The sequence below is a fragment of the Pseudomonas sp. Irchel s3h9 genome, from assembly GCF_900187475.1.
In the GTDB taxonomy this organism is placed as follows: domain Bacteria; phylum Pseudomonadota; class Gammaproteobacteria; order Pseudomonadales; family Pseudomonadaceae; genus Aquipseudomonas; species Aquipseudomonas neuropathica.
Genome location: NZ_FYDH01000001.1, coordinates 238,034 through 353,376, shown reverse-complemented (window position 1 = coordinate 353,376; position 115,343 = coordinate 238,034). Strand labels below are relative to the sequence as shown.

Sequence of the window (115,343 nt, the reverse complement as noted above, 5' to 3'; positions counted from 1 at the left end):
CGCCTCAACGAAGTCACCCAGCAGAATCTGCAGACTAAACAACAGCTCGACAGCCTGACCCAGAGCGATTCAGCGCTGGACGAGCAGATCAGCGTGCTCAAGGGCAGCCTGCTGCTGTCGAAGATTCTCTACAAACAGAAACAAGCCCTGCCACGTCTCAAAGTCGACCGCGATCTGGCGGATCAGATCGCCGACATTCGCCTGTGGCAATTCGACGTCAGCCAGCAGCGTGAGCAACTGAGCAATCCGGCCGCCTATGTCGACAACCTGCTATCGACGCAGCCGCCGGAGCAGGTCACCCCGCAATTGCGCAAAAACCTGCTGGATCTGGCCAACACCCGCGCCGATCTGCTGGAGCGGCTGAACCGCGAACTGAGCGCCATGCTCAACGAGTCGATCACCCTGCAACTCAATCAGAAACAACTGCTGAGCACCGCGCAGGGTCTGCGTGCGACGCTCGATGAGCAGATGTTCTGGATTCCAAGCAACAAGCCGCTGGATCTGGAATGGATGCGCGCGGTGCCGGAGCGCCTGAAACGCCAGGTCGACACCTTGCCATGGGCATCCAGCCTCAGTGAACTGACTGACGGCCTGACTCAGCGACCGTTGCTGTTCCTGCCCTTGGCCTTGTTGATCGGCGCCCTGCTGTGGCGGCGCAAGAATCTGTACGCGCGGCTTAACAAGGTTCACCAGGACATCGGTCACTTCAAGCGTGACAGCCAATGGCACACCCCGCAGGCGATCCTGATCAATATTCTGCTGGCGATGCCGGTGGCGCTGGGCCTGGCACTCTGCGGTCTGGCGTTGCAAATCGATGCCCGTGGACAGAACGCCAATATGGGCGCGGCTTTGCTGCAAATGGGTCAGGCGTGGCTGGTGTTCTACACCGCTTACCGGATTCTGGCGCCGGGCGGCGTGGCGGAACTGCACTTCCGTTGGGAAAAGCCGCAGGTCGAGTTCCTGCAAGGCTGGATCCGTCGACTAGGCCTGGTGGTCATGGCGCTGGTGACCATTGTTGCCGTCGCCGAATTGCAGCCGGCCGCACTGGCAGACGACGTGCTCGGCATGCCGGTGGTGCTGACCTGCTATGCCCTGATGGCCTGGCTGCTCAGCCGCCTGCTGATCAGCAGCCCGGCCCACGAAAACACTTCGCTGTTCCGCAAAGCCGTCGGCGTGATGTTCACCCTGCTGCCGATCGCGTTGTTCGTGGCGGTGTGCTTCGGCTACTACTACACCGCGCTGAAGCTCAGCGACCGCTTGATCAACACCCTGTACCTGCTGATGTTCTGGCTGGTGATCGAAGCCACCTTCGTGCGCGGCCTGAGCGTTGCCGCGCGACGTCTGGCCTACCAGCGTGCCCTGGCCAAACGGCAGGCGGCGAAAGAGGCCGGCGACGGCGAAGCGGTGATCGAAGAGCCGACGCTGGACATCGAAAAGGTCAACGAACAGTCCCTGCGCCTGATCCGTCTGGCCCTGCTCGGCGGCTTCATCGCGGCGCTGTACTGGGTCTGGTCGGATCTGATTTCGGTGTTCTCCTACCTCGACAACATCACTCTCTACGAATACACCAGCGGCACCGGCGCCAACATGAGCATGGTGCCGATCAGCATCGGCGACATGCTCGGCGCGCTGATCATCATCGGCATCACCTTCGCCCTCGCGCGCAACTTGCCCGGTCTGCTCGAAGTGTTTGTGCTGTCCAAGCTCAATCTCGCTCAGGGCAGTGCCTACGCGACCACCACGTTGCTGTCGTATGTGATCGCCGGTGTCGGTTTCGTCTCGACCCTGTCGACCCTCGGCGTGAGTTGGGACAAGTTGCAATGGCTGGTGGCGGCGCTGTCGGTGGGCCTCGGTTTCGGTATGCAGGAGATCTTTGCGAACTTCATCTCCGGCATCATGATTCTGTTCGAACGCCCGGTGCGAATCGGTGACACCATCACCATCGGCAACCTGTCGGGCACGGTGAGCAAGATCCGCATCCGCGCCACGACCATCACCGACTTCGACCGCAAGGACATCATTGTCCCGAACAAGACGTTCATCACCGGGCAACTGATCAACTGGTCGCTGACCGACACCATCACCCGCGTCACGCTGAAACTCGGCGTCGATTACGGCTCGGACCTGGATCTGGTCAAGGAACTGCTGCTCAAGGCTGCCCGCGAGAACCCGCGCGTGCTCAAGGAACCCGAGCCGCACGTGTACTTCCTCAACTTCGGCGAAAGCACCCTCGACCACGAGTTGCGCATGCACGTGCGCGACCTCGGTGACCGCAACCCGGTGCTCGATGAGGTCAACCGCTTCATCAACCGTGAGTTCAAGAAGCAGCACATCAACATCTCGTTCCGCCAGATGGAGGTTTACCTGAAGAACCTTCACGGTCAGGAATACAAGATGGTGCCGATCGAGCCGGAAACCAAAACCATCGTGCCGATCACCGACGATCAGAAACCGCTGCAAGAGCCACCGCCGGCCAAACTCGACTAACCGGTTTATTCCCAGCAGAATGCTCGGACATTCTGCTGGAGCCGGCCCTTGAAAGCCCTCGACGAACTGACCTTCGACAATCGCTTCGCCCGCCTGGGCGATGCGTTCTCCGCCCATGTGCTGCCCGAGCCGATCGATAATCCGCGTCTGGTCGTCGCCAGCCCGGCGGCCCTGGCCTTGCTCGATCTCGATCCGGCCGCAGCCGAAACTCAGGAATTTGCCGAACTGTTTGGCGGCCACAAGCTGTGGGCCGATGCCGAACCGCGGGCAATGGTCTATTCCGGGCATCAGTTCGGCGGCTACACGCCGCAACTTGGTGACGGTCGGGGCTTGCTGCTCGGCGAGGTCTACAACACTGCCGGCGAGCATTGGGACCTGCACCTGAAGGGCGCCGGACAGACGCCGTTTTCGCGCATGGGCGACGGCCGGGCGGTGCTGCGTTCGTCGATCCGCGAGTTTCTCGCCTCCGAAGCGCTGCACGCGCTGAATATCCCTTCTTCGCGCGCGGCCTGCGTGATCGGCTCCGACACCCCAGTCTGGCGCGAAAAGCAGGAGCGCGCGGCGATGGTGCTGCGCCTGGCGCCGAGCCACATCCGCTTTGGCCACTTTGAATACTTCTATTACACCAAACGCCCCGAGCAGCAAAAGCAGCTCGGCGAGCACGTGTTGGCCATGCACTTCCCCGAGTGCCTGGAGCAACCGGAACCGTATCTGGCGATGTTCCGTGAAATCGTCGAGCGCAACGCCGAGCTGATCGCCAAATGGCAGGCTTACGGCTTCTGCCACGGCGTAATGAACACCGACAACATGTCGATCCTCGGCATCACCTTCGACTTCGGCCCGTTCGCCTTTCTCGACGATTTCGACGCCAACTTCATCTGCAACCATTCGGATGATCAGGGCCGTTACTCGTTCAGCAATCAGGTGCCGGTCGGCCAGTGGAACCTAAGTGCGTTGGCTCAAGCGTTGACGCCGTTCATCAGCGTTGAAGCCCTGCGCGAAACTCTCGGTTTGTACTTGCCACTGTTTCAGGCGCACTACCTCGACCTGATGCGCCGCCGTTTAGGCCTCACCACAGCTGAAGATGACGACCAAACACTGGTGGAAAACCTGCTGCAATTGATGCAGAACAGCGGCGTTGATTACACGCTGTTCTTCCGCCGACTCGGTGAAGAGTCCGCCGTAGAAGCCGTCGCCCGTTTGCGCGACGACTTCGTCGACATCAAGGGCTTTGACGCCTGGGGCGAACGCTACATCGCCCGCGTTGCCCGCGATGGCGACGCCGATCAGGAACAGCGCCGCACCCGCATGCACGCGGTCAATCCGCTGTACATCCTGCGCAACTATCTGGCGCAAAAGGCCATCGATGCGGCAGAGCAAGGGGATTACTCGGAGGTACGCCGGCTGCATGCAGTGCTGAGCAAACCGTTTGAAGAGCAGCCGGGGATGGAGGCTTATGCCGAGCGGCCACCGGAGTGGGGCAAGCATTTGGAGATCAGTTGTTCGTCTTGAACCAGCATCAGGTAAACACATCGATTGGCACATTGAAGCGCTCTGCCAACCAACGAATCTGGCGCAAGTTAAGCTTGCGCTTGCCGTTCAAAATCTCCGAAACAACCGACTGAGTACCAACACCCGGCAAGTCGCTCTGAGTCAGGCCGTGCTCACGCATCATGTAACCGAGAACCTCTTCGCCACTTGCCTGGGCCATGGGGTGATGGGTGTGATCCCATTCTTCGATCCAGTCACCGATGATGTCGACCAAGCTCATCAACGGGTGCGACTCATCATCGCCGGTAATTTCCAGCAGTTCGTCGACTGCCAATACCAAAGCATCGTAGTCGTCTTCGTTTTTCGGTTTCCGAACCACTGGAGAGACAAATTCCCAGTGCTCGACAACCGTTTTAATCAAAGCATTCATACCCTACCCTCCTTCCATTTACCGCGGTCATATTCGCGGTGATCCATCACATGCTTTATGTAGAGTCTCTGAGAGCGGTAACTGACAAAAGCAATCAGTCTCAATTTATTGCCACCGATATCGAAGACATGAAACTCGCCAACCTTGTCGGTCGCAGGAAATATCGATTTCATCGCAGAAAAATCCTTTGGATAAATTCTGCTCGCCAAACGAAACCACTGCGCCAGAGCACTTGCTGCTTGTGGCCATTGCTCCTTGGCCTGTCGAATGGGTTTTTCACTGAACACATGCATGCAACATCCTTATCGCATTCTGCTATGGGGAGTTAATCACAAACCAAAAATATCGCAAGTTGCGATAACACTAGGCAGACCAATGGATTGGCCTGCTGCGTCTTCAGCCTAGGCACAACGCGAGAGCCTGCACGATTGAAAATATGAGCAAACGTCTCCAACTAGGTGTTATCAGCTCAATTCCGGATTTCGCTCATGACCACCCCACTCCTCATCCCCTGCCCCTCCTGCAACGGCCTCAACCGCATCCCCGCCGAGCGCCTCGCCGACCAGCCCAAGTGCGGACGCTGCAAATCCGCCGTGCTGCTGAACAAACCCTTCGAACTCAAGCAAGGCGATTACGCCAGTCAGATCAAGGGTGATCTGCCGTTGCTGGTGGATGTCTGGGCGGAATGGTGTGGGCCGTGCAAGTCGTTTGCGCCGGTGTTCGAGCAGGCGGCGGCGCAGCTGGCCGGCAAGTGCCGCTTGGCCAAGCTTGATAGCGAGGCCAATCAACAGTTGTCGGCGCAGTTGGGGATTCGCTCGATTCCGAGTCTGATTCTTTTCAGGAACGGCCGGGAACTGGCGCGGCAGAGTGGTGCGTTGCCGTTGCCGCAGTTGATGGCGTGGCTGCGTAGCCAAGGCATCTGACACACCGTAAAGCAATGTAGGAGTGAGCCTGCTCGCGATAGCGTCCTGTCAGCCAACACTTGAGTGACTGAAAGGGTGCTATCGCGAGCAGGCTCACTCCTACAGGGTTCTGCGTAGCTCAGAAGATCAGTGATCTTCGAGCAAGTTGTGCAGTTCGACGAATTGCTGGGTCAGCTTATGGCGCGGGTCGAGGTGGATCAGCGGCATGCTGGCCTGATGCGATTCGCGCATGCGCACCGAACTGGTCAGGTACACCGGCAGCACCGGTAGACCTTCGGCAATCAGCTCATCGAGAATCTGCTGCGGCAGGCTCGCCCGGGCTTGGAACTGGTTGACCACGATGCCTTCGACTTCCAGGCCTTCGTTGTGGTCGTCCTTCAGCTCTTCGATCTCCGCGATCAGGCCGTACAGCGCCTGACGGGAAAAGCTGTCGCAATCGAAAGGGATCAGCACGCGATCGGCAGCAATCAACGCCGATACTGCATAAAAATTCAGCGCCGGCGGCGTATCAAGATAAATCCGGTCGTAATCCTCGGACAGCTCATCGAGCAACTTCCGTAGTTTGTTGATCTTGTGTTTGGCCTCGAGCTTGGGCTGCAGGTCGGCCAGCTCGGCGGTGGCGGTAATGATGTGGAGGTTGTCGAACGGCGTTTCGTAGATGTCCGCCTGATTCTTCTTCGAGAACGGCCCGGAAGACAGGGTCTGCTTGAAGAAGTCGGCAATACCCATCGGAATGTCGTCGCCGGTGAGCCCGGTCAGATACTGAGTGGAGTTGGCCTGGGCATCGAGATCGACCAACAGCGTGCGATAACCCTCGCTGGCGCTGACCGCCGCCAGATTGCAGGCAATGCTCGACTTGCCTACGCCACCTTTCTGATTGAACACCACGCGCCGCATGACCAAACCTCCGTGTATCAAAGAATGACCGAGTGTAGATGCGCTCGACCTCGCTTCGCTACCTTCACGGACACGGACTACAAAGTCAGGTGCAAATATCCGCGGACGAATAGGGCAATCGCCGCCATTGATCGCCGAGATTCCCGACAGACAAACCGCTGGGAATCTGGATAATGGCAAATTGACAGCTCTCTTGCGAACCGTTCGGTACATTTCGTTGCGCAAAATGTAACCAGCATTTGCTACACACTCGTCGCACCGGGATAATGCGCGCCACCCGGCGCCAAGCGCCACGTCAAGCCTGCTGCGGCTTTGGCGATTCAACGCGTCAACAAAAGCCTGCAGGGGCGGGATGAATGTCCGTGATCAACTTCAACATCGCCCAATGGCGCGCGTGGGCCCCTGGCCTCGACAGCGTGGACGCCTGGCAGGCCTGGAGCCGACAACCGGTCGTGCTCCAGCGCAGTGATGCCGCGCCCGATGTGTCGTTTTTGCCGGCCATGCAGCGCCGCCGCCTCAGTCGTCTGGCACGCATGGCGTTCAGCGTTGGCTGGCCCCTGGCCGACGGGCGGGACAGCCTGCCGCTGGTGTTCGTCTCGCGCCACGGTGAAACCCCACGGACTTACGACATCCTCAGTGATCTGGCGACCGAACAGCCGCTGTCGCCGACCCAGTTCAGCCTGTCCGTACATAACGCGATCATCGGTCTGTGGTCGATCATGCGTGGCGAAACCAGTGAGATGACCGCCCTCGCCGCGGCCGGCGACGGCCTTGAGCACGGCATGCTCGAAGCAGCGGCGCTACTCAATGAAGGCGCCCCGGCGGTGCTGTTGGTAATCACCGAAGAACAACCGCCCGAAGCCTATTCAGCGTGGATCGATGACGTGCCGTTTCCCTACGCACTCGGCCTTTTGCTCACCCCCGGTACCGACTGGCGGCTGACCCTGAACAGCACCACAGAAACACGGTCAAAAGCTCACTGGCCCCACGCGCTCAATCTGTTGCAAACCCTGCTCGGCCAGCAAACCCATTGCCAACATGCCTGGAAAAATCGTGTATGGACCTGGCAACGCAACCCGTGACCGAAAAAAACCGCGATGCCTATTACTGGCGCCTGCTGGCCACCGCCGCAAGCTTCGCCCTGTTCGGGCTTGGCGGGCTGTGCCTGCGTGTGCTGGTGTTTCCGCTGTTGGCTTGCCTGCCCGGTGACGCCGTTGCGCATCGCCAACGCGCGCGGCAGACCGTCAGCCGGCTGTTCTGGTTTTTCGTCCGGTTCATGGCCCGCACCGGTGTGCTGACCTATGACATTCAGGGCGCCGAACGTCTCGGGCGACCCGGACAGATGATCATCGCCAATCACCCGTCGCTGATCGACGTGGTGTTCCTCATCGGTCTGGTGCGCCAGGCCAATTGCGTGGTGAAGAAAAGCCTGTGGGAAAACCCCTTCACCCGTGGCCCGTTGCGCAGCACTGAATACATCAGCAACGACGGCAGCATGGACATGCTCGATGCTGCCGCCCAATCCCTGCAAAACGGCCAGACCCTGATCATTTTCCCGGAAGGCACGCGCACCCAGCCCGGTCAGGCGCCGGCCTTTCATCGGGGCGCTGCGGCGATTGCCCTGCGCGGTGCGAAAATCCTCACGCCGGTGATTATCAAGGTCAGCCCGACCACGTTGACCAAAGCCGAACCCTGGTACCGGATCCCCAGCCGCCGCGTGCACTTCAGTTTTCGCGTCGGGGCCGATATAGACCCACAAGCCTTCGCCGCGCAAGGCCCTGCACCGCAAGCCTCGCGCAAGCTCAACGATTATTTGCACTCATATTTTATTAAGGAGCTCGCCGAAGATGAGCGATCTGAACACCCCTAGCCTGGTGCGTGACATCAAACTGCTGATCATCGACGCCCTCGGCCTCGAAGACATCAGCGTCGACGACATCGAAGACGAGCAAACACTGTTCGGCGAAGGCCTGGGCCTGGATTCCGTCGACGCGCTGGAACTGGGTCTGGCCATCCAGAAAAAATACGGCATCAAGATCGATGCCGACGCCAAAGACACCCGTAACCATTTCACCAACGTGGCCAGCCTTGCGGCGTTCGTCACGGCAAAACAGGCAGCTTGAGACCGGACCATGCAAACTCGTGACGATATTTTCAACACCCTGCGCGATGCCTTGGTCGAGCTGTTCGAACTGGATCCGGCCCGTGTGAGCCTGGAATCCAACCTGTATCAGGATCTGGAAATCGACAGCATCGACGCGGTCGATCTGATCGATCACATCAAACGCCAGACCGGCAAGAAAATCGCCGCCGAAGAATTCAAATCGGTGCGCACCGTCGGCGACGTGGTCGAGGCGGTCTACCGTCTGGTTCAACCGGCCGCATGAGCCGATTGATCGGCCTCGGCCTGCTGCTGGCCGGTCTGCTGTACCCCTTTGCGGTGTATTTCGGCATGGAGCATTTTGCCCCGTGGCAGTTCGGTCTGCTGCTGGGCAGCCTGTGGCTGGCGCGAGCGCTGACCGGTGAACGTAAACCCGGCAGCCTGTGGATGGCCTGTGTGGCGATCGCCTTTTGCCTGCTGCTGGCGCTGTTCGACAGTCCGCTGTTGCTGCGTTGGTACCCGGTGCTGATCAGCGGCTTCATGCTGGTGCTGTTCAGCCTGAGCCTGAAATACGGCCCGCCGATGGTGGAGCGCCTGGCGCGCTTGCGTGAGCCAGAACTACCGGATATTGCGATTCGCTATACGCGCAAGGTCACCGTGGCCTGGAGCGTGTTTTTCTTCTGCAACGGTTTATGCGCCGCCCTGCTGACCCTGTGGGCGCCGCTGAATTGGTGGATGTTGTACACCGGCCTGATCTCCTATGGATTGATCGGCCTGATGTTTGCCATTGAATGGCTGATACGACAACGGGTAAGAGGCCGTACATGAACTGGATAAAACTTGAGCAGTTGTTGCTCAAGCCTGTGCCGGCGCGGGTGATCAGCCACGCACCGGCCCTCGATCACGCGCAGCTGTGCGAACAGGCCCTGAGCGTTGCCGCCGGTCTGCAAGCGCAAGGCGTGAAACGTCTGGCTGTGCACCTGGAAGATGCCGCCGAACTGGCCATCGCATTGCTAGGTGCATGGCGTGCAGGTGTGAGTGTTCTGCTGCCCTCGGACCTGCAAGCGCAAACCCGCCAGCGCTGGTCGGCTGAGGTCGATCTGTGGCTGACGGATCAAGCCGATGACGCGCAACTGAGCGACGTTCAGCAGCCGCCGCTAGCCGGCGCCGCACTGGACCTCGACCAGTGCCGCCTGAGCCTGTGCACGTCCGGCTCCAGCGGCGAGCCCAAGCGCATCGACAAAACCCTGCGCCAACTGGCCAACGAGGTCGAAGCACTGGAACAGTTGTGGGGCGCGGATCTCGGTGAGGCCTGCATCATCGGCAGCGTCGCCACCCAGCATATTTACGGTTTGCTGTTTCGCGTGCTGTGGCCGCTGTGTGCCGGGCGCCCGTTTGTGCGCAAGCAACTGGCGTTCCCCGAAGACTTGCAGCGTGCCAGCCGCGAACATCCAGCCTTTGCGTGGGTGGCCAGCCCGGCGTTACTCAAACGCATGGGCGACAACCTCGACTGGCCGGCCCTGAGCGCCGTGCGCCGGGTGTTTTCCTCCGGCGGTGCGTTGCCGGTCGAAGCTGCGCAAAGTCTGCAGCAACGCTTGCAGCAATGGCCGACGGAAATCCTCGGCAGCTCGGAAACCGGCGGCATTGCCTGGCGTCAGGGCCAACTACTGTGGCAACCGTTCGCCGGTGTCCAACTGAGCCAGGACAGCGACGGCGCCCTGCTGATCGCCTCACCTTACTTGCCTGCCGGGCACGTCGAGCACACCGCTGACGCCGCGCGCATCGGCATCGATGGCCGCTTCGAACTGCTCGGACGGCTGGACCGGATCGTCAAACTGGAAGAAAAACGCATCTCGCTGCCCATGCTTGAGCAAGCCTTAGTTGACCACGACTGGGTCGCCGAAGCGCGCTTGGGCGTGGTCCAGGAAAATCGCGCCTCTCTCGGTGCTCTACTGGTGCTCAGCGAGGCCGGCCTGTTTGCCTTGCGTGAGCACGGTCGCCGCAGCCTGACCGAAACCCTGCGCCAGCATTTGCGCCAACACTGTGAAGCCCTGGCTTTACCGCGACGTTGGCGGCTGGTGCGGCAATTACCGTTGAACAGCCAAGGCAAACTGCCGCAGGCCGATATCGAAGCGCTGCTGATGGCCCCGCGAGCGAAAGCGCCGGAAGTGCTGTCGCAGGTCGAGACCGAGGGTGAATGGAGCCTGCAACTGAGCGTGCCGCCGGACCTGGCTTATTTCAGTGGTCACTTCCCTAAAGCCCCGGTATTGCCCGGCGTGGTGCAGGTGGAATGGGCACTGAACCTCGGTCGCCAACTGCTCAATCTGACCGGTCCGTTTGCCGGGATGGAAGTGCTGAAGTTCCAGCAATTGGTGCGGCCTGGGGATGAAATTCAGCTGCACCTGCGCTTTGATCCTGAGCGCGGCAAATTGTATTTCGCTTATCGCAATGACACGGCGACCTGTTCCAGTGGGCGGATTCTTTTGGGTGTAGAGCATGGTTGACCTTGGTGAGTGCTGCGCACTCAATCGCGAGCAGGCTCACTCCTACAGGGATCGCGGTCTTCCAGTGGAGAAAACGTATGCATAACCCTTGCGCCGTGATCCCGGTTTATAACCACGAAACCGCGATCACCACGGTGGTCGACGCCCTGCTCGCGCAAGGCCTGCCGTGCATTCTGGTGGACGACGCCAGCACGCTCTCTTGTGCCAGAGTGCTCGACGCACTGGCCGAGCGCGACAACGTGCATCTGGTACGCCTGACCGCGAATCAGGGCAAGGGCGGCGCGGTAATGACCGGTTTGCGCGAAGCCTCGCTGTTGGGCTTCAGCCATGCGCTACAGGTTGATGCCGACGGCCAGCACGACTTGCACGATGTGGAGCGTTTTGTCGCCGAGTCCCGTGCCCATCCCGAGGCGATGATCTGCGGTTATCCGCTGTTCGACGAGAGCGTGCCGAAAGGTCGTTTGTACGCGCGCTACCTGACCCACGTGATGGTCTGGATCAACACGCTGTCGCTGCAGATCCGCGATTCAATGTGTGGTTTCCGTGTCTATCCGCTCGCCCCGACGCTGGCGGTGATTGATTCGGCGAAAGTCGGCAAGCGCATGGATTTCGACTCGGACATTCTCGTGCGCCTGTCGTGGCGTAATCAGCCGATGCGCTGGCTGCAAACCAGCGTGCATTATCCGCTGGACGGTGTGTCGCACTTCCGTCTGTTCCATGACAACGCACTGATTTCCAGCATGCACACACGGCTGTTTCTCGGCATGTTGCTGCGCTTCCCGGTGATCCTCTGGCGGCGGTGGCGAACATGACCGGCGAAGCCGACAAAAAGCACTGGGCTGACCGCGAAGAGCGCGGCAGCTTCCTGCTGATGAAATTCACCGCGTTCGCCGCCAAGGTCCTGGGCCGACGCCTGCTCAGCCCGTTGCTGTACGGCATCGTCCTGTACTTCTTCCTGTTTGGCCGCACCGCGCGACACAGCGCCTGGCAATACCAGCAACGCCTGGCCGCATGGAGTCAGCGCGACGTGTTGCGCCCGACGCATTGGCGGGTGTTCGGCCAGTTCATGGCATTCGCCGATTCGATGCTCGACAAGCTCGACGTGTGGAACGGCAAACTGCGTATCGAACAAATCGAAATCATCGACCCGGCGCTGCTGCGCAATCAGCTGCGCGGCAGTCGCGGACAACTGCTGGTCGGCGCGCACCTGGGCAATCTGGAAGTCTGTCGCGCACTGGCGGAGATCGGCGAAAAGGTCACCATGAACGTGCTGGTACACACCAAGCACGCCGAGCAATTCAACCGTTTGCTGGGCGAGGCCGGGGCGACCAATCTGCGCCTGATTCAGGTCAGCGAACTCGACCCGGTGATCATGCTGCAACTGCACGAACGCCTGGAGCGCGGTGAGTGGCTGGCGATTGCCGGCGACCGCGTGCCGCTGCATGGCGGGCGCAGTGTGACCGTCGATTTCCTCGGCCATCCGGCGCCGTTCCCGCAAGGGCCGTGGCTGCTCGCCGGCCTGCTCAAATGCCCGGTCAACCTGTTGATGTGCCTCAAGCAACCGGACGGCCACTATCGCCTGACTCTCGAGCCCTTCGCCGATGCCGTGGTGTGGAAGCGCAGCGAGCGCGAGCAGGTCATTCATCAGTGGGCCACCCGCTATGCGCAGCGCCTGAGTCACTATTGCCTCGAAGCGCCGCAACAATGGTTCAACTTTTACCCTTTCTGGAAGACCGATGACGACGCCAACCCATGAGCCGGTAACCTTCGGCGAACGCCCTTTGCGCATCGAAGACGTGCTGGCCCTGGCCAACCGTCAGGCGCCCGTGCAATTGCAGAGCGACGCCGACTATCGCGAGCGCATCGCCAAGGGCGCGCGGTTCCTCGATTCGCTGCTGGACAAGGAAGGCGTGATCTACGGCGTGACCACCGGTTACGGCGATTCCTGCGTGGTCGCGGTGCCGCTGCATCACGTAGAGGCCCTGCCGCGTCACCTCTACACCTTCCACGGTTGCGGGCTGGGTAAACTGCTCGACGCGCAAGCCACCCGCGCGGTGTTGGCGGCGCGTTTGCAGTCGTTGTGCCATGGCGTCTCCGGGGTGCGCGTGGAGTTGCTGGAGCGTCTGCACGCGTTCCTCGAATACGACATCCTGCCGCTGATCCCTGAAGAAGGCTCGGTCGGCGCCAGCGGTGATCTGACGCCGCTGTCCTACGTCGCTGCAACGCTGTCCGGTGAACGTGAAGTAATGTTCCGTAGCGAACGTCGCCAGTCTGCCGATGTGCATCGTGAACTCGGCTGGACACCGCTGGTACTGCGCCCGAAAGAAGCGCTGGCGCTGATGAACGGCACCGCCGTAATGACCGGTCTCGCCTGCCTCGCTTTCGCCCGTGCCGACTATCTGTTGCAACTGGCCACGCGCATCACCGCGCTCAATGTGGTCGCGCTGCAAGGCAATCCGGAGCACTTCGACGAACGTCTGTTCGCCGCCAAACCACATCCAGGGCAAATGCAGGTCGCCGCGTGGCTGCGCAAGGATCTGGCCATCGACGCGCCGACCGCACCGCTGCATCGCCTGCAGGATCGCTATTCGCTGCGCTGCGCACCGCACGTGCTCGGCGTGTTGGCCGACAGCCTGAACTGGCTGCGTTCGTTCATCGAAACCGAGCTGAACAGCGCCAACGACAACCCGATTATCGACGCCGAAGCCGAGCGCGTTTTGCACGGCGGGCACTTCTACGGCGGCCACATCGCGTTCGCCATGGACAGCCTGAAAAACCTCGTGGCCAACGTCGCTGACCTGCTGGACCGCCAGCTCGCGCTGCTGGTCGACGAGCGTTACAACCACGGTCTGCCAAGCAACCTCTCCGGTGCTCCGGCGGATCGAGCGATGATCAACCATGGCTTCAAAGCCGTGCAGATCGGCACCAGCGCGTGGACCGCCGAAGCGCTGAAAAACACCATGCCGGCCAGCGTGTTCTCGCGCTCCACCGAGTGCCATAACCAGGACAAAGTCAGCATGGGCACCATCGCTGCTCGCGATGCGATCCGCGTGCTGGAGCTGACCGAACAGGTCGCTGCCGCGACATTGCTCGCCGCCAACCAGGGCGTGTGGCTGCGTGCTCAAGCCGAAGATGCCCGGCCGTTGCCGCCATCGCTGGCGGCGATGCACGCAGAACTGGCCAAGGACTTCCCGCCGGTGATCGAAGACCGCGCCTTGGAAGCCGAATTGCGCCTGTGCCTGCAACGCATCGCTGCGCAACACTGGAGGCTGCATGCGTAGCGCCGGAGTGCTTCACGCCGACACCGAAATCCTCGTGCCGTTTTTCGACGTCGATACCATGCACGTCGTCTGGCACGGCCATTACGTCAAGTATCTGGAAGTGGCGCGTTGCGCGCTGCTGGACAAGATCGGCCACAACTACACGCACATGGTCGAGGCCGGTTATGCCTGGCCGATCATCGACCTGCAACTGCGCTATGTGCGCGGCGCGGTGTTCGGTCAGCGCCTGAATGTGCGCGCCAGTCTGGTCGAATGGGAAAACCGTCTGAAGATCAATTACCTGATCACCGACCTGCACAGCGGCGAACGCCTCACCCGTGCCAGCTCGGTGCAGGTTGCCGTCGAAGTGAGCAGCCGCGAGATGCAACTGGCTTCACCGAAGGTCTTCACCGATGCCGTGGAAAGGATGCTGCGATGAATGTTTTTGTTAAAGGCTTGAGTGTACTGGCGCTGCTGGTGATGTCCTCTCTGGCCAACGCCTTCGACCTGCAACAACTGAGCGAGCAACTGGCGAAACCGGACGTGATCCACGGTCAGTTCATTCAGGAAAAACACCTGCGTGCATTACCGCAGCCGCTGATCAGCAAGGGCAGTTTTGTTCTGGCGAAAAACCACGGCCTGCTCTGGCTGCTGAAGACCCCGCTGCAACAGGACTACCGCATCACCGCCAAGGGCATCGCCCGGCGTGACGGCAACGGCTGGCAACTGCTGCCGAACAAGAGCGCCGGGGCCGAGCAGAACCGCTTGTTCCTCGCCGTGCTGCAAGGCGACAGCAGCGGCCTGCAACGCGACTTCGAACTGGCCCTGAGCGGCGACGCACAGCAGTGGAAACTCACGCTGACCCCGCGCTCGCTGCTGCTCAAGCAAGTATTCAACCAGATCAATATCGACGGCGGCACGCTGGTGCAGACCATCGAACTGCTGGAAACCCAGGGCGACAGCACGGTGCTGCGCATGCAGGACAGCACCGCCGGGCAACCGTTGAACGACGCGGAGCAACATGACTTTGCCGAGTGAACGCAGGCTGCCCTGGCTGTTTCTGATTCTGCTGCTGGCGGTCGTCGCTCTGGCCGGTTGGCAGTGGCGTGACGGTGCGCCATTGTCGGCGAACCTGATGGAACTGGTGCCCGGCACCCACCCCGACGCCCTCGAACAGCGCGCCGAGCAGCGTATGCAGGAACCGCTCAATCGCGAAATGCTGGTGCTGGTCGGCCACGCCGACCGCCAGCTAGCGGTGGCCATGGCGCAGACGCTGGGCGAGCAATGGCAGGCCAGCGGGTTGTTCGAAAAGGTGCAGTGGAACCTGCAAGCAGACCTGCCAGCGCTGCGCACACAACTGCTGCAAGGGCGACTGGCGATGCTCTCGGCGGATGACCGGCAACTGCTGATCGAACACCCAGACGCATTCATTCAACAACGCGTGCAGGCCCTGTTCGATCCGTTCAGCGGTTTCAGTCTGGTGCCGAGTCAGGATGACTGGCTGGGCCTGACCGGGCGCATTCAGAACAGCCAGCCGCAGCACGGTTCGGTGCAACTGGACATCGGCAGCGGCGCGTTGATTGCCGATGCGGACGGCAAGAGCTGGGTGCTGCTGCGTGCACGCACCACCGGCAATGCTTTCGACATGGACCTGCCGCTGCAAGTCGCGGCATTGCTGCAAGCCAGCCGCGAGCAGGCGGCGAAATCCGACGTGCAATTGCTGGCCGCCAGCGGCTTGCTCTACGCGGCCAATGGTCAGCAGCAAGCCACGCGCGAAATGACCTGGGTCGGTGGTGGTGCGACGGTCGGCATTCTCTTGCTGCTGTTGCTCGCTTTCCGCCGCTGGCGCGTGTTGCTGGCGTTCGTGCCGGTGCTGGTCGGCATGTTGTTCGGTGCGGTGGCGTGTGTGGCGCTGTTCGGCCACATGCATGTGATGACGCTGGTGCTCGGCTCCAGCCTGATCGGCGTGGCCGTGGATTATCCGCTGCACTATTTGTCGAAGAGTTGGAGCCTGAAGCCTTGGCGCAGTTGGCCGGCGTTGCGTTTGACGCTGTCCGGGCTGACCCTGAGCCTGATCACCAGCGCCATCGGTTATCTGGCACTGGCGTGGACGCCGTTCCCGGCGTTGACGCAAATCGCGGTGTTCTCCGCCGCTGGCTTGCTCGGCGCCTATTTGTCGGCGGTGTGCCTGTTGCCGGCGTTGCTGAAAAACGTCGAACTACGCCCCGCGCAATGGCCGCTGCATCTGGCCGAGCGCATGGTCAACCTGCGCGAAAAACTCCTCGAACGCGTACGCACGCCGGTGTTGCTGGCACTACTGATCGCCTTCTGTGTGGGCGGTCTGGTGCAGCTGCAAAGCAAGAATGACATCCGCCAATGGGTCGGCGCACCACAACATCTGACCGACGAAGCGCAGGCCATCGCGCGCATCACCGGCTATCAGCCGACCAGCCAGTTTTTCCTCGTGCGCGCCGACAATCAGCAGCAATTGCTCGAGCGTCAGGCCGCGCTGAGCGAGCGTCTGGAGCAACTGGTCAACCTCGACAAGCTGCAAGGCTATCTGGCCCTCGATCGACTGGTCAGCCCACCGAACCAGCAAGAACAGGTACGTCAGGCACTGAACAAACTGCCGCAATACTGGCAGCCACTGCTCGACCTCGGCGTACCGCTCGCCGTGCTGCAAACCGAACTACAGCAATTGCAGGCCGTGCCCGCCGAAGACATCGACGCGGCACTGGCCGGTCCCCTTGGTGAGCCTTATCGCACGCTCTGGCTTGGCCCCAGCGAAGACGGCGTAGCGGCAATGACCAGTCTGCAAGGCCTGAACAACCCGGCACTGTTGCGCGTGCAGGCGCTGGATTTGCCGGGGGTGACGCTGGTCGATCGCCTCGGTGAGTTGAATGAAGTCTTTGCGGCGACGCAAATCAGCGCCGCAGAACTGAAACTCGCCTCCTGCGCACTGATCGTGCTGGTGCTGATGCTGCCCTTTGGTCTCGGCGGCGCGCTGCGCATTGTCGCCCTGCCTCTGCTCGCTGCGCTGTGCAGCCTGGCCAGCCTTGGCTGGCTTGGTCAGCCGCTGACCCTGTTTAGCCTGTTCGGCTTGCTGCTAGTGACGGCGATCAGCGTTGATTACGCGATTCTCATGCGTGAACAAGTCGGCGGCGCGGCGGTGAGCCTGCTCGGCACCCTGCTGGCGGCTGTGACGACGTGGCTGTCGTTCGGTTTGCTGGCGGTTTCCAGCACGCCGGCGGTGAGCAACTTCGGTCTGTCGGTGAGCCTCGGTCTGGCGTTCAGCTTCATGCTCGCACCGTGGGCGGGGCGTCACGAACACACCGCGACAGTCGTGGAGCCGGCAGCATGATGGTCGTCGCCTTCTGGTTCATGGCCCTGGCGTTGTTCGCCGTGGCCACTCGCATCGGGCGCCACTTCGGTCTGATTCCGATTGTCAGTCAGTTGCTGCTGGCGAGCTTCGGCTTGCCGCTGCTGATGTACTTCTGGATCGAGCCGGGCTGGCAGCTCAGTGGCGCGCAACTGATTGCGCCTGACTGGCTGAAAAACCTCTACAGCCTGAGTTTTGCCCTGCTGCTCGGGCATATCCTCAGTGATGTGATCGATCTGAAACTCGATCGCCAGAGCGTGAAAATCGCTGTGCCGAGTTTCCTCGTGCCGTTTGCCTGTGGCCTGGCCGCTGCCTATTGGCTGCTGCCGGCGCAACCGTGGCTCAACTCGCTGACCATCGGCCTGGTGTTCGCGATTACCGCGATCCCGGTGCTGTACCTGTATCTGCGCCACATCGATTATCCGCCCGCCGCCACTCGCCGGTTGGTGCAGACCGCGATCCTCATCGATCTGACCTGCTGGACGCTGTTCGGCCTCGCCCAGGGCAGTCTGCATCTGAGCAGTCTGCTGCTGCCGCTGGCTCTCGCCCTTGTGCCGTTGCTGTTGCATCTGTTGCGTGCGCGTCGACCGCTGACCTACAGCCTCGGTTTCTTTGCGCTGTTGGTAATGGCCGAGCACTACAAACTCAACGCACTGATCTTCGGCATCGGCTACCTGCTATGCATGGCCGCGCTGAAAGTGCCGCTGGTGCTGCCATTGCCGGCGCGCTGGATGAGCCGTTTGCAGACGTGGCTGGCGATCCCGCTGATCCTGACGTTCGGCATCGTCCAGATCGACGTGCACAGTGCCCTCGCAAGCCTTGGTCCGCTGCAATGGGCGGCGCTGTTGCTGTTGCCGATTGCCAGTAAACTGCTCGGCAACTGGCTCGGCCTCGGCTGGGCCGGCGCCTCGTTCGAAGGCGCCAGCCGCTGGCGCGAAAGTGTGCTGCTGAATATTCGCGGCCTGAGCGAAATCGTCTTTCTCAATTTGTTGTTGCAACAACAGCTCATCACCCCGGCGCTGTACTTCGCGCTGATGCTGATGGGCCTGATCGCGACGCTGCTACCGGCCCTGATCGGCCTGCATCGCGCGCCATTGAATCTGCAACATCCTTTACCCCGGAGCTCACGTGCCAATCGTTGAAATGGAATCCCGTCAGGTCGTGATCATCGGCGCCGGTCCCTCCGGCGCCATCGCTGCGGCGTTGCTCAAGCGCAAGGGCCACGATGTGCTGGTGATCGAGCGCCAGCATTTTCCGCGCTTTTCGATCGGTGAAAGCCTGCTCAGCCATTGCCTGGATTTCGTCGAAGAAGCCGGCATGCTCGACGCCGTCAATGCCGCCGGATTCCAGCGCAAGACCGGCGCCGCATTCGCCTGGGGCGAGCGTTACAGCGCCTTCGATTTCGGTGACACCTTTACCGGCGGCAAACCGACCACGTTTCAGGTGCAACGCGCCGATTTCGACAAACTGCTGGCCGATCAAGCGGCGCTGCAAGGCGCGGAAATCCGCTACGGCGATGCCATCGTCAGCGTCGATTTCGACCGGACGAAACCGCACCTCGACGTGCGCCGTGAGGACGGCAGCGACTATCGCGTCGAAGCGGATTTCGTCCTTGATGCCAGCGGCTACGGCCGCGTGTTGTCGCGGCTGCTGGATCTGGAAGCGCCGTCGAACTTCCCGGTGCGCCAAGCGGTGTTCACCCACGTCGAAGATCACATCGACAACCCGGCGTTCGACCGCGAAAAAATCCTCGTCACCACCCATCCAGAGCATCGCGATGTCTGGTTCTGGACGATCCCGTTCAGTAATGGACGCTGTTCGGTGGGCGTGGTCGCCGCCGAGGAACATTTCAAGGGTCGCGACAACGATCTGGATGCCTGTCTGCGCAGCTTCATCGCCGAAACCCCGAGCCTTGCCGGCGTTCTGAACAATGCTGTGTGGGACACCCCCGCACGCACGCTCGGCGGTTACGCCGCCAATGTGAAATCCCTGCACGGGCCGGGCTTCGCCTTGCTCGGCAACGCGGCAGAATTTCTCGACCCGGTGTTCTCCTCCGGCGTGACCATCGCCATGCGCTCGGCGAGCATGGCGGCAGCGGTTTTGCACCGTCAGTTGCAGGGCGAAACCGTCGACTGGCAAAGCGAATTCGCCGAGCCGCTCAAGCGCGGCGTCGACACCTTCCGCTGCTACGTCGAGGGCTGGTACGCCGGCACCTTTCAGGACGTGATTTTTTATGAAGACAGCCAGGCGGAAATCCGTCGGATGATCTGTTCGATCCTCGCCGGCTACGCCTGGGATGAACGCAACCCGTTCGTCAGCGAAGCCCGCCGCCGCTTGAAGATGATTTCCGAACTCTGTGCAAAGGACGCCACATGAACTACTTGAGCGACAGCTACGTCGAGGAAACCCGCTTCGGTTTCTGGTTCCTGCGCAGCCACACCTGGCAGCACCATGTGTTGCGGGTGGCGATCAATGATTTGCGCGGTTTGTTCAGTGAAGCACTGCCGCAGAACCCGGTACTGCTGGACGCCGGTTGTGGCCAGGGCAAGTCGTTCGCTCATCTGCGCCAGACCTTTGCGCCACAGCGTTTGATCGGTGTTGATGCCGATCCGCACAGCCTGGAGTTGAGCGCTGAAGAAGCGACGCGTCTGGGCCTCGATGTAGAACTGATCGGCAGTGATTGCGCGACGCTCAATGTGCCGGACGCCAGTGTTGATCTGCTGTTCTGCCATCAGACTTTTCATCATCTGGTCGAGCAGGAAAAAGCCCTCGCCGAGTTTTATCGAGTGCTGAAACCGGGTGGCTATCTGCTGTTCGCCGAATCCACCGAGGCTTACATTGATACGTGGGTGATCCGCTGGTTGTTCCGTCATCCGATGCACGTGCAAAAGAGTGCGGCGCAGTATCTGCAGATGATTCGTGGGCAGGGTTTCGAGTTTGCCGGGAAGAATGTCTCGTACCCGTATCTGTGGTGGAGCCGGTCGAAGGATTTCGGTTTGCTGGAGCGGTTTGGCTTACGCAAACCCAAGCCGTTCGGGCAGCGTGAGGAAACGCTGGTCAACGTGGTAGCGCGCAAGCCGCTGCAAGGTACTTTCTGATGCAAAGCTATCGACCTGCACACCCGAAACCCTGTGGGAGCTGGCTTGCCAGCGATAGCGGTGTGTCAGTCAACAAAAATGCTCGATGTGCCGACGCCATCGCTGGCAAGCCAGCTCCCACAAGGTTTGTGGCGTGGCTAATGTTGGTGGTATTTGTCCTCCTGAGTGCCTGCGCCAGCCAGGCGCCGTTGCCGGCGGGCAATCCAACACTCCCGCTGCCGCTGCAACTGCACATCGAACGCCAACAAGCCGAACAACGCCAGGACTGGCTGCTGGTGATCCAGCGCGAAGGCCCGGGCATTCGCTGGTCGATGATGGACCCGCTGGGCATTCCCCAAGCGCGGCAGCAACTGATCGACGGCCATTGGCAGGCCGATGGGCTGCTGCCGCCGAACCCCGAAGCCCGAGAACTGTTTGCCGCGCTGTTGTTCGCCCTGACCCCGTCCGGCGAGCTGCTGCGCAATTACCCCACCGCACTGCAACAGGGCCAGCAACGCGCCCTGCCGGCGCGCTGGGATATCCGTTATTCACAACCGTTGAGCTTCGAATTGAACCTGCCTCAAGGCCCGCACTACCGCGTTTCTCCGTTGGGTGAACCGACGCCATGACCGCTTACCTGAATGCCCTCGGCGTGATCTGCGCGCTGGGCCGCGACAAACAAGCCGTCGCGCGCAACCTGTTCGCCGGCGACTGCTCGGGCATGCGCCGCGAGTCCGGCTGGGTGGCGGAGCGTGAGTTGCCCGTCGCGGCCGTCCAGGGCGAACTGGCGCCGATCCCGGCAGAACTCGCCGATCAGCGCAGCCGTAACAATCAGCTGCTGCTGGAAGCGGCGTTGCAGATTCGCGATGACATCGATCAAGCGATCCAGACCTTCGGCCGTGAGCGCATCGGAGTGGTCCTCGGCACCAGCACTTCGGGCATCGACGAGGCCAGCCGAGGTCTGGCGCACTACATCCGCGAGCAGCAGTTCCCGGCAGAATACGATTATCGTCAACAGGAACTCGGCGCCCCGGCCAATTTCCTCGCCGACTGGCTGCAACTGAGCGGCCCGGCCTATGTGATTTCCACGGCGTGCACCTCTAGCGCCCGGGCACTGATGAGCGCTCAGCGTTTGCTTGATCTGGGCCTGTGCGACGCGGTGCTGTGCGGCGGCGTCGACAGCCTGTGCAAACTGACCCTCAACGGTTTCTCGTCACTCGAAGCGATGTCCGACGAGCGCTGCAATCCGTTCTCGGCCAACCGCAGCGGCATCAATATCGGCGAAGCGGCGGTGCTGTTTGTCATGAGCAAACAACAGGGCAAAGGCCCGGCCATTGCCTTGCTCGGCGCCGGCGCCAGCTCCGACGCCCATCATATTTCTGCCCCTGAACCGACCGGGCGCGGCGCCCTGCAAGCGATGCAGAAAGCCTTGAGCCGCGCTCATCTGCAAGCAGCGCAGATCAACTACCTGAACCTGCACGGCACCGCTACCCAACACAACGACGCCATGGAAAGCCTGGCGGTTGCCGCGCTGTTTCCCGAAGGCGTCGCGTGCTCGTCGACCAAACCGATGACCGGCCACACCCTTGGCGCGGCCGGTGCTCTGGAAGCGGCGTTCTGCTGGCTGAGCCTGAGCGCCAACAACCCCGATCACGCCTTGCCGCCGCACGTCTGGGACGCTCAGGCCGATCCCGCGCTGCCACCGCTGAAGTGGGTGACCGCGAGCGAGCGCCTGACGTCCATTGCACCCCGCTACCTGATGAGCAACTCGTTTGCCTTCGGCGGCAACAACGTCAGCCTGATTATCGGAGACGCCCCATGATCCCCTGGCCGCTCGCCGAACTGCTGCCCCATGCGGGCGACATGATTCTGATCGACAGCATCTCAAGCTTTGACGAGGAGCAGATCTACACCCGTCTGACGGTCCAGCCTGATGGCCTGTTCAACCTGCCCGACGGCAGCCTGCCGGCCTGGGTCGGCATCGAACTGATGGCGCAGAGCGTCGCCGCATTTGCCGGTTGCCACGCGCGGCAGAAAGGCAATCCGGTGGAGCTGGGCTTTCTGCTCGGTACGCGCAAGTTCGAGTGCAACGTCGAAGCGTTTCCCGCCGGCAGCGAACTGACCATCCATGGTCTGCGTTCGCTGGAAGATGAAAACGGCATGGGCGTCTTCGAATGCCATATCAACGGCGCCGGCATTCACGCCAGCGCGCGCCTGAACGTGTTCCGTCCGCCTCAGGTCAATCAATATCTGCAACAGACACAGGAGTCGAACGATGACTGAATCCGTACTGGTCACCGGCTCCAGCCGTGGCATCGGCCGCGCCATTGCCTTGCGCCTCGCAAAGGCCGGGTACGACATCGTCCTGCACTGCCGCAGCGGCGTAGCCGAAGCGCAAGGCGTTCAGGCAGAAATCGAAGCACTGGGGCGCAAGGCGCGCATCCTGCAATTCGACGTTGCCGATCGCGAAACCTGCAAAACCATTCTGGAAGCCGACGTCGAAAGCCACGGCGCCTATTACGGCGTGGTGTTGAATGCTGGGCTCACCCGCGATGGCGCATTTCCAGCTCTGAGTGACGACGATTGGGACGTGGTGTTGCGCACTAACCTTGACGGTTTCTACAACGTCCTGCACCCGGTGATGATGCCGATGATCCGCCGCCGTGCCGCTGGTCGCATTGTCTGCATCACCTCGGTGTCGGGGCTAATCGGCAACCGTGGCCAGGTCAACTACAGCGCCTCCAAGGCCGGCGTGATTGGCGCGGCAAAGGCGTTGGCGATCGAGCTGGGCAAGCGCAAAATCACCGTTAACTGCGTCGCACCGGGCCTGATCGACACGGCGATGCTGGATGAAAACGTGCCGGTGGAAGAGTTGATGAAGATGATCCCCGCGCAACGCATGGGCACCCCGGAAGAGGTCGCCAGTGCGGTGAATTTCCTGATGTCGGCGGAAGCCTCGTACATCACCCGCCAGGTTCTGGCGGTCAACGGAGGCTTGTGCTGATGAAGCGCGTCGTCGTCACCGGCATGGCCGGCATCACTTCGCTGGGCAGCGATTGGGAGACCATCGCCGGCAACTTCGCGGCTAACCGCAGCGGCATCCGCCGCATGGCCGAGTGGGATCGTTTCAGCGAACTCAACACGCGCCTGGCCGGGCCGATCGATGACTTTGCAGTGCCTGCGCACTGGACGCGCAAGCAATTGCGCAGCATGGGCCGGGTGTCGCGACTGGCGGTCGGCGCAGCAGAAAAAGCGCTGGCTGACGCCGGTCTGCTCGGCAATGAATCGATCAAGGATGGGCGCATGGGCGTCGCTTGTGGTTCGTCCACCGGCAGCACCGACGAGATCAAAGCGTTCGGCAACATGCTGCTCAACTCGGTGGCCGAAGGCCTCAACGCCAACTCCTACGTGCGGATGATGCCGCACACTACCGCCGCCAACATCAGCATCTTCTTTGGTCTCACCGGGCGGCTGATCCCGACGTCCAGCGCCTGCACCAGCGGCAGCCAGGGCATCGGTTACGCCTACGAGGCGATCAAGTTCGGCCGCCTGCCGTTGATGCTCGCCGGTGGCGCCGAGGAGCTGTGCCCGACCGAAGCCATGGTCTTCGACGCGCTCTACGCTACCAGCCTGAAAAACGAGGCGCCACAGACCAGTCCACGCCCGTACGACAAGGGCCGCGATGGCCTGGTGATCGGTGAAGGTGGCGGCATGCTGGTGCTTGAAGAGCTGGAACATGCTTTGGCGCGTGGTGCGCACATCCACGCCGAGATTGTCGGTTTCGGCAGCAACGCCGACGGCCAGCACACCACACGCCCGGAACAAGTGACCATGCGCCGTGCCATGGAACTGGCGCTGGAAGACGCCGGCCTGACGCCGGAGGCCATCGGTTATGTAAATGGCCACGGCACCGCTACAGAACAGGGCGACATTGCCGAAACGCTGGCGACCAGCAGTTTGTTTGGCGAACGCATGCCGATCAGCTCGCAGAAGAGTTTCCTCGGCCACACCCTTGGCGCCTGCGGCGCGCTGGAGTCGTGGTTCAGCATCGAGATGATGAACCGCGACCTGTACGTGCACACGTTCAACCTCGACGAGGTCGATCCGCACTGCGGCAAACTCGATTACCTGCGCGGTGAGTTCCGCCAGATGCATCACGACTACGTGATGAACAACAATTTCGCTTTTGGTGGCGTCAACACCTCGTTGATTTTCCGCCGCTGGCACTGACCGCAACACGTTTGGAGTGAAGGGAATGACTCAGTTTCACCGCATCGCCGCTCTGTTGGCACTGGCTTTTGTGCTCGGCGGTTGCACCAGCAAACCGGTTTACAACGCCAAGGAAGAGTTCTCGCCCAACCTCGGTTTCACCCAGCAACAGATGAGCCGCGCCATCGTCACTGCGCTGAACGATCGCCAGTGGGTCGTGCAATCGGTACGTCCGGGCATGATCAAAGCGGCGATCACCGTACGCGGTCGCCATCACGCCGAAGTCGATATTCCGTTCACCCCGACTTCGTTCGAAATCGACTACCGCAGCAGCTACGGCCTCGATGCCAAGGACGGCAAGATCCACGGCAACTACAACCGCTGGGTCAACCGCCTGCGCGACAACGTGCTCAAAGAGCTGTCGATCAACCCGGACATCGAGTTCGTCAACGACCTGGGCATCGTCAAACAAGGCGCCGACGAGCCGACCTACCTGAGCTTCCGCGAAGGCGTCAAACGCGCCACCGACGCCGGCCTGCTCGACGGCAGCGTGAAGTTCTACCTGGCCGGTGAAACGCTGCCAAAACAGGTGCGTAAACTCGACACCGTGAGCAGCAGCCGCAAAACCAACGGCTCGAACAAATCCAACGAAGACGCCTGCTTCTGGGCCCTGCAATCGGCCCTGGCGACTCTGCAGAACGCCGCAAAAAAAGCCGACGCCAACGCGGTGATCAACATCGCCAGCGTCGACCAGCGCGACCTGTACAAAGACACCGAAAAATTCCAGTGCCGTGCCGGGCTGGTGGTGTCGAGCGTGGCGCTGCGCGGGGACTTGGCGCACGTGGATTGATGGGATTGCAGAAACGACAAAGGGCGCCATTCGGCGCCCTGCTCATTTCAGCTCTACACTCGTCCGGACAGGCCGTCGCACCGCGCCTGATGGAACGGCGAGCCTATCAGCCCTGCACTCGCGGTTCTCTTTCACAGTCAAGGAGATGACCATGCAAGTGAAAGCCCTGATCGCCGCTGCGCTTTTCGCGCTACTGCCCAGCGCCAGCCACGCCACCAACCTGATGTACATGCCCTTCGAAACCGTGCTGTCGGACGCGATTCGCGCCGGACGGCTGGATGGCAGTGTGAAGTTCTATCTGCTCGGCAATGGGCCGCAGGGGACTCAGCAGTTGTTGCGCAGCGGGGTGGTCAGTGATTTGAAGACCAACGGATTCAACAAGAGTGATCACGATTCCTGCGAGTGGGTGTTGCAGTCGAATCTGATCAAGTTGCAGGCCGATGCCAAACGGGTCGGGGCGAATGCGGTGGTCAATATCGTCAGTTATTACGACCAGCATGTGCGCAAGGATTTGAATACCTACGAGTGCCGGGCGGGGATTTTCGTCACGCGGGTGGCTTTGCGGGGCGATCTGATACATGTGGATTGATTGAATAGTAGAAACGGCGACAGAAATCATCCTGCGCGTTCTCACAAAATTTTTAGCTTGTCATTTTGAAAGCTATCTGGCTCCGTTATGACGGACAAACCTACTTTCTTATCTTCTTATATGGCTGAACCGGCCTAATTACGGCTGCTGATCAGACAACATTTATATACCAAAAAAACAACACTCGAAGCTTAAAACCATAACCAAAAAATCTAACAGACTGTCAGTTATGACAGGTGCGAAAACCATCAATACTACGCATGCTTCCTACAGCATCAAATGCTGATGCACCTGCAAGAACAAAATTTCATTTCAATTGAAAAGGAAACAGTCATGACAGATTACGACGCCAACATGAAAAACCTTTTAACCACCTCATTAAAAGAAGTGACAAAAGAAAGTCGAGATCGAGATGCTATTCGCAACCTAACACACGAAAAAATTGAATATGGGAGCTGGCGTATGAAGGTTTCAGTTTCCGCAGGATGGAAAATCGAATCAGGTGGACAATCCATTGACGACTACGTTTCCAAGCTTTACGACTTCTTACATGGTGCACAGAAAGATCAAAATTATACCGGATATATTACAGAAACGGAAAATGGAATGACTCACAATTGCACGATCGTGATTTCGGACGTTGTCAAACATATGAATGAGGGTCTTTAAATCCACTCTATCTCGAGTTAAAAGCATTTCAATGTGCGCGACGAAAAGCCGCCGACGCTTATAAGCCGGCAGCCCCATGCGATTGGTTTTCATACCAACTTAACCATGTTCAACACCTTAACCTTGTCCACAGGAGAAACCAAGAGGACGCAGCAGTTGTTGCGCCGATGGGTGGTCAGTGATTTGACGACCAACGGCTTCAACAAGAGCGACCACTATTCCTGCGAGTGGGTGTTGCAGTCGCATCTGATCAAGTAGCAAGCCGACGCCAAGCGGGTCGAAGCGAATGCGGTGGTCAATATCGTCAGTTATTACGACCAGGATATGCGCAAGGGCTTTTTGAAGCGATTGACCGGACCGATTGATACTGCCGCAGTACATATACGTTAATCATTCATCTGCTGATAAAAGCAATCCTTATATAAAAATCAACCAAAAAGCGCACAGCAACAAAAAATATATTCTTAAAACCTGTCAAGGTTGACAGGTGCGAAGGGAATCGAACTGTTTTATCTTCGCTCTTCGAGAACTCATGCACTACCCCCAGAGAAAGATATCTTATTTTGCCAAAACCTACTGGAGTTCAGTTAAATGACCAAAACCATAGAAGACGAAGCAGAACTTAAGAACATGTTGGTGTCATTGATGGTGCAAGCCACTAAAGACGCCAATAGCGTCAATCAAACATTTGAAGAACAGGCAACATACATCTTCAACGTAAAACCCCGGCAGCAGGATCCGCGTTTTGAAATGCTTCACCGCCCATTCATAAACGAATACTTATTGACGGCCAAGGTAACCGCCAGTGGCTCTTCGACCCCGATATCTCTCGACAAGTATATCGAGGACTTTCATTTTGGCGACACCCACCCATCTACTATTGACACTGAAAAGGAAGTCATAACCACCCACAATTCAACCACAATGACGTGCCGGATATTTATAAACCTAAAAGTTATTAATAAATATCGGGTAGTTCAATAAAAGATCTTTTTCGCGGTTCTCGTGAGGTTACCTTGGTCGGCTCACTCAACTTATGTGGCTTCTACTTCGGGCTTCTTCGCGGGCAGGCTTGCTCCCACAGGTGACTTCGATCAAATGTGTGTAAGGCTGCTCGCGAAGGGCCATCAGCCCTCAAAAAGGCTCGACCTTACGAGTAAGCAGTTCGACAAACGCCTTGGCCATCGGCGATTTCTGATCCTTGCGCTGCACCAGCCACACCGCCGACACCGCCTCCGGATCCAGCAACGGTCGATAAACCACGCCGTCGATGCGCATCCGCTGATAGGACGCCGGCAGCACCGAAACTCCGAGCCCCGCTGCGACCAGACCGATGATGGTCATCGCCTCGCCCGCCTCTTGGGCGAAGTGCGGGCTGAACCCGGCATCGCGCGCCAGGCTCAGCAATTGTGCATACAGCCCACTGCCGTAGCTGCGCGGAAAGAACACGAACGGCTCCAGCGCCAGCGCCGAGAGGAACAGTCCTTCTTCACTGCCTCGTGCCAGTGGATGCTTGGAGCCGAGCACGGCGACCAACGGCTCACGCATCAACTCAACCACACTCAGCGAATCCGGCAACCCCAGCGGGCGCATGATGCCGACCTCGATCGACTCGTCCACCAGGCCCTCGGCAACCTGCGTGCTACTCATCTCGCGAAGATTGAGGTGCACCGCCGGAAACCGCTGACGAAAGGAAAAGATCGCCTGGGGAATGGTTGAGTTGAACGGCGCCGACGAGGTGAAGCCAATCTTCAACTCACCCAGTTCACCCAGTTGCGCGCGTCGGGCGACGTCCGCCGCTTTATCCACTTGCGCCAAGACCAGCCGCGCCTCTTCGAGAAACAGCCGCCCGGCCTCACTCAGCTCGACCCGCCGATTGGTGCGCTCAAACAGGCGCGCACCCACTTCTTGCTCCAACGCTTGAATCTGCTGGCTCAGCGGTGGCTGAGAAATCCCCAGCACCTGTGCCGCGCGGCCGAAGTGCAGTTCCTCGGCGACGGCGATGAAGTAGCGCAGATGACGCAATTCCATGGAAACCCCATTAGGTCGTTAAAGCTATCAAACAGGTCGAACAATATATTGGATAGAAACATTAGCCAGCTATATGATTTTTTCATTGCCTGCCTGGCCGTGCCCTCCGAGGTCTGAAGTGAAAACTGCTGTCGCGCCCCTAGCCCATGAAGTCCCGCCTGCTGCAGCCGACGATGTCGTCGCCGAGCTGCAAGAGATCTACATTGAAAAAGGCACGCCGATGTTCATGCGCACGGTGCTGGCGCTGTTCAGCGGCGGCTTCGCGACGTTTGCCCTGTTGTATTGCGTACAGCCGATGATGCCGCTGCTGTCCCACGAGTACGGGATCAATGCGGCGCAGAGCAGCCTGATCCTCTCGGTGGCGACCGGCATGCTCGCCATCGGCCTGCTGATCACCGGACCGATCTCTGATCGGGTCGGGCGCAAACCGGTGATGGTGACTGCGCTGTTCGCAGCGGCGCTGTGCACCATGGCCAGCGCAATGATGCCGAGCTGGGAAGGTGTGCTGATCATGCGCGCGCTGATCGGGCTGTCGTTGAGCGGTCTGGCAGCGGTGGCGATGACCTATCTGAGTGAAGAGATCCATCCGCAACACATCGGTCTGGCGATGGGTTTGTACATCGGTGGCAACGCCATTGGCGGGATGAGCGGGCGCTTGATCACCGGCGTGCTGATCGATTTTGTCAGCTGGCACACGGCGATGCTGGTGATTGGCGGTCTGGCGATGATTGCCGCAGCGGTGTTCTGGAAGATCCTTCCCGAGTCGCGCAACTTCCGTTCACGCTCGCTGCACCCGCGCAGTCTGCTCGACGGCTTCACCATGCACTTTCGCGATGCCGGTCTGCCGCTGCTGTTTCTTGAAGCGTTCGTGTTGATGGGCGCGTTTGTCACGCTGTTCAACTACATCGGTTATCGCTTGCTGGCCGCACCGTACAACCTTGATCAGGTGTTCGTGGGCTTGCTGTCGGTGGTGTATCTGTCGGGGATCTACAGCTCGGCGAAAATTGGCTCGCTGGCAGACAAACTGGGGCGACGCAAAGTGTTGTGGGCGACCATTGCGCTGATGTTCGCCGGCCTTGCCTTGACGATGTTTACGCCACTGTTACTGGTGATTGTCGGCATGTTGATTTTCACCTTTGGTTTCTTTGGTGCGCACTCGGTGGCAAGTAGCTGGATCGGTCGACGCGCGACCAAGGCCAAGGGCCAGGCGTCGTCGTTGTACCTGTTCAGTTATTACGCCGGGTCGAGCATTGCCGGCACGGCGGGCGGGGTGTTCTGGCATCTCGGAGGCTGGAACGGGATTGGTTTGTTTATTGGTGCGCTGTTGCTGATCGCGCTGTTGGTGGCGTTGAAACTGGCGAAGTTGCCGCCACTCAGCGGTGTCAAAGCCTGAAGCGCAACCCATGTAGGAGTGAGCCTGCTCGCGATAGCGGTGTGTCAGCCAACATATTGGGCGACTGGCTCACCGCTATCGCGAGCAGGCTCACTCCTACAATTGATCTGCGTACGACGTTGAATCGTGGAAACAAAAACGCCCGGCATTTAGCCGGGCGTTTTTTATGGTGTGGCGATCACTCGTGATACTGCGCCGACAGCTCATGCACCGCGCGCAGGAACGCACCGGCATGTTCCGGATCAACCTCAGGCGTGATGCCGTGACCGAGGTTGAACACATGGCCACTGCCCTTGCCATAGCTGGCCAGAATGCGCCCGACTTCAGTGCGGATCGCTTCCGGTTTTGCGTAAAGCACGGTCGGGTCCATGTTGCCTTGCAGCGCAACCTTGTCGCCGACACGGGCGCGGGCGTTGCCGATGTCGCAGGTCCAGTCCAGGCCCAGGGCGTCGGCACCCGCCTCGGCGATGCTTTCCAGCCACAGGCCGCCGTTCTTGGTGAAGAGGATCACCGGCACTTTGCGACCGTCGTGCTCGCGGATCAGGCCGCTGACGATCTTCTTCATGTAGGCCAGCGAGAACTCCTGATACGCCGCCGCCGACAGGTTACCGCCCCAGGTGTCGAAGATCTGCACCGCTTGCGCGCCGGCCATGATCTGACCGTTGAGGTATGAGGTCACCGACTGCGCCAGTTTATCCAGCAGCAGGTGCATGGCTTGCGGGTTGTCGTAGAGCATCGCCTTGGTCTTGCGGAAGTCTTTCGACGAACCGCCTTCAACCATGTAGGTCGCCAGGGTCCACGGGCTGCCGGAGAAACCGATCAACGGCACACGGCCGTTCAGCTCGCGACGGATGGTGCTGACTGCGTCCATCACATAGCCGAGGTCTTTGTGCGGATCAGGGATTGGCAAGGCTTCGATGTCAGCGAGGGTGCTGACGACTTTCTTGAAGCGCGGACCTTCACCGGTCTCGAAGTACAGGCCCTGGCCCATGGCATCGGGGATGGTGAGGATGTCGGAAAACAGAATCGCCGCGTCCAGTTGTGGATAGCGGTCGAGCGGTTGCATCGTGACTTCGCAGGCGAATTCCGGATTCATGCACAGGCTCATGAAATCACCGGCCTGGGCGCGGCTGGCGCGGTATTCCGGCAGGTAGCGGCCGGCCTGGCGCATCATCCACACCGGGGTGACGTCAACGGGTTGCTTGAGCAGGGCGCGGAGGAAACGGTCGTTCTTCAGGGCAGTCATGTCGGCATCCGGAAAAAAAGTGCGGGCATTTTCTCAGAGCGCGACGCAAAAGGCACGGATGCAGGTCAGCCTTTTGTCTATCGGGTCAATTTATTGCGTTGGAATGCTGATTTTGCAGCAACACAACGCACTGTGGGAGCTGGCTTGCCAGCGATGCAGACACCTCGTTTTGTCAGATTGACCGAGGTGATGCTATCGCTGGCAAGCCAGCTCCCACAGGTATTGCATTGCAGTCAGCTAGACGGGTTTAGACGCCCAGGTAATCAAGGATCCCTTCGGCAGCATTGCGCCCTTCGAAGATTGCCGTCACCACCAGGTCGGAACCGCGCACCATGTCGCCACCGGCGAAGATTTTCGGATTGCTGGTCTGGTGCTTGTACTGACCTTGCTCAGGCGCAACAACGCGGCCCTGGCTGTCGGTCTGGATCTCGAACTGTTCGAACCACGGCGCCGGGCTCGGGCGGAAACCGAAGGCGATGACCACGGCATCAGCCGGGATGATCTCTTCGGAACCCGGGATCGGCTCTGGGCTGCGACGGCCACGGGCGTCCGGTTCGCCGAGACGGGTCTCGACCACTTTCACGCCTTCAACCTTGTCTTCGCCGACGATGGCGATCGGCTGGCGGTTGTAGAGGAATTTCACGCCTTCTTCCTTGGCGTTCTTCACCTCTTTGCGCGAGCCGGGCATGTTCGCTTCGTCACGACGATAAGCGCAGGTCACCGACTTGGCGCCCTGACGGATCGACGTGCGGTTGCAGTCCATCGCCGTGTCGCCGCCGCCGAGCACCACAACCTTCTTGCCTTTCATGTCGACGAAATCTTCCGGCGACTTTTCAAAGCCCAGGTTGCGATTGACGTTGGCGATCAGGAAGTCCAGCGCGTCATACACGCCCGGCAGATCCTCACCGGCAAAACCGCCCTTCATGTAGGTGTAGGTGCCCATGCCCATGAACACCGCATCGTATTCGGCGAGCAGTTGTTCCATGGTCACGTCTTTGCCGACTTCGGTATTCAGACGGAACTCGATGCCCATGCCGGTGAAGACTTCGCGACGATTGCTCAGCACGGTCTTTTCCAGCTTGAACTCGGGGATGCCGAAGGTCAGCAGACCGCCGATTTCCGGGTTCTTGTCGAACACCACAGGGGTCACGCCGCCGCGTACCAGCACGTCGGCACAACCCAGACCCGCCGGGCCCGCGCCGATGATGGCGACACGTTTGCCGGTCGGTTTGACCTTGGACATGTCCGGGCGCCAGCCCATGGCGAACGCGGTGTCGGTGATGTACTTCTCGACCGAACCGATGGTCACCGCGCCGAAACCGTCGTTAAGGGTGCAGGCACCCTCGCACAGACGATCCTGCGGGCACACCCGGCCGCAGACTTCCGGCAAGGTGTTGGTCTGGTGCGACAGTTCGGCGGCCTGGAGGATGTTGCCCTCGGCCACCAGCTTCAACCAGTTGGGAATGAAGTTGTGCACCGGGCACTTCCATTCGCAATACGGGTTGCCGCAACCCAGGCAGCGGTGGGCCTGATCGGCCGACTGCTGGGGTTTGAACGGTTCGTAGATCTCGACGAACTCTTTCTTGCGTTGACGCAACAGTTTCTTCTTCGGATCTTTGCGCCCGACATCGATGAACTGGAAGTCGTTATTCAGACGTTCAGCCATTGTTAAAACCTCATCAAACTCTTCAGGCGCATATCACTGCGGGTTGGCACGAGTGCTGGAAAGCAACGATTTCAGGTTGGCAGCCTTCGGCTTGACCAGCCAGAAACGGCGCAAGTAGTCATCGAGGTTCTCGGCGAGTTCACGACCCCACTCGCTGTCGGTTTCGGCGACGTACTCGTTCAGCACGTTTTGCAGGTGGCTGCGATAAGCCTCCATCGCTTCGCCGCTGATCCGCTGGATTTCCACCAGTTCGTGGTTGACCCGGTCAACGAAGGTGTTGTCCTGGTCGAGCACGTAGGCGAAACCACCGGTCATGCCAGAGCCGAAGTTGTAACCGGTCTTGCCCAGAACGCAGACAAAACCACCGGTCATGTACTCACAGCAGTGATCGCCAGTGCCTTCCACAACCGTGTGGGCACCGGAGTTGCGCACGGCGAAACGCTCGCCTGCGGTGCCGGCGGCGAACAACTTGCCGCCGGTCGCGCCATACAGGCAGGTGTTGCCGATGATGGCGCTTTCCTGAGTTTTGTAAACGCTGCCCTTCGGCGGCACGATGGTCAGCTTGCCACCGGTCATGCCTTTGCCGACGTAGTCGTTGGCGTCACCTTCCAGGTACATGTTCAGACCGCCGGCGTTCCACACACCGAAGCTCTGACCGGCAGTGCCTTTGAAGCGGAAGGTGATCGGCGCTTTCGCCATGCCCTGGTTGCCGTGCTTGCGGGCGATTTCGCCGGAGATCCGCGCGCCGATCGAACGGTCGCAGTTGCAGATATCCAGATCGAACTCGGCGCCGCTCATGTCGTTGATCGCCGACGACGCCATCTCGACCATTTTCTCGGCCAGCAGGCCCTGGTCGAACGGCGGGTTGCGCTCAACGCCGCAGAACTGTGGCTTGTCTGCCGGAATGTGATCGCTGCCCAACAGCGGCGTCAGATCCAGATGGTTTTGCTTGGCGGTCTGGCCTTCGAGGATTTCCAGCAGATCGGTGCGACCGATCAACTCTTCGAGGGAGCGTACGCCGAGCTTGGCCAGCCACTCACGGGTTTCCTCGGCGACGTAGGTGAAGAAATTCACCACCATGTCGACGGTACCGATGTAGTGATCCTTGCGCAGCTTCTCGTTCTGAGTCGCGACGCCGGTGGCGCAGTTGTTCAGGTGGCAGATGCGCAGGTATTTGCAGCCCAGCGCGATCATCGGCGCAGTACCGAAGCCGAAGCTTTCGGCGCCGAGGATCGCTGCCTTGATCACGTCGAGGCCGGTTTTCAGGCCACCGTCGGTCTGCACCCGGACTTTGCCGCGCAGGTCGTTGCCGCGCAGGGTCTGGTGGGTTTCGGCGAGACCGAGTTCCCACGGAGCGCCTGCGTATTTGATCGAGGTCAGCGGCGAAGCACCGGTGCCACCGTCGTAGCCGGAGATGGTGATCAAGTCCGCATAGGCCTTGGCCACACCGGCGGCGATGGTGCCGACGCCTGCTTCGGCTACCAATTTGACCGAAACCAGTGCTTTCGGGTTGACCTGCTTCAGGTCAAAAATCAGCTGCGACAAGTCTTCGATCGAATAGATGTCGTGGTGCGGCGGCGGCGAAATCAGGGTCACGCCCGGCACTGCGTAACGCAGCTTGGCGATCAAACCGTTCACTTTACCGCCCGGCAGTTGCCCGCCCTCGCCCGGCTTGGCGCCTTGCGCGACCTTGATCTGCAGCACTTCAGCGTTGACCAGGTATTCCGGGGTTACCCCGAAACGGCCAGTCGCGACTTGCTTGATTTTCGAGCTCTTGATGGTGCCGTAACGCGCCGGATCTTCACCACCTTCGCCGGAGTTGGAACGCGCACCGAGACGGTTCATGGCTTCGGCCAGGGCTTCGTGAGCTTCCGGCGACAAGGCGCCCAGCGAGATACCAGCGGAGTCGAAGCGCTTGAGCACCGATTCCAGCGGCTCGATTTCACTGATGTCCAGCGGCTTGTCGAGGGTCTTGACCTTGAACAGGTCGCGGATCATCGACACCGGACGGTTGTCCACCAGCGAGGTGTATTCCTTGAACTTGGCGTAGTCGCCCTGCTGCACGGCGGCCTGCAGGGTGTTGACCACGTCCGGGTTGTACGCGTGATATTCGCCACCGTGGACGAACTTCAGCAGACCGCCCTGCTGGATCGGCTTGCGCGGACTCCAGGCTTCGGTGGCCAGCGCTTTCTGCTCGGCTTCGATGTCGACGAAACGCGCACCCTTGATGCGGCTCGGCACGCCACGGAAGCTCAGGTCGCACACTTCTTCGGACAGGCCGATGGCTTCGAACAACTGCGCACCGCGGTACGAAGCGATGGTCGAGATGCCCATTTTCGACAAGATCTTCAGCAGACCTTTGGTGATGCCTTTGCGGTAGTTCTTGAACACCTCGTAGAGGTCGCCCAGCACTTCACCGGTACGGATCAGGTCGCCCAGCACCTCGTAGGCCAGGAACGGATAGACCGCCGAGGCGCCGAAGCCGATCAGCACCGCAAAGTGATGCGGATCGCGCGCGGTTGCGGTTTCAACCAGGATGTTGGAATCGCAGCGCAGGCCTTTTTCGGTCAGGCGGTGGTGTACCGCGCCGGTCGCCAGCGAAGCGTGGATCGGCAGTTTGCCCGGGGCAATATGGCGGTCGCTCAGAACGATCTGGGTCCGACCGGCACGCACGGCTTCTTCAGCCTGATCGGCAACGTTGCGGATCGCCGCTTCGAGGCCAACGCTTTCGTCGTAGTTGAGGTCGATGATCGCCCGTTCGAAACCCGGGCGGTCGAGGTTCATCAGCGAGCGCCACTTGGCCGGCGAAATCACCGGCGAGCTGAGGATCACGCGCGAAGCGTGTTCCGGCGACTCCTGGAAAATGTTGCGCTCGGCACCGAGGCAGATTTCCAGCGACATCACGATCGCTTCACGCAGCGGGTCGATCGGCGGGTTGGTGACCTGCGCGAACTGCTGGCGGAAATAGTCGTACGGCGTGCGCACACGCTGCGAGAGCACGGCCATCGGCGTGTCATCGCCCATCGAGCCAACGGCTTCGTAGCCTTGTTCGCCGAGCGGACGCAGGACCTGATCGCGCTCTTCGAACGTGACCTGATACATCTTCATGTATTGCTTGAGCTGATCAACGTCGTAAAACGCCGAACCGTGATCGTTGTCTTCCATGGTCGCCTGAATGCGCAGGGCATTCTTGCGCAGCCATTGCTTGTACGGATGACGGGATTTCAGACGGTTGTCGATCGCATCGGTATCGAGGATCTGCCCGGTTTCGGTGTCCACGGCAAAGATCTGGCCAGGGCCGACACGGCCCTTGGCAATCACGTCTTCAGGCTTGTAATCCCACACGCCGATTTCCGAGGCGAGGGTGATGAAACCGTTGGTGGTGGTGACCCAGCGTGCCGGACGCAGACCGTTACGGTCGAGCAGGCACACCGCGTAGCGACCGTCGGTCATTACTACGCCAGCTGGGCCGTCCCACGGCTCCATGTGCATCGAGTTGTACTCGTAGAACGCACGCAGATCCGGGTCCATGGTTTCGACGTTCTGCCACGCAGGTGGAATGATCATCCGCACACCACGGAACAGGTCGATGCCACCGGTGACCATCAGTTCGAGCATGTTGTCCATGCTCGAGGAGTCGGAACCGACACGGTTGACCAGCGGGCCGAGTTCTTCCAGATCCATCAGATCGTTGGTGAACTTGGTCCGACGGGCCTGCGCCCAGTTACGGTTACCGGTAATGGTGTTGATCTCGCCGTTGTGGGCGAGGAAGCGGAATGGCTGAGCCAGCGGCCATTTCGGCAGGGTGTTGGTGGAGAAGCGCTGGTGGAAAACGCAAATCGCGGTTTGCAGGCGCTCGTCACTCAGGTCCGGATAGAACGCGGCCAGGTCGGCCGGCATCATCAGGCCTTTATAGATGATGGTCTTGTGCGAAAAGCTGCAGATGTAGTGGTCGGAGTCGACGGCGTTAGACACCGACGAACGACGACGGGCGCTGAACAGCTTGACCGCCATGTCCTGATCGCTCAGGCCTTCACCACCGATGTACACCTGCTCGATCTGCGGCAGGCGCTCAAGGGCCAGGCGGCCGAGGACGCTGGTGTCGATGGGCACTTTGCGCCAGCCGATCAGTTGCAGGCCTTCAGCGAGGATCTCGCGGTTCATGTTCTCGCGAGCGGCTTCGGCCTTGGCCGGATCCTGGTTGAAGAAAACCATGCCCACCGCGTATTGCTTGGGCAGCTCGACGCTGAAGGTTTCCTGGGCAATGGCGCGCAGGAACGCATCAGGTTTTTGAATCAGCAGACCGCAACCGTCACCGGTCTTGCCGTCGGCATTAATCCCACCGCGGTGGGTCATGCAGGTCAGGGCCTCAATGGCCGTTTGCAAAAGGGTATGACTGGGCTCGCCCTGCATATGGGCTATCAGGCCGAAACCGCAGTTATCCTTGAATTCATCTGGTTGGTACAGACCTGCTTTCATAGACACTTTCTCACCAGGCTGCCTCTTTTCGAGGCAAATTTCTTTTCAATTCAACCACTTGCATCCTGCGCCGAACGTACGCCGGCTTCGCGGGGGCAAAAGGGTGGTCATTGTACACAGCGACACAGAGGCTCACAAATTTGACGACGAAATGTCGCAAATTCATGTCGCATTTGTGAAAGGTTTAAAGCGATCTGCTGTGCTAGTCAAAACTTTTTTAATTTTGACCGCAACGACTCAAAGACTACTGTGACGCAGACACCACAAGGCACGCGACCTGGAAGGAAGCGCGCACTCGTAGAAATTTTGAGGTGCTTGGAGAGGCGGCCTGGGTAAGGCCGCCGAATCTTCAGCGAGTTGTTGCCAGTTCCTGTTGGACGCTGGCGACAGTGCGAGGCCAAGGTTTACCAGCCTGAACCTTCGCTGGCAAGGCCTTGATGGCAGAAACGGCTGCATCACGATTGGCGAAGTTGCCGTAGGTGATCACGTAAAGCGGTTTGCCGTTGAGGACTTTCTTGAAATAACGGTACTCGCCGCCCTGCTCTTTGACGAAGTTTTGCGCTGCCGCTTCAGAGCTGGTGCCGAGGATCTGCACCACGTAATTACCGGTCGGCTGACCGGCATACCAGCTGCCACCGGCGGCTTTGGCGACGGTCACAGGCTTCTCGGCCGGTTTCGTAGCGGCGACGGGCTTGGCCGGCGCTGGAGCCGGTTTCGTCGCTGGCGCTGCCGGAGCAGGCTTGGCGGTGGCGACTTGTGTTGGCGCAGGAGTCGGTTTGGCCGCCGGAACTGGCACCGGTGTTGGCGCAGGACCTGCGGGAACACCTGCCGGTGGCGCCGAAGTGGTCACGGTTGGTGGTGTGGCGCTGGAGCCTTCCAGAGGCACACCGTCGTCGCCTTCGGTAATACCGCCAGCGGCTTCAGCCAGCGGGCCGCGCATGACCGGCTGGGAGTTACCGACCAGCGGCAACGGCATCGGTTGCGTATTGCCGGCGAACTCGACGTTCGGTGCGCCGCCATTGGCACCCTGCCCCAATGGCAACTGTGCCTGTTCATTGGCAGGAGCGCCGGTGGTTGGCGCCTTATTGCGACCCGGCATCAACCAGGCGGCGGCGACCGCGACCACAACGACGGCGGAAATCGCCAATACGTGTTTCTTCGGCATGTTGAACCCCATACTTGGACGCTTGACCGCAGAGCGGCTGGCAATCATGACTTCGATCAGAGCATCGCGAGCGACCTGGTTGATGTTGCCCGGCCAACCCTCGGCACTTTCGTGAATATCAGAGATCTGATCTGCGCTGAAAAGTTCGACACCCCGGCCGGCACCTTCGAGCCGTTGGTCGAGATATTCGCGGGTCTCTTCTTCGGTGTACGGCTGCAGCTCGATGACGTGGAAACGCTCTTCCTCAAGGTGCAAAGCCTCGAGCTGAGCGATCAGCGACGATTCACCGAACAGGAACACATGCGGGCGACCTTCCGGTGCGCCGGCACCCAGCGCCATCAGCGCTTCGAGAGCGGACTCGTCGAGCTGCTCAGCGTCGTCCACCAACAGATAGACTTCCTGGCCGGTCAGTGCGAGTTGCACCACTTGATCCAGAATCGCGCCAACTTCGGCCTGAGCGACGTTCAGCGCCTGCGCCACCTGGCGCAACACACCGGCAGCATCACCGGCGCCACGGGCGGAAACCACCACGCTCTGCACCGACTGCTTGTTGGTGCTGGCGACCAGCGCCTGACGCAGCAACGTCTTGCCGCTGCCTTGCGGGCCGGTGACCACCAGCAGCAACTGGCTGTAACGCGCCAGATGATGCAGTTGACCCAGCACCGGTTTGCGCTGAGCCGGGAAGAACTTGAAGCCCGGCACGCGTGGCGCGAACGGGTCGTGACTTAACTGGAAATGGCCGAGGAACGCCTCGTCGGCATGCAAACTAGTCATTGGAATCTTTTCAACCTTTAAGCTGAGCCAGGGCGCGGTAATCCGCTCCCAGCGTGGCCTGTAGAACCTCTTTCGGATAATCGTCGGTCACTACCGCTTCGCCCATCCGGCGCAGCAGCACCAGGCGCAGACGACCGTCGATCACTTTTTTGTCGATTGCCATGTGTTGAAGAAAATCGGCTTCGGTCATTTCAGTCGGCGGCACCACTGGCAAGCCGGCGCGCTGGAACAGACGAATACCGCGATCACGCTCCTCGTCACTGATCCAGCCCAGACGAGCGGACATCTCCAGCGCCATCACGGTGCCAGCCGCGACCGCTTCCCCGTGCAACCAGACACCATAGCCCATGTGGGTTTCGATGGCGTGGCCGAAAGTGTGGCCGAGGTTGAGCGTGGCACGTACGCCGGTTTCTTTCTCATCGGCGCCAACCACCGCAGCCTTGGCCGCGCAAGAGCGCTCGATCGCGTAAGTCAGGGCTTTCTGGTCCAGCGCGCGCAGGGCATCGACGTTTTCTTCGAGCCAGGTCAGGAACGGCTCGTCGCAGATCAGCCCGTACTTGATGACTTCGGCCAGACCGGCAGACAGTTCGCGCTCTGGCAGGGTTTTCAGGGACGCCGTATCGATCAGCACCACGTTCGGCTGGTAGAACGCGCCAACCATGTTCTTGCCTAGTGGATGGTTGATACCGGTCTTGCCGCCCACCGAAGAATCGACCTGGGACAGCAATGTCGTCGGAATTTGGATGAAGTCGACGCCGCGCTGGTAACAGGCAGCGGCAAAACCGGCCATGTCACCGATCACACCGCCGCCAAGAGCGATCACGGTGGTACGGCGGTCATGACGGGCAGTCAGCAGACCGTCGAAGATCAGTTGCAGGGTTTCCCAGTTCTTGAAGGCTTCGCCGTCCGGCAACACCACGGAGATCACCGAGAACTGCGCCAGGCTGCGGGTCAGACGTTCAAGATAGAGCGGCGCAACGGTCTCGTTGGAGATGATTGCCACCTGCCGCCCATGGATATGCGGAGCCAGCAGCTCGGGCTGATCCAACAAACCTTCGCCAATATGAATCGGGTAGCTGCGCTCGCCTAGATCGACCTTGAGTGTCTGCATGTGTCCCCACAGTGAAGATGGAAGCAGGCGTCCTGCCCTGAATTATTGGTTATCTGCGGCCTATAGCGGGTATGACGCCGCTTGCACGCCATCCGCCACAACCTCGGCGGACTGTGACAGGACGCCGAGGATAGCGCATTTCGAGCGCTGCTTTAACGGGGAGGAAGCTGCGCCAGACGATCGAGAATGTCGAGCACCACCATACGTGGCGGCCGCTCGTCGGTTTCCACCACCAGATCGGCAATTTCCCGATAAAGCGGATCGCGGATCGCCAGCAGGTCACGCAGGGTTTTTTCCGGATTGGCAGTACGCAGCAACGGCCGGTTGCGATCGCGCGACGTGCGGCCGACCTGCTGCTCCACAGAGGCGTGCAGATACACCACTCGCCCACCCTCATGCAGGGCCTTGCGATTGGCATCGCGCATGACTGCGCCACCGCCGGTCGCCAACACCACGCCATCGAACGCGCACAGCTCGGCGATCATCGCCTGCTCACGGTCACGAAAGCCGGGTTCGCCTTCCTTGTCGAAGATCCACGGGATATTGGCGCCCGTGCGCAATTCAATTTCCTTGTCGGAATCTTTGAACGGCAGGCGCAGCTCTTTGGCCAGTAACCGGCCGATGGTGCTTTTGCCAGCACCCATCGGTCCTACAAGAATCAAATTTCGCACAGAATCAACGACTCACAGCAATCGCCTGGTTATTCATGATACGTGGTGTGAGAAATACCAGCAGCTCGGATTTTTTCTCCGATACCACATCACGCCGGAAAAGGCGGCCAAGATACGGCACATCGCCAAGAAATGGCACCTTATCTACGACCTTGCTTTGAGTATTTGAGAAAACACCGCCAATCACGATGGTTTCGCCGTCATTGACTAGTACCTTGGCGTTGACCTCGTTTTTCTTGATCGGCGGCACATCCTGCACTTTGTTCAGGTAATCCGGTTCGTCCTTGGTGACCTTGACCTCCATGATGATGCGGTTGTCCGGGGTGATCTGCGGGGTGACTTCCAGCGACAGCGAGGCCTCCTTGAACGACACCGACGTCGCGCCGCTGGAGCTGGCTTCCTGATACGGAATCTCGGTGCCTTTGAGGATTTTTGCGGTTTCCTTGTCGGAGGTGACAACCTTCGGCTGCGAGACGATTTCGCCGTTGCCGGTCTTCTCCATGGCAGTCAGCTCAAGATCAAGCAGGACGTTGTCGGTAATGAAGGCAATGCCGATCCCCGATGTATTACCCACAGTGCCCATGTCGACGAACGGCGAATTGGTGCTGGTACTGCCCGGCGTACCAATGGTGGTCGATGAACCGTTGACCCCGGAAGCGTTCCAGTTGCCCTTGTTCTGGATCGAGCCGCCCCAGCGCACGCCCAGACTTTTGTCGTAATCGACGTTGGCCTCGACAATCCGTGCTTCGATCATCACCTGACGCACCGGAATATCCAGTTGCGCCACGATCCGCCGCAGTTCGTCGAGGCGATCCTGAGTCTGGTAGGCAATGATGTTGTTGGTGCGCTCATCAACGGTAATCGAACCGCGCTCATCGATTTTCGCCTCGGCACTGGTCACCGACTGGAACAGCTTGGCGATGTCCGCGGCTTTGGCGTAGTTCACCTGTAGCAGCTCGCGGCGCAACGGCGCCAGTTCGGCGATCTGCTTCTGCGACTCCAGTTCCTGACGCTCGCGGGCAGCGATTTCATCGGCCGGCGCCACCAGCAGCACATTGCCGATCTTGCGCTTATCCAGGCCTTTGGTTTTCAACACCAGATCCAGGGCCTGATCCCACGGCACATTTTGCAGACGCAAGGTGATGCCACCCTGCACCGTGTCGCTGGCAACCAAATTGAGGTTGGTGAAGTCGGCGATCAGTTGCAGCACCGAGCGCACATCAATGTCCTGGAAGTTCAGCGAGAGCTTTTCGCCGACGTACGCCTGACGGTCAGCGTTGCGTTTTTGCAGGTCATCGACGGTCATCGGGCGGATGCTGACGGTCAGTTTGTTGTCAGTCTGGAAGGTGGAGTACTCGTAGGTGCCACTGGGTTCAACCGTAATAACTGTCCGATCAGCGGTTACTCCGGCATTGACGAACTGCACCGGGGTGGCGAAATCCTTGACGTCGAGGCGTACCCGCAACTTGTCCGGCAACTGCGTGCGCGCGAAGCTGAGGATGATCTTGCCGTCATGTTCCTGGATATCCGGGGCGATGGTCGGATCGGACAGGTCGATGACCACATTGCCTTCCCCCGCCGTACCACGCTGGAAGTCCACACCGCGAATCGCCCGGCTTTTCGGCACAAATGCCTTGGCGGGTGCGGCCGCTTTAGCCGTAGTGCGGGGCGCAACGGCTGCAGGGCGCGACGCAGCTGCTGGTGCGCCCTGACCGACCACCACGAACAGGTTATTGCCTTCGACCCGCGTGGTGTAAGGCGCCAATTGCGTCAGGCTGACAATCAGCCGCGTACGCTCCTTGGCCTCAACCACAGTGGCGGTGCGCGCATTGCCACTGCCCAGATCGAGGTTCTTGCTGGCCAACTGACTGGCGACACCGGGCAGGTCCAGGGCAATCCGCGCCGGCGATTCGGTGGTGTAGCCCTTGGGTTGTGGCGGCGGGCCGTCGAACGACAACTTCAGCTCGACGCGATCACCCGGCAACGCCGCCACGTCGAGCGTCTTCAGATTGGCCGCGAGTACCATCGGTGACATCAGCGCTATCCATAGCGAAAAACCGAGGGTGGAGAAAATCCTGTTCATTGTTCGACTTCCACTATGAGTGCTCTTTCAAAGGAATGGTGCGCGGACGCTCCAGCCAGGCGCCTTCGCCGTCGGGCACGATTTCGACGACATCGACCTGGGTAGCGCTGATGGCGACGATGCGACCGTCATTGCGCCCCAGGTAATCGCCGACCTTCAACCGATGCACGCCGCCAGCGCCGCGCAGCAACGCAAAGGAGCCGGAAGCATTGGCAATCGTGCCGACCATCTCGAACTGCTCGATGTTGAAACCTTCGAGGTATTGCTTGACCCGATTGGGATCGGGCTTGACGTTGCGTGAGCCATGTTTCTGCCCGGCCAGATCAACCCGCACCTGGCGCGAGAACGGACTGCGCAGGTTGGCCGCGCTGTAAGTGAATGTTGGGTAAGACCGGAATGTCGGGGTTGGTTCAATCTTGCCTGCCGGGCGCAGGCGTACTTCATTCAAGTAGGCATCAAGATCGCTGAAGTCATTGCTGCCACCACAACCGTTCAACGCGAGCAGCGTCATCGACAAAGCGATGTAACGAGTCGGGCTCATTTCTGCAGCCCCTTATCGTTATACCGGTAGGTCTTGGCAAGGATGCTCATGCGCAGCTTCGGCCCGCCCTCTTTATCGGCAGGAGCGAGTTCGAAATCGTGCAAGGTGACAATGCGTGGCAGCCCGGCCACGCCACTGACGAAGGTCGCAAGGTCGTGATAGGCACCGGTGACGGTGATCTGGATCGGCAGCTCGATGTAAAACTGCTGGGTGACCTCCGGCAGCAGTTTGATCTCTTCGAACTCCAGGCCGCTGCCCAGCCCCGTGCGGGTGATGTCTTCGAGCAGGCCCGGCACTTCGGTGTCACTGGGCAATTGGCGCAACAGCACGCCAAAGGTGTTTTCCATCGCCTTCATTTGTTGGGTGTACAACTCAAGGTTGGCCGAAAGACGTGCCTTGCTGGCGAACTGCTCCTTGAGCGTGGCTTCTTCCTCGCGCTTGGCTTCGAGTTGGTTTTCCAGGTCACTGATGAAAAAGTTATAACCGAGCGCCAGGACCAACACCATCAACAGCGCCCCGGCGATGGCTTTCACTGCTGCCGGCCATGAGCCGATGTTGCTGGTATCGAGGTCGTTGAAATCGATGTCGCGCAGACTTTCCAGCCATTCGGACGGCTTCATTGCTCGTCCTCCACGGTGCGGGGCTGGGTCTGCCGTACGGTCAACTCAAACGTGTTGGCCTGATCCACCTGGCCCGCCGTCGTCGCCTTCACCTCGTTGAGACTGGGCGCGTCGAACCAGTCGGAAGCATCCAGATTGCGCATCAATTCGGAGACCCGGTTGTTCGATTCGGCTGCACCGCTGATCGACAGGGTTTTGCCAACCATCTTCACGTCGGTGAAATACACACCGTCCGGCAGCGTGCGCGCCAGTTGATCGAAGATTCGCCCACTGATCTGCCGGTTGCCCTGCAAGTCCTGGATGATGCGCATGCGCTCGACCAGTTGCTGACGACGCGCCTTGAGATCGCTGATCTGTTTGATCCGTTCGTCGACCACAGCAATCTGCTTGCCGATGTAATCATTGCGCGCCACTTGTCGTGCAATGGCGGTGCTGATGACCTGATCGGCAATCAGCACCGCACCGACCGAGCCAACCACCACGCCGATCAAGGCCAGCAGAAAGCGTTTGCGCCGTTCTTCGCGACGCTCCTCGCGCCAGGGTAGGAGGTTGATCCGCGCCATCAGTCGAAACTCCTGAGCGCGAGCCCGCAGGCGATCATCAGCGCCGGCGCGTCGCTGGCCAAAGCCCCGGCGTTGACCTTGCTGCTCAAGGCCATGTTGGCAAACGGGTTGGCTACTTGAGTCGGCGTGCTCAGGCGCTGCTCGATCAGCCGATCCAGTCCGGGCACTGAAGCCGTGCCGCCGGCCAGCAGAATGTGATCGACCGCGTTGTATTGCCCGGAGGCGAAGAAGAACTGCAGCGAGCGCGACACTTGCTGCACCAGCGCCTCGCGAAACGGTTGCAAGACCTCGCTGATGTAATCATCGGGCAGACCGCCCTGTTTTTTCGCCAGCCCCGCTTGTTCGAGGGTCAGGCCATAGCGGCGCTGGATTTCCTCGGTCAGTTGCCGGCCGCCGAACAATTGCTCGCGGGTATAGATGATCTTGCCATTGTGCAGGACGCTGAGCGTGGTCATGGTCGCGCCGATGTCGACCACAGCGACAGTCAGACGCTCCTGAGAAGCCGCCAGTTGCGTGGCCAGCAAGCCGAACGAGCGCTCCAGTGCATAGGCTTCGACGTCGACTACCCGTGCGGTCAGCCCGGCGAGGGCCAGCGCCGCTTCACGAACTTCGACGTTTTCCTTGCGACAGGCAGCGAGCAACACATTGACCCGCTCAGGGTTGCGCGGTGACACGCCCTGGACTTCGAAATCGATGGCGACTTCGTCCAGCGGGTAGGGAATGTACTGATCGGCCTCGATCTTCAGCTGGTTTTCCAGCTCGTCGTCGGACAGCCCGGCGTCCATCTCGATGATCTTGGTGATCACGGCAGAACCGGCCACTGCGACTGCCACGCTCTTGAGCCCGGTGCGCGCCTTGACCAGTAAACGGCTCAGGGCCTGACCCACGCCTTCAAGTTCGGCGATGTTCTTTTCGACCACGGCGTTGACTGGCAATGGCTCTACCGCATACGCCTCGACCCGGTAGCGATCACCCTGACGGCTCAGTTCCAGCAGCTTCACTGACGTGGAACTGATGTCGATCCCCAGTAACGTATTGGCCTTTTTATTGAAGAGTCCCAGCACTACCAATTCCCTATGACTTTCCGTGAGTTACGGACTCTGTAATACGCATTGCGTTCCTTCACCCCGTCTTGACAGAAGCGCAAATGACGCCCCCAGCAGAAAAGTGCTTATAATGCCCAGCGTTTTTTTTCCGCTTTTTACTGCAAGCGCGGATGGTTCTGTGTGTAGCCGGAGCCCCGTCGCCAAATTCATTCTTTGCACTGGATGTCCAAAAGCCTTGATTCGTCTGCTGAAATTTTTCGGTTGGTCCATCGTCGCCGTTTTCTGCGGACTGCTTTTAGGTCTCAGCGGCGCGTTTCTTTACCTTAGTCCGGGTTTGCCGTCTGTGGAGGCTCTGCGAAGCATTCAGTTGCAGATTCCGCTGCGGGTCTACTCCAGCGACAACAAGTTGATCGCCGAATTTGGCGAAATGCGCCGCACACCGATCCGTTTCGCCGACATTCCCCCCAATTTCATTAATGCGTTACTAAGTGCTGAAGACGACAATTTCGCCAACCACTATGGCGTCGATCCGAGCAGCCTGATGCGCGCCGCGACCCAACTGGTCAAAAGCGGACACATTCAGTCCGGCGGCAGCACCATCACCATGCAGGTAGCGAAGAACTTCTTCCTGACTAGCGAACGCAGCTTCTCGCGCAAAACCACCGAAATTCTTCTGGCCCTGCAGATCGAGCGACAGCTGACCAAGGATGAAATCCTTGAGCTGTACGTGAACAAGATCTATCTGGGCAACCGCGCCTATGGCATCGAAGCAGCGGCGCAGGTGTATTACGGCAAGTCGATCCGTGATGTCAGCCTGGCGCAGATGGCGATGATCGCCGGCCTGCCGAAAGCCCCGTCGCGTTTCAACCCGCTAGCCAACCCGGCGCGCAGCAAAGAACGCCGCGACTGGATCCTCGGGCGCATGTACAAGCTTGGCAAGATCAGCGAAGCGGACTACACCGCTGCGATCAACGAACCGCTGAACGCCAGCTATCACGTGCCGACCCCGGAAGTGAATGCACCGTATATCGCTGAAATGGCTCGTGCCGAGATGGTCGGCCGTTATGGCAGCGACGCTTACACCGAAGGTTTCCGCGTCACCACCACGGTGCCGAGCAACCTGCAGGAAATGGCCAACACCGCGCTGCACGAAGGTTTGATGACCTACGACCAGCGTCACGGCTACCGTGGCCCCGAATCGCGTCTGCCGGGCAAGACCCGTGAGGCCTGGGCAAGTGAACTTACCAAGCAGCGCACCATCAGCAGCCTGGAGCCGGCCATCGTCACCCAGGTCGACAAGAACGGCCTGCAAGTGCTGACCCGTACCGGCGAAGAGCACGTCGCCTGGGACACCATGAAATGGGCACGACCGTTCCTCAACACCAACAGCATGGGCGCCAATCCGCGCCAGCCGTCGGATGTCGCGGCGGTCGGTGATCTGGTTCGCGTGCAGCGTCAGAAAGACAATTCACTGAAGTTCAGCCAGATCCCCCAGGCGCAAGGTGCGCTGGTGTCGCTGGATCCGCAGAACGGCGCGATTCGCTCGCTGGTCGGCGGTTTCGCCTTCGAACAGAGCAACTACAACCGTGCGATGCAGGCCAAGCGTCAGCCCGGCTCGAGCTTCAAGCCGTTCGTCTACAGTGCCGCGCTGGATAGCGGCTACACCGCCGCCACGCTGGTCAACGACGCGCCGATCGTGTTTGTCGACGAATATCTGGACAAGGTCTGGCGCCCGAAGAACGACACCAACACCTTCCTCGGCCCGATCCGCCTGCGTGAGGCGCTGTACAAGTCGCGTAACCTGGTGTCGATCCGCTTGCTGCAGGCGATGGGCGTAGGCAAGACCATCGACTACATCACCCGTTTCGGCTTCAACAAGCAGGATCTGCCGCCCAACCTGTCGCTGGCGCTGGGTACTGCAACGCTGACACCGATGGAGATTGCGACCGGTTGGAGTACGTTCGCCAACGGCGGTTACAAGATCACCCCGTACATCATCGACAAGATCGAAAGCCGTAATGGCGATACGCTGTTTCTCGCCAACCCGCCAACCGTGCCTCAGGGCGGTTCGGCGACGGACGGTATCGCCGCACCGCACACCGATTCGTTTACGGTCAACACCACACCGGTTGCGGGCGAGGCGCCGGGCAGCGCGGCCGTGCCGCAAACACCGGCAGTGGCTGAGCGAATTGTCGATGGCCGCACCACTTACATCCTCAACAGCATGTTGCAGGACGTGATCAAGCTCGGCACCGGCCGTCGCGCGCTGGCCATGGGCCGCAGCGATATCGCCGGCAAAACCGGTACCACCAACGAATCGAAAGATGCCTGGTTCTCCGGTTACAACGCCGACTACGTGACCACGGTCTGGACTGGCTTCGATCAGCCGGAAAGCCTCGGTCGTCGCGAGTTCGGCGGTACTGTGGCGCTGCCGATCTGGATGAACTACATGTCGGCTGCGCTGAAGGACAAGCCGCCGCACGTGCAGCCTGAGCCGGAAGGTTTGCTGAGTCTGCGCGTGGATCCGGTCAGTGGCCGTGCGGCGACGCCGAGTACGCCGGGCGCGTATTTCGAGCTGTTCAAGTCTGAAGACACGCCGCCGTCGGTGAATGAGCTGGGTAATGGCGCCGTACCGGGCAGCCCGCTGCCAGCGGATGAGCAGGCGCCGATCGATCTGTTCTGATCCTGAAGTAGCAAAAAGCCCCGCCTTCGTGAGATGTGCGGGGCTTTTTTATGGCTGAAGATCTAGAGCCCCTCACCCTAGCCCTCTCCCGGAGGGAGAGGGGACTGACCGAGTTGTCTAGCGCTCTACATCGACCTGAGAGAGCTGTGTCGATTATGGATTCAAAACAATACGTTCAGGTCGGCGTAACTCCCGAACATCCCCCAATCAGTCCCCTCTCCCCCTGGGAGAGGGCTAGGGTGAGGGGGTTCTTGATCTTCAGGCAATAAAAAACCCCGACTCTCACGAGCCGGGGCTTTCGTTTGAAGCGCTACAACGGCTTAGCCGTTGAACACGTCATCCACGCTTTTCAGCGGGTAGTTCTTCGGATACGGCAGGGTGGCCACACCGGTCTCGATCGCGGCTTTGGCCACAGCGTCGGAGATCAGGGTGATCAGGCGCTTGTCCATTGGCTTCGGAATGATGTACTCACGGCCGAATTCCAGCGGAGCACCACCGTAGGCATCGCACACGTCCTGAGGAACAGGCAGCTTGGCCAGTTCACGCAGGGCGTTGGCGGCAGCCACTTTCATTTCTTCGTTGATGCGCTTGGCGCGAACGTCCAGAGCACCACGGAAGATGAACGGGAAGCCCAGCACGTTGTTGACCTGGTTCGGGTAGTCCGAACGGCCGGTAGCCATGATCACGTCGCTACGGGTAGCGTGCGCCAGCTCCGGGGAGATTTCCGGATCCGGGTTCGAGCAGGCGAACACGATCGGGTTGGCCGCCATCGACAGCAGGCCTTCAGCGCTCAGCAGGTTCGGACCGGACAGACCGACGAACACATCAGCGCCTGCCAGTGCGTCAGCCAGGCTGCGCTTCTCGGTGGCGTGAGCGAATACCGCTTTGTACTGGTTCAGGTCGTCACGGCCGGAGTGGATCACACCGGTACGGTCAACCATGAAGATGTTTTCGATGCGTGCGCCCATGCTCACCAGCAGTTTCATGCAGGAGATGGCGGCAGCGCCGGCGCCCAGGCAGACGATTTTCGCTTCTGGCAGGGTTTTGCCAGCGATTTCCAGGGCGTTGATCATGCCCGCAGCGGTCACGATCGCGGTGCCGTGCTGGTCATCGTGGAATACCGGAATGTCGCACTGCTCAATCAGAGCACGTTCGATCTCAAAGCACTCGGGTGCCTTGATGTCTTCCAGGTTGATACCACCGAAAGTGATGGAGATACGTTTTACGGTATCGATGAAGGCTTGCGGGCTTTCGGAGTCGACCTCGATGTCGAAAACGTCGATGCCGGCGAAGCGCTTGAACAGTACGCCTTTACCTTCCATTACCGGCTTGGAAGCCAATGGGCCGAGGTTGCCCAGACCGAGAATCGCGGTGCCATCGGAAATGACTGCAACCAGGTTGCCCTTGCCGGTGTATTTGTAGGCCAGTTCAGGATCGCGAGCGATCTCACGCACTGGTTCAGCTACGCCGGGGCTGTAGGCCAGCGACAAGTCGCGAGCGGTAGCAGTGGCCTTGGTGAGCTCGACACTCAGCTTCCCTGGACGAGGATTGGCATGATATTCGAGAGCGGCAGTTTTCAGATCAGACATTTTGGCATTCCGCTTTTTACTGTTGGACAGACTGGTCAGCGAGGATACGCGCCTCGCAAAGTCCCCACAAGACTGAGCGGTCACCCCTGTCAAGCGCCCTGCCCTACTACTTTGGGCCAAGAGCCACGGCGCACAAGGGCTAGACTGTTCACAATCGACAGAAAAAATGTCTACAATTTTTCTTCAGCGCGGCGTTTGCAACATTGAAGGATCCGTCAACGGAAGCAGCCAGCGCGACTGGCCGGATTGCAATCCACCGCGCCTGGAACGATCAACGATCCAGCCGCGAGCCTCGATCTGCTTGCCTTTCAACGCCTGCAATCGGGCATTGTCAAATTGTCTGACCAGATTGGGAGCAACGCGCAATACAAGAGAGTCCTGCAACTCGATCCAGATTCCGCCTCGATTGCGCTGAACCTTGCTCACACGCCCACTGATCACGGCGAAACCCGAGCGCTGGATCTGCTCCGCTTTCAGTACAGGTGATTGCCGCCAGAGGCCCAGCCCGGCCTTTCGCGCACTGCGTTCGGCGGCTTGCTGGCAGGCAACAAGATCGACATTCGGCGCAACCGCGACCTGGAAACCGAGGCCATCGGCGAGCATTTGCGCTTCGAGATTGGCGCCGCTGGTGCTGTAAATATGCGCGAGCGTACGCCCGTAATGGTCTTTGGCTTGCTTGCCGGGGCGCAAACCGACACGTCCGCCGCTGGCATCGACCAGCGCTTGCAGGCGTTTGCGTGCCGCCACGGCGAAGGGTTCGTCGCTGCGGCCCTGTCTGCCCAGCTCAGGCGTGTTGAGGCCGATCATGCGTACGCTGCGACCGTCGCTCAGGCGCAGCGTGTCGCCATCGACCACGCGCTGCACGGTGACGCTGGCCAGTCCCGCAGGCGCCGGACAGAAGGCCTGCGCGCCGGATAGCCAAATCGCAGACACAAAAAAGGCGCCCGCGAGGGACGCCTTTTTCAGCAACGAGGAAAAGCCCACCGGGCCCTTCAACCTTACTCTGCAGCAGCAGGTTTCTTGCCGAAAGCACCGAAACGGTCTGCGAAGCGCTGAACGCGGCCGCCAGTGTCCAGAGTCTTCTGCTTACCGGTGTAGAACGGGTGGCATTCGTTGCAAACGTCGATTGGCAGAGCTTTGCCGAAAGTCGAACGAGTTTCGAACTTGTTGCCACAGCTGCAGGTAACAGCGATGACTGGGTAATTCGGGTGGATATCAGCTTTCATGGTGTCTTCCTCAGCTAGCGTGCCGCCACCCAACACTATTGTTGAATACCGCACGTAATTAGGCCGCGGATTCTACCAGACCTTTTCAAACACGCAAGCTGTCACCGAGACCGACCGTCTGCTAGGCTCCCGGCCCAATACGCGATTCCTTTATAGGAGTGAGCCTGCTCGCGAGAGCGGTATTTCAGACGACATAAATGTTGAATGACAGACCGCTATCGCGAGCAGGCTCACTCCTACAAGGTTATGTGCCGAGCCATACCGCCCGTTTATAGAGATCCCCCCGCGTGCCCGACGCCATTCTGCGCCTCGCCCTGCCTTCACCCTTGCGCCGCCTGTTCGACTATCGAGCCCCGGCCGGTGTGCTGCGTGAGCAATTGCAGCCGGGCATGCGCCTGCGAGTGCCGTTCGGTCGACGCGAGATGATCGGGATTCTGGTCGAGGTCACGGACACCAGCGAAGTGCCGGTGGAGAAACTGAAACCAGCACTGGCCCTGCTCGACGCCACAGCGCCACTGCCACCGGCGCTGTTCAAGCTGTGCCTGTGGACGTCGCAGTATTATCAGCACAGCCTCGGCGACACCCTGAGCTGGGCGCTGCCAGTCCTGCTGCGCCAAGGCGAGCTGGCCGAGGCGCGGCAGGAGCGTTTCTGGTCGATCGTCCCGGGCGCCAGCCTTGATGATCCGCGCATCGCCCGCGCACCGCGCCAGCGCGAAGCACTGGCGACGCTGGCTCAACACCCGCACGGCGTCGCCCATCAGTTGCTGAGCAAACTGATGCTGAGCAAGGACAGCCTTGATCTGCTGCTGGCGAAAAATCTGGTGCAGGTGGAAATCCGCCGCCACGCACCGGGCGCGCGTCACGAACACTGGCTGGCACAACCGGAGTTGCCACTCAACGCCGAGCAACGTGCCGCCTACGAAGCGATCCGTGCCGGGTTCGACAGTTATCACGCGTTCCTCCTGGCCGGGGTCACCGGCAGCGGCAAGACCGAAGTCTATTTGCAACTGATCCGCGAAACCCTCGAAGCCGGCAAACAGGCGCTGGTGCTGATCCCGGAGATCAACCTCGGCCCGCAGACCCTGGCGCGTTTCGAGCAGCGCTTCAACGCGCGCATCGCTCTGCTGCACTCGGCGGTCAATGATCGCGAGCGCCTCGACGCCTGGCTCGCCGCCCGCGATGGCGAGGCCGACATTATTATCGGCACCCGTTCAGCGCTGTTCACGCCGATGAAAAACCCCGGGCTGATCATCATCGATGAAGAGCACGACGGTTCTTATAAACAGCAGGAAGGTTTGCGCTACCACGCCCGCGATCTGGCGCTGGTACGTGCGCGGCAGGAAAACATCCCGATCGTCCTCGGTTCCGCGACGCCATCGCTGGAAAGCCTGCACAACGCCTACACCGGCCGTTACGGCCTCCTACGCCTGAATGAACGTGCTGGCGGTGCCAAGCAGCCACGCTTCCTGCGGCTGGATGTGAAAAGCCGTCCACTGGACAGCGGTATTTCCGGGCCGATGCAGCAAGCCATCGGCCAGACCCTCGCCAACGGCCAGCAAGTGCTGGTGTTCCTCAACCGGCGCGGCTTCGCCCCGACACTGTTGTGTCATGACTGCGGCTGGATGTCCGAGTGTTCGCGCTGCGATGCGCGGATGACTGTGCACCAGCGCTACGGCGAACTGCGTTGCCATCACTGTGGCTACGTCGAGCGCACGCCGCGCCAGTGCCCAAAGTGCAACAAGGTCGATCTGCGCCCGGTCGGCGCGGGTACTGAACGTGCCGAAGAACGGCTGGCGATTCTATTCCCCGACTACCCGGTGCTGCGCGTCGACCGTGACAGCACGTCGCGCAAGGACGCAATGAATCAACTGTTCGCGACGATCCAGAAGGGCCAGCCGTGCATTCTGGTCGGCACGCAGATGTTGGCCAAGGGGCACCATTTTCCAAGGGTGACGCTGGTGTCGATCCTCGATGCTGACGGAGGCCTGTTCTCCGGCGACTTCCGCGCAAGCGAGCGCATGGCGCAGCTGATCGTGCAGGTGGCCGGGCGTGCCGGGCGAGCGGAAGAGCCGGGCAAGGTGATTATCCAGACACACCTCGCTGACCATCCTTTATTGGTGCAACTCACCGAACAGGGCTATTTCGCCTTCGCCGAACAGGCCTTGAGCGAGCGCCGCGCCGCCGGGTTGCCGCCGTTTGCGCATCTGGCACTGCTGCGTGCCGAAGCGCACAAGCCGGGGCAAGCGGAAGGCTTTCTCGATGAAGCGTGCAGCGAGGCTGAGCGTCTGCTGGCTGAGCAGAACCTGAGCGGGATCGAATTGCTCGGGCCAGTGCCGGCGCCGATGGAACGCCGCGCCGGACGTTATCGCGCGCAGCTGTTGTTGCAGGCGACAGCACGGGCGCCGCTGCATCGGTTGCTGGCCAGTTGGTTGCTGGTGCTGGAGCAGATGCCGAGTGGGCGCGCGGTGCGCTGGTCGCTGGATGTCGATCCCGTCGATTTGTATTGAAGATCGAAAGATTGCAGCCTTCGGCAACTCCTACAGGAAAATGCGTATCCCCGTGTAGGAGCCGCCGCAGGCGGCGATCTTTTGATCTGAATGTCACCACATATCCATAAGCTGCCTGCTAAGGTTGGCAAGCCCGTCTTCGCAACGGATAATGCCCAGTTTTTCCACCCGCGCATCGATGCGCCCGCCGCGCTTGCGGTCGAAAGAGAAGACCATGAAAGACACCATTCGCCAGCTGATCCAACAAGCCCTCACCCAACTCGTCAACGAAGGTGTGTTGCCTGAAGGCCTGTCGCCGGCGATCCAGGTGGAGAACGCCCGTGATAAGACCCACGGCGACTTCGCCAGCAACATCGCCATGATGCTGGCCAAGCCTGCGGGCATGAAGCCGCGCGACCTGGCGGAAAAAATCATTGCCGCACTGCCTGCCGACGAGAACGTCACCAAGGCCGAAATCGCCGGCCCGGGCTTCATCAATTTCTTCCAGAACACCCAGGCCTTGGCCAACCGCCTCGATGCCGCACTGGCTGATGCTCACATTGGCGTGCGCAAGGCTGGCCCGGCGCAGCGCACCGTGGTCGACCTGTCGGCACCGAACCTGGCCAAAGAGATGCACGTCGGCCACTTGCGCTCGACCATCATCGGCGACGGCGTGGCGCGCGTACTGGAATTCCTCGGCGACGAAGTGATCCGTCAGAACCACGTCGGCGACTGGGGCACCCAGTTCGGCATGCTGATGGCGTATCTGCAGGAAAACCCGATCACCAGCGATGAGCTGTCGGACCTGGAAAACTTCTACCGCGCCGCCAAGCAGCGTTTCGACGAATCCGCAGAATTCGCCGACCGCGCTCGTGGCCTGGTGGTCAAGCTGCAGGCCGGCGATGCCGAGTGCCTGGCGCTGTGGACCAAGTTCAAGGATATCTCGCTGTCGCACTGCCAGAAGATCTACGAACTGCTCAACGTCAAACTGACCATGGCCGACGTGATGGGCGAAAGCGCCTACAACGACGACCTGATCAACGTGGTCAACGATCTGAAAGCCGCCGGCATGCTGGTCGAAAGCAACGGCGCGCAGTGCGTGTTCCTCGACGAGTTCAAGAACGCCGACGGCGACCCGCTGCCGGTGATCATCGTCAAGGCTGACGGCGGTTACCTGTACGCCACCACCGACCTCGCGGCTGTGCGCTACCGCAGCGGCAAACTGAAAGCCGATCGCGCGCTGTACTTCGTCGACCAGCGTCAGGCCTTGCACTTCCAGCAAGTCTTCGCCGTGGCGCGCAAGGCCGGTTTCGTCACCCATCCGATGGAGATGGAACACATGGGCTTCGGCACCATGAACGGCGCCGATGGCCGTCCGTTCAAGACCCGTGACGGCGGCACCGTGAAGCTGATCGATCTGCTCACCGAAGCGCAGGAACGCGCCTACAACCTGGTGAAAGAGAAGAACCCGGAACTGGCCGAAGACGAGCTGCGCAACATCGCCAAAGTCGTCGGCATCGGCGCGGTGAAATACGCCGACCTGTCGAAGCACCGCACCAGCGACTACAGCTTCAACTTCGACCTGATGCTGAACTTCGAAGGCAACACCGCACCGTACCTGCTCTACGCCTACACCCGCGTCGCCGGCGTGTTCCGCAAACTGGGCAAGGACTTCAGCGAAGTCGATGGCCAGATTGTGCTGGAAGCCGCACATGAGCAAGAGCTGGCGGCGAAACTGGCGCAGTTCGGCGAAGTGCTGAACAACGTGTCCGACAAAGGCACGCCGCACATTCTCTGCACTTATCTGTACGACGTTGCCGGTCTGTTCTCCAGCTTCTACGAGAACTGCCCGATCCTCGCCGCCGAAACCCCGGCCCAGATGCAGAGCCGTCTGCGCCTGGCCGCGTTGACCGGTCGCACCCTCAAGCAAGGCCTGGAGCTGTTGGGTCTGGAAACTCTGGAGCGTATGTAAGTTGGCTGCCAAGAAAAAACCTGCACCCAAGCGTGGCGCCAGCCGTTACCAAGCTCCTGCGAAGCAACCGATTCCGGGTTGGCTGTGGATGGCCATCGGCCTCACGGTCGGCGCGTTCATCGTGTTTCTGATGAAGCTGGAGCCGGGCAAGGGCAGCGACACGGTCAAGCGCGAGAAAGTCGAACAGGCGCAACAGCAGAAAGCGTCGAAGATCGCCGAGGCCAACAAGACCCCGCCGAGCCCGACGCAACCGGTGAAGCCGAAGTACGACTTCTACACCCTGCTGCCGGAATCGGAAGTGATCGTGCCGCCGGACGCCGTCCCGGAGAAGACCTTGCCGACGCCACAAGTGCCGGCCATTCCGACCACGCCGGTGACCCCGGCGGAAGCGGCGAAGATCGACACCGCGCGCGCGCAGGCAGCGTTGGCCGGGATTACCCCGCCACCAGCACCGCCGGTGAGCAAAGCGGCACCGGTAACCAAGTTCTTCTTGCAGGCCGGCTCGTTCCGCAAGGAAACCGATGCTGACAAGGTTCGTGCGCAGATCATTCTGCTCGGTCAGGCGGTAGCGGTTGAGTCCGGCACGGTGAAGGATGAAACCTGGTATCGCGTTTTGGTCGGGCCGTTCAGCAACCGTGAGCAACTGACTACTGCACAGAAACAACTGGCTGGCGCCGGCTTCAGCAACCTGTTGTTACAACAACGCCAGAGCCGCTGATCACCGCCGATCGTTCCCACGCTCTGCGTGGGAACGATCAGGTGCAACACGCCGCTCGTCCCCTCTGCCGCGCTACGGTTGAAATCCTCTCCAGCACCCCCATATGAATGGGCATAAGGCACTTTCGCCCCGCTGTGTGGAGACTCTTCCCTTGACCACCATCGTTTCAGTCCGCCGTCACGGCAAAGTCGTCATGGGCGGCGACGGCCAGGTTTCTCTCGGCAATACCGTGATGAAAGGCAACGCGAAAAAAGTCCGTCGCCTGTACCACGGCCAGGTCATCGCCGGTTTTGCCGGTGCCACCGCCGACGCATTTACCCTCTTCGAACGTTTCGAAGGCCAACTTGAAAAACATCAGGGCCACCTGGTGCGCGCCGCTGTCGAACTCGCCAAAGAATGGCGCACCGACCGCTCCCTGAGCCGCCTCGAAGCCATGCTCGCGGTCGCCAACAAGGACGCCTCGCTGATCATTACCGGCAACGGTGATGTGGTCGAGCCCGAAGACGGCCTGATCGCCATGGGTTCCGGCGGCGGCTACGCGCAAGCCGCGGCCAGCGCCCTGCTGAAAAAGACCGATCTGTCGGCCCGTGAAATCGTCGAAACCGCCCTCGGTATCGCCGGCGACATCTGTGTATTCACCAACCACACTCAGACCATTGAGGAGCAGGATCTCGCTGAATAAGCCTGACGCGGCCCTGTGCCACGGCTTGTTTCTGCTTGAGGACCGTCAATTATTATGTCCATGACTCCCCGCGAAATCGTCCACGAACTCAACCGCCACATCATCGGCCAGGACGATGCCAAGCGCGCCGTCGCGATTGCCCTGCGCAACCGCTGGCGCCGCATGCAGCTGCCTGAAGAGCTGCGTGTTGAAGTGACCCCGAAGAACATCCTGATGATCGGCCCGACCGGTGTCGGTAAAACCGAGATCGCCCGTCGCCTGGCGAAACTGGCCAACGCACCGTTCATCAAGGTCGAAGCGACCAAGTTCACCGAAGTCGGCTACGTCGGTCGTGACGTCGAATCGATCATCCGTGATCTGGCCGACGCCGCGATCAAGATGCTCCGTGAGCAGGAAATGACCCGCGTTCGCCATCGCGCCGAAGACGCTGCCGAGGATCGTATCCTCGACGCACTGCTGCCGCCGGCGCGCATGGGCTTCAGCAATGAAGAAACGCCAAGCAGCGATTCCAACACGCGCCAGCTGTTCCGCAAGCGCCTGCGCGAAGGTCAGCTGGATGACAAGGAAATCGAAATCGAAGTGGCCGAAGTCGCCGGCATCGAAATCGCCACGCCGCCCGGCATGGAAGAAATGACCAACCAGTTGCAGTCCTTGTTCGCCAACATGGGCAAGGGCAAGAAGAAGGCGCGCAAGCTCAAGGTCAAAGAAGCGCTAAAGCTAGTGCGCGACGAAGAAGCCGGGCGTCTGGTCAACGAAGAAGAGCTGAAAGCCAAAGCGCTGGAAGCGGTTGAACAGCACGGCATCGTGTTCATCGACGAGATCGACAAAGTCGCCAAGCGCGGCAACGTCGGCGGCGCCGATGTGTCCCGTGAAGGCGTGCAGCGCGACCTGCTGCCGCTGATCGAAGGCTGCACCGTCAACACCAAACTGGGCATGGTCAAGACCGACCACATCCTGTTTATCGCCTCCGGTGCGTTCCACCTGAGCAAGCCGAGCGATCTGGTGCCTGAGTTGCAAGGTCGCCTGCCGATCCGCGTCGAACTCAAGGCCCTGAGCCCGGAAGACTTCGAGCGCATCCTCAGCGAGCCGCACGCTTCGCTCACCGAACAATATTGCGCACTGCTGAAAACCGAAGGCCTGAACATCCAGTTCCAGCCGGAAGGCATCAAGCGTCTGGCGGAGATCGCCTGGCAGGTCAACGAGAAAACCGAAAACATCGGTGCCCGTCGCTTGCACACGCTGCTTGAGCGTCTGCTCGAAGAGGTTTCGTTCAGTGCCGGCGATCTGGCCAGCACCCACGATGAGAAGCCGATTCTGATCGACGCCGAATACGTCAACAGCCACCTCGGCGAATTGGCGCAGAACGAAGACCTGTCCCGTTATATCCTGTAAGCCATACTTACAGATGTAATGGAACTGTGGGAGCGAGCCTGCTCGCGAAGACGGCGTTACATTCAACCTTTGTGTTGGCTGAACCACCGCTTTCGCGAGCAAGCTCGCTCCCACAAGGTTCCGCACAAGACGGATACCTGCTCATGATCCCCACCGACATCAAACTGCACAAAGCCTCGAAAACCCTGACGCTTACCTATTCGTCCGGCGAGGAATACACCTTGCCCGCCGAATTCCTGCGCGTGCATTCGCCCTCCGCTGAAGTCCAGGGCCACGGCAAACCGATCCTGCAATTCGGCAAGCTCAACGTTGGTCTGAGCAAGCTGGAACCGGCCGGTCACTACGCACTGAAACTGACCTTCGACGACGGTCACGACAGTGGCTTGTTCACCTGGGATTATCTCTACGAGCTGGGGCGACGTTATGACGCACTCTGGGCCGATTATCTGGCCGAGCTCAAAGCCGCCGGAAAAACCCGCGACCCGAGCGAGTCGATCGTCAAGCTGATGCTCTAGTCCGAGCCTTGCGCTCATTAGAGGGCATTTTCTAAATTCATCTGTTTGAATGCTCTGCTGTGTGGCCGAGGATCGGCCTGCTTGCGAAAAAAATTAAACTCGGGTAACCAATGGAGCTGGCAAGTTCCCTGCAGTGCTCTACGACTGTAAAGCAGCTATGCAGAATTAACGGTCACCCGAGCAGTAGTACCTGGCATTGGCTGTGGAACTGCACAGCAGAAAACCGGGTACTCGTCTCAGGACAATGGAGCGTCGTAGATGAGTAACAAGAATAACGATGACCTGAAGTACCAAGCCTCGGAAAACACCCTGGGGCTTAATCCCGTCGTTGGGCTACGCGGAAAGGATCTGCTGGCCTCTGCTCGTATGGTGCTGAAACAGGCCATCAAACAACCGATCCATAGTGCCAGGCACGTCACCCATTTCGGCCTCGAACTGAAGAACGTGCTGTTCGGCAAATCCGAACTGCAACCGGCAGGCGATGACCGTCGCTTCGCTGATCCTGCGTGGAGCCAGAACCCGCTCTACAAACGTTATCTGCAAACTTACCTGGCGTGGCGCAAGGAACTTCATGCCTGGATCGATGACAGCAGCCTGTCACCCAAAGACATCGCGCGCGGCCACTTTGTCATCAACCTGATGACTGAAGCCATGGCCCCGACCAACACGGCGGCCAACCCCGCAGCAGTCAAACGCTTCTTCGAAACCGGCGGCAAAAGCCTGCTCGACGGCCTCTCGCATCTGGCCAAGGATCTGGTGCACAACGGCGGCATGCCGAGCCAGGTCAACATGGGCGCGTTCGAAGTCGGCAAGAGCCTCGGCGTGACCGAAGGCGCGGTGGTGTTTCGCAACGACGTGCTGGAGCTGATCCAGTACAAGCCGATCACCGAGCAAGTCCACGAGCGCCCATTGCTGGTGGTGCCGCCGCAGATCAACAAGTTCTACGTATTCGATTTGAGCCCGGACAAGAGTCTGGCGCGCTTCTGCCTGCGCAATAACGTGCAGACGTTTATCGTCAGCTGGCGCAACCCGACTAAGGCCCAGCGCGAGTGGGGCCTGTCGACGTACATCGATGCCCTGAAAGAAGCGGTCGACGTGGTGACCGCGATCACCGGCAGCAAAGACGTGAACATGCTCGGTGCCTGCTCCGGTGGCATCACCTGCACCGCCCTGCTCGGCCATTACGCGGCGATCGGCGAGAAGAAGGTCAATGCCCTCACGCTGCTGGTCAGCGTGCTCGACACGACGCTGGACAGCGACGTCGCCCTGTTCGTCGACGAGCAGACTCTGGAGACCGCCAAGCGCCACTCCTATCAGGCCGGTGTACTGGAAGGCAAAGACATGGCCAAGGTCTTCGCCTGGATGCGCCCGAACGATCTGATCTGGAACTACTGGGTCAATAACTACCTGCTCGGCAACGAGCCGCCGGTGTTCGACATCCTGTTCTGGAACAACGACACCACCCGCCTGCCCGCCGCGTTCCATGGCGACCTGATCGAGATGTTCAAAAACAACCCACTGATCCGCCCGAATGCACTGGAAGTGTGCGGCACGCCGATCGACCTCAAGCAGGTCACGGCCGACATCTTCTCGCTGGCCGGCACCAACGACCACATCACGCCGTGGAAGTCCTGCTACAAGTCGGCGCAGTTGTTTGGTGGCAAGGTCGAGTTCGTGTTGTCGAGCAGCGGGCATATCCAGAGCATTCTCAACCCGCCGGGCAACCCGAAATCGCGCTACATGACCGGCGAAGAAATGGCGGCCAATGCCGATGAGTGGCAAGAGAACTCGACCAAGCACACCGACTCCTGGTGGCTGTACTGGCAGACGTGGCAGGCCGAGCGCTCGGGCAACCTGAAAAAGGCCCCGCTGAAACTGGGCAACAAAGCGTACCCGGCCGGTGAAGCCTCGCCGGGCACATACGTTCACGAGCGGTAACTGACACCACCACACCCCGTGTAGGAGCAGCCTTCGGCAGCTCCTACACGGGGTGTGGTGAATTTAAATCCACAGGGCCTGACGCATGCCGCAACCGTTCATATTCCGTACCGTCGATCTGGATGGCCAGACCCTCCGCACGGCGGTACGCCCCGGCAAGCCTCACTTGACGCCCTTGCTGATTTTCAACGGCATCGGCGCCAACCTGGAGCTGGTGTTTCCGTTTGTCGCGGCGCTGGACCCGGATCTGGAAGTGATCGCCTTTGACGTGCCCGGTGTCGGCGGTTCCTCGACGCCGAACCGGCCGTATCGCTTTCCAGGGCTGGCCAAACTGACGTCACGGATGCTCGATTACCTCGACTACGGCCAGGTCAACGTCATCGGCGTGTCGTGGGGCGGCGCACTGGCGCAGCAGTTCGCTTACGACTACCCCGAGCGCTGCAAGAAACTGGTGCTCGCGGCGACCGCGGCCGGTGCAGTAATGGTGCCGGGCAAGCCAAAAGTGCTGTGGATGATGGCCAGTCCGCGGCGCTACATTCAGCCGTCCCACGTGATCCGTATCGCCCCGCTGATCTATGGCGGCTCGTTCCGTCGCGACCCGACCCTGGCCGCCAGCCACGCCGCGAAAGTGCGTTCGGCGGGCAAGCTCGGTTATTACTGGCAACTGTTCGCCGGCCTCGGCTGGACCAGCATTCACTGGCTGCACAAGATCCATCAGCCAACGCTGGTGCTGGCCGGCGATGACGATCCGCTGATCCCGCTGATCAACATGCGCATGCTCGCCTGGCGCATTCCCAACGCGCAACTGCACATCATCGACGACGGCCACCTGTTTCTGATTACCCGCGCCGAAGCGGTGGCGCCGATCATCATGAAATTTCTCCAGGAGGAACGTCAGCGCGCGGTGATGCACCCGCATCCGACACCGCTCGGCGGTTAACCCCGGCGGCAGGCTTTATGCAGGCCTTTAAAGAGTGCGCGGCAGGACGCCCCGCAGGCAGCAACCCGCAACAGCGTCTATGGTGTTCTGGTTCGGTGAGTTTGTTTTTGGCCTGAAGACGAAGGAGTGTTGAGTCATGCGCGACAAACCAGCGACGGGCGTAGTGCCCAGCCCCGCCGTGTTCATCAACGCACAAAGTGCGATCACCGGCCTGCGTGGCCGGGACCTGATCTCGACCTTGCGCAGCGTCGCCGCCCATGGCCTGCGCAATCCGATTCACAGTGCGAAGCACGCGTTGAAACTCGGCGGTCAATTGGGCCGCGTGCTGCTCGGCGAAACCCTGCACCCGACCAATCCGAACGACAGCCGTTTCGCTGACCCGGCGTGGAGCCTCAATCCGTTCTACCGGCGCAGCCTGCAGGCCTATCTGGCCTGGCAAAAACAGGTCAAAAGCTGGATCGACGAAAGCAACATGAGCGATGACGATCGCGCCCGCGCGCATTTCGCCTTCACCCTGCTCAACGACGCTGTGGCGCCGTCGAACACCTTGCTCAACCCGCTGGCGGTCAAGGAGCTGTTCAACTCCGGCGGGCACAGTCTGGTACGCGGCATCAGTCATTTGTTCGATGACTTGCTGCACAACGACGGCCTGCCACGTCAGGTGACCAAACAGGCTTTCGAGGTCGGCAAGACCGTGGCCACCACCACCGGCTCGGTGGTGTTTCGCAACGATTTGCTTGAGCTGATCCAGTACCGACCGATGAGCGAAAAGCAGTACGCCAAGCCGCTGCTGGTGGTGCCGCCGCAAATCAACAAGTACTACATTTTCGACCTCAGCCCACACAACAGCTTCGTCCAGTACGCACTGAAAAACGGCCTGCAGACCTTCATGATCAGTTGGCGCAACCCGGATGTACGCCATCGCGAATGGGGCCTGTCGACGTATGTCGAGGCGGTGGAAGAGGCGATGAACATCTGTCGGGCGATCACCGGTGCCCGCGAGGTCAACCTGATGGGCGCCTGCGCTGGCGGCCTGACCATCGCCGCCCTGCAAGGGCATTTGCAGGCCAAGCGGCAACTGCGCCGCGTCTCCAGTGCGACGTACCTGGTCAGCCTGCTCGACAGCCAGATTGAAACCCCGGCCACCCTCTTCGCCGATGAACAAACCCTCGAAGCCGCCAAGCGCCGCTCGTACCAGAAAGGCGTGCTCGACGGTCGCGACATGGCCAAGGTCTTCGCCTGGATGCGCCCCAACGATTTGATCTGGAGCTACTTCGTCAACAATTACCTGCTGGGCAAAGAGCCGCCGGCCTTCGACATCCTCTACTGGAACAACGACAACACCCGTCTGCCAGCGGCATTTCACGGCGACCTGCTGGACTTCTTCAAACACAACCCGCTGACCCATCCGGGTGGGCTGGAAGTGTGCGGCACGCCGATCGACCTGCAGAAAGTCACCGTCGACAGCTTCAGCGTCGCCGGCATGAACGACCACATCACGCCGTGGGATGCGGTGTATCGCTCGACCCTGCTGCTCGGTGGCGAGCGGCGTTTCGTGCTGTCCAACAGCGGCCATGTGCAGAGCATTCTCAACCCGCCGAGCAACCCGAAAGCTGCCTACGTCGAGAACGGCAAGATGAGCAGCGACCCGCGTGCCTGGTACTACGATGGTAAACACGTCGATGGCAGTTGGTGGCCGCAGTGGCTGGAGTGGATTCAACAGCGCTCCGGCGCCCAGCACGAAACCACGTTTACCCTCGGCAACCCGAACTATCCACCGATGGAGGCAGCGCCCGGTACTTACGTGCGTGTGCGCTGACGCTTAACCGAACTTTTCTAAGAAGACTGGATGAAAACCCGCGACCGGATTCTCGAATGTGCTTTGCAACTGTTCAACGAAAAGGGCGAGCCGAACGTCTCCACCATGGAGGTGGCGAACGAAATGGGGATCAGCCCGGGCAATCTCTACTACCACTTCCATGGCAAGGAACCGCTGATTCTCGGCCTGTTCGAACGCTTCCAGAGTGAACTGGCGCCACTGCTTGATCCACCCTCGGATGTGGAACTGGCGCCGGAGGATTACTGGCTGTTTTTGCATTTGATCGTCGAGCGACTGGCGCAGTACCGCTTCCTGTTTCAGGACCTGTCGAACCTCGCCGGGCGCTTGCCAAAACTGGCCAAGGGCATTCGTCATCTGCTCAATGCGCTGAAGCGTACGCTGGCGTCGTTGCTCGCGCGGTTGAAGGCTTCGGGACAGTTGGTCAGTGATACGCAGGCGCTGGGGCAGTTGGTTGAGCAGATCACCATGACGTTGCTGTTTTCGCTGGATTATCAGCGAATTCTGGATCGTGAGGGTGAGGTGAGGCTGGTTGTGTACCAGATCATGATGCTGGTGGCGCCGCATTTGTTGCCGCCGGTGAAGGTCGCCACGGAGCGGATGGCCCTGCAATACCTTGAAGATCACGACTGAATCAAAAGCCCCTCACCCTAGCCCTCCCGAAACGTCGGACCGCCCGGAGGGAGAGGGGACTGATTGGGGGATGCTGATGAGCTACACCGACCTGAAAGGGTTTTGTTGAATCCATAATCGACTCGATCGTTCAGGTCGACGTACGACGCAAGACACCTCGTTCGGCCCCCTCTCCCTCTGGGAGAGGGCTGGGGTGAGGGGCGGCCTTGAAATGCACAAACAAAAACGCCCGACCTTCACAGGCCGGGCGTTTTGTTTTGCCCTGAAAAATCAGGACTGACTGGTTGGCGTCGACGGGGTCGATGCAGCAGTCGGGGTGGCCGCCGGAGTCGGTGCTGCGGCGGAATTCGACGCACTCACCGGAGCTGCCGGAGCGGCAGGTTTGGCTGCAGCAGGTGCGGCCGGTTTCGGCGCAGCGGCTTTCGGCGCGGCCGGTTTTTTCACTGCCGGTTTCTTCGCCGCAGCAGGTTTCGCTGCAGGCTTGGCAGCCGGTTTGGCGGCAGCAGTTTTCGCTGCTGGCTTGGCGGCGGGTTTCGCTGCAGTTTTGACCGCAGGTTTAGCTGCCGGCTTGGCAGCGGCTTTGGCGGCAACCGGTTTGGCTGCGGCTTTGGCTGCAGGCTTGGCGGCTGCGGTTTTCGCTGCTGGCTTGGCCGCGGCTTTAGCAGCAGGTTTAGCTGCCGCTTTGGCCAGTGGCTTGGCAGCAGACTTGGCTGCTGGTTTGGCCGCAGCCGTTTTCGCGGTCGGTTTTGCCGCAGCGGTTTTCGCCGCCGGTTGGGTTTTCAGACCGGTGAGTTTTTCGATCTGCTTGGTCAAGGTTTCCACCTTGCTATGCAGTGCTTTGACCTCATTGCGGCTCGGTACACCCAGGCGCGAAATTGCGCTGTTCAGGCGCTTGTCGAAAGCCCCTTCCAGCTCGTCCCATTTGCCCAGTGCGCGATCTTTCACGCCGCTGATGCGCGACTTGGCCGAAGAAGCGGAATCCTTGGCAGCGTCGACTTTTTTGCCGACTGCGGATTTGGTGAGCTTCTCGGCTTTCTCGCCGTCTTTGACCAATGTATCGAAGAGCTTGCTGCCGTCAGTGTCGATCTTCGAGTACACGCCTAAACCAGCCAGCCAGATTTTGCGGGAGTAGTCTTCGACTTTCCCGATCCACGAGCTGCCTTCTTTATCGGTGTTCTTTTTACCAGCCATCCCGTTCTCCTTAAGATTTACGCGCGACGCGTTCGAGCAATGCCGTCAGCTCATCGAGCTTAGCAGAGAGTGTCTCAACGTCATGTTTAGACGGAATGCCGATACGATTCAAGGCGCTTGCTACACGGGAGTCGAACGCCTTCTCGACCTTGTCGAGCTGAACTTCGACACGACCTTTGAACGAGCTGACTTCGCTCTTGGCTTCATCGATCTCGGCGTTGGCCGCTTCGAGTTTTTCGGTGACGGCTTTTTTGCCTTTCTTTTCAACAGTTTGACCAGCCTTGATCAGCTCTTGAAAGTAGTCGCTGCCCTCTTGGCCGACCTTGGCGTAGGCACCCAGGCCTGCCAGCCAGATCTTGCGGGCATAGGATTTGACGTCGCTCAGAGCAGAAGTCGAAGCGTCGATTTTTTTCTTCAAAATGACTTTGGCCATGGTGCACCTCACGCGCAGAAGGTTTGAGGAACTGCCCGGAAAAGTGTCGGGCTCAGGCACAAAGTAGGCAGAAAAATTAGAAACGGCACCCTAACAACTGACATAAACAGAGGGAGCACCACAAAACAAATGTAGGAGTGAGCCTGCTCGCGATAGCGGTGTATCAGTCAAAAATGGAGTCGACTGACAGACCGCTATCGCGAGCAGGCTCACTCCTACAAGGGATCGTGTTTCAGACCAAAGCCTTGTCGAGGGCTTTTTCGATTTCGGCTTTGATCATGCCGCTCATGGCCGACATCATGATGCCCAACTCCACATCGACCTTGATCGAATCGTCCGCCACATGCACCGCGCCTTTCACGCCCGAACGCTTGAGGTTCAGGGTATCGCCCGACCATTGCGGCTCAAGGCCATATTGATCGGAGAGTTTTTGCGCCAGCTTGTCGGCCTTCTCGCGGGCGGCTTCCTTACCCAGGTTGTGGGCACGCTCAACAGTGATTTTGGCCATTACATGACTCCTGATTTAAAAAGATGTGTCGGTAAATCTTGACCGCCGCTGCGGCAAATCGTCCCGAGGATTGCCCATCTTACCTTTAGCCATTCCAAGACAAAGCATGGCTTGGGGATTAGAATGTCGCGCATTCTCTTTTGGTGACAGCGATATGACTGATCAGCGCAAAGGCAGCGATGCCGAACCCACCACTCACTTCGGCTTCAAAAACGTTCCGGAAAGCCAGAAAGCGGAAAAAGTCGCTGAAGTTTTCCACTCGGTAGCCGCGAAATACGACTTGATGAACGACCTTCTGTCGGGCGGCATGCACCGCCTGTGGAAGCGTTTCGCGATCGAACTGTCGGGCGTACGCAGCGGTAACCGCGTGCTGGACATCGCCGGCGGTACCGGTGACCTGACCAAAAAGTTCTCGCACCTGGTCGGCCCGACCGGTCAGGTGGTATTGGCCGACATCAACGAATCGATGCTCAAGGTCGGCCGTGACCGCCTGCTCGATCTGGGTGTCGCTGGCAACGTCGAATTCGTTCAGGCGGACGCGGAAAAACTGCCGTTCCCGGACAACCACTTCGACTGCGTGACCATCGCTTTCGGCCTGCGCAACGTGACGCACAAAGAAGACGCCTTGCGTTCGATGCTGCGCGTGCTCAAGCCCGGCGGTCGTCTGCTGGTGCTGGAATTCTCCAAACCGACCAACGCGCTGATGTCGAAAGCCTACGACGCTTATTCGTTCGCCTTCATGCCGCTGATGGGCAAGCTGATCACCAACGACTCGGAAAGCTATCGCTACCTGGCCGAATCGATCCGCATGCATCCGAATCAGGAAACCCTGAAGTCGATGATGGTCGACGCCGGTTTCGACCGCGTGACCTATCACAACATGACCGCAGGCATCGTCGCCCTGCACCGCGGCATCAAGCCCTGATGTTGCTCACCGGGCTGCTCGCCAGCGTTGAACTCGGCCTCAACCGGGTGCTGCGTCTCGACAGCACGGCGCTGCCGCGGCTGGCGCATTTGACCGGCAAGGTGATTGCCGTCGACTGCCGCAGCCCGGCGCTGCAACTGTTCATCCTGCCGAGTGATGAAGGTCTGATGCTGGCCTCGCATTGGGAAACCGGTGTCGACTGCACCCTGCGTGCGCCGGCCTCGAGCCTGATCAAACTGGCCGTGAGCAAAGACAAGACCGCAGTGCTGCATGCCCCGGAAGTCGAGCTCGATGGCGACAGCGGCTTGCTGCTGGAGCTGGCCGGTGTGCTGCAAGACCTTGAGCTGGACTGGGAGTACGAACTCTCGCGCTGGCTCGGCCCGGTCGCCACGCAACTGGTCGGTGGCCATCTGCGCAGCCGCGCACGCTGGTATCAACAAGGATTTGCCAGCCTCAACCAGAACCTCGCCGAATACCTCGCCGAAGAATCGCGCACCCTCGTCGGGCAGCGCGAAGCCGAAGCGCGATTCAGCGAACTGGACCGGATCAAACTTGATCTGGAACGTCTCGAGGCGCGTTTCGAGCGCCTTTCCCGATCCCTCGACCCAAGCGATAACGCATGAAGCTGCTTGCCGTCCGCCGTCTATTGCGCATCCAGCGCGTCGTGATCCGCTACCGCCTCGATGACCTGCTGTTCGATCTGCCGCTGCCCTGGTTTCTCTTGGCGCTGCGCTACGTGCTGCCGTGGCGCTGGTTCCCGCGCAAGCCGCTGGACCTGAGCCGGGGCGCGCGTCTGCGTCTGGCGTTGCAGGATCTGGGACCGATCTTCATCAAGTTCGGGCAGATTCTTTCGACCCGCCGCGACCTGCTGCCGGAAGACATCGCCGATGAGCTGATGCTGTTGCAGGACCGCGTGCCGCCGTTCGATTCGCAGCTGTCGATCAAGCTGATCGAAGAACAGTTGGGCAAGAAGATCAGCGACGTGTTCAGCCGTTTCGACGTTGAGCCACTGGCCTCAGCCTCCGTGGCGCAGGTACATGCCGCGCAGCTGAAAACCGGCGAAGAAGTGGTGGTCAAAGTGATCCGGCCGGGTCTGAAGCCGATCATCGCGCAGGATCTGGCGTGGCTGTTTATCCTCGCCCGCACTGCCGAAAAACTCTCCGCCGATGCGCGCCTGCTGCACCCGGTCGACGTGGTCCAGGACTACGAAAAAACCATCTACGACGAACTCGATCTGCTGCGCGAGGCGGCCAACGCCAGCCAGTTGAAGCGTAACTTCGAAGGTTCGCCGCTGCTCTACGTGCCGCAAGTCTATTGGGACTGGTGCCGACCGAAAGTGCTGGTGATGGAGCGTATCTACGGCATCCAGGTCACCGATCTGGCGACCCTTGCCGACCAGCGTACCGACATGAAAATGCTCGCCGAGCGCGGTGTGGAGATTTTCTTCACCCAAGTGTTCCGCGACAGTTTCTTCCACGCCGACATGCACCCGGGCAACATCTTCGTCAGCACCGTCAACCCGTGGAGCCCGCAATACATCGCGATCGACTGCGGCATCGTCGGCAGCCTGACCCCGGAAGACCAGGATTATCTGGCGCGCAACCTGTTCGCGTTCTTCAAGCGTGACTACCGTCGCGTGGCGCAATTGCACATCGATTCGGGCTGGGTGCCGGCGGAAACCAAACTCAACGAATTCGAAGCGGCGATCCGTACGGTGTGCGAACCGATCTTCGAAAAACCGTTAAAAGATATTTCATTTGGCCAGGTGCTGATGCGCCTGTTCCAGACCGCACGGCGCTTCAACATGGAAGTGCAGCCGCAACTGGTGCTGCTGCAAAAGACCCTGTTAAACATTGAAGGCCTCGGTCGTCAGTTGTATCCGGATCTGGATCTGTGGAACACCGCGCAGCCATTCCTCGAGCGCTGGATGCGCGAGCGCGTCAGCCCGAAAGCCTTGCTGGGCAACGTGCAGAGCCAGTTCGAACAGCTTCCGCATCTGGCCAACATGGCCCGCGATCTGCTCGAACGCATGTCCCAGCCGCACGCCTATGACCCGCCGCCACCGTGGCACAAACGCAAGGACGACTGGTTCCTGCGCCTGCTCGGTTGCGCGCATCTGGCGGGCGGGGTGATCCTGACCATCGGTGGCCCGCTGCACGAATTGGGGCATTGGCCGGCCGGAATCATGGTGGCAGTCGGCTTGTATCTGGTCGTTCGCCGATAGCCAGTTTCGTGAACGGCTGGCACACTGTTTCAATGCCTGAACCCGACTATTGAAGTGTGGGGTTCGCTGTCGGAGTCGAAGATGAAAAACTGGCTGGACGAGATCAAATGGGACGCTGATGGCCTGGTGCCGGCGATTGCCCAGGATCACAAGACCGGACGCGTGCTGATGATGGCCTGGATGAACCGCGAAGCGCTCGAACTGACCGCTGCGGAAAACCGTGCAATCTACTGGTCACGTTCCCGTGGCAAGCTGTGGCGCAAGGGCGAAGAGTCCGGCCATGTGCAGACCTTGCATGAGATGCGTCTGGACTGTGACGCCGACGTGATCATCCTGATGGTTGAACAGATCGGCGACATCGCTTGCCATACCGGCCGTCAAAGCTGCTTTTACCGTGTCTTCGAAAACGGCGACTGGAAGACAGTCGACCCAGTCCTGAAAGACCCGCACGCTATCTATTCCGCAGGACACAAACATGAGTGACACCCTGACCCGCCTCGCTCAGGTACTTGAAGAGCGCAAAGGCGCAGCCGCCGACAGCTCGTATGTGGCTAGTCTGTATCACAAGGGCCTGAACAAGATTCTGGAGAAAGTCGGCGAAGAGTCGGTCGAAACCATTATTGCCGCCAAGGACGCCGCCATCAGCGGCGACTGCAGCGACGTGATCTACGAGACCGCCGACCTGTGGTTCCACAGCATGGTCATGCTCGCCCAACTGGGGCAGCATCCGCAGGCCGTGCTGGATGAACTGGATCGTCGCTTCGGCCTGTCCGGACACGTCGAGAAAGCCTCGCGTCCGTCCGCCTGAACAATTTTTAGAGAGGAACAGCAACATGGGCATTTTTGACTGGAAACACTGGATCGTCATTCTGGTTGTCGTGGTGCTGGTGTTCGGCACCAAGAAACTGAAAAACCTCGGCACCGACGTTGGCGAGTCGATCAAGGGCTTCCGCAAAGCCATGAACGACGATGAAAAACCGGCTGCCGATCCAACCGTGACACCTGCGCAGCCAGTGCCACCGGTGCAGCCGCAAGCCACCGCTCAGGCCAATCCGCCGCACACCATCGACGTGCAGGCGCAGAAAGTCGAAGAGCCGATCCGCAAAGACGTGTGAGCACTGACTAATGTTTGGTATCAGCTTCTCTGAACTGCTGCTCGTCGGCCTCGTCGCCCTGCTGGTGCTGGGCCCCGAGCGTCTGCCGGGCGCTGCACGCACCGCCGGCCTGTGGGTCGGACGGCTGAAGCGCAGCTTCAACGCGATCAAACAGGAAGTTGAACGTGAAATCGGTGCTGACGAAATCCGTCGGCAACTGCACAACGAGCACATTCTGTCGCTGGAGCAGGAGGCGCGGAAGATTTTCAATCCGGTTCAGCAAGAACCGACGCCGGTTGAGCATGTGGGTCAGCAGACGATTCATGCGCCGACCGCGCCTGTTACGCCAGCACCGGCACCCGCTGCCGTTGTAGCACCGACAGAGCCGGCGCCAGCCGCTGTGGAACAATCTGTTGAACACGTTGCGCCAACCGCCGCGCCGATCACACCTGCGCCTCACGACACCACTTTGCCGCCGCGAGCCCCATGAGCGATCTCCCCGAAAACGACCAGCACATGCCGCTGGTTTCGCACCTCACCGAGTTGCGCACCCGCCTGCTGCGTTGTGTGGCGGCGATCTTCATCATCTTCGCCGGGCTGTTTGCGTTCACCCAGCAGATCTATACCTTCGTCTCGACGCCGCTGCGCCAGTACCTGCCGGTCGGCGCGACGATGATCGCCACCGACGTGTCGTCGCCGTTCCTGACGCCGCTGAAGCTGACGATGATGGTTTCGCTGTTCCTCGCGATCCCGGTGATCCTGCATCAGATCTGGGGCTTTATCGCGCCAGGTCTGTACAAACATGAGAAACGCATCGCGGTGCCACTGCTGGTGTCCAGCATCCTGCTGTTCTATACCGGCATGGCGTTCGCCTATTACTTCGTGTTCCCGCTGATCTTCAAGTTCTTCGCTGCCGCCACCCCGGCCGGCGTGGAAATGATGACCGACATCGCCAGTTACCTCGATTTCGTCATGACGCTGTTCTTCGCCTTCGGCGTGGCGTTCGAGATCCCGGTGGCCGTGGTGCTGCTGGTGTGGATTGGCGTGGTCGACGTTGCCTACCTGAAGAAGATCCGCCCGTACGTGATCATCGGCTGCTTCGTGGTCGGCATGATCCTGACGCCGCCGGACATTTTCTCGCAGACCCTGCTAGCCGTGCCGATGTGGATGTTGTTTGAAATCGGCATCCTGTTCGGTGGCTTGATCAGCAAGCGCGAACGTCCGGAAGAAAACCCGGCCGACGACCACAACGACCAGCCGCCAGCGACCCAGGCATGAACCTGCTGTTGCTCGAAGAGGCTGACTTCATTGCGGCCGACCGTGTGGTGCTGCGTGATCGCCGCCTGACCCATATGCAGGAAGTTCACCGTTCGGAAGTTGGTGACAGCCTGCGCGTTGGCCGTATCAACGGGCTGATGGGCACGGCTGAACTGCTGCGACTGGAAACAGGTGAAGCCGAGCTGCGCGTCAGCCTGGATCAGCCGCCACCTGCCAAGCTGCCGCTGACACTGGTACTCGCCCTGCCGCGGCCGAAAATGCTCCGCCGGGTGTTTCAGACCGTGGCGACCATGGGCGTGTCGAAGGTGATTCTGGTCAACAGCTATCGGGTCGAGAAGAGTTTCTGGCAGACGCCGTTTCTTGAGCCTGAGGCGATTCGCGAAAATTTGATCCTCGGCCTCGAACAGGCCCGCGACACCGTGCTGCCGGAAATCATCATCGAGAAGCGCTTCAAGCCGTTTGTTGAGGATCGGCTGCCGGCGATTACCGACGGCACCCTCGGTCTGGTCGGCCATCCCGGTAACTACCCGCCGTGCCCACGCGCCCTCAGCGAACCCGTCACCCTGGCCATCGGTCCCGAAGGTGGCTGGATCCCCTACGAAATAGATTTGCTGGCCAAATCGGGCCTGCAACCGGTGCAACTCGGCGAGCGCATCCTGCGCGTCGAAACCGCCGTCACCGCCCTGCTCGCCCGGCTCTTCTAAGTTCAACTCCGCTCCCGTGTAGGAGCTGCCGAAGGCTCGGGCCGCGATCGGACGATCTTTTAATTTTGCTTCAACAAAACAAGATCAAAAGATCGCAGCCTCGTTTCACTCGACAGCTCCTACAGGATGGCGGCGTCCCGGATAAATGGTGTTACAGATTGCCATTATTCGGCCGATACCCTCTCCATAAGTCCAATTAGTGGTCGGGGAGTCGTCGCATGTACCGTTGGTTAGCCGAGAGTCTTGGAAACGTCAGCGTCAAACGCAAGCTGGGCATCGGTTTCGGCCTGGTGCTGTTGCTGACACTGTTGATCACCTTCACCGGCTGGACCGGCATGAGCGGCATCATCAGCCGTGGTGACAAGCTGGGTTTTATCTCCAGCCTCAATGAGCTGACCAAGGACCTGCGCCTGGCGCGCATGGATTACGACATGCGTCGCGGCGAGCAGGGACCGGGCACGGTCAACGAATTCCTGAGCAAACTCGAAAGCGGCCTGCAATCGGCACGCGGCATGATCGAGCAGCCGTCCGATGTGGCGATGGTCGATCAACAATTGGCTGCCGTGGCCGAATACAAGCGTGCCTTCGGTGAAATGACGCAGGCCACCGTGCAGCGTGAAGACGCACGCAGCAAGCTGGGCGCCAATGCCGACAATGCCGTGTCCAAGGTCGGCGCGGTCGAGAGCGCGCTGCTGCAAGGCGACAGCATCGCGCAATACAACGCGGTGATCGAACTGAGCAAGCTGCTGCAGCAAGCGCGATATCAGGTGCGCGGTTACACCTACAGCGGTAAGGCCGATGCCGAGCAACCAGCCCTGACCGCGATCGACAATGCCCTGAAAAACCTCGAAAGCCTGCCGTCCCGCGTCCCAGATCAGCATATCGCCAACCTGCAGCAAGCCACCGAGTCGCTCAAGGCTTACCGTGCAGCCGTGGCTCAATTCCGTGATTCTCAAGTAAAAAACGCTGCAGCACTGGTCAACATGTCTGCTCAGGGTGACATTTTGATCGCCGTCAGCAAGAAACTGACTGAATCGCAAACCGTCGTACGTGACACCGATGCCGCACGTGCCAAAAACTTGCTGCTGATCGCCACCGCACTGGCCGTAGCGTTCGGTCTGCTGGCCGCCTGGGCAATCACCCGCCAGATCATCATCCCGCTGAACCAGACCCTGAAAGTCGCCGAGCGCGTGGCTGCGGGCGACCTGACGCACAACTTGGTTTCCCTGCGTCGCGACGAACTCGGCCAACTGCAACGTTCGATGCAGAGCATGACCCAAGGCCTGCGTGAACTGGTCGGCGGGATCAGCGATGGCGTCACCCAGATCGCCAGCGCCGCTGAAGAACTGTCGGCGGTGACCGAGCAGACCAGCGCCGGGGTCAACAATCAGAAAATCGAGACCGACCAGGTCGCCACCGCCATGAACGAAATGGCCGCCACCGTGCAGGAAGTCGCGCGTAACGCCGAAGAGGCTTCCGAAGCCGCCGTCGCTGCTGACCAACAGGCCCGCGAAGGGGACAAGGTCGTCGGCGAAGCGATTGCTCAGATCGAACGCCTGGCCGTTGAAGTCGGTCACTCGACCGAAGCCATGGGTGAACTGAAGCGCGAAAGCGACAAGATCGGCAGCGTCCTCGACGTGATCAAATCCGTGGCCCAGCAAACCAACCTGCTGGCCCTCAACGCCGCCATCGAGGCCGCGCGTGCCGGTGAAGCCGGGCGTGGTTTTGCCGTGGTCGCCGACGAAGTGCGCAGCCTTGCGCAACGTACGCAGAAGTCCACCGAAGAAATCGAAGAACTTATCGTCGGCCTGCAAAACGGCACCCAGCAAGTGGCAACGATCATGGACAACAGCCGCACCCTCACCGACAGCAGCGTTGAGCTGACCCGCCGTGCCGGTGGTTCGCTGGAAAGCATTACTCGCACCGTTTCGGCGATTCAGGCGATGAACCAGCAGATTGCGGCAGCGGCCGAGCAGCAGAGTGCGGTGGCTGAAGAGATCAACCGTAGCGTGCTGAATGTGCGGGATGTGTCGGATCAGACGTCGGCGGCGAGTGAAGAGACCGCGGCGTCCAGCGTTGAGCTGGCGCGGTTGGGGACGCATCTGCAGATGTTGGTCGGTCGATTTAAGGTCTAGCCCAACGATCGTTCCCACGCTCTGCGTGGGAACGCATCCTGTGACGCTCCGCGTCGCGCATGCAAAGGGACGCGGAGCGTCCCGGGCGGCATTCCCACGCGGAGCGTGGGAACGATCAGGTACTACAAGACCTGACGCAAGAAGGCCTGCGCACGCGGATCCTTCGGCGCATCAAAGAATTCAGCCGGCGCAGCATCTTCCAGCAGCTTGCCGTGATCGAAAAACAACACCCGATCCGCCACTTCCCGGGCAAAGCCCATTTCGTGGGTCACGCAGACCATGGTCATGCCTTCCACGGCCAGGTTCTTCATCACATCCAGCACCTCGCCGACCATTTCCGGGTCGAGCGCCGAGGTTGGCTCATCGAACAGCATGACCTTCGGCTCCATCGCCAGCGCTCGGGCAATCGCCACGCGCTGTTGCTGACCACCGGACAGGCGTGACGGAAATTCGTTGGCCTTCTGCGCAATCCCGACCTTTTGCAGCAACTCCATCGCCTTGGCTTCGCGCTCTTGCTTGCCGCGCTTGCGCACGACTTTCTGCGCTAGACAGAGGTTTTCCAGCACGGTCATGTGCGGGAACAGGTTGAAATGCTGGAACACCATGCCGACTTCGCGGCGGTAGGCGTTGACGTCGGTTTTCGGGTCGGCCAATTGCAGGCCGTCGATGCTCACCGAGCCGGAATCGAATTGTTCCAGGCCATTGAGGCAACGCAGGAAGGTCGACTTGCCGGAACCCGACGGGCCGATCACCACCAGCACTTCGCCTTTGGCCACCGTGGTGCTGACGTTATCCACCGCGCGCACTACTTGCCCGCGGGTGTCGAAGACTTTTACCAGATCGCGGACTTCAATCACTTTGCGCGAGCCTCCGCTCAAGCCGGCTGGCGATTTTCGACAGCGGCAGGTTGATCAACAGGTACAGACCGGCGACGCAGAACAAAATCTCGAACGGCGAGAACGAGGTGGTGATGACCTCGCGGCCGCTTTTTAACAGTTCGGTGATGGCGATCACCGACACCAGCGAGGTGTCCTTGACCAGACTGATGAATTGCCCGGCCAGCGGCGGCAGCACGCGTTTCAGCGCTTGCGGCAACACCACGTGACGCATCGATTGACCGGCACTCAGACCGAGCGAGCGCGCTGCTTCGTTCTGGCCACGGGCAATCGATTGCACGCCGGAGCGGATGATCTCCGCCACGTAGGCGCCAGTGAACAGCGACAGCGCGGCGATCCCGGCGAACTCGCGGGACAGGTTCATCACCGTGCCGATGAAGAAGTAGAAAATGAAGATCTGCACCAGCAGCGGCGTGCCGCGCACCAGTTCGACATAAATCGTCGAGAGGTCGCGCAGGGTCGGGTTGTTCGACAGCCGACAGAGGCCGGTGACCAGACCGATCAGCAAACCCAGGACACCGGAAACCACTGACAGCCAAAGCGTGGTCCACAGCCCCCACAACAGCGGGCCTGCTGCCCAATGCCGAGTCACGCCCACGACGTCGCCTTCGGCGACATCGTCGCCCTGAGCGAATTGCAGGCTGTTCTCGTCGACAGTCAGGTGCTGCTCGTCACCGGCGTCGTTGCGCAGGGTGACTTGCGCGCTGCTGCCCTTGCGCACCAGTTCGGTGACGGTGGCGATGTCGGTGGCACGCTGGGTTTCCTCGGCCTGATAGGCGAAGTACTGCGGCACACGGTTCCAGCGCCATTCGTAGGACATCAGCGACGTCGCGTAATACAACGCGCCCGCCAGGCCGACCAGCACCAGCACGGTGAGGACGTGCCAGGGCCATTGGGCTTTTTTCTGTTTCATTGCAGGTTCTCGGATGATCGTTCCCACGCTCTGCGTGGGAATGCCGCTCGGGACGCTCTGCGTCCCTGCCTGTTCGTGACGCGGAGCGTCACAGGATGCGTTCCCACGCGGAGCGTGGGAACGATCAGCGGATGCGCGTTATTCCATGTCCTTGAGCCACTCGGTGCTCTTGAACCACTTGTCATGGATGCGATCGTAGGTGCCGTCTTCGTGGATCTGGTGCAGGAAGTTGTTGATGAAGTTGAGGCTGTCGTAGTCACCCTTCTTCAAACCGAACGCCAATGGCTCGTAGGTGAACGGTTTGTCGAGGAACACCAGTTTGCCGGCGCCGACCTTGGTCACCGCAACGACGTTGTACGGGGCGTCATAGATAAAGGCGTCAGCCTTGCCGTTGACCACGTCAAGCACGGCTTCCTGCTCGTTGTCGTAGCCGTGGTACTTGGCTTTGGAGATCAGCTTCTTGGCGACCATTTCGCCGGTGGTGCCGAGCTTGGAGGTGATGCGGTAGTCTGCTGTGTTCAGGTCTTTGTAGGACTTGATGGTGCCTTCCAGTTCCTTGCGGATCAGCAGGGTCTGGCCGACCACGATGAACGGTTCGCTGAAGTTCAGGCGCAGATTGCGTTCCTGAGTCAGGGTCATGCCGCTACCGATCATGTCGAACTTGTCGGTCATCAGCGCCGGGATGATGCCGTCGTAACCGGTGGAAACCAGTTCCAGCTTGACGCCCATGGCCTTGGACATGGCTTTGAGGATATCGACTTCGAAGCCGATGATTTCGCCGCGCTTGTTGGTCATTTCGAACGGCATGTAGGTCGGATCCATACCGACTTTCAACGTGCCGCGCTTGACCGCGTCATCGATCGCACCGGCCTGCGCCGCATTGACTGCAACCAGTGCCGTGACGCCGACCAGCAGCATCGACAGATACTTCTTCATCTTCAAGTCCCCAAAACCATTGCGTTTGCGGCGCGAAAACCAACAGTGACGGGCAAAAAAGCCCGGGTGCGCCAATTCGGGGACGGATGCTAACGCACTCGTTTTTTTGCACAAGGTTTAATGGACGATTTGTTTAACAATCAAGGGCTACCCCCTCACCCCAGCCCTCTCCCCCAAGGGGCGAGGGGGGGGAAGGGAGCCGATCTTCATGCTGTTCAAATCCGAGTTCGACTGGATATTTCAGGTCGGCGTAACTCGAGCATCCAACTCGGTCAGTCCCCTCTCCCTTTGGGAGAGGGGTAGGCGGGCGGCGTTCCGATGAGGGGCTTTTCAGCAGGCCAAAAAAAACCCCGCTGGCTAGCGGGGTTTCTTTATCAGGCCGGCTGAGCCTGCAAGCTCACCGGTCGCAGCGGCAGCAACGGCGCATGCGGATCGGCTTTCACCGACGCGCGCCATGCATCCAGCCACTCGGCGTGACCTTCAGCCCAAACCTGCTCGTGCAGACGCGCCAGCGCTACAGGGTCGCTGAGCAGTTGCAGACGATCATGGTTGTTCAGCCCGGCCGGGCCAACCTTGATCGCGTGGCGCACACGTTCCTGACGCAACCACTCGATCGGCTCGGCCTGACCGTGACGGGAGGTCGCCAGCGAGCACGCCAAAGCGTTCTGCTGTGGATCGACCACCGCGCGGACAAAGCCGTCGTTGAGGGCGTGGTAACGATTTTCGTGGGTGTACTGATCAGTGGCCAGCAGCGCCTGCGGTGGATTGTATTCCTCAGGGATGAGGAACAGGCTCTCGTCACGGGACTTCAGGCCCAGACCGACACGGCTGGAGATCACCGACACCGGGATCGACAGCATCAGCGAACCGACGATCGGCACCAGCCACCAGAGGAAGCTCGGGTTCAACCAGATCACCAGCAGCGCCCAGCAGAAGCCCAACAGGGTCTGCGGGCCGTGGCGTTTGACCGCTTCGCTCCAAGGCGTCGAGTCGTCATCACGCTGCGGCGAGTTCCAGGTCGCGGCCCAGCCAAGGAACGCGGCGAGGACGAAACGGGTGTGGAAAATCATCCGCACCGGCGCCAGCAGCATGGAGAACAACATCTCCAGCAGCATCGACAGGGTCACTTTGAACTTGCCGCCGAACTCTTTCGCGCCCTTGGCCCAGATCAGAATGATGCTCAACAGTTTCGGCAGGAACAGCAGCACGATGGTCGTCGAGAACAGCGCGATCGCCTTGTCCGGGTGCCATTGTGGCCACAACGGATAGAGCTGACGCGGTTCGAGGAAGTACTGCGGCTCCATCAGCGTGTTCACCGCCAGCAGCGCGGTCGACAACACCAGGAAGAAGAACCACAACGGCGCCGACAGGTACGACATTACGCCCGTCAGGAACACCGCACGGTGCACCGGGTGCATGCCTTTAACCAGGAACAGGCGGAAATTCATCAGGTTGCCGTGGCACCAGCGACGGTCACGCTTAAGTTCGTCGAGCAGGTTCGGCGGCAGTTCTTCGTAGCTGCCCGGCAGGTCGTAGGCAATCCACACGCCCCAACCGGCACGGCGCATCAGCGCGGCTTCAACGAAGTCGTGAGACAGAATCGCACCGGAGAACGCACCTTTACCCGGCAACGGCGCCAGGGCGCAGTGGTCGATAAACGGCTTCATGCGGATGATCGCGTTGTGACCCCAGTAATGGGATTCACCCAACTGCCAGAAGTGCAGACCGGCGGTGAACAGCGGGCCGTAAACGCGGGTGGCGAACTGCTGCATACGCGCATACAGGGTGTCCATGCCCGACGCACGCGGCGCGGTCTGGATGATCCCTGCGTCCGGCGTGGCTTCCATCAAGCGCACCAGACTGGTCAGGCACTCGCCGCTCATTACCGAGTCGGCGTCGAGCACGACCATGTACTTATAGTCACCGCCCCAACGACGGCAGAAGTCGTCAAGGTTGCCGCTCTTGCGTTTCACACGACGGCGACGACGGCGATAGAAGATCTTGCCGAAGCCTTTGGCCTCGCGGCAGACGTCCAGCCAAGCCTGTTGCTCGGCCACGCAAATGTCGGTGTCGTTACTGTCACTGAGGACGAAGAAGTCGAAACGATCCAGATCACCGGTGGCAGCGACCGACTCGAACGTTGCGCGCAGACCGGCGAATACGCGCGGTACGTCTTCGTTGCAGATCGGCATCACCAGCGCGGTACGCGCGTCTTTGGCAATCGGCTCGTTGCCGGCGCTTTTGCCGGAGATACGGTATTTATCGTGACCGGTGAGCAACTCGAGGAAGCCCATCAACGCCGTCCAGAAACCCGCCGATACCCAGCAGAACAGAATCCCGAACAGAATCAGGATGCTGGTTTGCAGCGCATACGGCAGCACTTGCGTGGCGGTTTGCAGCAGCGGTTGATGCAGGACTTCTTCGAGATCAACGAACGACCAGCCCTGGTACGGCATGATGCCTTTCATGTACCAGCCGGCGACGATGGTCTGGCCGAGCATCAGCAGCAACAGAATGTAGCGACGAATCGAACCAACGGTGCGCCAGCGCGCGGCCGGCAGGACGTTTTCGTCTTTCGGCGGCTGCGGCGGGTTGGTGCGACCGGTCATGCGGCGCCAGCCACGCACCAGAATATTGGTACGCCATGGCTCCGGCACGACTTTGGTCCGACGGATCGGCGGCGTTGCCTTCAGGCTGACGCGACCGCTGGCGTCGAGCACCAGCATCTCCGCGTCTTCAAGTTCTTCGGCGGTGCTCAGGGTCAGGCGCTTGCGCACCGAAGCCTGGGCGGCTTCGGCAGGGGCGTCGAACGTCGCGGACGACAGGCGTTCATGCAGCTCGCTGAACGACTGGCAGCCCGCGAGTTCCGCGCGCTGCTCGTCGGTCATCGGCAGATGCGCCAGATACTCGGACAGAGTCTCTGGCTGTACTTGAGAGTTACTCATCGGCAGGCAACTGATAGCTCCAGGTCTCGGTCAGGACTTCTTCAGTCGGTGCCGATTCCGGTGTGGCTGGGGCCGCGTCGGCAGCAACAGGCTGCTTGGCGTCTTTGTTGGCCTTGTCCTTGGCATCTGCAGCTGGCTTGGCGTCGGCCTGTTTGGCCTCGGCGGCTTTGGCTTCCTTGTCGATTTTCTCTTGTTGCTTGGCGGCAACCTTGTCGGCCTTGGCAACGGACGAGTTGGACGCCGGCACCGAAGACTTGGCCAGATCGGCCGTGACGATTGGCTGCACCAGAGCGGCACGCATCTCGGTCGACTTGCTCGCGTCCTTGATCTTCATGCGCAGCGTCAAGCGCCAGCCTTTGGTTTCCGGGTTGTAGCGCACGCTGTTTTCAACCAGTTCGGCGTTGTCGCCGACACTGACCTGACTACGCACGTCGGCATCCGGTGCCAAGGCCGCCAGCGATGGACCTTCGAAGTCGACCAAGTAGGCAACGCTGCCATCCGGCTGACGGATCAGGTTCGACTGTTTGACGTCACCGGTCGAACGCAGAGTCTGCGATACCCAGGCGCTGTCCGGCGCGTGAATCGCCGCTTCGTCCATAGTCCAGTGCATCCGGTAGGCGAAGTCCAGTGGCTGGCCCGGCTCGGGCATTTTTTCCGGGCTCCAGAACGCAACGATGTTGTCGTTGGTTTCGTCGGCGGTCGGAATTTCTACCAGATCAACGGTGCCTTTGCCCCACTCGCCCTTCGGCTCGATCCAGGCGCTTGGGCGCTTGTCGTAGCGGTCATCGAGGTCTTCGTAGTGGCTGAAGTCGCGACCACGCTGCAGCAGACCGAAGCCACGCAGGTTCTCGACGCTGAAGTTGCTTACGGCCAGGTGTTTCGGGTTGTTCAGTGGACGCCAGATCCACTCGCCGTTACCGGCATGGATCGACAGACCGCTGGAGTCGTGCAGTTCACGACGGTAGTTGAGGACTTTCGACGGCTGGTTGGCACCGAACAGGAACATGCTGGTCAGCGGTGCGATACCCAGTTTACCGACCTTGTCACGCAGGAACATCTGCGCCTTGACGTCGACAATGGTGTCGCTGCCCGGACGCAGGATCAGACGGTAGGCACCGGTAGCGCGCGGCGAATCCAGCAGGGCGAAGATCACCAGGTGCTTGTCACCCGGCTTCGGCTGTTGAATCCAGAACTCGCGAAAACGTGGGAACTCTTCACCCGACGGCAGCGCGGTATCAATCGCCAGGCCACGGGCCGAGAGGCCGTAGGTGTGGCCCTTGCCGACAACGCGGAAGTAACTCGCGCCGAGCATGGTCATGATTTCGTCTTGCTTGTCGGCCTTGTTGATCGGGTACAGCACACGGAAACCGGCATAACCCAGTTGTTCGGTGGCTTTCGGATCGAATTTGAGGTCGCCGAAATCGAAGCGGGTCGGATCGTATTTGATCTCTTCGACGGTGTTCGCTGTGATTTCGTTGATTTTCACCGGTGTATCGAAGTGCATACCCTGGTGATAAAAGGACAGTTTGAACGGGGTCTTCTGATCAGCCCACTCAGCCTTTTCGGTGAGGAAGCGGATTTTCTGATAGTCCGCGAACTTCATGTCGCGGAATTCGTTCGGCAGGTTGCTGCGCGGGGCTTCGAACTTCTGCCCGGCCAGCTCTTTGGCCTTGGCCGATACATCGTCAAGATTGAACGCCCAAAGCTGACCGGCGCTGAGCAGGCACAGGAGCGCCGAACCCGCTACCAGGGCACTTCGCATGCGTTTGGCAGACATTTTTGCTGCATTACAGGGACTAACAATCACGAGCAACCCTCGCCGAAAACAGATCAAAAAACCAACGGCCAGATGAAGTGCCTGTGAGGCTTTCGGCAGTGAAAAGCCGACCTTCCAGAGCACCCTTGCCAAGTTGGCGAGCATTGTTCCGACTCCGCTGGGGCAAAATGATTCCCCAATCGGATCCAGACAAGTCTCTACCTAAGTCAAAAATGAATCAGCGAACGCTGATCCCAGTGCGCGCGATTATCTAGTAGCCCGCATGACAACGCATCAGGGGTAACAAAGTATTTATCGCGAAAACACCCTAAAAACAGTCGAAATTTCCTAAAAAGGTGTTTCAAGCGCTTTCAGGTCTGTAACAAAAAGGTAACCGGGCCATCGTTGACCAAATGCACCTGCATATCGGCGCCGAATCTACCTGATGCCACAGTGCCATGCACCTGTTTCGCACTGCTTAATAGATAGTCGAACAATTCCTCGCCCAAGGCCGGAGGCGCGGCCGTCGAAAAGCTCGGGCGCAACCCGCTTTTGGTGTCGGCCGCGAGGGTGAACTGCGAGACCAGCAGCAACCCGCCACCGACATCGGCGAGGGACAAGTTCATCTTGCCCTCCGCATCACTGAATACCCGATAGTTAAGCAGTTTATGCAGAAGTTTGTCGGCGCTGGTACGCGTGTCGTCGGGTTCGACCGCCACCAGCACCAGCAAACCGTGATCCACCGCGCCAACCACTTCGCCGGCGACTTCAACCCGCGCACCGCGTACGCGCTGTAACAGCCCCTTCATGCTTCTTCAGGCGGCAGGTCGAGCAGGCGCCGGGCCATGTTCCCCGCGGCGCGTACCAGTGCATCGGTGATGCCCGGTTCAGAGGCCGCGTGGCCGGCATCACGGATCACCTGCAGTTCGCTGTTCGGCCAGGCCTGATGCAATTCCCAGGCGTTGTCGAGCGGGCAAATCACGTCGTAACGACCGTGAATGATCACACCCGGCAAATGGGCGATCTTGCCCATGTCGCGGATCAGCTGGTTCGGCTCAAGGAAGGCATTGTTGGTGAAGTAATGGCACTCGATCCGCGCAATCGACAGTGCGCGCTGCGGTTCGGAGAAGCGATCGACCACCAACGGGTTCGGCCGCAGGGTTGCAGTACGACCTTCCCAGGTCGACCAGGCTTTGGCCGCGTGCATCTGGGCGATCTGGTCGTTGCCGGTCAGGCGCTTGTGGAATGCGCTGAGCAGGTCATCGCGCTCGTCCAGCGGAATTGGCGCGATGTAGTCCTGCCAGTAATCAGGGAACAGACGGCTGGCACCGGCCTGATAGAACCATTCGATTTCCTGCGGACGGCAGAGAAAGATCCCGCGCAGGATCAGACCGTGCACACGCTCCGGGTGGGTTTGTGCGTAAGCCAGCGCCAGGGTCGACCCCCACGAACCGCCAAACAGCACCCATTTATCGATGCCCAGGTGTTTGCGGATGCGCTCAAGGTCGGCGACCAGATCCCAGGTGGTGTTGTTTTCCAGGCTGGCGTGCGGCGTGGAGCGTCCGCAACCGCGCTGGTCGAAGGTGACAATGCGATACAGGTTCGGATCGAAATAGCGACGGCTCTGCGCGTCGCAACCGGCGCCGGGGCCGCCGTGGATGAACACAACCGGCAAACCCTCCGGTGAACCGCTTTCGTCGACGTACAGCGTATGGGTGTCATCGACAGCCAGATCGTGCCGGGCGTGAGGTTTGATCTGCGGAAACAAAGTCTGCATTGCGCGCTCCGTAAGGGGTCGAGGTCATCCCTGGGGGGACTTCTATTATTCTGCCGTTGGGCATCATAAACCCGATTTACGTCAATGAGCATGTCCTCGGCGCTTCGAAATACGATGAAAATCAATGGACACAATAATGTCCGCACAGGACGACCTGGTCTGCCAGCAATGCTTTCAAACTATAAGCTCTCTTAAACCAATCTTTTGCGTATAAAAACAACAGCGCCTATCACATTACCATCTCCGCAACAACTGTCAGGCTTATCAGTAGACACTTCATACTCAGCCAACTTTAATCATGTCGTTCAACAACTGTTTTAACTGACAGGATAAAAATGGATGCCCTATGAATACGCCAAACGACCAAGCCCTTGCCAAAGAGTTTTTTACCGCCACGCTAATTTATCCAAAGGAAGAGAAAGCATTCAAAGCCAGCAATGTAAGTATTACTGATGATACTACGGAGTCAGGTGTGAAGTGCTGGACAATCACGGCATCTGAGTACACCAAAGATGAAAAGGACGGCACCGTTGAAATCCACACTCTCTTACTCTATATAAAAAAGGCCAGCGCCGATCACTCGTTCAACGGCAAGACCGCTCTGGGTCCGGCATTGGCCTTCCCGGACTTCAAGGAAGACAGCGCAGGCTACTACATACTCAAAGACAGCCCGGACGATCAGGATGATGACTTTGATTCCATCCTCGACTCACCTGGAACTGAAGGTGAACTTACCTATTCCCAAACCCCCGATAGCAAGTTCTACATGGGGTCCTTTAGTTTTATTGTAAAAAACCCGGATAACACACAGCACACTATAAAAGGTGAATTCAATATCAGGAACGCCGCCGCACATGTTATTTAAAATACAAGGTCGGTATTTGCTGTAGTCCCGCCCCCTCATTCGGCAGTGGAATAATGATCGCGCTTTTGCGCGCGATCATTACACATTGGATCAACAGGTGCCTTTCCCCCAATTTAGCAGGCCTTGCAAAAGCTCCTTGAGCACCACCCGCGTCGGCTCGGCCAGATCGGCGCGATAGCGGAACGGCTCGAACTCTTCCATGTAGGTGCTCTGGCACAACTCCAGTTGCACGGCGTGGATGTTCTCGGCCGGGTTGCCGTAGTGACGGGTGATGTGGCCGCCCTTGAAGCGTCCGTTGAGCACGTGGCTGTATTGGTCGTGACGCGCGCAGATCGCTTCAAGTTGCGTGGCCAATTGCGGATCACAACTGGCGCCATTGAAGGTGCCGAGGTTGAAGTCCGGTAGTTTGCCGTCGAACAGGTGCGGGATGATCGAGCGGATCGAGTGCGCGTCGAACAGCAGCGCGTAGCCGAATTCGGCTTTCAATCGCGCCAGTTCTTCCTGAAGCGTGCGGTGGTAAGGCGTCCAGATCTGCTCCAGGTAGATTGCGCGTTCCTCTTTCGACGGCTCATGGCCTTCACGGAACAACGGGATGCCATCGAACAGCGTCGCAGGGTACAGACCGGTGGTGGCACCGGCGTACAGCGGTTTGTCGTCGGACGGACGATTCAGGTCAATCACAAAACGCGAATACTCGGCGGCCAAGGTGCTGGCGCCCAGTTCTTCAGCAAAGTCGTAAAGCTGGGGGATATGCCAGTCAGTGTCCGGCAGGCTTTTCGCGTCCGGGATGAGTCCGGCCTCCACCGCCGGGGTCAGGCGCACACCGGCATGCGGCATGCTGATCAGCAGCGGCACGCGACCTTGTTTGAAGTTCAGAACCTTATCCACAACCGCCCTCCTACAGATTTGATTCGACGCCGTGACGCACGACGCGTTTATCCAGATCACCACCGAGCCAATAGGCCAGATCCGCCGGGCGATCGATTTGCCAGGCAACAAAGTCCGCGACCTTGCCGACTTCCAGCGAACCGTGGGTGTCGGCCATGCCCAGCGCTTGTGCGGCGTGAATGGTCGCGCCGGCCAGGGCTTCTTCCGGGGTCATGCGGAAGCAAGTGCAGGCCATGTTCAGCATCAGGCGCAGCGACAGCGCCGGCGAGGTGCCGGGGTTGAGATCGCTGGCGATGGCGATTTTCACCTTGTGCTTGCGCAAGGCGTCCATCGGCGGCAGCTGGGTTTCACGCAGGAAGTAGAACGCGCCCGGCAACAGCACCGCGACGGTGTTGGATTTGGCCATGGCAATGGCGTCAGCCTCGTCCATGAACTCCAGGTGATCGGCAGACAACGCCTTGTATCGCGCGGCGAGGCTTGAGCCGTGCAGCGATGATAGCTGTTCGGCATGCAGCTTCACTGGCAGGCCGAGTTTTTGCGCGGCGATGAACACACGCTCGACCTGTTCAGGGGAGAACGCCAGGTATTCGCAGAAGGCATCTACGGCATCGACCAGACCTTCGGCGGCCAACGCTGGCAGCATCTGAGTGCAGATCAGATCGATGTAATCGTCGGCGCGATCCTTGTACTCCGGTGGCAACGCGTGGGCGGCGAGGCAGGTGCTGCGCACGCTGATCGGCAACTCTTTGGCCAAGCGCCGGATGACCCGGAGGATCTTGCGTTCATTGGCCAGATCGAGGCCGTAGCCCGATTTCATTTCGACCGTGGTCACGCCGTCGCGCATCAGGCTTTTCAGGCGTTTGGCGGCGCTGGCGAACAACTCGTCTTCCGTCGCTTCACGCGTCGCGCGCACGGTGCTGGCGATGCCGCCGCCCGCCGCCGCGATTTCCGCGTAGCTGACGCCTTGCAGTCGCTTTTCAAATTCGCCACTGCGGTTACCACCGAACACCGTGTGGGTGTGGCAGTCGATCAGACCGGGGGTGACCCATGCGCCTTGCAAGTCGTTGACCGCCGGGTATTCGCCGGACGGCAATTGATTGCGCGGGCCGATCCACTCGATGTGCGCACCGGACGTCACGATGGCCGCATCCTCGATGATCGAGTAGACGCCTTGCGCCATGGTTGCGACGTGGCAGTGTTGCCAGAGGGTTTTCACTGTTGGCCTCCGTTGGGGTTGGTGATCGTTCCCACGCTCTGCGTGGGAATGCAGCCGTGACGCTCCGCGTCACTGGACGCGGAGCGTCCCTTGAGGCATTCCCACGCAGAGCGTGGGAACGATCAGTGTGTAGGGTTAAAGGCTAGGCAAAAGCTTTGCCGAAACCAGCTCAGTCAAACACCTCGAAGCCAACAGTTCAGTCGCCGCATTGATGTCCGGAGCAAAAAACCGGTCCTTCTCATAGAACGGCACTTCCTTACGCAAAATCGCCCGCGCCTGCTCCAGCTTCGCCGAGGTCTTCAGACCGTTACGCAGATCCAGACCCTGCACCGCCGCTAGCCATTCCACCGCGAGAATCCCGCGAGTGTTTTCAGCCATTTCCCACAGACGCTTGCCGGCCGCCGGGGCCATCGACACATGGTCTTCCTGGTTGGCCGAGGTCGGCAGGCTGTCGACCGAGTGCGGATGGGACAGCGCCTTGTTCTCGCTGGCCAATGCTGCCGCAGTCACCTGGGCAATCATGAAGCCGGAGTTCACCCCACCATTGGCGACGAGGAACGGCGGCAGTTGCGACATGTGCTTGTCCATCATCAGCGAGATGCGCCGTTCGCTCAGCGAGCCGATTTCGGCGATGGCCAGGGCCATGTTGTCAGCAGCCATGGCCACCGGTTCGGCGTGGAAGTTGCCGCCGGAAATCACATCGCCTTCAGCGGCGAAGACCAGCGGGTTATCCGATACGGCGTTGGCTTCGACGGCCAGCACTTCAGCAGCCTGACGAAACTGCGTCAGGCAAGCGCCCATGACTTGCGGCTGGCAACGCAGCGAATACGGATCCTGAACCTTTTCGCAGTTCTGGTGCGAGTCGGAGACTTCGCTGCGCTCACCGAGCAGATCGCGGTAAGCCGCGGCGGCGTCAATCTGACCTTTCTGGCCACGCGCCGCATGAATGCGTGCGTCGAACGGCGAACGCGAACCCAATACCGCTTCAACCGTCAGACCGCCCAGCGCCAGTGCGCCAGCGAACAGGTCTTCACCTTCAAACAGACCGCGCAGGGCAAACGCGGTGGAGACCTGAGTGCCGTTGAGCAGCGCCAGGCCTTCTTTCGCCGCCAGCGTAAGCGGGGTCAGACCGGCCACTTTCAGCGCTTCGGTGGCTTCCATCCACTCGCCTTTGTAACGGGCCTTGCCCTCACCGAGCAGCACCAGCGACATATGTGCCAACGGCGCCAGATCGCCCGATGCACCCACCGAACCTTTCAACGGAATGTGCGGATAAACCTCGGCGTTGATCAGCGCGATCAGCGCATCGATCACCACTCGGCGAATACCGGAGAAACCACGGCTGAGGCTGTTGACCTTGAGCACCATGATCAGCCGTACCAGTTCGTCGCTGATCGGCTGACCGACACCCGCAGCGTGGGACAACACCAACGAGCGCTGGAGGTTTTCCAGGTCTTCGCTGGCAATGCGGGTCGAGGCCAGCAGGCCGAAACCGGTGTTGATGCCGTAAGCGGTGCGGTTCTCGGCGAGGATCTGCTCGACGCAAGCGACGCTGGCTTCGATCTGCGCCGAGGCGCTGTTGTCGAGGCTCAGCTTGACCGGGTTCTGATAGACGTCACGCAGTTGGGCCAGGCTCAGTTGGCCGGGAATCAGGTTCAGCGCAGTCATTTTGTGCTCCTTTTGAGAGTTTGTTATTAACTCGCCAGACGCTCCGGAGATGTCCGTTGTCCGTCGCGTCTCGCCTTTTGGGGAGTCGCGCCTTGGCACGCTGGCGTGGGTATTGTCAGTGCAGATTCGGTAATACGTTGTGCAGCGTATTCGGGTTTTTCAGAACGCTCGCAGCGGCAGCGATATCCGGCGCCAGCCAGCGATCCTGGTCGTAGGCCGGAACCGTTTCGCGCAGCAGTCGCCACGCGCGGTCAGTGCCCACGCCAAAGCGCTGTTCCTTGAGGAATTCAAACGCCTGCGCCGCCAGCAGATATTCGATAGCGAGTATCTGTGTACAGTTTTCCAGGGCGCGGTGCAGCTTCAGCGCGGCGTTGGTGCCCATGCTCAAGTGGTCTTCCTGCAGGCCCGAGGTAATGTAGTTATCGAGCACCGCCGGTTGCGCCAATTGACGGTTTTCCGCACACAGTGACGCGGCGACGTATTGCACGATCATCATCCCGGAATTAACCCCAGGATTGGCCACCAGAAATGCCGGCAAACCGCTAACGTGCGGGTTCACCAGACGATCGAGGCGACGCTCGGCAATCGAGCCGATTTCGGCCATGGCAATCGCCAGCAAATCCGCCGCCATCGCCACCGATTGCCCGTGTGGGTTGGCTTGCGACATCACCCGGAAATTGTCCGGCGTGCCCAGCAGGAGCGGGTTATCAGTGCAGCCGTTGAGTTCGGCTTCGACCTGTCTGATCGCATGTTCCAATTGATCGCGTGCAGCGCCGTGCACCTGCGGGATCGAACGGATACTCAGCGCATCTTGAGTACGGATGCCCTTGCTCGACGCAATTACTTCACTGCCATCGAGCAACGCACGCAGATTGATGCCGACCTGCTGCATGCCCGGGTGCGGTTTCAGCGCGATGATCTCAGCGTCGAACGCATCGATCTGGCCGCGCTGGGCTTCGAAACTCATTGCGCCGATGACGTCGGCCCATTGCACCAACCGCGTTGCGTCGGCAATCGCCAGACAGCTGAGGCCGGTCATGCACGGCGTGCCGTTGACCAGGCACAAACCGTCCTTCGCACCCAGTTGCACCGGCTTCAAGCCTTCTTCAGCCAATGCCTGTTGCGCCGAGGTGATCTGGCCGCGATAGCTGACATTACCGACGCCGAGCAACGCGATGCCGATGTGCGCCATGTGCGTCAGATAACCCACCGAACCTTGCGACGGCACTTGCGGAGTGATGCCGCGATTGAGCAGCGTCAGCAGGCCTTCGACGACCCGGCGATGGATGCCGGATTTGCCGTGGCTGTAGTTGTGAATCGCCGCGCAGATGATCGCGCGAGTCTGCTCATCGGGCAGCACCGGGCCGACGCCGCAGGCATGGCTAAGCAAGGTGTTGCGCGAGAGCTGGCTGAGTTGCTCGTCTTTGAGCGAGACGTTGGACAAACCGCCCAGACCGGTGTTGACGCCATAGGCGCGCTCGCCGCTGGCGACGATGCGCTGAACGATGCCTTGGGCGTTTTCGATGCGCGCCCAGGTGTCGCTGGACAGTTCCAGAGGCGCGCCGTGACGGGCGACGGCGACCACGTCCTGCCAACGCAGGGGGCTGCCGGTGATAACGATTTTTTCAGCCTGGGACATCTAAAAAACCTCTTGAACAAGATCGTTCCCACGCTCTGCGTGGGAATGCCGCCTGGGACGCTCCGCGTCCCGACTTCTGCTCTGTGCAGGGTGACGCGGAGCGTCACGGGATGCATTCCCACGCAGAGCGTGGGAACGAGCGTCAGACCACCGCCGCCCGCCGCTGCACAAACCGGTCAACGTACTCATCCGCCGGCGAATGCAGAATCTCGCGTGGCGTGCCGACCTGAATCAGCCGGCCATCCTTGAGAATCGCGATGCGGTTGCCGATACGCACCGCCTCATCGAGGTCATGGGTGATGAAGACGATGGTCTTGTGCAGGGTCTTTTGCAGCTCCAGCAACTGGTCCTGCATCTCCGCGCGAATAAGTGGATCCAGCGCACTGAACGCTTCGTCCATCAGGATGATGTCGGTGTCCGCCGCCAAGGCGCGGGCCAGGCCGACACGCTGACGCATGCCGCCGGAGAGCTGGTGCGGGTATTTGTTTTCGTAGCCTTTGAGGCCCACGGTGTTGATCCAGTGCAGCGCGCGTTCCGAGCACATCTGCTTGCTCTCGCCACGCACTTTCAGGCCGTAGGCGACGTTGTCGAGCACGCTCTTGTGCGGCAGCAGGCCGAAGCTCTGGAACACCATGCTGATCTTGTGCCGGCGAAATTCGCGCAGGGCGTCCATGTCGTATTGCAGGATGTCCACACCGTCGACGAGGATCGCGCCGCTGGTCGGGTCGATCAGGCGGTTGAAGTGACGCACCAGCGTCGACTTGCCCGAGCCGGACAGGCCCATGATCACGAAGATCTCGCCGGTGCCGATGCTCAGCGACAGGTCGTTAACGCCGACTACGCAACCGGTTTCGTTCAGCACCTGATCCTTGGTCTTGCCCTGGCCGACCATGGCCAGCGCTTCTTTGGCGCGGTTGCCGAAAATCTTGAAGACGTTTTTGACTTCGATCTTGCTCACGGTTGCGTTGCTCATTTGCTCACCTCATGCCGTGGCCGACCGTACGCCTGAGTAATGCGGTCGATGACCACTGCGAGAATCACGATCGCCAGACCGGCTTCGAGGCCGCGTCCAACGTTGAGAGTCTGAATCCCCACCAGCACATCTTCACCCAGACCTCGGGCACCGATCATCGAAGCGATCACTACCATCGACAGGGCCATCATGGTGGTCTGGTTGATCCCGGCCATGATGCTTGGCAGGGCCAGCGGCAATTGCACGCCGAACAGTTGCTGCCAGCGGTTGGCGCCGAACGCGTTGATCGCTTCCATCACTTCGCCGTCGACCTGGCGAATACCCAGATCAGTCAGGCGAATCAGCGGCGGCGCGGCGTAGATCACCGTGGCGAAAATCGCCGGGACCTTGCCCAGACCGAACAGCATCAGCACCGGGATCAGATACACGAAGCTGGGCATGGTCTGCATGATGTCGAGCAGCGGCATCAGCACCGAACGCAGGCGATTGCTGCGCGCCGAGAGAATCCCCAGCGGGATGCCGATCAGCACCGAAATGATCGTCGCGACCATCATCAGCGCCAGCGTCTGCATGAGCTTGTCCCACAGGCCAACGGCGCCGACGAGGAACAGCAGACCGACGATGACCGCCGTGGTCACCACTTTGCGCGTGGCGTGCCAGGCGACGACACCGACGATCGCCAGCATCAACCACCACGGCGCCGCACGCAGCAGGCCTTCGAGGTTGACGATGGCCCAGAGCAGGGTGTCGGAGATGTGGCGGAACACATCACCGTAGTTGGTGACCAGTGAATCGACCCAACCGTTGACCCAGTCGGCGATGGAAAAGGTAAAGCTTTCGGGAAACATAAGCGGCTCTCAATCAGAAATCTCAATCAAGCGATTACGGCATATCTCCCGGCCAGCCTCACGGTTGACCGGGAGGTATCGACCTACAGCGCCGCGTCGATTTTCTTGGCTGCGTCTGCACTGACCCACGCATGCCAGACCTCAGGATGTTCCTTGAGGAAGATTTTCGCCAGTTTTGGCGACTCGATACGTTCCTTGGCCATGCGGCCCAGGTTCTGGTTCAGAAGGTCGATCGGCAGGTTGACCTTTTCCAGCACGGCGACCAGTTCCGGGGCCTCGTCGTGGAAGGTTTTCGACAGGCCGACCTTGATGCTTACGGTCTTGTCGACGCCCGGTTTTTCTTCCAGTTTCACCGCGTCGATCTGGCCCATCAGCGGGGTTGGCGACCAGTAGTAGAACAGGATCGGCTCGCCGCGCTTGTAGCTCGACAGCACCGCCGCATCCAGCGCCGGGCCTGTGCCCGGGCGGAAGTTGGTGTAGCTGCTTTCGAGGCCATAGCTTTTCAACATTTCGCTGTTATCGAGTTCGCAGGTCCAACCCGCCGGGCAGTTGTAGAAGCGACCCTTGGACGGCTCTTCGGCGTCCTTGAACACGGCAGCGTATTTGCCCAGATCGGCAATGTTTTTCAGGTCCGGGGCTTTCGGCTCAAGCTTGCGCTTGGCGTCGCCTTCAATCACGTAGCGCGGCACGTACCAGCCTTCGACAGCGCCGACAATCGGTGCACCGACACCGACGACCTTGCCGGCCTTCTCGGCCTTGTTCCAGACTTCGCTGCGGCCGACCCACTCTTCGGCGAACACTTGAATATCGTTGCTGCTCAGGGCGTTCTCCATGGTGATGGAGTTGCCCGGGAGGCTGTCGGTCTTGCAGTCGTAACCTTTCTCCAGCACCACTTGCAGCACGTCGGTCAGCAGCATGCCGCTTTCCCAGTTCAGGCCGGCGAATTTCACCGGTTTACCCGATTCGCACCAGCCAGCGGCTTGGGTCGCACCGGCACTGGCCAGCAGGCCCATGGACAGCAGTGTGGTGAGCAGGGTCTTGTTCGATTTCATTGTTTCGACGCTCCTAATCATGAATTGGCTTACGGCAGTCAAGAGGCATCCAGCCCTGTCCACGTCCAATCAGGCCTGCGCCGCAGCGCGACCGGCCCCACTTTTTTCAGGTGGTACAACGCTGTTCTGCTCGACCGGCAGAATCAGTTGATCAGGTACCGCGCTGTGCCATTTTTTTGCGCACACGTAGTAGACGGCAGCCGGCAGCACCAGACCGATGATCCAGGAAATGTCCACATCACCGAGGGCCGCCACCAGCGGGCCGGTGTAGAACTTGGTGGAGATGAACGGCAACTGCACCAGCACACCGAACACATAGACGCTGATGCCGAGCAGGTTCCAGCGGCCATAGCGACCGTTCGGATTGGCCAGCGCCGGCACGTCATAGCGCTCGCGGGTGATGCAGTAGTAATCCACCAGGTTGATCGCGCTCCACGGGGTGAAAAACGCGAGCAGGAACAGGATGAAAGACTTGAACGCACCGAGGAACGAGTGCTGACCAAGCAGTGCAATCAGGGTCGCTGCGCCGACAATCACCAGCACAAACACCAGACGCTGCATGCGCGTAACGGTCAGGTGACCTTTGAAACCACTGATGATGGTCGCGATGCACATGAAGCTGCCGTAGGAGTTCAGCGTCGAGATGGTCACCTTGCCGAACGCGATGCTGAAGTACAGCAGCGCAGCGGTGGCACCGGTGCCGCCCAGACCGACGATGTAAGCCACCTCATGACCGGCGAACTGGCCGTTGGCCGAAGCCGCAGCGAACACACCGAGGATCATCGCCACTTGCGCGCCAACCACTGAACCGGCACCGGCGGCGAAGAAGGTTTTCACCGCCGAGGTGTTGCTCGGCAAGTAACGGGAATAGTCAGCCACGTAGGGGCCGAAAGCGATCTGCCAGGAGGCCGCGAGCGACACCGCGAGCAGGAAGCTGCTCCAGCTGAAATGACGGATTTGCAGGAGTGCGCCGACGTCGGTTTGGCTCATCAAACGCCAGAACAGGAAGACGAAAGCGATCACGCCAATCACGCTGGCAACACGGCCGATCCAGTGGATCACCCGATAACCGAGCACCGTCACCAGCACGATGACGCTGGCAAAAATCAGGATGCCGACGCTGTCACTGACGTTAAACAACTGACCCAACGCTTGACCGGAAAGCACGGTACCCGTCGCGGTGAAACCCAGGTACATCAGGCACACCAGCACGATCGGGATTGCCGCGCCGTAAACGCCAAACTGCACGCGACTGGAGATCATCTGCGGCAGACCCAGTTTCGGCCCTTGCGCAGCGTGCAACGCCATCACCCCGCCGCCGAGCAGTTGGCCGATCAACAGACCGATCAACGACCAGAACACATCACCGCCCAGCACCACGGCCAAGGCCCCGGTGACAATCGCGGTGATTTGCAGATTCGCCCCCATCCACAGGGTGAACTGGCTAAACAGACGACCGTGTCTTTCCGCTTCCGGGATGTAGTCGATCGAACGCTTTTCGATCAACGGTTTGTTGCCTGCACGATCGGTGTTAACAGCCATGATTCAACCTCTGTGGATTGTTCCGGGTTTTGTTCTTTTTTGGCTTTTGCTTTTGTAGGAGTGAGCCTGCTCGCGATTGCGGTGTGTCAGTCAGCACATTTGCCGACCGTGCCGGCCTCATCGCGAGCAGGCTCACTCCTACAGGGGTTGTGCGTTTATTTACCGGTAATCATCGGCAGGTTCAGGCCCTGTTCCTTGGCGCAGTCGATGGCGATCTGGTAACCGGCATCGGCGTGACGCATGACACCGGTGGCCGGGTCGTTGTGCAGTACGCGCGCAATACGCTCGGCCGCTTCGTCCGTACCGTCGCAAACAATCACCATGCCCGAGTGTTGCGAGAAGCCCATGCCGACACCGCCGCCGTGGTGCAGGGAAACCCAGGTCGCCCCGCTTGCAGTGTTGAGCAATGCGTTGAGCAGAGGCCAGTCGGACACGGCGTCGGAACCGTCCTGCATCGATTCGGTTTCACGATTCGGGCTTGCGACCGAGCCGGAGTCGAGGTGGTCGCGACCGATCACGATCGGCGCCGACAGCTCACCGCTGCGGACCATTTCGTTGAAGGCCAGACCGAGCTTGGCGCGCAGGCCCAAACCAACCCAGCAGATACGTGCCGGCAGCCCCTGGAAGCTGATGCGCTCGCGGGCCATGTCCAGCCAGTTGTGCAGATGGGCGTCGTCCGGGATCAGCTCTTTGACCTTGGCGTCGGTTTTGTAGATGTCTTGCGGATCACCCGACAGCGCCGCCCAACGGAACGGACCGATGCCACGGCAGAACAGCGGACGGATGTAGGCCGGTACGAAACCCGGGAAATCGAAGGCGTTTTCGACGCCTTCTTCCTGCGCCATCTGACGGATGTTGTTGCCGTAGTCGAAGGTCGGGATGCCTTGCTTCTGGAATTCCAGCATGGCTTTGACGTGCACCGCCATCGACTGCTTGGCGGCTTTGATTACGGCGGCCGGTTCGGTCTTGGCGCGAGCGCGGTATTCGTCCCAGGTCCAGCCCGCCGGCAGGTAGCCGTTGAGCGGGTCGTGGGCGCTGGTCTGGTCGGTGACCATGTCCGGGCGTACGCCGCGCTTGACCAGTTCCGGGAGAATTTCTGCGGCGTTACCCAGCAGGGCGATGGAAATCGCTTTACCTTCTTTGGTGTATTTGTCGATGCGCGCCAGGGCGTCGTCGAGGTCTTTGGCCTGCTCGTCGACGTAACGGCTTTTCAGGCGGAAATCGATGCTGACTTGTTGGCATTCGATGTTCAGCGAGCAAGCGCCGGCGAGGGTTGCCGCCAGCGGTTGCGCACCACCCATGCCGCCCAGACCGGCGGTGAGGACCCACTTGCCGGTGAGGTTGTCGTTGTAGTGCTGGCGACCGGCTTCAACGAAGGTTTCGTAGGTGCCTTGAACGATGCCCTGGCTGCCGATGTAGATCCAGCTGCCGGCGGTCATCTGGCCGTACATGGCCAAGCCTTTGGCGTCGAGTTCGTTGAAGTGCTCCCAGCTCGCCCAGTGTGGCACCAGGTTGGAGTTGGCGATCAGGACGCGCGGGGCATTGCTATGAGTCTTGAATACGCCGACCGGCTTGCCGGACTGCACCAGCAGGGTCTCGTCGTCGTTCAGGTTGGTCAGGCTCTCGACGATCTTGTCGTAGCACTCCCAGTTACGCGCGGCGCGACCGATACCACCGTAAACCACTAGCTCTTTGGGGTTCTCGGCGACTTCCGGGTCGAGATTGTTCATCAGCATGCGCAGCGGCGCTTCGGTCAGCCAGCTCTTGGCGGTCAGCTTGTTGCCGCGGGCGGCGCGGATCTCAACGTTGCGAAACTTTGTAGGCTTATTGTCAGTCACGAAAAAGACTCCTCAGCGATCAATTCAAACCAACCCTGGCAGTGGGCAAGCAGCCTGTGCGCTTCGATGCGCGACAAGCGAATCAGTGGACGCTGCGGAGAGTCTCGAGCGACTCATACGCATACGTCTTTACTTGTACATACAAGAATATGCAATCAAGCGGCCAACTTGTTGGAGGAGTGTTCAAGAAAAATCGCGGGCACGGCTGGAGGGCTTCTGAATCAAGGGTTCGGGCGTGGATGAAATTTTTCATGGGGATGATTTAGGGCGACGGGACTTTGTTACGTGAGCGTGGTTTTGCGCCACGCTGGGGCGTTCGGTAACAAGTTGGTGCGTGGGTTGGGAACACCCCAAAAGCAAAAGATCGCAGCCTTCGGCAGCTCCTGGATTGGGATTGATGTAGACCCTGTAGGAGCTGCCGAAGGCTGCGATCTTTTAAGATTTTTGAATCAGCGCGCAGTCAACTCGATCACGCAGCATGCGGCGTTGGTGGAGACTTCGGCCAGCCCACTGTTACCGTCCAGTTGCAGACAATCATGTCGCCCCAACTGCGACGTGCTGTCGCCAACCGCCACTTCCAGCAAATCGCTGACACTGAACACCAGCAACGTTCCCGCCGAACTGAAGAGCCGCTGCTCACCGTCCAGCCACTGCAACCGCGCGCTGTAACGCTGCGGCGCATAGATCAGGTTGAAATCGCGAATCGCACCGCCTAGCAGCGTGCACGACACCTGGCTCTCACCACTGAAAGCAAACGGGTCGAGCGGTAACAGCGGCCGCGTATCGTCGCCGTCAACGCACAAGGTCATGCCGTCACCCTGCAACACGGTGATCACCCGCTGGTAACCGGCGAACGTCGAAAAACCACCCGACTCAGCGATGTCGGCAATCGACAGGCGCCAGCCAAAACCGTCCAGGCCGGCCCCCGCGTCACGGGTGATTTCTTCAGTGCTGCCGCCACCGTTTTTCCACGGCATGCGCGGGTAGCCTTCGGCGCGTAAAACCTTCACTTGAGTCATTTATGAAAGCGTCCTTCCAGACGATGACGGGAACCTGGGTGAATCAGTCGAGCAGCGGTAACCGGCTGGCGCCCCGACCATGTGCGGCGACGAATCAGCAAACACGGCTCACCTTTTTCAATCTGCAGCAACTTGCACTCGGAGGGCTCGGCCAGAATCGCTTCAACCACGTGCTCGCCCTCAGTCAGCGGCGCCACCTGATTGAGATACGCGTAAGGCGTCTGCAGAGTGAAATCCTGCTTGAGGTATTCCGGCGCGACCAGTGCGTTGACGAAACGGTCTTCGATTTGCACCGGAATATCATTTTCGTAATGCACGATCAGCGAGTGGAACACCTTCTGCCCTTCACGCATGTCCAGCGCCAGCGCGCGCTCGGAACCGGCAGCCTCTTCTTCAAGAGTGATGACCTGGCAGGTGTGGCGATGGCCACGGGAGGCGATTTCGTCGGCGATGTTGTGCACTTCGAACAGCGCAGACTGGCTCTTCGGTTCGGCGACAAAGGTGCCGACGCCTTGCATGCGCACCAACAGACCGTCAGCGGTCATCTCGCGTAGCGCGCGGTTGATGGTCATGCGGCTGAAACCGAGTTGATTGACCAGCTCGCTTTCGGACGGCACGCGGTAGTGCGGCGGCCAGTTTCCGCTGTCGATCTGCTGGGTGATCATCTGTTTGACGCGGGCGTACAAGGGCGCCGGACTGTCGCCCATGTTCGCGGCCAACGGGGAGACTGGAGGCGGAGTCGGCACGGTTGATCCCTGTTCATTGGTGAAAGTGGCTAGCTTGCCGGAGTTTACCGGGCAGGCAAACGTCTGTATATGTATATACAAATAACACACGATGGGGTGCTGAACCATGTCCGCCTTCTTTGCCGAACGCGCGCTGCTGCCTAACGGATGGGCCAACAATGTACGTCTTGAGGTCAGCGCCGATGGCCTGCTGACCCAGATTCAGGCCGATTCCACCGCAGACGGCGCCGAACGGCTGAGCGGCCCGCTGTTGCCGGGCATGCCGAATTTGCACTCCCACGCCTTCCAGCGGGCGATGGCGGGTCTGGCTGAAGTGGCCGGCAATCCGAACGACAGTTTCTGGACGTGGCGCGACTTGATGTATCGGCTCGTCGGAAAAATCAGCCCGGATCAGCTCGGCGTGATTGCCCGTCAGCTGTACATCGAAATGCTCAAGGCCGGTTATACCTCCGTCGCTGAATTTCATTACGTGCACCACGACAGCAATGGTCAGCCTTACGCCGATCCGGCTGAACTGGCCTTGCGCATCAGCCAGGCTGCGAGTGAAAGCGGCATCGGTCTGACGCTGTTGCCGGTGCTCTACAGCCACTCTGGTTTCGGCGGCCAGACGCCGAATGACGGCCAACGTCGCTTTATCAACAGCAGCGAAAATTACCTGAACCTGCAATCGCGTTTGCAGCCGTTACTGGCGCAGCAAAAGGCGCAATCGCTGGGCCTTTGCTTTCACTCGTTGCGCGCAGTGACGCCGCAACAGATCAGTGAAGTTTTGGCGGCCAGCGACAAGCAATGCCCGGTGCACATCCACATCGCCGAGCAGCAAAAAGAAGTCGAAGATTGCCTGAGCTGGAGCGGTCGGCGGCCGCTGCAATGGCTGTACGAAAATACCGAAGTCGATCAGCGCTGGTGCCTGGTGCACGCCACTCACGCCAACCCGGAAGAAGTCACGCTGATGGCCAAGAGTCGCGCCATCGCCGGGCTGTGCCTGACCACGGAGGCTAATCTGGGCGACGGGATTTTCCCGGCGGTGGACTTCCTCGCCCAGGGCGGGCGCATGGGCATAGGTTCCGACAGTCATGTGTCGCTTAGCGTGGTGGAAGAATTGCGTTGGCTGGAATACGGCCAGCGTCTGCGCGATCAGCGGCGCAATCGCTTGTATGGCGCGGATCAACCGATGGTCGGGCGCACGCTGTATGACGCGGCGCTGGATGGCGGTGCGCAAGCGTTGGGGCAGCCGATTGGCGCGCTGGAGGTTGGCAAGCGTGCGGACTGGATTGTGCTCGACGGCAGCGATCCGTATCTGGCGACGGCCAATGGCGACGGGATTTTGAATCGCTGGTTGTTTGCCGGCGGCGACCGTCAGGTGCGCGATGTGCTGGTCAATGGTCAGTGGGTAGTGCGTGATGGTCGACATGCTGGCGAAGAAGACAGTGCTAGCGCCTTCACCCAGGTCCTGCGTGACCTCCTCGGCTGACAGCTGATCGTTCCCACGCTCTGCGTGGGAATGCAGCCCGGGACGCTCTGCGTCCCACAAGCGGACGCAGAGCGTCCATTGAGACACTCCCACGCGAAGCGTGGGAGCGATCAGGATGGGTGATTAATTTGAGGTCTTGGCCATCTGCCGATCCGACGCGCGCCAGATCAATCGCGTGGTGTCATAGCCTTGCTGACGTGCCTTGCTCAGCAGCTCTTCACGGACCACCCCGTTGACGGTCGGTGTGCGCGACAGCAACCACATGTACTTGCGACTCGGGTCACCGACGATGGCGGTCTTGTAGTCATCGCTGACGTACAGCACCCAGTATTCGCCTTTCGCCACACCCGGAATCAGACGTGAGAACCAGGTATCGAATTCGACCCAGAGCTTGTCGGTCTTGCCCGGCACCTGTGGATAAGCCGTGCCCTTGGCTTCTTCCCACTGCCAGTCCGGAGTCAGGCAGCGATTGAGCACCGCGACATTGCCGTCAGGCTTGAGGGTGTAATGGGCTTCGGACTGCGCGCAATTGCGCTGGAAATACATCGGCAAGCGCGCCAGTTCATACCAGGTGCCCTGATAACGCTTGAGATTGACGCTGTTGACGGTTTTCGGCGCCAACGGGTCGACGCCGGAAGTGGCGCAGCCGGCCAGTACCAGGCCGGCAAAAAGGATCAGCAATAACCGCTTCATTTTTCTTCTCCGTGGGCGCGAAGCCCCGGTTTACTTCAGGCCTTGGCCGGAAAACATCAGCACTTTGTCACCGGCGTACTGCACGCTGATAAAGCTGTTCTTGTCGCCCCAAGTGCAACTGGACATGCCGAGCGCGCCCGAGCAATCGGTGGGCTTGCCGAGCAGAGTCTCGACTTCGGCCTTGGCCATACCGGCCGAGAGCTTCGAATAGTTTTCCTGATTGACCTTGCTGCATGCGGCCAACAGCACGCAAAACGTCAGAAGGGCGATAGATCGCAGCGACATGGTGTAACTCCTGGAACGAGGGGGGGATGGCATGGTGCCAACCAGAAGCTTAGAAGAGAAAACCCTCATCTGGTTCCGTGGGGGAATGGCTATTTATTAGCCCGCCCGTCTGGCATTTGCCGATAAATCAGCCACTTTGTAACGCTATTGAGCATTTCGTCGCCTTTCGCCAAAGACGCCTAATCTTTGGCGCACCGCGGTCGACATAAAAGCAGCGCAAAGCCCCCGAGTGTGGCAAATTGCCGCCCTTTCTTGACCAGTCCCTTCGCGGTAGTTCATTCGATGACCAGAAACATGAAATTCAGCCACAAGATCTTGTTGGCTGCCGCCCTCGTGGTGGCCATTGCGTTCGCCTGTTTCATTTTCTTCAACGACTATCGACAGCGCGAAGCCTTGAACAGCAGCACCGAAGCCTCGATGCAGGAGCTGGGCAGCCTGACCACCAGCAACATCCAGACCTGGCTGGAAAGCCGCATTCAATTGCTGCAATCGCTGTCGCAGCAAGTCGCCGTCGACGGCAACGCCCCCGCCAACCTGAAACGCATCATCGACCTGCCCGCCTACACCGGCAATTTCCAGCTCAGCTACTTCGGCGGCGCTGACGGCGTGATGTTCTCGGTGCCGGCCGGCAACCGCGCACCGGATTACGATCCACGCGCCCGGGGCTGGTACAAAGCGGCAAACAGCGCGCAACAGACCATCGTCACCGAACCGTACATCGCCGCGTCCTCGGGCAAACTGGTAATCACCGTTGCCACGCCGGTACAGCGCCAAGGGCAGATGCTCGGCGTCGCCGGTGCCGACATCGACCTGACCAGTGTCAGCGCAATCATCAACTCGCTGAACTTCGGTGGCCACGGCCACGCGTTCATCGTCAGTGCTGACGGCAAGATCCTGATCCACCCGGACAGCAAACTGGTGCTCAAAACCCTCTCCGAGGCCTATCCGAATGGTGCGCCGAAAGTCAGCCCGGGCCTGAAAGAAGTCGAGCTCGACGGCAAAACCCAACTGATCTCCTTCACCCACATCAACGGCGTGCCGTCGGCCGACTGGTACGTGGCGCTGGTACTCGATAAAGACACCGCGTTTGCAATGCTCAGCGAATTCCGCACCTCGGCGCTGATCGCCATGGTTATTGCCGTGGTGATCATCATCGCCCTGCTCGGCATGCTCATTCGCGTGCTGATGCAACCGTTGCTGACCATGGGCCGCGCGATGCACGACATCGCCGAAGGTGAAGGCGACCTGACTAAACGTCTGGTAATCCACGGCAACGACGAGTTCGGCGCGCTAGGCACCTCGTTCAACCGTTTCGTCGAGCGCATTCACACCTCGATCCGTGAAGTGTCTTCGGCCACCGGCCAGGTCAACGAAGTCGCCCTGCGCGTAGTCGCGGCGTCGAACTCGTCGATGTACAACTCCGATCAGCAGTCCAGCCGTACCAACAGCGTCGCCGCCGCGATCAACCAACTCGGCGCCGCCGCGCAGGAAATCGCCCAGAACGCCGCCCTCGCCTCGCAGCACTCCAGCGATGCCCGCAGCCTCGCGGTCGACGGTCAGCAGGTTGTGGATAAAACCATCCAGGCCATGCAGCAGTTGTCGGCGAAGATCAGCGATTCGTGCGGCAACATCGAAACCCTGAACAGCAACACGGTGAACATCGGCCAGATTCTCGAAGTGATCACCAGCATTTCCCAGCAGACCAACCTGCTCGCGCTCAACGCCGCGATTGAAGCGGCGCGTGCCGGTGAAGCGGGTCGTGGTTTTGCCGTGGTGGCGGATGAAGTGCGCAACCTCGCGCACCGTACCCAGGATTCGGCGCAGCAAGTGCAAAAGATGATCGAAGAGCTGCAAGTCGGCGCGCGTCAGGCGGTCAGCATCATGACCGAGAGCCAGCGTGAGAGTGAAAGCAGTGTCGGCATCGCCAACCAGGCCGGTGAGCGATTGGGTAGCGTGACTCAGCGTATTGGAGAGATCGACGGGATGAACCAGTCGGTGGCTACCGCGACTGAAGAGCAGACGGCGGTGGTTGAGTCGATCAATGTCGATATCAACGAGATCAACACGCTGAATCAGGAAGGTGTGGAGAACTTGCAGGCGACGTTGCGGGCGTGCTCGGATCTTGAGCAGCAGGCGGCGCGGTTGAAGCAATTGGTGGGTAGTTTCAGGATCTGAAGATCAAGGGCTTTACCCCCTCACCCCAGCCCTCTCCCCCAAGGGGGCGAGGGGGAAAGGGAGCCAATCTTCATGTTGTTCAAACTTGAGTTCGACTCGATATCTCAGGTCGATGTATCAAGCCCAGACACCTCGGTCAGTCCCCTCTCCCTCAGGGAGAGGGCTAGGGTGAGGGTAAGCTCTTAAAATCTAGAGCCAGGCTCAGAAAGAAACACCAACTCCTCAGCCGTAGACTCTCGCCCCAACACCGCATTGCGATGAGGAAACCGGCCAAACCGTGCAATCACCTTTTGATGCCGCTCGGCATAATCCAGATTGTCGGCAAACACCGATCGCTCCCCTTCCGGCTGTTCAGCCACCAACTCAATAAATCTGGAAACCGCTTCGTTCTGCACCGCAAGATTCTCGCAGTGCTCAAACACCAGATAAATGAATACGCGCTGAATCGGTTTCAACTGCCGATCGAAATCCGCAGCAATGCCTTGCGCAACGAGCTTCTGCGCACGCAGATCGCCGGAGAAAGCTTTGGGAGAGTCGCGAAAGATCATTCGCGGCAGTTGGTCGAGCAGTAACACCACCGCCAGCCAACCTTCGGGACGTTGCGTCCACTCGGTCAATTCGCCAGCCAGGGCCTGATCGACAAAGACCCCGAAACGCTCACGCGCTTCGAGGTCTTGGCTGTCTCGCTTACCGAACCACAACTTGCCCTTGTCAGCCGCTATCTCGTCGGGGGATTCGGCATGTCCGAACCACCAATCGAGCAACGGCTGCCAGGGCGCGGTCATGGTTTATTCCTTGTGGTAGGCCGTAGCGCGGGCGACTTCTTCTTTCGAACCGAGGAACACCGCTACGCGCTGGTGCAGGCCTTCCGGCTGAATGTCGAGGATGCGCTGGTGACCGTCAGTGGACGCGCCGCCCGCTTGTTCCACCAGGAACGACATCGGGTTGGCTTCGTACATCAGACGCAGTTTGCCTGGCTTGGATGGCTCGCGGCTGTCGCGCGGGTACATGAACAGACCGCCACGAGTCAGGATGCGGTGTACGTCGGCAACCATCGCCGCGACCCAGCGCATGTTGTAGTTCTTTTTCAGCGGACCTTCTTCACCGGCCAGCAACTCGCCAACGTAACGTTGTACCGGGGCTTCCCAGTGACGCTGGTTGGACATGTTGATCGCAAATTCCTGGGTCGACTCAGGAATGGTGATGTCTTCGTGGGTCAGCACGAAGCTGCCCATTTCGCGGTCGAGGGTGAAACCTTTGACGCCGTCGCCCAAGGTCAGTACCAGCATGGTTTGCGGGCCGTAGATCGCGTAACCGGCGGCAACCTGCTGGGTGCCTGGCTGCAGGAAGGCTTTTTCGTTCAGCGGCTCGTTCTGGCTCAGGTATTCGTTCGGGCAACGCAGTACCGAGAAGATGGTGCCGACCGGGGCGTTGATGTCGATGTTCGACGAGCCGTCCAGTGGGTCGAATACCAGCAGGTACGCGCCTTTCGGGTATTTGCCCGGGATCTGGTAGGCGTTGTCCATTTCTTCGGACGCCATGCCGGCCAGGTGACCGCCCCATTCGTTGGCTTCGAGCAGGATCTCGTTGGAGATCACATCGAGTTTCTTCTGCACTTCGCCTTGGACGTTTTCAGTGCCCATGCTGCCCAGAACACCACCCAGGGCGCCTTTGGACACGGCGTGGCTGATTTCTTTGCAAGCACGCGCGACCACTTCGATCAGGAAACGCAGATCGGCAGGAGTGTTATTGCTGCGGGTCTGCTCAATCAAATAGCGACTCAGGGTAACGCGGGACATGGACGGCTCCGGTGGAATGGGGGGCTAAAAACCCGCGCAGTTTACAGGGAGTCTGAAAACGTAGCGAGCGAAGACGCCCGGTAACGTGCGTTGGGGTGTATTTGCCTGTATGAGACGTGATTGTCGGAGGAGAGTTCAGGTAGCGGGTTTAGCGTAGACGGGTTCGGGACGGGTGGTGGCTAAGTGGAGCGGCAGTTTGAGTATTTTTATTGGCTGGTAGGCCGCTATCGCGAGCAGGCTCACTCCTACAGTTGATCGCATTCCATCTGGAGAAATGCAATCAACTGTAGGAGTGAGCCTGCTCGCGATCGGGTGCGCAGCACCCGCCTTTTCAGGATTTGGCAGGAGGCTTGCGCAATAAACTAAACGCCATTGCCCCCAAAAACACCACACTCAACAACAACACCGCCCACAAGCCGATCTTCTTCCAATTGGTCTCAGCCACCGCCGCCGTAGTCGCCGTTGAAGTCTGCGTCACAACCACCTCACCCTGAACCACAGCCTTACCCAACCCCGCCAACTTCTCCGGTTTGAAATCCGGAATCAGCGTCGCCAGCGGCAAGTTCGCCGTCTTCACCGTCGCATTGCCCACCGCCAAACTAAACGGCCCCTCGCCCCGCGCGAGGAAAACCACCTGCGTCGCCCGCACCGCATATTTCAGACTCGGCGCCTGCTCGCCCAAACCACCGCCGCGCTCATCCACGCTCAGTTTCAACTGCTGCACGGTCTGCCCGTAGAGCGGCAATTCGTTCTGCACCACATCCTGGCCATTCTGGGTCAGGCGGTACAGCAAGCCACTGCTCAGCGTTTGCCACGGCAAGCTGCTTTCACGACGGCCGGCCAGCGTCACCGGCGCCAGGCTGTTCGGCTGTTTCAATTCAACCTGCACGCGCTCAATGTTCAACCCCATCGGCAACTGCCAGGCGTACTCCCCGGCCTTGGAGCTGCTGCCGGCCAATGCCGGCGACCAGACCAATGGCAGCGGCAAATCGCGCGGATCACTGCTTTTCAATTGTGCCGCCGTCAGGATCGGCGCCGAATTCGGCGACTCCCACAGCAACCGCACATAGCGCGCCGATTGCCCCGGCAACGTCACTTCGTGCTGCTCGATGCGCTCATCGGAAAAGGTCAGCCGCGCGACCTGCCCCTCGCCCCACGCTTGCCAGTGTTGCAGATCGTCGCTGGCTTCAATGCTGAAGCGCTGGAAGCCGTCGCGCTCGCTGGTCCAGTCGAGGATCAACTGCTGCAACGGCGCCTTGATCGCGCTGGCATCCAGCAGCCAGCCACGTAGCACCTCTTCACCCACCTCCAACTGACTGGACGGCTGCACCTCGACCAGCGTGCCGTTGGTGGTCGATTGCACACGCACATTCGGCGCGCGTTCGCTGGCGTCGGCGGCGTTGTACAGCGGGAACCATTTCACCTCATGCAACCGGCCGTCGTCGCGGGTCTGCGCTGATTCGCGCGCCAAGGCGTAGGCCTGCGCTTCGCCGGCAGCGTTGAACACCCGCAAGTCACTGAGATCAGTCTGGCGCGCCTGCAATTGCACGCTCAACGGCAATTCGAGGCGATACCACGGGCCGTTGCCGCTCACCGCCAGCGGCACCTGCGTGGCGAAGTCCGCCGGTTTTTCCTGAGCGCCGGCCGCCATCACCACGCCCAACGCCAACCAACCCAGATTTCGCATGCGACTCAAGATGAAACTCCTTCGGTGTCCGGGGCCGGTTTGTCCGCCGCCGGTTCAGCGTCGACGCGCTTGGGCGGCAGTGGCGCGAAATAGCCGACCACCAGCAGCAACACGCCGACACCGATAAACGAGACGATCCGGGCGAGACCGCCACGGTTGCTCAATTCGACAAAAATCAGTTTGGCCACCACCAACGCAATCAGCGCCGCGCCAATCAGCCACACTTCGCGACGATGGCGCAGATGGCCGCCGATCATCAGGCCCAGCGCCATCAACGTCCAGACGATGGACAATCCGGCCTGCACCAGCATTGAGGCGAGCAACGTATCCAGCTCGAACGGGATGCCGGCCCAATGGTGCGCCGCGCGGGTGACCAACGCGGTGCAGAAGGCGAACAGCGAAACCCCGGCGACCAGTTGCGTCGCGTAATCGGCGTAGTCCTGGCGAATCGACAACTGCGAAACCGCGCTGCGCGACCAGACGTAAACACCGAACAATGCGAACAACAAACCCAGCTCCAATGGATTGAGCAGCGGCACGTATGGCAGCGGCTCGGCGTTGCCATCGCTGACACCATTCGCCAGCCAGAACCACGCCAGCATCAACACTGCCAACGGCGCGGCGGCATACAAGCGATATTCGCTAGGGAATGCCGCCACGGGCCACGGCCAACTGCGCGGTGCCGCCGCCAGCAGCAGATACAGGCTCGGAAGAATCGCCCAGCCCAGCCAACGCCAAGCGTTGTATTGCTCGGACAACAGCAGCAGACCGTAGCGCAACTCCAGCGCCAGAACACCAATCAGCAGCCAGCAGCCGAGCACATGCGCCGCGCTCAAGGCGCGCGCCGGCAACATCGGCGCCAAACGTCGCAAGCTGAAGAAATGCACGGCGAACACTGCTGCCCACGCCAGCCAACCGAAATCGGCCGCCGGGTGATAACGCGAATGCCAGGCAGCGAGCAACACCAGACCCGCCGCCGGAATCAGCAAGGTGCAGAGCAAGCCCAGCGCCGGCCATTTCAACCGCAGCGCCAGCACCGCCCACAGCGCCACACTGATCGCCACGACCAATAGCAACAACGTGCCTTGCAGATTCGGCGGAGCAAACCGCAGTACTTCACTGACCCACGCCAGCGTCCACCAACCAGCGCCCCACACCAGCAGCACTTCGGACAAACGCTGCAGACTCAGCGCATCGAATGCTGAAGCGTGATTGCCCAGTTGCAGGCGCCAGGCACCGATCATCGCAGCCAAGCCTAGTACCAGCGGTGTCCAGAATCCGCCATGGGCCAACGGTTTCAGGCCTTCGCTGGACAGTGGCCCAAGCAACTCGGGGCCGGCCAGCAAAAACGCCGCGCCACCAATCAACTGCAACAGCAGACCAAAGACAAAACTTACGCGCTGCTTGAGGTACAGGCTCAGCCAGATGATCAGCAAACCACTCGCGGCCCACACCGCACTCGCCGTTTGCCATGGCAGCACGAACAGCACCGCCAGATTGATCAGCACCAAACCGGCCAGCAGCACCACCGACAGCCCCCGCAACAGACGCACATCGCCACGCACCATTTCATCGCGAGCCGCCAACAGCATGCCGGCGATCAACGCCAGCCCGATCAACGACGCGCTGAGCAACCCGCTCCAGCCGGCGCTGAACACCGCCGCCGAATCCTCGCCCGCGCCTTGCAGACGCAACAGGAACAACGCACCGCCAAGCAACTGCACGGCAAACGCGCTGAACAGGAACGTGCGCGATTGAATGCGCAGACCGACCAACAGAGTTGCCAACCCGGCCAGCGCCCAACTAATCGCCGTGGCTTGAACGAAGAAGAACAGCGGCGCCAGCAGATAGAGGAAGGTCAGGCCCAGACACGCCAACACCGGCAAGCCTTGACGCTCCCAAGGTGATGCCTGTTCCGGCGAGGCCTTGCGCAATTGATAGAAACTGAACAGCAACGCAATGCCGAGCATCAGCGCACCCAGCGGAGCACCGTCAAGCAGACTGCTCTCGCCGACGCGCAACTGACTGAGAAACGCCAACGCCGACCCCAGTTGCAGCAGCAAGGCAAACGCCCGAGCGAACGGTCGATGCTGACGCAGACCGAGCCAGAAAATCCCCGCGCCTTCCACTGCCCATGCCGCCGAGGTCCAGCGCGCATCCAGCCCCAGCGGAATGGCCAGACTGGCGAAAATCACCCCGAGCGCCAGACAGGTTTCACCCAGCAGCACCGCGCGCCCGCCCAGCAACACCTTGGCCAGTGTCATGTAGATCATGCCCAGCGCCAGTGCACTGAATGCTGCTGCAAATTCCAGATGCTGCACCAGCGCAAACTGCAAACCAAAGCCAATGATCGGCGGTCCGAACAGCATCGTGCCGTCGACGTAATCGCCCTTGCGCGCCGACCAGTGCAGCAACGCTTCGCGATCGCCATCCGTAGGTGCATCGGGCATGTCGAGCAATTTGCGGCGGGCGAACAGCAGGCCGATGGCGAGGTACATCAGGAAGAACAGGATCAGGAACGGCTCGGTGCTCCACAACAGTTCCGGCGCATACGAACGAAGGCCCCAGGCGAAGCCGATGCCAAAGGTGCCGACGAAACCAATCAGGTTGAGCAGACGCCAGGCTTTGAACCAGGCGATGGCAAGAATGCCGGCGTTGAGTAGTGCGAAATAGCTGAACAGCGCGACGTGGTTGCCGGCGCCGGTCGAGGTCAGGATCGGCGCCGCGAAACCGCCCAATGCCGCCGCTGCGGCTAGCCCTAAAGCATCTTGAGTGATGGCGAGAATCGCCGAGAAAACGGTGACCGCCACCAGCAGGCCGAGCGCGGCCGATGGATCAAGCAACGGATGCAGACGCATCGCCGCAAACACCGTCAAATACAGCACCGCGATCCCGGTGCCTTGCAGCATCAACGCGTAATTGCTGTTGCGCCGCCGCAGCCACCAGCCCAGCGCGAGCAGGCCCAACGCGGCCGCCGCAACACCGGCGTAACGCAACTCGATCGGCACGACCATGCCTTCGGTGGCGTAGCGCAGCAGGAATGCGAGACCGAAGAACAGCAACACCACACCGACCCGCAGCACGGTGTTGCCGCCAAACAACCAATTGCGCGCGGCGCTGATACCGCGCTCGACAAGGTTCGGGCCACGGGGTTCGGCAGGCTCTTGCGGTTCGGACGTAACGGCGTCGAGGCGCCAGACATCAGCGGGCAGCGGTTGACTGATTTCGCTGGCGACGGCGGACAGCGGTTCCAGTTCGGGCGGCAGCTCCCAGACCAGTTCAGGTGCTGGAGCTGCTTCTACGACTGTGACTGGTTCAGCAACAGGTTCGGGACCCGGTGGCGGCGCGGCACGAACCGGGGCACCTTCGAGCAGAAACAGGCGCTGTTCGACGCCCTGCAAAGCGATCTTCGCCAGCTCAAGTTGACGCTGCTGCTCCATAGCCTGCGAGCCTAGCCGCGCGATGCGGATCGTCTGCCCGATCACCAGCCCCAGCAACGCGCCCAATAGCGCATCACTGAACGACTCGTCGAGCAGCCAGCCGAGCACCAGCCCGATCAACATGAACATCCATTGCATGGTCGATATCCCTAAGCGCGAAGGCTAATCCGGGAAGATTAGCGCAGCCTGACCCAAAAAGATCGCAGCCTGCGGAAGCTCCTACAGGGTTATGTGAACACCTCTGTAGGAGCTGCCGCAGGCTGCGATCTTTTCCGGCGCGCGATTATATCGAGCCGAGTGGAAAGTTACTCCAACGCTTTCCAGATATCCGTGGCGTACTCGCGAATCGTCCGGTCAGACGAGAACCAGCCCATCCGCGCCGTGTTGAGCACTGCTGAGCGCCACCAGTTGTTGGAGTCGTGCCAGTGCGCCTCAACGCGTTTCTGCGCTTCCCAGTAGGAGTCGAAGTCGGCGCAGACCAGGAAGCGGTCGTAATCCACCAGCGAATCGATCAGCCCGGTATAGCGCGAGGTGTCGTCCGGCGAGAACACCCCGCTGCGAATCGCTTGCAGCACATCGTTCAAACGATGGGATGCAGCGATGTCTGGCACTGCGCTGAACTCATGATTCTGTTTACGCGCTTCCACCTGCTGCGCGCTGAGACCGAAGATAAACATGTGCTCGGCCCCGATGCGTTCGCACATTTCCACGTTGGCGCCGTCCAGTGTGCCAATGGTCAGCGCGCCGTTGAGGCCGAACTTCATGTTACTGGTGCCTGATGCTTCGAAGCCGGCAGTGGAAATCTGCTCGGACAAGTCCGCCGCCGGAATGATGCTTTCCGCCAGGCTGACGTTGTAGTTGGGCAGGAACACCACTTTCAGCAGGCCGCGCACGGTCGGGTCGTTGTTCACCACCCGCGCGATGTCGTTGGTCAGCTTGATGATCAGTTTGGCCTGGTGATAACTCGCCGCCGCTTTACCGGCGAAGATTTTCACCCGTGGCACCCAATCGACTTCCGGTTCGGCGCGGATCGCCTGATACAGCGCCACGGTGTGCATCAGGTTGAGCAACTGACGTTTATATTCGTGGATGCGTTTGACCTGTACATCGAACATCGCCGCCGGGTTGACCGCGATACCCAGCCGTTCGTGAATCAGATAGGCCAGCGCTTTTTTGCTGTGCAGCCGTTGTTCGGCAAAAGCTTTGCGGAACGCGGTTTTTTCGGCGAACGGCTCGAGATCGAGCAGACGCTCTTCGGGGTTATCCAATAGATCCGGGCCGAGCGCGTCGACCAGCATCGAAGTCAGTTCGGAGTTGGCCTGATACAACCAGCGGCGGAAGGTAATGCCGTTGGTTTTGTTGTTGATCCGCTCCGGATAGAGCTTGTGCAGTTCGGCAAACACGGTTTTGCGCATCAGTTGCGTATGCAGTCCGGACACGCCGTTGACGCTGTGCGAACCGAGGAACGCGAGGTTACCCATGCGCACACGGCGACCGTTGTCTTCTTCGATCAGCGACACCGCGCGCAGCACGTCGAAATCGTGAATGCCTTTGGCGCGCAGCGAGTCGATATGCTGGGCATTGATCAGATAAATGATCTGCATATGTCGCGGCAGCATGCGTTCCATCAAGCCCACCGGCCAGGTTTCCAGCGCTTCCGGCAGCAACGTGTGGTTGGTATACGACAGCGTGTCGACGGTGACTTGCCACGCCGCATCCCAAGCCACGTCGTAGACGTCGACCAGTTGGCGCATCAGTTCGGCGACGGCAATCGAAGGGTGTGTATCGTTGAGCTGGATCGCCGCGTGATCGCCAAGGGTCAGCACCGAGGTGTGCATGTTGCGATGGCGGCGCAGCAGATCCTGCAAGGAAGCAGCGACGAAGAAGTATTCCTGACGCAAGCGCAGCTCCTGCCCCGCTTCGGTGCTGTCCGCCGGGTAGAGCACGCGGGAGATACTTTCGGCCCGGGCCACTTCGGCGACGGCGCCCAAGTGGTCACCGGCGTTGAAGCGCTCCAGGTGCAAATCTTCCATGGCGCGCGCACGCCACAGGCGCAGTGTATTGACGCTCGCCCCGCGCCAGCCAACGACCGGCGTGTCATAAGCGATCGCGCGGACAGTTTCTGCCGGCGACCAGACTTGTTTGGACTTGCCGGAGATGTCGGTGACGGTTTCGACGCTGCCGCCGAAGCCGATGGAGTAGACGACCTCTGGCCGCTCGAACTCCCACGGGTTGCCGAAATCCAGCCAGTGCTCGGTCTGTTCCTGCTGCCAGCCGTCGACGATGGCCTGGCGGAACAAGCCGTGTTCATATCGAATGCCATAACCGTGGCCGGCGATGCCGAGGGTCGACATGCTTTCCATGAAGCACGCGGCCAGACGACCGAGGCCGCCGTTACCGAGCGCTGCATCAGGTTCCAGCAAACGGATACGCTCCAGGTCGACACCGAGTTCAGTCAGCGCTTCACGGGCGACGTCGAGCAAGCCAAGGTTGCTCAGACTGTCGTAGAGCAAGCGGCCGATGAGGAACTCCAGCGAGAGGTAATACACCCGTTTCTGACCTTTGCGGTAGATCTGCCGGGTGTGGTCCATCCAGTGCTCGACCATGTGATCACGCGCAGCCAAAGCGATGGCTTCGAACCAGTCATGGTCGAAGGCGTGGTCGGGGTCTTTGCCCACCGCGTAGGTGAGCTTGGTCAGGACGGCGTCGCGGAATGCGGCCACCTCTGCTTCGCGAACTAGTGGTTCTTGAGTCATCAATAGGACCTCGAGCGAGCGGGAATTGTCTGAGCCTAGACGGTCTGACCGACGGTCGCGGCGCTGGTTCGGCAGTTTTTCCTGAGACGGTGCGATGGCCCGGCATTACCCTGGCGGATGGGCTAATGAATGCAGGGGCCGTGCCGAATTTTCCGGCAAAGTGCCTGCATGGAGAAAAAATCTGGCGAAAGGTTGTTCAAAAATCCACCAGTCCCGGTATGATCGCGCGCCCTGATGCACACACGCCTGGTAACTCCCGATGATGAAGCCCAACCTGATTGCCGCCGCCGAGATCGATCGTCTCGATACGTGGGCGAAATATTCGGCCCCGATGTGCGGCTCCTGCATGTCCAGCTGCTGCACGCTGCCGGTCGAAGTAAAGATCAAGGATCTGGTGCGCATTGGCGTGGTCGACGAATTCGAACTGGGCGACCCGCCGAAGAACATCGCCAAGCGTTTGCAAAAGGAAGGCCTGGTCGAGCGCTTCAATCAGAAGTCGGGGATCTTCACCCTGCAGCGCATGAGCAACAACGATTGCTACTACCTGGATCGTAAGAGCCGCTTGTGCACCATTTATGACAAGCGCCCGGACACGTGCCGCAATCACCCGAAGATCGGACCGCGTCCTGGGTATTGCGCTTATAAGCCGAAGGAAGTTGAGCGCGTGCAGAATTTCCGCGCGATAGAGCGCTTCTGAACGACGCTGAGTTCTTCGGTAGCCGTTAAACCCCAGCCCCTCACCCCAGCCCTCTCCCGAGGGAGAGGGAGCCGATCTCTGTCGCTTCCAAACCTGAGGTCGACTCGATTACTCAGGTCGATGCAAAGCCAAAGAACAACTCGGTCAGTCCCCTCTCCCTCTGGGAGAGGGCTAGGGTGAGGGGCTCTTGATCTTCAAGACCCAACCTGCGTTTCCCCCAGACAAACAAAAACGCCCCCGGTCTCGCGACCGGGGGCGTTTTTTTAAGCTCGGGCTAAATTACGCCTTGGCTTTCTTGGCAGCGCGGGTACGCTCGCTTTCGTCCAGGATCTTCTTGCGAAGACGGATGGACTTAGGAGTAACTTCGCACAGCTCGTCTTCCTGGATGTATTCCAGAGCCTGTTCCAGAGTGAAGCGAACAGGTGGTACCAGAGCGATGGTTTCGTCTTTACCCGAAGCACGCATGTTGTCGAGCTTCTTGCCTTTGGTCGGGTTTACACCCAGGTCGTTGTCGCGGCTGTTCTGACCAACGATTTGACCGTTGTAGATCTCCTGGCCGTGTTCTACGAACAGCTTGCCACGAGCCTGCAGGGTTTCCAGCGAGTAGGTCAGTGCCTTGCCGGTTTCAACCGAAACCAGAACGCCGTTCTGACGGCCGGACATGTGGCCCGACTTGACGGTGTCGTAGCGATCGAAGATCGAGGTCAGGATGCCAGCACCGTTGGTCAGGGTCAGGAACTGGTTACGGAAACCGATCAGACCGCGAGCAGGGATGTTGTATTCCAGACGAACACGGCCCTTGCCATCCGGCACCATGTTGCTCAGGTCGCCTTTACGCAGACCCATCTCTTCCATGACCTTGCCCTGAGCTTCTTCAGGGATGTCGATGGTCACGTTTTCGAACGGTTCTTGTTTAACGCCGTTCACTTCACGAATGATTACTTCAGGACGGCCCAGGGCCAGTTCGAAGCCTTCGCGACGCATGGTTTCGATCAGTACCGAGAGGTGCAGCTCACCACGGCCGGAAACCTTGAACTTGTCAGCGGTATCGCCTTCTTCAACGCGCAGTGCAACGTTGTACAGCAGCTCTTTGTCCAGACGGTCCTTGATGTTGCGGGACGTCACGAACTTGCCTTCTTTACCGCAGAATGGCGAGTCGTTTACCTGGAAGGTCATCGAAACGGTTGGCTCGTCAACGGTCAGAGGCTTCATCGCCTCGACAGTGTCCGGGTGGCACAGGGTGTCGGAGATGAACAGCGAGTCCATGCCGCTGATGCAAACGATATCGCCTGCTGCAGCTTCTTCAACGTCAACGCGGTGCAGACCGTGGTGACCCATCAGTTTCAGGATACGGCCGTTGCGACGCTTGCCATCGGCACCGATCGCCACAACCGGAGTGTTCGGCTTGACGCGGCCACGAGCGATACGGCCAACACCGATAACACCCAGGAAGCTGTTGTAGTCC

102 protein-coding genes and 2 pseudogenes (2 of these 104 running past the window's edge) are annotated in these 115,343 nt (G+C 60.1%); 56 read left to right on the top strand and 48 right to left on the bottom strand.

Annotated elements, in window-relative coordinates; genetic code table 11:
* Positions 1–2,487, top strand: the 3' portion of a protein-coding gene (mscK, locus tag CKW26_RS01575; RefSeq protein ID WP_095047238.1) for a mechanosensitive channel MscK. The gene continues 867 nt to the left of window position 1, outside the view; 2,487 of the gene's 3,354 nt are visible here — the last part of the coding sequence; its start codon lies beyond the left edge, outside the window; its stop codon occupies positions 2,485–2,487.
* A gap of 48 nt (positions 2,488–2,535) precedes the next feature.
* The gene (gene selO, locus CKW26_RS01570; protein WP_095047237.1) at positions 2,536–3,999 is read left to right on the top strand and encodes a protein adenylyltransferase SelO; all 1,464 of its coding nucleotides are present in this window, start codon (positions 2,536–2,538) and stop codon (positions 3,997–3,999) included.
* A gap of 7 nt (positions 4,000–4,006) precedes the next feature.
* On the opposite strand, the gene CKW26_RS01565 is transcribed toward selO, so the two are convergent.
* Positions 4,007–4,408, bottom strand: a complete 402-nt coding sequence (locus CKW26_RS01565; protein WP_095047236.1) for a type II toxin-antitoxin system HigA family antitoxin — start codon at positions 4,406–4,408, stop codon at positions 4,007–4,009.
* Positions 4,405–4,701, bottom strand: coding sequence for a type II toxin-antitoxin system HigB family toxin (locus CKW26_RS01560; RefSeq protein WP_095047235.1), 297 nt, complete (start codon positions 4,699–4,701; stop codon positions 4,405–4,407). The genes CKW26_RS01565 and CKW26_RS01560 overlap by 4 nt, the downstream gene beginning before the upstream one ends.
* A gap of 195 nt (positions 4,702–4,896) precedes the next feature.
* Here CKW26_RS01560 and trxC point away from each other — a divergent pair, with 195 nt between their 5' ends.
* Positions 4,897–5,331 carry a thioredoxin TrxC gene (gene trxC / locus CKW26_RS01555; RefSeq protein WP_095047234.1) on the top strand — a complete coding sequence of 145 codons (435 nt, stop codon included), beginning with the start codon at positions 4,897–4,899 and terminating at the stop codon, positions 5,329–5,331.
* A 126-nt stretch (positions 5,332–5,457) separates the two neighbouring features.
* On the opposite strand, the gene CKW26_RS01550 is transcribed toward trxC, so the two are convergent.
* Positions 5,458–6,228: a ParA family protein gene (locus CKW26_RS01550; protein WP_034152927.1), complete on the bottom strand. Its 771-nt coding sequence runs from the start codon at positions 6,226–6,228 to the stop codon at positions 5,458–5,460.
* 356 nt (positions 6,229–6,584) lie between these two features.
* Between CKW26_RS01550 and CKW26_RS01545 the strand changes: the two genes are divergently transcribed.
* The 25 genes from CKW26_RS01545 (at position 6,585) to CKW26_RS01425 (ending at position 27,850) form a co-directional block, all read left to right on the top strand.
* On the top strand, positions 6,585–7,310 hold the full coding sequence (locus CKW26_RS01545) for a beta-ketoacyl synthase chain length factor (protein WP_095047233.1): 726 nt from the start codon (positions 6,585–6,587) through the stop codon (positions 7,308–7,310).
* The gene (locus tag CKW26_RS01540; protein ID WP_095047232.1) at positions 7,286–8,098 is read left to right on the top strand and encodes a 1-acyl-sn-glycerol-3-phosphate acyltransferase; all 813 of its coding nucleotides are present in this window, start codon (positions 7,286–7,288) and stop codon (positions 8,096–8,098) included. Before CKW26_RS01545 ends, CKW26_RS01540 begins: the two co-directional genes overlap by 25 nt.
* On the top strand, positions 8,076–8,351 hold the full coding sequence (locus CKW26_RS01535; protein ID WP_093430104.1) for a phosphopantetheine-binding protein: 276 nt from the start codon (positions 8,076–8,078) through the stop codon (positions 8,349–8,351). The genes CKW26_RS01540 and CKW26_RS01535 overlap by 23 nt, the downstream gene beginning before the upstream one ends.
* A 9-nt stretch (positions 8,352–8,360) precedes the next feature.
* Positions 8,361–8,615 (top strand): acyl carrier protein, encoded by a 255-nt coding sequence (locus CKW26_RS01530; protein ID WP_007909503.1) that lies wholly within the window; start codon positions 8,361–8,363, stop codon positions 8,613–8,615.
* The gene (locus tag CKW26_RS01525) at positions 8,612–9,157 is read left to right on the top strand and encodes a hypothetical protein (protein WP_093430103.1); all 546 of its coding nucleotides are present in this window, start codon (positions 8,612–8,614) and stop codon (positions 9,155–9,157) included. The genes CKW26_RS01530 and CKW26_RS01525 overlap by 4 nt, the downstream gene beginning before the upstream one ends.
* Positions 9,154–10,833, top strand: a complete 1,680-nt coding sequence (locus tag CKW26_RS01520; RefSeq protein WP_095047231.1) for an acyl-CoA synthetase family protein — start codon at positions 9,154–9,156, stop codon at positions 10,831–10,833. Before CKW26_RS01525 ends, CKW26_RS01520 begins: the two co-directional genes overlap by 4 nt.
* A gap of 77 nt (positions 10,834–10,910) precedes the next feature.
* A complete protein-coding gene (locus CKW26_RS01515; protein ID WP_095047230.1) occupies positions 10,911–11,645 on the top strand; it encodes a glycosyltransferase family 2 protein in 735 nt (244 codons plus the stop codon).
* The gene (locus tag CKW26_RS01510; RefSeq protein ID WP_095047229.1) at positions 11,642–12,589 is read left to right on the top strand and encodes a glycosyl transferase; all 948 of its coding nucleotides are present in this window, start codon (positions 11,642–11,644) and stop codon (positions 12,587–12,589) included. Before CKW26_RS01515 ends, CKW26_RS01510 begins: the two co-directional genes overlap by 4 nt.
* Entirely contained in the window at positions 12,570–14,114 is a 1,545-nt protein-coding gene (hutH, locus tag CKW26_RS01505; protein ID WP_095047228.1) for a histidine ammonia-lyase, read from the top strand. Before CKW26_RS01510 ends, hutH (CKW26_RS01505) begins: the two co-directional genes overlap by 20 nt.
* Entirely contained in the window at positions 14,107–14,532 is a 426-nt protein-coding gene (locus CKW26_RS01500; RefSeq protein WP_095047227.1) for a thioesterase family protein, read from the top strand. The genes hutH (CKW26_RS01505) and CKW26_RS01500 overlap by 8 nt, the downstream gene beginning before the upstream one ends.
* Positions 14,529–15,131, top strand: coding sequence for an outer membrane lipoprotein carrier protein LolA (locus tag CKW26_RS01495; protein WP_095047226.1), 603 nt, complete (start codon positions 14,529–14,531; stop codon positions 15,129–15,131). Before CKW26_RS01500 ends, CKW26_RS01495 begins: the two co-directional genes overlap by 4 nt.
* The gene (locus CKW26_RS01490; protein ID WP_095047225.1) at positions 15,115–17,454 is read left to right on the top strand and encodes an MMPL family transporter; all 2,340 of its coding nucleotides are present in this window, start codon (positions 15,115–15,117) and stop codon (positions 17,452–17,454) included. Before CKW26_RS01495 ends, CKW26_RS01490 begins: the two co-directional genes overlap by 17 nt.
* Positions 17,451–18,614 carry a sodium:proton antiporter gene (locus CKW26_RS01485; protein ID WP_095047224.1) on the top strand — a complete coding sequence of 388 codons (1,164 nt, stop codon included), beginning with the start codon at positions 17,451–17,453 and terminating at the stop codon, positions 18,612–18,614. Before CKW26_RS01490 ends, CKW26_RS01485 begins: the two co-directional genes overlap by 4 nt.
* Positions 18,601–19,848 (top strand): NAD(P)/FAD-dependent oxidoreductase, encoded by a 1,248-nt coding sequence (locus CKW26_RS01480; protein ID WP_095047223.1) that lies wholly within the window; start codon positions 18,601–18,603, stop codon positions 19,846–19,848. Before CKW26_RS01485 ends, CKW26_RS01480 begins: the two co-directional genes overlap by 14 nt.
* The gene (locus CKW26_RS01475; protein WP_095047222.1) at positions 19,845–20,570 is read left to right on the top strand and encodes a class I SAM-dependent methyltransferase; all 726 of its coding nucleotides are present in this window, start codon (positions 19,845–19,847) and stop codon (positions 20,568–20,570) included. Before CKW26_RS01480 ends, CKW26_RS01475 begins: the two co-directional genes overlap by 4 nt.
* A gap of 140 nt (positions 20,571–20,710) precedes the next feature.
* Positions 20,711–21,178, top strand: a complete 468-nt coding sequence (locus tag CKW26_RS01470) for a hypothetical protein (protein ID WP_095047221.1) — start codon at positions 20,711–20,713, stop codon at positions 21,176–21,178.
* Positions 21,175–22,371, top strand: coding sequence for a beta-ketoacyl-[acyl-carrier-protein] synthase family protein (locus tag CKW26_RS01465; protein WP_095047220.1), 1,197 nt, complete (start codon positions 21,175–21,177; stop codon positions 22,369–22,371). The genes CKW26_RS01470 and CKW26_RS01465 overlap by 4 nt, the downstream gene beginning before the upstream one ends.
* On the top strand, positions 22,368–22,832 hold the full coding sequence (locus CKW26_RS01460; RefSeq protein WP_095047219.1) for a hotdog family protein: 465 nt from the start codon (positions 22,368–22,370) through the stop codon (positions 22,830–22,832). The genes CKW26_RS01465 and CKW26_RS01460 overlap by 4 nt, the downstream gene beginning before the upstream one ends.
* Positions 22,825–23,553: a 3-oxoacyl-ACP reductase FabG gene (fabG, locus tag CKW26_RS01455; RefSeq protein ID WP_095047218.1), complete on the top strand. Its 729-nt coding sequence runs from the start codon at positions 22,825–22,827 to the stop codon at positions 23,551–23,553. The genes CKW26_RS01460 and fabG overlap by 8 nt, the downstream gene beginning before the upstream one ends.
* Positions 23,553–24,779 (top strand): beta-ketoacyl-ACP synthase, encoded by a 1,227-nt coding sequence (locus CKW26_RS01450; RefSeq protein WP_095047217.1) that lies wholly within the window; start codon positions 23,553–23,555, stop codon positions 24,777–24,779. The genes fabG and CKW26_RS01450 overlap by 1 nt, the downstream gene beginning before the upstream one ends.
* A gap of 25 nt (positions 24,780–24,804) precedes the next feature.
* Entirely contained in the window at positions 24,805–25,608 is an 804-nt protein-coding gene (locus CKW26_RS01445; RefSeq protein WP_095047216.1) for a hypothetical protein, read from the top strand.
* A 151-nt stretch (positions 25,609–25,759) separates the two neighbouring features.
* A complete protein-coding gene (locus tag CKW26_RS01440; RefSeq protein WP_095047215.1) occupies positions 25,760–26,197 on the top strand; it encodes an excinuclease in 438 nt (145 codons plus the stop codon).
* Between the two features lie 333 nt (positions 26,198–26,530).
* A complete protein-coding gene (locus tag CKW26_RS01435) occupies positions 26,531–26,866 on the top strand; it encodes a hypothetical protein (protein ID WP_095047214.1) in 336 nt (111 codons plus the stop codon).
* 33 nt (positions 26,867–26,899) lie between these two features.
* Complete coding sequence (locus CKW26_RS30180) at positions 26,900–27,124, top strand: hypothetical protein (protein ID WP_256579858.1); 225 nt, start codon at positions 26,900–26,902, stop codon at positions 27,122–27,124.
* 333 nt (positions 27,125–27,457) lie between these two features.
* On the top strand, positions 27,458–27,850 hold the full coding sequence (locus CKW26_RS01425) for a hypothetical protein (RefSeq protein ID WP_095047213.1): 393 nt from the start codon (positions 27,458–27,460) through the stop codon (positions 27,848–27,850).
* A 150-nt stretch (positions 27,851–28,000) separates the two neighbouring features.
* Here CKW26_RS01425 and CKW26_RS01420 read toward each other — a convergent pair whose 3' ends face one another.
* A complete protein-coding gene (locus CKW26_RS01420) occupies positions 28,001–28,897 on the bottom strand; it encodes a LysR family transcriptional regulator (RefSeq protein WP_095047212.1) in 897 nt (298 codons plus the stop codon).
* Between the two features lie 118 nt (positions 28,898–29,015).
* On the opposite strand from CKW26_RS01420, the gene CKW26_RS01415 reads away from it, so the two are divergent.
* On the top strand, positions 29,016–30,290 hold the full coding sequence (locus CKW26_RS01415) for an MFS transporter (protein WP_095047211.1): 1,275 nt from the start codon (positions 29,016–29,018) through the stop codon (positions 30,288–30,290).
* A 178-nt stretch (positions 30,291–30,468) separates the two neighbouring features.
* Here the strand turns inward: CKW26_RS01415 and hemE are convergent, their stop codons facing one another.
* The 11 genes from hemE to CKW26_RS01355 all read right to left on the bottom strand — a co-directional run bounded on the left by hemE (position 30,469) and on the right by CKW26_RS01355 (position 46,273).
* The gene (hemE, locus tag CKW26_RS01410) at positions 30,469–31,536 is read right to left on the bottom strand and encodes a uroporphyrinogen decarboxylase (protein WP_008077242.1); all 1,068 of its coding nucleotides are present in this window, start codon (positions 31,534–31,536) and stop codon (positions 30,469–30,471) included.
* Between the two features lie 247 nt (positions 31,537–31,783).
* Positions 31,784–33,202 carry an FAD-dependent oxidoreductase gene (locus CKW26_RS01405; RefSeq protein ID WP_007909438.1) on the bottom strand — a complete coding sequence of 473 codons (1,419 nt, stop codon included), beginning with the start codon at positions 33,200–33,202 and terminating at the stop codon, positions 31,784–31,786.
* Between the two features lie 33 nt (positions 33,203–33,235).
* Positions 33,236–37,681: a glutamate synthase large subunit gene (gene gltB / locus CKW26_RS01400; RefSeq protein ID WP_095047210.1), complete on the bottom strand. Its 4,446-nt coding sequence runs from the start codon at positions 37,679–37,681 to the stop codon at positions 33,236–33,238.
* Between the two features lie 349 nt (positions 37,682–38,030).
* Positions 38,031–39,620, bottom strand: a complete 1,590-nt coding sequence (locus tag CKW26_RS01390; protein WP_095047209.1) for an AAA family ATPase — start codon at positions 39,618–39,620, stop codon at positions 38,031–38,033.
* Positions 39,621–39,630: 10 nt separating this feature from the next.
* Entirely contained in the window at positions 39,631–40,731 is a 1,101-nt protein-coding gene (gene aroB / locus CKW26_RS01385) for a 3-dehydroquinate synthase (RefSeq protein ID WP_093430081.1), read from the bottom strand.
* A gap of 152 nt (positions 40,732–40,883) precedes the next feature.
* Complete coding sequence (aroK, locus tag CKW26_RS01380) at positions 40,884–41,402, bottom strand: shikimate kinase AroK (RefSeq protein WP_011332081.1); 519 nt, start codon at positions 41,400–41,402, stop codon at positions 40,884–40,886.
* 4 nt (positions 41,403–41,406) lie between these two features.
* Complete coding sequence (pilQ, locus tag CKW26_RS01375) at positions 41,407–43,485, bottom strand: type IV pilus secretin PilQ family protein (protein WP_095047208.1); 2,079 nt, start codon at positions 43,483–43,485, stop codon at positions 41,407–41,409.
* A gap of 13 nt (positions 43,486–43,498) precedes the next feature.
* On the bottom strand, positions 43,499–44,026 hold the full coding sequence (locus CKW26_RS01370; protein WP_095047207.1) for a pilus assembly protein PilP: 528 nt from the start codon (positions 44,024–44,026) through the stop codon (positions 43,499–43,501).
* The gene (gene pilO, locus CKW26_RS01365; RefSeq protein ID WP_095047206.1) at positions 44,023–44,646 is read right to left on the bottom strand and encodes a type 4a pilus biogenesis protein PilO; all 624 of its coding nucleotides are present in this window, start codon (positions 44,644–44,646) and stop codon (positions 44,023–44,025) included. The genes CKW26_RS01370 and pilO overlap by 4 nt, the downstream gene beginning before the upstream one ends.
* Positions 44,643–45,209 (bottom strand): PilN domain-containing protein, encoded by a 567-nt coding sequence (locus CKW26_RS01360; RefSeq protein ID WP_095047205.1) that lies wholly within the window; start codon positions 45,207–45,209, stop codon positions 44,643–44,645. The genes pilO and CKW26_RS01360 overlap by 4 nt, the downstream gene beginning before the upstream one ends.
* Positions 45,209–46,273, bottom strand: a complete 1,065-nt coding sequence (locus CKW26_RS01355; protein WP_093430076.1) for a pilus assembly protein PilM — start codon at positions 46,271–46,273, stop codon at positions 45,209–45,211. Before CKW26_RS01355 ends, CKW26_RS01360 begins: the two co-directional genes overlap by 1 nt.
* Positions 46,274–46,490: 217 nt before the next feature.
* On the opposite strand from CKW26_RS01355, the gene CKW26_RS01350 reads away from it, so the two are divergent.
* Positions 46,491–48,938 carry a penicillin-binding protein 1A gene (locus CKW26_RS01350; protein ID WP_095047204.1) on the top strand — a complete coding sequence of 816 codons (2,448 nt, stop codon included), beginning with the start codon at positions 46,491–46,493 and terminating at the stop codon, positions 48,936–48,938.
* A 320-nt stretch (positions 48,939–49,258) separates the two neighbouring features.
* Here CKW26_RS01350 and CKW26_RS01345 read toward each other — a convergent pair whose 3' ends face one another.
* The 3 genes from CKW26_RS01345 to rpmE form a co-directional block, all read right to left on the bottom strand.
* Positions 49,259–50,527, bottom strand: coding sequence for a malic enzyme-like NAD(P)-binding protein (locus CKW26_RS01345; RefSeq protein WP_090280412.1), 1,269 nt, complete (start codon positions 50,525–50,527; stop codon positions 49,259–49,261).
* A 183-nt stretch (positions 50,528–50,710) separates the two neighbouring features.
* Positions 50,711–51,511: a thermonuclease family protein gene (locus tag CKW26_RS01340; RefSeq protein ID WP_095047411.1), complete on the bottom strand. Its 801-nt coding sequence runs from the start codon at positions 51,509–51,511 to the stop codon at positions 50,711–50,713.
* A 14-nt stretch (positions 51,512–51,525) separates the two neighbouring features.
* Complete coding sequence (gene rpmE, locus CKW26_RS01335; protein WP_016984589.1) at positions 51,526–51,753, bottom strand: 50S ribosomal protein L31; 228 nt, start codon at positions 51,751–51,753, stop codon at positions 51,526–51,528.
* 287 nt (positions 51,754–52,040) lie between these two features.
* Here rpmE and CKW26_RS01330 point away from each other — a divergent pair, with 287 nt between their 5' ends.
* The gene (locus CKW26_RS01330; RefSeq protein ID WP_095047203.1) at positions 52,041–54,260 is read left to right on the top strand and encodes a primosomal protein N'; all 2,220 of its coding nucleotides are present in this window, start codon (positions 52,041–52,043) and stop codon (positions 54,258–54,260) included.
* A 93-nt stretch (positions 54,261–54,353) separates the two neighbouring features.
* Here CKW26_RS01330 and CKW26_RS30175 read toward each other — a convergent pair whose 3' ends face one another.
* A complete protein-coding gene (locus CKW26_RS30175; protein WP_256579857.1) occupies positions 54,354–54,476 on the bottom strand; it encodes a hypothetical protein in 123 nt (40 codons plus the stop codon).
* On the opposite strand from CKW26_RS30175, the gene argS reads away from it, so the two are divergent.
* From argS to CKW26_RS01285, 9 genes are all read left to right on the top strand, one after another.
* Positions 54,475–56,211 (top strand): arginine--tRNA ligase, encoded by a 1,737-nt coding sequence (gene argS / locus CKW26_RS01325; protein ID WP_095047202.1) that lies wholly within the window; start codon positions 54,475–54,477, stop codon positions 56,209–56,211. The two genes, CKW26_RS30175 and argS, sit on opposite strands and share 2 nt — an antisense overlap.
* 1 nt (position 56,212) lies before the next feature.
* Complete coding sequence (locus CKW26_RS01320) at positions 56,213–56,929, top strand: SPOR domain-containing protein (protein ID WP_007909385.1); 717 nt, start codon at positions 56,213–56,215, stop codon at positions 56,927–56,929.
* A 151-nt stretch (positions 56,930–57,080) separates the two neighbouring features.
* The gene (gene hslV, locus CKW26_RS01315) at positions 57,081–57,611 is read left to right on the top strand and encodes an ATP-dependent protease subunit HslV (protein WP_016984593.1); all 531 of its coding nucleotides are present in this window, start codon (positions 57,081–57,083) and stop codon (positions 57,609–57,611) included.
* Between the two features lie 54 nt (positions 57,612–57,665).
* On the top strand, positions 57,666–59,003 hold the full coding sequence (gene hslU / locus CKW26_RS01310) for an ATP-dependent protease ATPase subunit HslU (RefSeq protein WP_095047201.1): 1,338 nt from the start codon (positions 57,666–57,668) through the stop codon (positions 59,001–59,003).
* Between the two features lie 143 nt (positions 59,004–59,146).
* Complete coding sequence (locus tag CKW26_RS01305) at positions 59,147–59,518, top strand: gamma-butyrobetaine hydroxylase-like domain-containing protein (protein WP_176471277.1); 372 nt, start codon at positions 59,147–59,149, stop codon at positions 59,516–59,518.
* Positions 59,519–59,776: 258 nt separating this feature from the next.
* Positions 59,777–61,456, top strand: a complete 1,680-nt coding sequence (phaC, locus tag CKW26_RS01300) for a class II poly(R)-hydroxyalkanoic acid synthase (protein ID WP_095047200.1) — start codon at positions 59,777–59,779, stop codon at positions 61,454–61,456.
* Positions 61,457–61,541: 85 nt separating this feature from the next.
* The gene (gene phaZ, locus CKW26_RS01295; protein WP_034152967.1) at positions 61,542–62,396 is read left to right on the top strand and encodes a poly(3-hydroxyalkanoate) depolymerase; all 855 of its coding nucleotides are present in this window, start codon (positions 61,542–61,544) and stop codon (positions 62,394–62,396) included.
* A gap of 136 nt (positions 62,397–62,532) precedes the next feature.
* On the top strand, positions 62,533–64,215 hold the full coding sequence (gene phaC / locus CKW26_RS01290) for a class II poly(R)-hydroxyalkanoic acid synthase (RefSeq protein WP_095047199.1): 1,683 nt from the start codon (positions 62,533–62,535) through the stop codon (positions 64,213–64,215).
* Positions 64,216–64,245: 30 nt separating this feature from the next.
* Positions 64,246–64,866, top strand: a complete 621-nt coding sequence (locus CKW26_RS01285; RefSeq protein ID WP_093430069.1) for a TetR/AcrR family transcriptional regulator — start codon at positions 64,246–64,248, stop codon at positions 64,864–64,866.
* A gap of 270 nt (positions 64,867–65,136) precedes the next feature.
* Here the strand turns inward: CKW26_RS01285 and CKW26_RS01280 are convergent, their stop codons facing one another.
* The 3 genes from CKW26_RS01280 to CKW26_RS01270 form a co-directional block, all read right to left on the bottom strand.
* The gene (locus CKW26_RS01280) at positions 65,137–66,057 is read right to left on the bottom strand and encodes a phasin family protein (protein ID WP_095047198.1); all 921 of its coding nucleotides are present in this window, start codon (positions 66,055–66,057) and stop codon (positions 65,137–65,139) included.
* A gap of 10 nt (positions 66,058–66,067) precedes the next feature.
* Positions 66,068–66,490 (bottom strand): phasin family protein, encoded by a 423-nt coding sequence (locus CKW26_RS01275; protein WP_034152971.1) that lies wholly within the window; start codon positions 66,488–66,490, stop codon positions 66,068–66,070.
* A gap of 232 nt (positions 66,491–66,722) precedes the next feature.
* Positions 66,723–66,998, bottom strand: a complete 276-nt coding sequence (locus CKW26_RS01270; protein ID WP_093430067.1) for a polyhydroxyalkanoic acid system family protein — start codon at positions 66,996–66,998, stop codon at positions 66,723–66,725.
* 154 nt (positions 66,999–67,152) lie between these two features.
* On the opposite strand from CKW26_RS01270, the gene ubiE reads away from it, so the two are divergent.
* The 11 genes and pseudogenes from ubiE to CKW26_RS30410 all read left to right on the top strand — a co-directional run bounded on the left by ubiE (position 67,153) and on the right by CKW26_RS30410 (position 75,358).
* On the top strand, positions 67,153–67,923 hold the full coding sequence (ubiE, locus tag CKW26_RS01265) for a bifunctional demethylmenaquinone methyltransferase/2-methoxy-6-polyprenyl-1,4-benzoquinol methylase UbiE (protein WP_008080626.1): 771 nt from the start codon (positions 67,153–67,155) through the stop codon (positions 67,921–67,923).
* A complete protein-coding gene (locus CKW26_RS01260) occupies positions 67,923–68,546 on the top strand; it encodes an SCP2 domain-containing protein (protein ID WP_095047197.1) in 624 nt (207 codons plus the stop codon). Before ubiE ends, CKW26_RS01260 begins: the two co-directional genes overlap by 1 nt.
* Positions 68,543–70,147, top strand: coding sequence for a ubiquinone biosynthesis regulatory protein kinase UbiB (ubiB, locus tag CKW26_RS01255; RefSeq protein WP_095047196.1), 1,605 nt, complete (start codon positions 68,543–68,545; stop codon positions 70,145–70,147). Before CKW26_RS01260 ends, ubiB begins: the two co-directional genes overlap by 4 nt.
* Positions 70,148–70,228: 81 nt before the next feature.
* The gene (gene hisI / locus CKW26_RS01250) at positions 70,229–70,630 is read left to right on the top strand and encodes a phosphoribosyl-AMP cyclohydrolase (protein ID WP_007909357.1); all 402 of its coding nucleotides are present in this window, start codon (positions 70,229–70,231) and stop codon (positions 70,628–70,630) included.
* Entirely contained in the window at positions 70,623–70,955 is a 333-nt protein-coding gene (locus CKW26_RS01245; protein ID WP_003220849.1) for a phosphoribosyl-ATP diphosphatase, read from the top strand. The genes hisI and CKW26_RS01245 overlap by 8 nt, the downstream gene beginning before the upstream one ends.
* 25 nt (positions 70,956–70,980) lie before the next feature.
* Positions 70,981–71,262, top strand: coding sequence for a twin-arginine translocase TatA/TatE family subunit (locus CKW26_RS01240; RefSeq protein WP_003220847.1), 282 nt, complete (start codon positions 70,981–70,983; stop codon positions 71,260–71,262).
* A 10-nt stretch (positions 71,263–71,272) separates the two neighbouring features.
* A complete protein-coding gene (gene tatB / locus CKW26_RS01235; protein WP_064388885.1) occupies positions 71,273–71,731 on the top strand; it encodes a Sec-independent protein translocase protein TatB in 459 nt (152 codons plus the stop codon).
* Complete coding sequence (gene tatC, locus CKW26_RS01230) at positions 71,728–72,519, top strand: twin-arginine translocase subunit TatC (protein WP_095047195.1); 792 nt, start codon at positions 71,728–71,730, stop codon at positions 72,517–72,519. Before tatB ends, tatC begins: the two co-directional genes overlap by 4 nt.
* The gene (locus CKW26_RS01225) at positions 72,516–73,223 is read left to right on the top strand and encodes a 16S rRNA (uracil(1498)-N(3))-methyltransferase (protein ID WP_095047194.1); all 708 of its coding nucleotides are present in this window, start codon (positions 72,516–72,518) and stop codon (positions 73,221–73,223) included. The genes tatC and CKW26_RS01225 overlap by 4 nt, the downstream gene beginning before the upstream one ends.
* 218 nt (positions 73,224–73,441) lie before the next feature.
* A pseudogene (locus tag CKW26_RS30415) lies at positions 73,442–74,503 on the top strand (methyl-accepting chemotaxis protein); the annotation flags it as partial.
* A complete protein-coding gene (locus tag CKW26_RS30410; RefSeq protein ID WP_371857741.1) occupies positions 74,486–75,358 on the top strand; it encodes a methyl-accepting chemotaxis protein in 873 nt (290 codons plus the stop codon). The pseudogene CKW26_RS30415 and the gene CKW26_RS30410, both read left to right, overlap by 18 nt.
* A 122-nt stretch (positions 75,359–75,480) precedes the next feature.
* Here the strand turns inward: CKW26_RS30410 and CKW26_RS01215 are convergent, their stop codons facing one another.
* The 7 genes from CKW26_RS01215 to pip all read right to left on the bottom strand — a co-directional run bounded on the left by CKW26_RS01215 (position 75,481) and on the right by pip (position 84,581).
* Positions 75,481–76,215, bottom strand: coding sequence for an amino acid ABC transporter ATP-binding protein (locus CKW26_RS01215; protein ID WP_095047192.1), 735 nt, complete (start codon positions 76,213–76,215; stop codon positions 75,481–75,483).
* The gene (locus CKW26_RS01210; protein ID WP_095047191.1) at positions 76,208–77,167 is read right to left on the bottom strand and encodes an amino acid ABC transporter permease; all 960 of its coding nucleotides are present in this window, start codon (positions 77,165–77,167) and stop codon (positions 76,208–76,210) included. Before CKW26_RS01210 ends, CKW26_RS01215 begins: the two co-directional genes overlap by 8 nt.
* A gap of 138 nt (positions 77,168–77,305) precedes the next feature.
* Positions 77,306–78,103: a transporter substrate-binding domain-containing protein gene (locus CKW26_RS01205; RefSeq protein WP_034152980.1), complete on the bottom strand. Its 798-nt coding sequence runs from the start codon at positions 78,101–78,103 to the stop codon at positions 77,306–77,308.
* A gap of 374 nt (positions 78,104–78,477) precedes the next feature.
* Positions 78,478–81,048 carry a glucans biosynthesis glucosyltransferase MdoH gene (mdoH, locus tag CKW26_RS01200; protein WP_095047190.1) on the bottom strand — a complete coding sequence of 857 codons (2,571 nt, stop codon included), beginning with the start codon at positions 81,046–81,048 and terminating at the stop codon, positions 78,478–78,480.
* On the bottom strand, positions 81,041–82,825 hold the full coding sequence (locus CKW26_RS01195; RefSeq protein ID WP_176471276.1) for a glucan biosynthesis protein G: 1,785 nt from the start codon (positions 82,823–82,825) through the stop codon (positions 81,041–81,043). The genes mdoH and CKW26_RS01195 overlap by 8 nt, the downstream gene beginning before the upstream one ends.
* A gap of 350 nt (positions 82,826–83,175) precedes the next feature.
* Positions 83,176–83,613, bottom strand: a complete 438-nt coding sequence (gene dtd / locus CKW26_RS01190; protein WP_007909321.1) for a D-aminoacyl-tRNA deacylase — start codon at positions 83,611–83,613, stop codon at positions 83,176–83,178.
* Positions 83,610–84,581, bottom strand: a complete 972-nt coding sequence (gene pip, locus CKW26_RS01185) for a prolyl aminopeptidase (RefSeq protein ID WP_008080611.1) — start codon at positions 84,579–84,581, stop codon at positions 83,610–83,612. The genes dtd and pip overlap by 4 nt, the downstream gene beginning before the upstream one ends.
* Before the next feature lie 346 nt (positions 84,582–84,927).
* Here pip and CKW26_RS01180 point away from each other — a divergent pair, with 346 nt between their 5' ends.
* The gene (locus tag CKW26_RS01180) at positions 84,928–85,446 is read left to right on the top strand and encodes a hypothetical protein (RefSeq protein WP_095047189.1); all 519 of its coding nucleotides are present in this window, start codon (positions 84,928–84,930) and stop codon (positions 85,444–85,446) included.
* A gap of 90 nt (positions 85,447–85,536) precedes the next feature.
* On the opposite strand, the gene hutG is transcribed toward CKW26_RS01180, so the two are convergent.
* The 11 genes from hutG to hutC form a co-directional block, all read right to left on the bottom strand.
* Positions 85,537–86,334 carry an N-formylglutamate deformylase gene (gene hutG / locus CKW26_RS01175; protein ID WP_095047188.1) on the bottom strand — a complete coding sequence of 266 codons (798 nt, stop codon included), beginning with the start codon at positions 86,332–86,334 and terminating at the stop codon, positions 85,537–85,539.
* A gap of 10 nt (positions 86,335–86,344) precedes the next feature.
* A complete protein-coding gene (hutI, locus tag CKW26_RS01170; protein WP_095047187.1) occupies positions 86,345–87,550 on the bottom strand; it encodes an imidazolonepropionase in 1,206 nt (401 codons plus the stop codon).
* 135 nt (positions 87,551–87,685) lie between these two features.
* Positions 87,686–89,218: a histidine ammonia-lyase gene (gene hutH, locus CKW26_RS01165; protein ID WP_095047186.1), complete on the bottom strand. Its 1,533-nt coding sequence runs from the start codon at positions 89,216–89,218 to the stop codon at positions 87,686–87,688.
* A gap of 115 nt (positions 89,219–89,333) precedes the next feature.
* Positions 89,334–90,857, bottom strand: coding sequence for a histidine ammonia-lyase (gene hutH, locus CKW26_RS01160; RefSeq protein WP_095047185.1), 1,524 nt, complete (start codon positions 90,855–90,857; stop codon positions 89,334–89,336).
* 142 nt (positions 90,858–90,999) lie between these two features.
* The gene (locus tag CKW26_RS01155; RefSeq protein ID WP_095047184.1) at positions 91,000–91,830 is read right to left on the bottom strand and encodes a glycine betaine/L-proline ABC transporter ATP-binding protein; all 831 of its coding nucleotides are present in this window, start codon (positions 91,828–91,830) and stop codon (positions 91,000–91,002) included.
* Entirely contained in the window at positions 91,827–92,678 is an 852-nt protein-coding gene (locus CKW26_RS01150; protein WP_007949591.1) for a proline/glycine betaine ABC transporter permease, read from the bottom strand. Before CKW26_RS01150 ends, CKW26_RS01155 begins: the two co-directional genes overlap by 4 nt.
* An 83-nt stretch (positions 92,679–92,761) precedes the next feature.
* The gene (locus tag CKW26_RS01145; RefSeq protein ID WP_095047183.1) at positions 92,762–93,730 is read right to left on the bottom strand and encodes an ABC transporter substrate-binding protein; all 969 of its coding nucleotides are present in this window, start codon (positions 93,728–93,730) and stop codon (positions 92,762–92,764) included.
* 69 nt (positions 93,731–93,799) lie between these two features.
* Positions 93,800–95,272: a cytosine permease gene (locus tag CKW26_RS01140; RefSeq protein ID WP_095047182.1), complete on the bottom strand. Its 1,473-nt coding sequence runs from the start codon at positions 95,270–95,272 to the stop codon at positions 93,800–93,802.
* Positions 95,273–95,427: 155 nt separating this feature from the next.
* Positions 95,428–97,110, bottom strand: coding sequence for a urocanate hydratase (gene hutU / locus CKW26_RS01135; protein ID WP_095047181.1), 1,683 nt, complete (start codon positions 97,108–97,110; stop codon positions 95,428–95,430).
* A gap of 449 nt (positions 97,111–97,559) precedes the next feature.
* Complete coding sequence (locus CKW26_RS01130) at positions 97,560–98,129, bottom strand: HutD family protein (RefSeq protein WP_095047180.1); 570 nt, start codon at positions 98,127–98,129, stop codon at positions 97,560–97,562.
* Positions 98,126–98,836 (bottom strand): histidine utilization repressor, encoded by a 711-nt coding sequence (gene hutC / locus CKW26_RS01125; protein ID WP_163013658.1) that lies wholly within the window; start codon positions 98,834–98,836, stop codon positions 98,126–98,128. The genes CKW26_RS01130 and hutC overlap by 4 nt, the downstream gene beginning before the upstream one ends.
* 145 nt (positions 98,837–98,981) lie before the next feature.
* Between hutC and CKW26_RS01120 the strand changes: the two genes are divergently transcribed.
* Positions 98,982–100,346 carry a formimidoylglutamate deiminase gene (locus tag CKW26_RS01120; protein ID WP_095047179.1) on the top strand — a complete coding sequence of 455 codons (1,365 nt, stop codon included), beginning with the start codon at positions 98,982–98,984 and terminating at the stop codon, positions 100,344–100,346.
* Positions 100,347–100,469: 123 nt separating this feature from the next.
* Here the strand turns inward: CKW26_RS01120 and CKW26_RS01115 are convergent, their stop codons facing one another.
* A complete protein-coding gene (locus CKW26_RS01115) occupies positions 100,470–101,039 on the bottom strand; it encodes a lipocalin family protein (RefSeq protein WP_093430049.1) in 570 nt (189 codons plus the stop codon).
* Positions 101,040–101,069: 30 nt separating this feature from the next.
* Positions 101,070–101,324 (bottom strand): hypothetical protein, encoded by a 255-nt coding sequence (locus CKW26_RS01110; RefSeq protein WP_003220802.1) that lies wholly within the window; start codon positions 101,322–101,324, stop codon positions 101,070–101,072.
* A gap of 282 nt (positions 101,325–101,606) precedes the next feature.
* On the opposite strand from CKW26_RS01110, the pseudogene CKW26_RS30405 reads away from it, so the two are divergent.
* A pseudogene (locus tag CKW26_RS30405) lies at positions 101,607–102,641 on the top strand (cache domain-containing protein); the annotation flags it as partial.
* A gap of 93 nt (positions 102,642–102,734) precedes the next feature.
* Positions 102,735–103,499 (top strand): methyl-accepting chemotaxis protein, encoded by a 765-nt coding sequence (locus CKW26_RS30400; protein WP_371748298.1) that lies wholly within the window; start codon positions 102,735–102,737, stop codon positions 103,497–103,499.
* Positions 103,500–103,681: 182 nt separating this feature from the next.
* Here CKW26_RS30400 and CKW26_RS01100 read toward each other — a convergent pair whose 3' ends face one another.
* The 5 genes from CKW26_RS01100 to CKW26_RS01080 form a co-directional block, all read right to left on the bottom strand.
* On the bottom strand, positions 103,682–104,284 hold the full coding sequence (locus CKW26_RS01100) for a DUF924 family protein (RefSeq protein WP_095047177.1): 603 nt from the start codon (positions 104,282–104,284) through the stop codon (positions 103,682–103,684).
* Between the two features lie 3 nt (positions 104,285–104,287).
* Positions 104,288–105,298 carry a class 1 fructose-bisphosphatase gene (locus CKW26_RS01095; RefSeq protein ID WP_007909265.1) on the bottom strand — a complete coding sequence of 337 codons (1,011 nt, stop codon included), beginning with the start codon at positions 105,296–105,298 and terminating at the stop codon, positions 104,288–104,290.
* Positions 105,299–105,629: 331 nt separating this feature from the next.
* Positions 105,630–106,994, bottom strand: a complete 1,365-nt coding sequence (locus CKW26_RS01090; protein ID WP_095047176.1) for a DUF3999 domain-containing protein — start codon at positions 106,992–106,994, stop codon at positions 105,630–105,632.
* Positions 106,991–110,563 carry a DUF2339 domain-containing protein gene (locus tag CKW26_RS01085; RefSeq protein WP_095047175.1) on the bottom strand — a complete coding sequence of 1,191 codons (3,573 nt, stop codon included), beginning with the start codon at positions 110,561–110,563 and terminating at the stop codon, positions 106,991–106,993. The genes CKW26_RS01090 and CKW26_RS01085 overlap by 4 nt, the downstream gene beginning before the upstream one ends.
* 167 nt (positions 110,564–110,730) lie before the next feature.
* Positions 110,731–113,181 carry a glycogen/starch/alpha-glucan phosphorylase gene (locus tag CKW26_RS01080; protein ID WP_095047174.1) on the bottom strand — a complete coding sequence of 817 codons (2,451 nt, stop codon included), beginning with the start codon at positions 113,179–113,181 and terminating at the stop codon, positions 110,731–110,733.
* Positions 113,182–113,440: 259 nt separating this feature from the next.
* Here CKW26_RS01080 and CKW26_RS01075 point away from each other — a divergent pair, with 259 nt between their 5' ends.
* Positions 113,441–113,878 (top strand): YkgJ family cysteine cluster protein, encoded by a 438-nt coding sequence (locus CKW26_RS01075; RefSeq protein ID WP_093430042.1) that lies wholly within the window; start codon positions 113,441–113,443, stop codon positions 113,876–113,878.
* A 279-nt stretch (positions 113,879–114,157) separates the two neighbouring features.
* On the opposite strand, the gene typA is transcribed toward CKW26_RS01075, so the two are convergent.
* Positions 114,158–115,343, bottom strand: partial view of a translational GTPase TypA gene (typA, locus tag CKW26_RS01070; protein WP_095047173.1) — the 3' portion only. It continues 635 nt past the right edge of the window; only the last 1,186 of its 1,821 coding nucleotides appear in the window; its start codon lies beyond the right edge, outside the window — the gene reads right to left on this strand; its stop codon occupies positions 114,158–114,160.

Bases quoted from the DNA above. Each gene is read 5' to 3' on its own strand.
- CKW26_RS01565 (WP_095047236.1), bottom strand. From the start codon at position 4,408: ATGAATGCTTTGATTAAAACGGTTGTCGAGCACTGGGAATTTGTCTCT.
- CKW26_RS01560 (WP_095047235.1), bottom strand. From the start codon at position 4,701: ATGCATGTGTTCAGTGAAAAACCCATTCGACAGGCCAAGGAGCAATGG.
- trxC (WP_095047234.1), top strand. From the start codon at position 4,897: ATGACCACCCCACTCCTCATCCCCTGCCCCTCCTGCAACGGCCTCAAC.
- CKW26_RS01550 (WP_034152927.1), bottom strand. From the start codon at position 6,228: ATGCGGCGCGTGGTGTTCAATCAGAAAGGTGGCGTAGGCAAGTCGAGC.
- CKW26_RS01545 (WP_095047233.1), top strand. From the start codon at position 6,585: ATGTCCGTGATCAACTTCAACATCGCCCAATGGCGCGCGTGGGCCCCT.
- CKW26_RS01540 (WP_095047232.1), top strand. From the start codon at position 7,286: ATGGACCTGGCAACGCAACCCGTGACCGAAAAAAACCGCGATGCCTAT.
- CKW26_RS01535 (WP_093430104.1), top strand. From the start codon at position 8,076: ATGAGCGATCTGAACACCCCTAGCCTGGTGCGTGACATCAAACTGCTG.
- CKW26_RS01530 (WP_007909503.1), top strand. From the start codon at position 8,361: ATGCAAACTCGTGACGATATTTTCAACACCCTGCGCGATGCCTTGGTC.
- CKW26_RS01525 (WP_093430103.1), top strand. From the start codon at position 8,612: ATGAGCCGATTGATCGGCCTCGGCCTGCTGCTGGCCGGTCTGCTGTAC.
- CKW26_RS01520 (WP_095047231.1), top strand. From the start codon at position 9,154: ATGAACTGGATAAAACTTGAGCAGTTGTTGCTCAAGCCTGTGCCGGCG.
- CKW26_RS01515 (WP_095047230.1), top strand. From the start codon at position 10,911: ATGCATAACCCTTGCGCCGTGATCCCGGTTTATAACCACGAAACCGCG.
- CKW26_RS01510 (WP_095047229.1), top strand. From the start codon at position 11,642: ATGACCGGCGAAGCCGACAAAAAGCACTGGGCTGACCGCGAAGAGCGC.
- hutH (WP_095047228.1), top strand. From the start codon at position 12,570: ATGACGACGCCAACCCATGAGCCGGTAACCTTCGGCGAACGCCCTTTG.
- CKW26_RS01500 (WP_095047227.1), top strand. From the start codon at position 14,107: ATGCGTAGCGCCGGAGTGCTTCACGCCGACACCGAAATCCTCGTGCCG.
- CKW26_RS01495 (WP_095047226.1), top strand. From the start codon at position 14,529: ATGAATGTTTTTGTTAAAGGCTTGAGTGTACTGGCGCTGCTGGTGATG.
- CKW26_RS01490 (WP_095047225.1), top strand. From the start codon at position 15,115: ATGACTTTGCCGAGTGAACGCAGGCTGCCCTGGCTGTTTCTGATTCTG.
- CKW26_RS01485 (WP_095047224.1), top strand. From the start codon at position 17,451: ATGATGGTCGTCGCCTTCTGGTTCATGGCCCTGGCGTTGTTCGCCGTG.
- CKW26_RS01475 (WP_095047222.1), top strand. From the start codon at position 19,845: ATGAACTACTTGAGCGACAGCTACGTCGAGGAAACCCGCTTCGGTTTC.
- CKW26_RS01470 (WP_095047221.1), top strand. From the start codon at position 20,711: ATGTTGGTGGTATTTGTCCTCCTGAGTGCCTGCGCCAGCCAGGCGCCG.
- CKW26_RS01465 (WP_095047220.1), top strand. From the start codon at position 21,175: ATGACCGCTTACCTGAATGCCCTCGGCGTGATCTGCGCGCTGGGCCGC.
- CKW26_RS01460 (WP_095047219.1), top strand. From the start codon at position 22,368: ATGATCCCCTGGCCGCTCGCCGAACTGCTGCCCCATGCGGGCGACATG.
- fabG (WP_095047218.1), top strand. From the start codon at position 22,825: ATGACTGAATCCGTACTGGTCACCGGCTCCAGCCGTGGCATCGGCCGC.
- CKW26_RS01450 (WP_095047217.1), top strand. From the start codon at position 23,553: ATGAAGCGCGTCGTCGTCACCGGCATGGCCGGCATCACTTCGCTGGGC.
- CKW26_RS01445 (WP_095047216.1), top strand. From the start codon at position 24,805: ATGACTCAGTTTCACCGCATCGCCGCTCTGTTGGCACTGGCTTTTGTG.
- CKW26_RS01440 (WP_095047215.1), top strand. From the start codon at position 25,760: ATGCAAGTGAAAGCCCTGATCGCCGCTGCGCTTTTCGCGCTACTGCCC.
- CKW26_RS01435 (WP_095047214.1), top strand. From the start codon at position 26,531: ATGACAGATTACGACGCCAACATGAAAAACCTTTTAACCACCTCATTA.
- CKW26_RS01425 (WP_095047213.1), top strand. From the start codon at position 27,458: ATGACCAAAACCATAGAAGACGAAGCAGAACTTAAGAACATGTTGGTG.
- CKW26_RS01420 (WP_095047212.1), bottom strand. From the start codon at position 28,897: ATGGAATTGCGTCATCTGCGCTACTTCATCGCCGTCGCCGAGGAACTG.
- hemE (WP_008077242.1), bottom strand. From the start codon at position 31,536: ATGACTGCCCTGAAGAACGACCGTTTCCTCCGCGCCCTGCTCAAGCAA.
- CKW26_RS01405 (WP_007909438.1), bottom strand. From the start codon at position 33,202: ATGGCTGAACGTCTGAATAACGACTTCCAGTTCATCGATGTCGGGCGC.
- gltB (WP_095047210.1), bottom strand. From the start codon at position 37,681: ATGAAAGCAGGTCTGTACCAACCAGATGAATTCAAGGATAACTGCGGT.
- CKW26_RS01390 (WP_095047209.1), bottom strand. From the start codon at position 39,620: ATGACTAGTTTGCATGCCGACGAGGCGTTCCTCGGCCATTTCCAGTTA.
- aroB (WP_093430081.1), bottom strand. From the start codon at position 40,731: ATGCAGACACTCAAGGTCGATCTAGGCGAGCGCAGCTACCCGATTCAT.
- pilQ (WP_095047208.1), bottom strand. From the start codon at position 43,485: ATGAACAGGATTTTCTCCACCCTCGGTTTTTCGCTATGGATAGCGCTG.
- CKW26_RS01370 (WP_095047207.1), bottom strand. From the start codon at position 44,026: ATGAGCCCGACTCGTTACATCGCTTTGTCGATGACGCTGCTCGCGTTG.
- pilO (WP_095047206.1), bottom strand. From the start codon at position 44,646: ATGAAGCCGTCCGAATGGCTGGAAAGTCTGCGCGACATCGATTTCAAC.
- CKW26_RS01360 (WP_095047205.1), bottom strand. From the start codon at position 45,209: ATGGCGCGGATCAACCTCCTACCCTGGCGCGAGGAGCGTCGCGAAGAA.
- CKW26_RS01345 (WP_090280412.1), bottom strand. From the start codon at position 50,527: ATGTCTGATCTGAAAACTGCCGCTCTCGAATATCATGCCAATCCTCGT.
- rpmE (WP_016984589.1), bottom strand. From the start codon at position 51,753: ATGAAAGCTGATATCCACCCGAATTACCCAGTCATCGCTGTTACCTGC.
- argS (WP_095047202.1), top strand. From the start codon at position 54,475: ATGAAAGACACCATTCGCCAGCTGATCCAACAAGCCCTCACCCAACTC.
- CKW26_RS30175 (WP_256579857.1), bottom strand. From the start codon at position 54,476: ATGGTCTTCTCTTTCGACCGCAAGCGCGGCGGGCGCATCGATGCGCGG.
- hslU (WP_095047201.1), top strand. From the start codon at position 57,666: ATGTCCATGACTCCCCGCGAAATCGTCCACGAACTCAACCGCCACATC.
- CKW26_RS01305 (WP_176471277.1), top strand. From the start codon at position 59,147: ATGATCCCCACCGACATCAAACTGCACAAAGCCTCGAAAACCCTGACG.
- phaC (WP_095047200.1), top strand. From the start codon at position 59,777: ATGAGTAACAAGAATAACGATGACCTGAAGTACCAAGCCTCGGAAAAC.
- phaZ (WP_034152967.1), top strand. From the start codon at position 61,542: ATGCCGCAACCGTTCATATTCCGTACCGTCGATCTGGATGGCCAGACC.
- phaC (WP_095047199.1), top strand. From the start codon at position 62,533: ATGCGCGACAAACCAGCGACGGGCGTAGTGCCCAGCCCCGCCGTGTTC.
- CKW26_RS01285 (WP_093430069.1), top strand. From the start codon at position 64,246: ATGAAAACCCGCGACCGGATTCTCGAATGTGCTTTGCAACTGTTCAAC.
- CKW26_RS01280 (WP_095047198.1), bottom strand. From the start codon at position 66,057: ATGGCTGGTAAAAAGAACACCGATAAAGAAGGCAGCTCGTGGATCGGG.
- CKW26_RS01275 (WP_034152971.1), bottom strand. From the start codon at position 66,490: ATGGCCAAAGTCATTTTGAAGAAAAAAATCGACGCTTCGACTTCTGCT.
- CKW26_RS01270 (WP_093430067.1), bottom strand. From the start codon at position 66,998: ATGGCCAAAATCACTGTTGAGCGTGCCCACAACCTGGGTAAGGAAGCC.
- ubiE (WP_008080626.1), top strand. From the start codon at position 67,153: ATGACTGATCAGCGCAAAGGCAGCGATGCCGAACCCACCACTCACTTC.
- CKW26_RS01260 (WP_095047197.1), top strand. From the start codon at position 67,923: ATGTTGCTCACCGGGCTGCTCGCCAGCGTTGAACTCGGCCTCAACCGG.
- ubiB (WP_095047196.1), top strand. From the start codon at position 68,543: ATGAAGCTGCTTGCCGTCCGCCGTCTATTGCGCATCCAGCGCGTCGTG.
- hisI (WP_007909357.1), top strand. From the start codon at position 70,229: ATGAAAAACTGGCTGGACGAGATCAAATGGGACGCTGATGGCCTGGTG.
- CKW26_RS01245 (WP_003220849.1), top strand. From the start codon at position 70,623: ATGAGTGACACCCTGACCCGCCTCGCTCAGGTACTTGAAGAGCGCAAA.
- CKW26_RS01240 (WP_003220847.1), top strand. From the start codon at position 70,981: ATGGGCATTTTTGACTGGAAACACTGGATCGTCATTCTGGTTGTCGTG.
- tatB (WP_064388885.1), top strand. From the start codon at position 71,273: ATGTTTGGTATCAGCTTCTCTGAACTGCTGCTCGTCGGCCTCGTCGCC.
- tatC (WP_095047195.1), top strand. From the start codon at position 71,728: ATGAGCGATCTCCCCGAAAACGACCAGCACATGCCGCTGGTTTCGCAC.
- CKW26_RS01225 (WP_095047194.1), top strand. From the start codon at position 72,516: ATGAACCTGCTGTTGCTCGAAGAGGCTGACTTCATTGCGGCCGACCGT.
- CKW26_RS30410 (WP_371857741.1), top strand. From the start codon at position 74,486: ATGCAGAGCATGACCCAAGGCCTGCGTGAACTGGTCGGCGGGATCAGC.
- CKW26_RS01210 (WP_095047191.1), bottom strand. From the start codon at position 77,167: ATGAAACAGAAAAAAGCCCAATGGCCCTGGCACGTCCTCACCGTGCTG.
- CKW26_RS01205 (WP_034152980.1), bottom strand. From the start codon at position 78,103: ATGAAGAAGTATCTGTCGATGCTGCTGGTCGGCGTCACGGCACTGGTT.
- mdoH (WP_095047190.1), bottom strand. From the start codon at position 81,048: ATGAGTAACTCTCAAGTACAGCCAGAGACTCTGTCCGAGTATCTGGCG.
- CKW26_RS01195 (WP_176471276.1), bottom strand. From the start codon at position 82,825: ATGTCTGCCAAACGCATGCGAAGTGCCCTGGTAGCGGGTTCGGCGCTC.
- dtd (WP_007909321.1), bottom strand. From the start codon at position 83,613: ATGAAGGGGCTGTTACAGCGCGTACGCGGTGCGCGGGTTGAAGTCGCC.
- pip (WP_008080611.1), bottom strand. From the start codon at position 84,581: ATGCAGACTTTGTTTCCGCAGATCAAACCTCACGCCCGGCACGATCTG.
- CKW26_RS01180 (WP_095047189.1), top strand. From the start codon at position 84,928: ATGAATACGCCAAACGACCAAGCCCTTGCCAAAGAGTTTTTTACCGCC.
- hutH (WP_095047186.1), bottom strand. From the start codon at position 89,218: ATGACTGCGCTGAACCTGATTCCCGGCCAACTGAGCCTGGCCCAACTG.
- hutH (WP_095047185.1), bottom strand. From the start codon at position 90,857: ATGTCCCAGGCTGAAAAAATCGTTATCACCGGCAGCCCCCTGCGTTGG.
- CKW26_RS01155 (WP_095047184.1), bottom strand. From the start codon at position 91,830: ATGAGCAACGCAACCGTGAGCAAGATCGAAGTCAAAAACGTCTTCAAG.
- CKW26_RS01150 (WP_007949591.1), bottom strand. From the start codon at position 92,678: ATGTTTCCCGAAAGCTTTACCTTTTCCATCGCCGACTGGGTCAACGGT.
- CKW26_RS01145 (WP_095047183.1), bottom strand. From the start codon at position 93,730: ATGAAATCGAACAAGACCCTGCTCACCACACTGCTGTCCATGGGCCTG.
- CKW26_RS01140 (WP_095047182.1), bottom strand. From the start codon at position 95,272: ATGGCTGTTAACACCGATCGTGCAGGCAACAAACCGTTGATCGAAAAG.
- CKW26_RS01130 (WP_095047180.1), bottom strand. From the start codon at position 98,129: ATGACTCAAGTGAAGGTTTTACGCGCCGAAGGCTACCCGCGCATGCCG.
- hutC (WP_163013658.1), bottom strand. From the start codon at position 98,836: ATGGGCGACAGTCCGGCGCCCTTGTACGCCCGCGTCAAACAGATGATC.
- CKW26_RS01120 (WP_095047179.1), top strand. From the start codon at position 98,982: ATGTCCGCCTTCTTTGCCGAACGCGCGCTGCTGCCTAACGGATGGGCC.
- CKW26_RS01115 (WP_093430049.1), bottom strand. From the start codon at position 101,039: ATGAAGCGGTTATTGCTGATCCTTTTTGCCGGCCTGGTACTGGCCGGC.
- CKW26_RS01110 (WP_003220802.1), bottom strand. From the start codon at position 101,324: ATGTCGCTGCGATCTATCGCCCTTCTGACGTTTTGCGTGCTGTTGGCC.
- CKW26_RS30400 (WP_371748298.1), top strand. From the start codon at position 102,735: ATGTACAACTCCGATCAGCAGTCCAGCCGTACCAACAGCGTCGCCGCC.
- CKW26_RS01100 (WP_095047177.1), bottom strand. From the start codon at position 104,284: ATGACCGCGCCCTGGCAGCCGTTGCTCGATTGGTGGTTCGGACATGCC.
- CKW26_RS01095 (WP_007909265.1), bottom strand. From the start codon at position 105,298: ATGTCCCGCGTTACCCTGAGTCGCTATTTGATTGAGCAGACCCGCAGC.
- CKW26_RS01085 (WP_095047175.1), bottom strand. From the start codon at position 110,563: ATGCAATGGATGTTCATGTTGATCGGGCTGGTGCTCGGCTGGCTGCTC.
- CKW26_RS01080 (WP_095047174.1), bottom strand. From the start codon at position 113,181: ATGACTCAAGAACCACTAGTTCGCGAAGCAGAGGTGGCCGCATTCCGC.
- CKW26_RS01075 (WP_093430042.1), top strand. From the start codon at position 113,441: ATGATGAAGCCCAACCTGATTGCCGCCGCCGAGATCGATCGTCTCGAT.